Source organism: Nocardia sp. AB354 (assembly GCF_049538315.1).
GTDB lineage: Bacteria > Actinomycetota > Actinomycetes > Mycobacteriales > Mycobacteriaceae > Nocardia > Nocardia nova.
Map to the genome: position 1 here is coordinate 1 of NZ_JBMVFU010000010.1, position 113,499 is coordinate 113,499.

107 protein-coding genes and 3 pseudogenes (1 of these 110 only partly in view) are annotated in these 113,499 nt (G+C 67.0%); 62 read left to right on the forward strand and 48 right to left on the reverse strand.

Going from position 1 to position 113,499, the window contains the following annotated elements; translation table 11 throughout:
* Together ACPCUW_RS16130 and ACPCUW_RS16135 are read right to left on the reverse strand one after the other, a co-directional pair.
* Positions 1-153: pseudogene (locus ACPCUW_RS16130) on the reverse strand (aldehyde dehydrogenase); the annotation flags it as partial.
* 76 nt (positions 154-229) lie between these two features.
* The gene (locus tag ACPCUW_RS16135; protein ID WP_423425664.1) at positions 230-1,441 is read right to left on the reverse strand and encodes a transcriptional regulator; all 1,212 of its coding nucleotides are present in this window, start codon (positions 1,439-1,441) and stop codon (positions 230-232) included.
* 324 nt (positions 1,442-1,765) lie between these two features.
* Between ACPCUW_RS16135 and ACPCUW_RS16140 the strand changes: the two are divergent.
* A pseudogene (locus ACPCUW_RS16140) lies at positions 1,766-1,963 on the forward strand (IS3 family transposase); the annotation flags it as partial.
* 707 nt (positions 1,964-2,670) lie between these two features.
* Positions 2,671-3,162, forward strand: coding sequence for an SRPBCC family protein (locus ACPCUW_RS16145; RefSeq protein WP_423425666.1), 492 nt, complete (start codon positions 2,671-2,673; stop codon positions 3,160-3,162).
* Positions 3,163-3,243: 81 nt separating this feature from the next.
* On the opposite strand, the gene ACPCUW_RS16150 is transcribed toward ACPCUW_RS16145, so the two are convergent.
* Positions 3,244-4,508, reverse strand: a protein-coding gene (locus tag ACPCUW_RS16150; protein ID WP_423425667.1) for an IS3 family transposase whose coding sequence is annotated in 2 segments (ribosomal slippage) — positions 3,244-4,199 and positions 4,199-4,508 — 1,266 coding nt in all. Because the reading frame shifts where the segments join, the coding sequence is not laid out codon by codon here.
* A gap of 404 nt (positions 4,509-4,912) precedes the next feature.
* Here ACPCUW_RS16150 and ACPCUW_RS16155 point away from each other — a divergent pair.
* The 3 genes and pseudogenes from ACPCUW_RS16155 to ACPCUW_RS16165 form a co-directional block, all read left to right on the forward strand.
* Positions 4,913-5,467 (forward strand): hypothetical protein, encoded by a 555-nt coding sequence (locus ACPCUW_RS16155; protein ID WP_423425669.1) that lies wholly within the window; start codon positions 4,913-4,915, stop codon positions 5,465-5,467.
* A 622-nt stretch (positions 5,468-6,089) separates the two neighbouring features.
* Positions 6,090-6,536 (forward strand): SRPBCC family protein, encoded by a 447-nt coding sequence (locus ACPCUW_RS16160; protein WP_423425670.1) that lies wholly within the window; start codon positions 6,090-6,092, stop codon positions 6,534-6,536.
* 39 nt (positions 6,537-6,575) lie between these two features.
* A pseudogene (locus ACPCUW_RS16165) lies at positions 6,576-6,687 on the forward strand (transposase); the annotation flags it as partial.
* A 57-nt stretch (positions 6,688-6,744) separates the two neighbouring features.
* Here the strand turns inward: ACPCUW_RS16165 and ACPCUW_RS16170 are convergent.
* The 3 genes from ACPCUW_RS16170 to ACPCUW_RS16180 all read right to left on the reverse strand — a co-directional run bounded on the left by ACPCUW_RS16170 (position 6,745) and on the right by ACPCUW_RS16180 (position 11,442).
* Positions 6,745-7,518: a hypothetical protein gene (locus ACPCUW_RS16170; RefSeq protein ID WP_423425672.1), complete on the reverse strand. Its 774-nt coding sequence runs from the start codon at positions 7,516-7,518 to the stop codon at positions 6,745-6,747.
* A gap of 552 nt (positions 7,519-8,070) precedes the next feature.
* Positions 8,071-10,731 carry a bifunctional acetaldehyde-CoA/alcohol dehydrogenase gene (gene adhE / locus ACPCUW_RS16175; RefSeq protein WP_423425673.1) on the reverse strand — a complete coding sequence of 887 codons (2,661 nt, stop codon included), beginning with the start codon at positions 10,729-10,731 and terminating at the stop codon, positions 8,071-8,073.
* A 204-nt stretch (positions 10,732-10,935) separates the two neighbouring features.
* Positions 10,936-11,442 carry a hypothetical protein gene (locus tag ACPCUW_RS16180; protein WP_423425922.1) on the reverse strand — a complete coding sequence of 169 codons (507 nt, stop codon included), beginning with the start codon at positions 11,440-11,442 and terminating at the stop codon, positions 10,936-10,938.
* 12 nt (positions 11,443-11,454) lie between these two features.
* Between ACPCUW_RS16180 and ACPCUW_RS16185 the strand changes: the two genes are divergently transcribed.
* Positions 11,455-11,580, forward strand: a complete 126-nt coding sequence (locus ACPCUW_RS16185; RefSeq protein ID WP_423425675.1) for a hypothetical protein — start codon at positions 11,455-11,457, stop codon at positions 11,578-11,580.
* A gap of 128 nt (positions 11,581-11,708) precedes the next feature.
* Here the strand turns inward: ACPCUW_RS16185 and ACPCUW_RS16190 are convergent, their stop codons facing one another.
* Complete coding sequence (locus ACPCUW_RS16190; protein ID WP_423425677.1) at positions 11,709-12,635, reverse strand: esterase/lipase family protein; 927 nt, start codon at positions 12,633-12,635, stop codon at positions 11,709-11,711.
* Between the two features lie 129 nt (positions 12,636-12,764).
* Between ACPCUW_RS16190 and ACPCUW_RS16195 the strand changes: the two genes are divergently transcribed.
* From ACPCUW_RS16195 to ACPCUW_RS16205, 3 genes are all read left to right on the forward strand, one after another.
* Entirely contained in the window at positions 12,765-13,307 is a 543-nt protein-coding gene (locus ACPCUW_RS16195; RefSeq protein WP_030518910.1) for a TetR/AcrR family transcriptional regulator, read from the forward strand.
* Positions 13,308-14,262: 955 nt separating this feature from the next.
* Positions 14,263-15,105 (forward strand): helix-turn-helix domain-containing protein, encoded by an 843-nt coding sequence (locus ACPCUW_RS16200; protein ID WP_423425679.1) that lies wholly within the window; start codon positions 14,263-14,265, stop codon positions 15,103-15,105.
* A gap of 72 nt (positions 15,106-15,177) precedes the next feature.
* Positions 15,178-15,789 carry a dihydrofolate reductase family protein gene (locus ACPCUW_RS16205; RefSeq protein ID WP_423425681.1) on the forward strand — a complete coding sequence of 204 codons (612 nt, stop codon included), beginning with the start codon at positions 15,178-15,180 and terminating at the stop codon, positions 15,787-15,789.
* 351 nt (positions 15,790-16,140) lie between these two features.
* Here ACPCUW_RS16205 and ACPCUW_RS16210 read toward each other — a convergent pair whose 3' ends face one another.
* Positions 16,141-16,656 carry a winged helix-turn-helix transcriptional regulator gene (locus ACPCUW_RS16210; protein WP_305780322.1) on the reverse strand — a complete coding sequence of 172 codons (516 nt, stop codon included), beginning with the start codon at positions 16,654-16,656 and terminating at the stop codon, positions 16,141-16,143.
* A 45-nt stretch (positions 16,657-16,701) separates the two neighbouring features.
* Between ACPCUW_RS16210 and ACPCUW_RS16215 the strand changes: the two genes are divergently transcribed.
* A complete protein-coding gene (locus tag ACPCUW_RS16215) occupies positions 16,702-17,139 on the forward strand; it encodes a nuclear transport factor 2 family protein (protein ID WP_423425683.1) in 438 nt (145 codons plus the stop codon).
* 369 nt (positions 17,140-17,508) lie between these two features.
* Positions 17,509-18,189: a DUF4232 domain-containing protein gene (locus ACPCUW_RS16220; RefSeq protein WP_423425684.1), complete on the forward strand. Its 681-nt coding sequence runs from the start codon at positions 17,509-17,511 to the stop codon at positions 18,187-18,189.
* Positions 18,190-18,390: 201 nt separating this feature from the next.
* Here ACPCUW_RS16220 and ACPCUW_RS16225 read toward each other — a convergent pair whose 3' ends face one another.
* Both ACPCUW_RS16225 and ACPCUW_RS16230 read right to left on the reverse strand, forming a co-directional pair.
* The gene (locus ACPCUW_RS16225) at positions 18,391-19,347 is read right to left on the reverse strand and encodes a glycoside hydrolase (RefSeq protein WP_423425686.1); all 957 of its coding nucleotides are present in this window, start codon (positions 19,345-19,347) and stop codon (positions 18,391-18,393) included.
* Positions 19,348-19,697: 350 nt separating this feature from the next.
* Positions 19,698-19,976: a helix-turn-helix domain-containing protein gene (locus ACPCUW_RS16230; protein WP_423425687.1), complete on the reverse strand. Its 279-nt coding sequence runs from the start codon at positions 19,974-19,976 to the stop codon at positions 19,698-19,700.
* 46 nt (positions 19,977-20,022) lie between these two features.
* Here ACPCUW_RS16230 and ACPCUW_RS16235 point away from each other — a divergent pair, with 46 nt between their 5' ends.
* Both ACPCUW_RS16235 and ACPCUW_RS16240 read left to right on the forward strand, forming a co-directional pair.
* Entirely contained in the window at positions 20,023-20,328 is a 306-nt protein-coding gene (locus ACPCUW_RS16235; protein WP_423425688.1) for a hypothetical protein, read from the forward strand.
* Positions 20,329-20,361: 33 nt separating this feature from the next.
* Positions 20,362-20,931, forward strand: a complete 570-nt coding sequence (locus tag ACPCUW_RS16240; RefSeq protein ID WP_423425690.1) for an SDR family NAD(P)-dependent oxidoreductase — start codon at positions 20,362-20,364, stop codon at positions 20,929-20,931.
* A 101-nt stretch (positions 20,932-21,032) separates the two neighbouring features.
* On the opposite strand, the gene ACPCUW_RS16245 is transcribed toward ACPCUW_RS16240, so the two are convergent.
* Positions 21,033-21,401, reverse strand: a complete 369-nt coding sequence (locus ACPCUW_RS16245) for a VOC family protein (RefSeq protein WP_423425691.1) — start codon at positions 21,399-21,401, stop codon at positions 21,033-21,035.
* 435 nt (positions 21,402-21,836) lie between these two features.
* Between ACPCUW_RS16245 and ACPCUW_RS16250 the strand changes: the two genes are divergently transcribed.
* A complete protein-coding gene (locus tag ACPCUW_RS16250; RefSeq protein ID WP_423425693.1) occupies positions 21,837-22,820 on the forward strand; it encodes a serine/threonine-protein kinase in 984 nt (327 codons plus the stop codon).
* A 603-nt stretch (positions 22,821-23,423) separates the two neighbouring features.
* Positions 23,424-24,431, forward strand: a complete 1,008-nt coding sequence (locus ACPCUW_RS16255) for an RNA polymerase subunit sigma-70 (protein WP_063011785.1) — start codon at positions 23,424-23,426, stop codon at positions 24,429-24,431.
* 49 nt (positions 24,432-24,480) lie between these two features.
* On the opposite strand, the gene ACPCUW_RS16260 is transcribed toward ACPCUW_RS16255, so the two are convergent.
* Together ACPCUW_RS16260 and ACPCUW_RS16265 are read right to left on the reverse strand one after the other, a co-directional pair.
* Positions 24,481-25,044: a dihydrofolate reductase family protein gene (locus tag ACPCUW_RS16260; protein WP_064902201.1), complete on the reverse strand. Its 564-nt coding sequence runs from the start codon at positions 25,042-25,044 to the stop codon at positions 24,481-24,483.
* Between the two features lie 144 nt (positions 25,045-25,188).
* Positions 25,189-25,821: a hypothetical protein gene (locus ACPCUW_RS16265; protein ID WP_423425696.1), complete on the reverse strand. Its 633-nt coding sequence runs from the start codon at positions 25,819-25,821 to the stop codon at positions 25,189-25,191.
* Positions 25,822-26,321: 500 nt separating this feature from the next.
* On the opposite strand from ACPCUW_RS16265, the gene ACPCUW_RS16270 reads away from it, so the two are divergent.
* From ACPCUW_RS16270 to ACPCUW_RS16295, 6 genes are all read left to right on the forward strand, one after another.
* On the forward strand, positions 26,322-27,365 hold the full coding sequence (locus ACPCUW_RS16270; protein WP_063011646.1) for a YdcF family protein: 1,044 nt from the start codon (positions 26,322-26,324) through the stop codon (positions 27,363-27,365).
* 193 nt (positions 27,366-27,558) lie between these two features.
* Positions 27,559-28,056, forward strand: a complete 498-nt coding sequence (locus ACPCUW_RS16275; protein WP_423425697.1) for a hypothetical protein — start codon at positions 27,559-27,561, stop codon at positions 28,054-28,056.
* 359 nt (positions 28,057-28,415) lie between these two features.
* Positions 28,416-29,861, forward strand: a complete 1,446-nt coding sequence (locus ACPCUW_RS16280) for a lipase family protein (protein WP_423425699.1) — start codon at positions 28,416-28,418, stop codon at positions 29,859-29,861.
* A 371-nt stretch (positions 29,862-30,232) separates the two neighbouring features.
* The gene (locus ACPCUW_RS16285; protein ID WP_423425700.1) at positions 30,233-30,847 is read left to right on the forward strand and encodes a hypothetical protein; all 615 of its coding nucleotides are present in this window, start codon (positions 30,233-30,235) and stop codon (positions 30,845-30,847) included.
* Positions 30,848-31,106: 259 nt separating this feature from the next.
* A complete protein-coding gene (locus ACPCUW_RS16290) occupies positions 31,107-32,378 on the forward strand; it encodes a PucR family transcriptional regulator (protein WP_423425702.1) in 1,272 nt (423 codons plus the stop codon).
* A gap of 404 nt (positions 32,379-32,782) precedes the next feature.
* Complete coding sequence (locus ACPCUW_RS16295; RefSeq protein ID WP_423425703.1) at positions 32,783-33,259, forward strand: hypothetical protein; 477 nt, start codon at positions 32,783-32,785, stop codon at positions 33,257-33,259.
* Between the two features lie 49 nt (positions 33,260-33,308).
* Here ACPCUW_RS16295 and ACPCUW_RS16300 read toward each other — a convergent pair whose 3' ends face one another.
* Positions 33,309-33,668, reverse strand: coding sequence for a hypothetical protein (locus tag ACPCUW_RS16300; RefSeq protein ID WP_423425705.1), 360 nt, complete (start codon positions 33,666-33,668; stop codon positions 33,309-33,311).
* Between the two features lie 241 nt (positions 33,669-33,909).
* Between ACPCUW_RS16300 and ACPCUW_RS16305 the strand changes: the two genes are divergently transcribed.
* Positions 33,910-34,200 (forward strand): DUF427 domain-containing protein, encoded by a 291-nt coding sequence (locus ACPCUW_RS16305; protein ID WP_063011656.1) that lies wholly within the window; start codon positions 33,910-33,912, stop codon positions 34,198-34,200.
* 135 nt (positions 34,201-34,335) lie between these two features.
* Here the strand turns inward: ACPCUW_RS16305 and ACPCUW_RS16310 are convergent, their stop codons facing one another.
* The gene (locus ACPCUW_RS16310) at positions 34,336-35,127 is read right to left on the reverse strand and encodes an alpha/beta fold hydrolase (protein ID WP_423425706.1); all 792 of its coding nucleotides are present in this window, start codon (positions 35,125-35,127) and stop codon (positions 34,336-34,338) included.
* A 375-nt stretch (positions 35,128-35,502) separates the two neighbouring features.
* On the opposite strand from ACPCUW_RS16310, the gene ACPCUW_RS16315 reads away from it, so the two are divergent.
* The 6 genes from ACPCUW_RS16315 to xylB all read left to right on the forward strand — a co-directional run bounded on the left by ACPCUW_RS16315 (position 35,503) and on the right by xylB (position 42,761).
* The gene (locus ACPCUW_RS16315) at positions 35,503-36,351 is read left to right on the forward strand and encodes a family 43 glycosylhydrolase (RefSeq protein ID WP_423425708.1); all 849 of its coding nucleotides are present in this window, start codon (positions 35,503-35,505) and stop codon (positions 36,349-36,351) included.
* Between the two features lie 137 nt (positions 36,352-36,488).
* Positions 36,489-37,901 carry an L-fucose/L-arabinose isomerase family protein gene (locus ACPCUW_RS16320; protein WP_423425709.1) on the forward strand — a complete coding sequence of 471 codons (1,413 nt, stop codon included), beginning with the start codon at positions 36,489-36,491 and terminating at the stop codon, positions 37,899-37,901.
* Between the two features lie 2 nt (positions 37,902-37,903).
* Positions 37,904-39,385 (forward strand): FGGY-family carbohydrate kinase, encoded by a 1,482-nt coding sequence (locus tag ACPCUW_RS16325; RefSeq protein ID WP_423425923.1) that lies wholly within the window; start codon positions 37,904-37,906, stop codon positions 39,383-39,385.
* Complete coding sequence (locus tag ACPCUW_RS16330; RefSeq protein WP_423425711.1) at positions 39,375-40,385, forward strand: glycoside hydrolase family 172 protein; 1,011 nt, start codon at positions 39,375-39,377, stop codon at positions 40,383-40,385. Before ACPCUW_RS16325 ends, ACPCUW_RS16330 begins: the two co-directional genes overlap by 11 nt.
* Positions 40,386-41,366: a zinc-dependent alcohol dehydrogenase family protein gene (locus ACPCUW_RS16335; protein WP_423425712.1), complete on the forward strand. Its 981-nt coding sequence runs from the start codon at positions 40,386-40,388 to the stop codon at positions 41,364-41,366.
* The gene (gene xylB / locus ACPCUW_RS16340) at positions 41,367-42,761 is read left to right on the forward strand and encodes a xylulokinase (protein WP_423425713.1); all 1,395 of its coding nucleotides are present in this window, start codon (positions 41,367-41,369) and stop codon (positions 42,759-42,761) included.
* Between the two features lie 518 nt (positions 42,762-43,279).
* On the opposite strand, the gene ACPCUW_RS16345 is transcribed toward xylB, so the two are convergent.
* Positions 43,280-43,516: a hypothetical protein gene (locus ACPCUW_RS16345; RefSeq protein WP_423425714.1), complete on the reverse strand. Its 237-nt coding sequence runs from the start codon at positions 43,514-43,516 to the stop codon at positions 43,280-43,282.
* Between the two features lie 357 nt (positions 43,517-43,873).
* Here ACPCUW_RS16345 and ACPCUW_RS16350 point away from each other — a divergent pair, with 357 nt between their 5' ends.
* Together ACPCUW_RS16350 and ACPCUW_RS16355 are read left to right on the forward strand one after the other, a co-directional pair.
* A complete protein-coding gene (locus ACPCUW_RS16350; RefSeq protein ID WP_423425924.1) occupies positions 43,874-44,206 on the forward strand; it encodes a transposase in 333 nt (110 codons plus the stop codon).
* A gap of 12 nt (positions 44,207-44,218) precedes the next feature.
* Complete coding sequence (locus ACPCUW_RS16355) at positions 44,219-46,036, forward strand: ATP-binding cassette domain-containing protein (protein ID WP_423425716.1); 1,818 nt, start codon at positions 44,219-44,221, stop codon at positions 46,034-46,036.
* A gap of 231 nt (positions 46,037-46,267) precedes the next feature.
* On the opposite strand, the gene ACPCUW_RS16360 is transcribed toward ACPCUW_RS16355, so the two are convergent.
* The 4 genes from ACPCUW_RS16360 to ACPCUW_RS16375 form a co-directional block, all read right to left on the reverse strand.
* Positions 46,268-47,860 carry an HD domain-containing phosphohydrolase gene (locus tag ACPCUW_RS16360; RefSeq protein WP_423425718.1) on the reverse strand — a complete coding sequence of 531 codons (1,593 nt, stop codon included), beginning with the start codon at positions 47,858-47,860 and terminating at the stop codon, positions 46,268-46,270.
* A 58-nt stretch (positions 47,861-47,918) separates the two neighbouring features.
* Positions 47,919-48,491 (reverse strand): hypothetical protein, encoded by a 573-nt coding sequence (locus ACPCUW_RS16365; protein ID WP_423425720.1) that lies wholly within the window; start codon positions 48,489-48,491, stop codon positions 47,919-47,921.
* On the reverse strand, positions 48,488-49,471 hold the full coding sequence (locus ACPCUW_RS16370; protein ID WP_423425722.1) for a GNAT family N-acetyltransferase: 984 nt from the start codon (positions 49,469-49,471) through the stop codon (positions 48,488-48,490). Before ACPCUW_RS16370 ends, ACPCUW_RS16365 begins: the two co-directional genes overlap by 4 nt.
* Positions 49,472-49,721: 250 nt before the next feature.
* On the reverse strand, positions 49,722-51,239 hold the full coding sequence (locus tag ACPCUW_RS16375) for a DHA2 family efflux MFS transporter permease subunit (RefSeq protein WP_423425723.1): 1,518 nt from the start codon (positions 51,237-51,239) through the stop codon (positions 49,722-49,724).
* A gap of 389 nt (positions 51,240-51,628) precedes the next feature.
* Between ACPCUW_RS16375 and ACPCUW_RS16380 the strand changes: the two genes are divergently transcribed.
* Positions 51,629-52,276, forward strand: a complete 648-nt coding sequence (locus ACPCUW_RS16380) for a type IV toxin-antitoxin system AbiEi family antitoxin domain-containing protein (RefSeq protein ID WP_423425926.1) — start codon at positions 51,629-51,631, stop codon at positions 52,274-52,276.
* Complete coding sequence (locus ACPCUW_RS16385) at positions 52,266-52,706, forward strand: nucleotidyl transferase AbiEii/AbiGii toxin family protein (protein ID WP_423425725.1); 441 nt, start codon at positions 52,266-52,268, stop codon at positions 52,704-52,706. The genes ACPCUW_RS16380 and ACPCUW_RS16385 overlap by 11 nt, the downstream gene beginning before the upstream one ends.
* Before the next feature lie 113 nt (positions 52,707-52,819).
* Here the strand turns inward: ACPCUW_RS16385 and dhaL are convergent, their stop codons facing one another.
* The 5 genes from dhaL to ACPCUW_RS16410 all read right to left on the reverse strand — a co-directional run bounded on the left by dhaL (position 52,820) and on the right by ACPCUW_RS16410 (position 57,670).
* Positions 52,820-53,488 carry a dihydroxyacetone kinase subunit DhaL gene (gene dhaL, locus ACPCUW_RS16390; RefSeq protein WP_423425726.1) on the reverse strand — a complete coding sequence of 223 codons (669 nt, stop codon included), beginning with the start codon at positions 53,486-53,488 and terminating at the stop codon, positions 52,820-52,822.
* Positions 53,485-54,489: a dihydroxyacetone kinase subunit DhaK gene (locus ACPCUW_RS16395; protein ID WP_219823547.1), complete on the reverse strand. Its 1,005-nt coding sequence runs from the start codon at positions 54,487-54,489 to the stop codon at positions 53,485-53,487. Before ACPCUW_RS16395 ends, dhaL begins: the two co-directional genes overlap by 4 nt.
* A gap of 116 nt (positions 54,490-54,605) precedes the next feature.
* Positions 54,606-55,721: a CHAP domain-containing protein gene (locus ACPCUW_RS16400; protein WP_423425728.1), complete on the reverse strand. Its 1,116-nt coding sequence runs from the start codon at positions 55,719-55,721 to the stop codon at positions 54,606-54,608.
* A gap of 19 nt (positions 55,722-55,740) precedes the next feature.
* Positions 55,741-56,232 carry a hypothetical protein gene (locus ACPCUW_RS16405; protein ID WP_423425730.1) on the reverse strand — a complete coding sequence of 164 codons (492 nt, stop codon included), beginning with the start codon at positions 56,230-56,232 and terminating at the stop codon, positions 55,741-55,743.
* A gap of 25 nt (positions 56,233-56,257) precedes the next feature.
* Complete coding sequence (locus ACPCUW_RS16410; protein ID WP_423425732.1) at positions 56,258-57,670, reverse strand: amino acid permease; 1,413 nt, start codon at positions 57,668-57,670, stop codon at positions 56,258-56,260.
* Between the two features lie 184 nt (positions 57,671-57,854).
* On the opposite strand from ACPCUW_RS16410, the gene ACPCUW_RS16415 reads away from it, so the two are divergent.
* The 4 genes from ACPCUW_RS16415 (at position 57,855) to ACPCUW_RS16430 (ending at position 63,066) form a co-directional block, all read left to right on the forward strand.
* Complete coding sequence (locus ACPCUW_RS16415; protein ID WP_423425734.1) at positions 57,855-58,616, forward strand: enoyl-CoA hydratase/isomerase family protein; 762 nt, start codon at positions 57,855-57,857, stop codon at positions 58,614-58,616.
* A 9-nt stretch (positions 58,617-58,625) separates the two neighbouring features.
* Entirely contained in the window at positions 58,626-60,803 is a 2,178-nt protein-coding gene (locus ACPCUW_RS16420; protein ID WP_423425736.1) for an acetate--CoA ligase family protein, read from the forward strand.
* Positions 60,800-61,600, forward strand: coding sequence for a crotonase/enoyl-CoA hydratase family protein (locus ACPCUW_RS16425; protein WP_063011705.1), 801 nt, complete (start codon positions 60,800-60,802; stop codon positions 61,598-61,600). Before ACPCUW_RS16420 ends, ACPCUW_RS16425 begins: the two co-directional genes overlap by 4 nt.
* Before the next feature lie 95 nt (positions 61,601-61,695).
* Positions 61,696-63,066, forward strand: coding sequence for an FAD-binding oxidoreductase (locus tag ACPCUW_RS16430; protein WP_423425927.1), 1,371 nt, complete (start codon positions 61,696-61,698; stop codon positions 63,064-63,066).
* A 24-nt stretch (positions 63,067-63,090) separates the two neighbouring features.
* Here ACPCUW_RS16430 and ACPCUW_RS16435 read toward each other — a convergent pair whose 3' ends face one another.
* Both ACPCUW_RS16435 and ACPCUW_RS16440 read right to left on the reverse strand, forming a co-directional pair.
* Complete coding sequence (locus ACPCUW_RS16435) at positions 63,091-64,005, reverse strand: MurR/RpiR family transcriptional regulator (protein WP_063011799.1); 915 nt, start codon at positions 64,003-64,005, stop codon at positions 63,091-63,093.
* 165 nt (positions 64,006-64,170) lie between these two features.
* Positions 64,171-64,470, reverse strand: a complete 300-nt coding sequence (locus tag ACPCUW_RS16440) for a hypothetical protein (RefSeq protein WP_063011708.1) — start codon at positions 64,468-64,470, stop codon at positions 64,171-64,173.
* 306 nt (positions 64,471-64,776) lie between these two features.
* Between ACPCUW_RS16440 and ACPCUW_RS16445 the strand changes: the two genes are divergently transcribed.
* Complete coding sequence (locus ACPCUW_RS16445; protein ID WP_063011710.1) at positions 64,777-65,031, forward strand: nickel-binding protein; 255 nt, start codon at positions 64,777-64,779, stop codon at positions 65,029-65,031.
* Positions 65,032-65,146: 115 nt separating this feature from the next.
* Here ACPCUW_RS16445 and ACPCUW_RS16450 read toward each other — a convergent pair whose 3' ends face one another.
* Entirely contained in the window at positions 65,147-65,800 is a 654-nt protein-coding gene (locus tag ACPCUW_RS16450) for a hypothetical protein (protein ID WP_423425740.1), read from the reverse strand.
* A gap of 19 nt (positions 65,801-65,819) precedes the next feature.
* Between ACPCUW_RS16450 and ACPCUW_RS16455 the strand changes: the two genes are divergently transcribed.
* Positions 65,820-65,993 carry a hypothetical protein gene (locus ACPCUW_RS16455; protein ID WP_167356733.1) on the forward strand — a complete coding sequence of 58 codons (174 nt, stop codon included), beginning with the start codon at positions 65,820-65,822 and terminating at the stop codon, positions 65,991-65,993.
* Between the two features lie 97 nt (positions 65,994-66,090).
* Here ACPCUW_RS16455 and ACPCUW_RS16460 read toward each other — a convergent pair whose 3' ends face one another.
* The 4 genes from ACPCUW_RS16460 to ACPCUW_RS16475 form a co-directional block, all read right to left on the reverse strand.
* Positions 66,091-66,270 carry a hypothetical protein gene (locus ACPCUW_RS16460; RefSeq protein ID WP_030516303.1) on the reverse strand — a complete coding sequence of 60 codons (180 nt, stop codon included), beginning with the start codon at positions 66,268-66,270 and terminating at the stop codon, positions 66,091-66,093.
* A 67-nt stretch (positions 66,271-66,337) separates the two neighbouring features.
* Positions 66,338-67,189 (reverse strand): carbohydrate ABC transporter permease, encoded by an 852-nt coding sequence (locus ACPCUW_RS16465; RefSeq protein ID WP_245924899.1) that lies wholly within the window; start codon positions 67,187-67,189, stop codon positions 66,338-66,340.
* A complete protein-coding gene (locus ACPCUW_RS16470) occupies positions 67,190-68,044 on the reverse strand; it encodes a carbohydrate ABC transporter permease (protein WP_423425929.1) in 855 nt (284 codons plus the stop codon).
* A gap of 116 nt (positions 68,045-68,160) precedes the next feature.
* Complete coding sequence (locus ACPCUW_RS16475) at positions 68,161-69,516, reverse strand: ABC transporter substrate-binding protein (RefSeq protein ID WP_423425743.1); 1,356 nt, start codon at positions 69,514-69,516, stop codon at positions 68,161-68,163.
* A gap of 217 nt (positions 69,517-69,733) precedes the next feature.
* Here ACPCUW_RS16475 and ACPCUW_RS16480 point away from each other — a divergent pair, with 217 nt between their 5' ends.
* Positions 69,734-70,117 carry a hypothetical protein gene (locus tag ACPCUW_RS16480; RefSeq protein ID WP_423425745.1) on the forward strand — a complete coding sequence of 128 codons (384 nt, stop codon included), beginning with the start codon at positions 69,734-69,736 and terminating at the stop codon, positions 70,115-70,117.
* Positions 70,118-70,168: 51 nt separating this feature from the next.
* Here the strand turns inward: ACPCUW_RS16480 and ACPCUW_RS16485 are convergent, their stop codons facing one another.
* Positions 70,169-70,660 (reverse strand): SRPBCC family protein, encoded by a 492-nt coding sequence (locus ACPCUW_RS16485; protein ID WP_423425747.1) that lies wholly within the window; start codon positions 70,658-70,660, stop codon positions 70,169-70,171.
* A gap of 89 nt (positions 70,661-70,749) precedes the next feature.
* On the opposite strand from ACPCUW_RS16485, the gene ACPCUW_RS16490 reads away from it, so the two are divergent.
* The 3 genes from ACPCUW_RS16490 (at position 70,750) to ACPCUW_RS16500 (ending at position 72,350) form a co-directional block, all read left to right on the forward strand.
* Positions 70,750-71,091, forward strand: a complete 342-nt coding sequence (locus ACPCUW_RS16490; protein ID WP_030516309.1) for an ArsR/SmtB family transcription factor — start codon at positions 70,750-70,752, stop codon at positions 71,089-71,091.
* Positions 71,084-71,617, forward strand: coding sequence for an SRPBCC family protein (locus tag ACPCUW_RS16495; RefSeq protein ID WP_423425749.1), 534 nt, complete (start codon positions 71,084-71,086; stop codon positions 71,615-71,617). Before ACPCUW_RS16490 ends, ACPCUW_RS16495 begins: the two co-directional genes overlap by 8 nt.
* Positions 71,618-71,759: 142 nt before the next feature.
* The gene (locus tag ACPCUW_RS16500; protein ID WP_423425751.1) at positions 71,760-72,350 is read left to right on the forward strand and encodes a GNAT family N-acetyltransferase; all 591 of its coding nucleotides are present in this window, start codon (positions 71,760-71,762) and stop codon (positions 72,348-72,350) included.
* A 183-nt stretch (positions 72,351-72,533) separates the two neighbouring features.
* Here ACPCUW_RS16500 and ACPCUW_RS16505 read toward each other — a convergent pair whose 3' ends face one another.
* The gene (locus ACPCUW_RS16505) at positions 72,534-72,800 is read right to left on the reverse strand and encodes a hypothetical protein (protein WP_063011722.1); all 267 of its coding nucleotides are present in this window, start codon (positions 72,798-72,800) and stop codon (positions 72,534-72,536) included.
* A 63-nt stretch (positions 72,801-72,863) separates the two neighbouring features.
* On the opposite strand from ACPCUW_RS16505, the gene ACPCUW_RS16510 reads away from it, so the two are divergent.
* Positions 72,864-73,004, forward strand: a complete 141-nt coding sequence (locus ACPCUW_RS16510; protein ID WP_156511260.1) for an Rv1535 domain-containing protein — start codon at positions 72,864-72,866, stop codon at positions 73,002-73,004.
* A gap of 122 nt (positions 73,005-73,126) precedes the next feature.
* On the opposite strand, the gene ACPCUW_RS16515 is transcribed toward ACPCUW_RS16510, so the two are convergent.
* On the reverse strand, positions 73,127-73,558 hold the full coding sequence (locus ACPCUW_RS16515) for a hypothetical protein (protein WP_063011726.1): 432 nt from the start codon (positions 73,556-73,558) through the stop codon (positions 73,127-73,129).
* A gap of 166 nt (positions 73,559-73,724) precedes the next feature.
* Between ACPCUW_RS16515 and ACPCUW_RS16520 the strand changes: the two genes are divergently transcribed.
* The 3 genes from ACPCUW_RS16520 to ACPCUW_RS16530 are packed head-to-tail and all read left to right on the forward strand — an operon-like array spanning position 73,725 to position 76,864.
* On the forward strand, positions 73,725-74,753 hold the full coding sequence (locus ACPCUW_RS16520; RefSeq protein WP_423425754.1) for an AraC family transcriptional regulator: 1,029 nt from the start codon (positions 73,725-73,727) through the stop codon (positions 74,751-74,753).
* 57 nt (positions 74,754-74,810) lie between these two features.
* On the forward strand, positions 74,811-75,278 hold the full coding sequence (locus tag ACPCUW_RS16525; RefSeq protein WP_423425756.1) for a hypothetical protein: 468 nt from the start codon (positions 74,811-74,813) through the stop codon (positions 75,276-75,278).
* A complete protein-coding gene (locus tag ACPCUW_RS16530) occupies positions 75,278-76,864 on the forward strand; it encodes an FAD-dependent oxidoreductase (protein WP_423425758.1) in 1,587 nt (528 codons plus the stop codon). The genes ACPCUW_RS16525 and ACPCUW_RS16530 overlap by 1 nt, the downstream gene beginning before the upstream one ends.
* Positions 76,865-76,889: 25 nt before the next feature.
* Here ACPCUW_RS16530 and ACPCUW_RS16535 read toward each other — a convergent pair whose 3' ends face one another.
* The gene (locus ACPCUW_RS16535; protein ID WP_423425760.1) at positions 76,890-77,900 is read right to left on the reverse strand and encodes an AraC family transcriptional regulator; all 1,011 of its coding nucleotides are present in this window, start codon (positions 77,898-77,900) and stop codon (positions 76,890-76,892) included.
* 122 nt (positions 77,901-78,022) lie between these two features.
* Here ACPCUW_RS16535 and ACPCUW_RS16540 point away from each other — a divergent pair, with 122 nt between their 5' ends.
* Positions 78,023-78,868: an SDR family NAD(P)-dependent oxidoreductase gene (locus tag ACPCUW_RS16540; protein WP_423425931.1), complete on the forward strand. Its 846-nt coding sequence runs from the start codon at positions 78,023-78,025 to the stop codon at positions 78,866-78,868.
* Positions 78,869-78,919: 51 nt separating this feature from the next.
* A complete protein-coding gene (locus ACPCUW_RS16545; protein ID WP_423425762.1) occupies positions 78,920-80,563 on the forward strand; it encodes an acyl-CoA synthetase in 1,644 nt (547 codons plus the stop codon).
* 6 nt (positions 80,564-80,569) lie between these two features.
* Here the strand turns inward: ACPCUW_RS16545 and ACPCUW_RS16550 are convergent, their stop codons facing one another.
* Positions 80,570-81,730 carry an acyl-CoA dehydrogenase family protein gene (locus ACPCUW_RS16550; protein ID WP_305780361.1) on the reverse strand — a complete coding sequence of 387 codons (1,161 nt, stop codon included), beginning with the start codon at positions 81,728-81,730 and terminating at the stop codon, positions 80,570-80,572.
* 136 nt (positions 81,731-81,866) lie between these two features.
* Entirely contained in the window at positions 81,867-82,517 is a 651-nt protein-coding gene (locus tag ACPCUW_RS16555) for a TetR/AcrR family transcriptional regulator (RefSeq protein ID WP_030516325.1), read from the reverse strand.
* Between the two features lie 174 nt (positions 82,518-82,691).
* On the opposite strand from ACPCUW_RS16555, the gene ACPCUW_RS16560 reads away from it, so the two are divergent.
* Complete coding sequence (locus tag ACPCUW_RS16560; RefSeq protein ID WP_423425765.1) at positions 82,692-85,580, forward strand: type II toxin-antitoxin system Rv0910 family toxin; 2,889 nt, start codon at positions 82,692-82,694, stop codon at positions 85,578-85,580.
* Positions 85,581-85,664: 84 nt separating this feature from the next.
* On the opposite strand, the gene ACPCUW_RS16565 is transcribed toward ACPCUW_RS16560, so the two are convergent.
* From ACPCUW_RS16565 to ACPCUW_RS16580, 4 genes are all read right to left on the reverse strand, one after another.
* Entirely contained in the window at positions 85,665-87,104 is a 1,440-nt protein-coding gene (locus ACPCUW_RS16565) for an FAD-binding oxidoreductase (protein WP_423425767.1), read from the reverse strand.
* 62 nt (positions 87,105-87,166) lie between these two features.
* Positions 87,167-90,052: a BTAD domain-containing putative transcriptional regulator gene (locus ACPCUW_RS16570; RefSeq protein ID WP_423425769.1), complete on the reverse strand. Its 2,886-nt coding sequence runs from the start codon at positions 90,050-90,052 to the stop codon at positions 87,167-87,169.
* A gap of 476 nt (positions 90,053-90,528) precedes the next feature.
* Positions 90,529-91,287, reverse strand: a complete 759-nt coding sequence (locus ACPCUW_RS16575) for a Mut7-C RNAse domain-containing protein (protein WP_063011813.1) — start codon at positions 91,285-91,287, stop codon at positions 90,529-90,531.
* 79 nt (positions 91,288-91,366) lie between these two features.
* On the reverse strand, positions 91,367-94,639 hold the full coding sequence (locus tag ACPCUW_RS16580) for an arabinosyltransferase domain-containing protein (protein ID WP_423425771.1): 3,273 nt from the start codon (positions 94,637-94,639) through the stop codon (positions 91,367-91,369).
* Between the two features lie 399 nt (positions 94,640-95,038).
* On the opposite strand from ACPCUW_RS16580, the gene ACPCUW_RS16585 reads away from it, so the two are divergent.
* Both ACPCUW_RS16585 and ACPCUW_RS16590 read left to right on the forward strand, forming a co-directional pair.
* Positions 95,039-95,995, forward strand: coding sequence for a TIGR03564 family F420-dependent LLM class oxidoreductase (locus tag ACPCUW_RS16585; protein ID WP_063011815.1), 957 nt, complete (start codon positions 95,039-95,041; stop codon positions 95,993-95,995).
* The gene (locus tag ACPCUW_RS16590) at positions 95,992-97,113 is read left to right on the forward strand and encodes a CaiB/BaiF CoA transferase family protein (RefSeq protein WP_104405818.1); all 1,122 of its coding nucleotides are present in this window, start codon (positions 95,992-95,994) and stop codon (positions 97,111-97,113) included. Before ACPCUW_RS16585 ends, ACPCUW_RS16590 begins: the two co-directional genes overlap by 4 nt.
* A 108-nt stretch (positions 97,114-97,221) precedes the next feature.
* Here ACPCUW_RS16590 and ACPCUW_RS16595 read toward each other — a convergent pair whose 3' ends face one another.
* Complete coding sequence (locus ACPCUW_RS16595) at positions 97,222-98,268, reverse strand: 2Fe-2S iron-sulfur cluster-binding protein (RefSeq protein WP_423425774.1); 1,047 nt, start codon at positions 98,266-98,268, stop codon at positions 97,222-97,224.
* Between the two features lie 73 nt (positions 98,269-98,341).
* Between ACPCUW_RS16595 and ACPCUW_RS16600 the strand changes: the two genes are divergently transcribed.
* The 5 genes from ACPCUW_RS16600 to ACPCUW_RS16620 all read left to right on the forward strand — a co-directional run bounded on the left by ACPCUW_RS16600 (position 98,342) and on the right by ACPCUW_RS16620 (position 103,386).
* Entirely contained in the window at positions 98,342-99,745 is a 1,404-nt protein-coding gene (locus tag ACPCUW_RS16600) for a class I adenylate-forming enzyme family protein (RefSeq protein ID WP_423425776.1), read from the forward strand.
* Positions 99,723-100,628 carry an acyl-CoA dehydrogenase family protein gene (locus ACPCUW_RS16605; protein ID WP_423425778.1) on the forward strand — a complete coding sequence of 302 codons (906 nt, stop codon included), beginning with the start codon at positions 99,723-99,725 and terminating at the stop codon, positions 100,626-100,628. The genes ACPCUW_RS16600 and ACPCUW_RS16605 overlap by 23 nt, the downstream gene beginning before the upstream one ends.
* On the forward strand, positions 100,615-101,703 hold the full coding sequence (locus ACPCUW_RS16610) for an acyl-CoA dehydrogenase family protein (RefSeq protein ID WP_423425780.1): 1,089 nt from the start codon (positions 100,615-100,617) through the stop codon (positions 101,701-101,703). The genes ACPCUW_RS16605 and ACPCUW_RS16610 overlap by 14 nt, the downstream gene beginning before the upstream one ends.
* A gap of 1 nt (position 101,704) precedes the next feature.
* Positions 101,705-102,484, forward strand: a complete 780-nt coding sequence (locus tag ACPCUW_RS16615) for an enoyl-CoA hydratase/isomerase family protein (RefSeq protein WP_063011743.1) — start codon at positions 101,705-101,707, stop codon at positions 102,482-102,484.
* A gap of 89 nt (positions 102,485-102,573) precedes the next feature.
* Complete coding sequence (locus ACPCUW_RS16620; protein WP_423425933.1) at positions 102,574-103,386, forward strand: LLM class flavin-dependent oxidoreductase; 813 nt, start codon at positions 102,574-102,576, stop codon at positions 103,384-103,386.
* Positions 103,387-103,418: 32 nt separating this feature from the next.
* Here the strand turns inward: ACPCUW_RS16620 and ACPCUW_RS16625 are convergent, their stop codons facing one another.
* On the reverse strand, positions 103,419-104,168 hold the full coding sequence (locus ACPCUW_RS16625; protein ID WP_063011745.1) for an SDR family NAD(P)-dependent oxidoreductase: 750 nt from the start codon (positions 104,166-104,168) through the stop codon (positions 103,419-103,421).
* Positions 104,165-104,929, reverse strand: a complete 765-nt coding sequence (locus tag ACPCUW_RS16630) for an SDR family NAD(P)-dependent oxidoreductase (protein ID WP_063011747.1) — start codon at positions 104,927-104,929, stop codon at positions 104,165-104,167. The genes ACPCUW_RS16625 and ACPCUW_RS16630 overlap by 4 nt, the downstream gene beginning before the upstream one ends.
* Positions 104,930-104,982: 53 nt before the next feature.
* Here ACPCUW_RS16630 and ACPCUW_RS16635 point away from each other — a divergent pair, with 53 nt between their 5' ends.
* From ACPCUW_RS16635 to ACPCUW_RS16645, 3 genes are read left to right on the forward strand one after another with little or no spacing between them, the layout of a single operon-like run.
* On the forward strand, positions 104,983-106,419 hold the full coding sequence (locus tag ACPCUW_RS16635; protein ID WP_423425783.1) for a class I adenylate-forming enzyme family protein: 1,437 nt from the start codon (positions 104,983-104,985) through the stop codon (positions 106,417-106,419).
* Entirely contained in the window at positions 106,412-107,557 is a 1,146-nt protein-coding gene (locus ACPCUW_RS16640; protein WP_064910406.1) for a thiolase family protein, read from the forward strand. Before ACPCUW_RS16635 ends, ACPCUW_RS16640 begins: the two co-directional genes overlap by 8 nt.
* Complete coding sequence (locus tag ACPCUW_RS16645) at positions 107,554-108,465, forward strand: ArgK/MeaB family GTPase (RefSeq protein WP_423425786.1); 912 nt, start codon at positions 107,554-107,556, stop codon at positions 108,463-108,465. The genes ACPCUW_RS16640 and ACPCUW_RS16645 overlap by 4 nt, the downstream gene beginning before the upstream one ends.
* A 17-nt stretch (positions 108,466-108,482) precedes the next feature.
* Here the strand turns inward: ACPCUW_RS16645 and ACPCUW_RS16650 are convergent, their stop codons facing one another.
* From ACPCUW_RS16650 to ACPCUW_RS16660, 3 genes are all read right to left on the reverse strand, one after another.
* Positions 108,483-109,301: an SDR family NAD(P)-dependent oxidoreductase gene (locus tag ACPCUW_RS16650; RefSeq protein ID WP_423425788.1), complete on the reverse strand. Its 819-nt coding sequence runs from the start codon at positions 109,299-109,301 to the stop codon at positions 108,483-108,485.
* Positions 109,302-109,473: 172 nt separating this feature from the next.
* Positions 109,474-110,286 (reverse strand): acyl-CoA thioesterase, encoded by an 813-nt coding sequence (locus tag ACPCUW_RS16655; RefSeq protein ID WP_423425790.1) that lies wholly within the window; start codon positions 110,284-110,286, stop codon positions 109,474-109,476.
* A 44-nt stretch (positions 110,287-110,330) separates the two neighbouring features.
* On the reverse strand, positions 110,331-110,984 hold the full coding sequence (locus tag ACPCUW_RS16660) for a TetR/AcrR family transcriptional regulator (protein WP_063011759.1): 654 nt from the start codon (positions 110,982-110,984) through the stop codon (positions 110,331-110,333).
* Between the two features lie 178 nt (positions 110,985-111,162).
* Here ACPCUW_RS16660 and ACPCUW_RS16665 point away from each other — a divergent pair, with 178 nt between their 5' ends.
* The 3 genes in view from ACPCUW_RS16665 to ACPCUW_RS16675 are tightly spaced (at most 9 nt apart) and all read left to right on the forward strand, a layout consistent with a single transcriptional unit that may run on beyond the window.
* A complete protein-coding gene (locus tag ACPCUW_RS16665; RefSeq protein ID WP_423425792.1) occupies positions 111,163-112,161 on the forward strand; it encodes an acyl-CoA dehydrogenase family protein in 999 nt (332 codons plus the stop codon).
* A complete protein-coding gene (locus ACPCUW_RS16670) occupies positions 112,145-113,323 on the forward strand; it encodes an acyl-CoA dehydrogenase family protein (RefSeq protein WP_423425794.1) in 1,179 nt (392 codons plus the stop codon). Before ACPCUW_RS16665 ends, ACPCUW_RS16670 begins: the two co-directional genes overlap by 17 nt.
* A gap of 9 nt (positions 113,324-113,332) precedes the next feature.
* Positions 113,333-113,499 carry the 5' end (the start) of an enoyl-CoA hydratase gene (locus ACPCUW_RS16675; protein ID WP_063011763.1) on the forward strand. It continues 622 nt past the right edge of the window, so 167 of the gene's 789 nt are visible here — the first part of the coding sequence; it begins with the start codon at positions 113,333-113,335; its stop codon lies off the right edge, out of view.

Consider the following 113,499-nt stretch of genomic DNA (forward strand, 5'->3'; position numbering starts at 1 on the left):
CGCCACCTCACAGAACACCTCGCCGTCCACAGGGGAGGAATTGTCGAAATATCGGCCTTCTACCGGGGCGGTCCATTCGCCACCGATGAAGTTGTCGTAGCGGCCGGCGAAGTCGACAATACTGCCGCTCGTTCCGGGCTTCGCGTAGATCATGTTCGCTCCCTTACGGATTCGGTCGTGTCGACAGCCACTATGAATCGCGGGGGTTGGCGAAAGGTTTGACACGAACTCAGCTGCGCAACGCGGTGTGCAGGCGGGCGGTCGCGATCGCCCGGCGGGCGTCGTGCCGCGGCAGCGAACGCAAAGCGTGTTCATGGATTTCGATATCGTCGGCGGCACGCTCCCCGTAGCGCAGAGCGTGTTCGGGATCAGGGCTGGTCAGTACCGCGGTACGGATCCCGACCTCCAGGTACTCCCGCCACTGCACGATGCCGGGGGTCTCGGAACCGGGGAGCAACGGTCCCCGGTACAGCCGGACCGCGGCATCGGTGTCGCCCGTCTTCAGCGCGGTCAACAAGTCCACAGCGTCACACCCGAGCGGCGTCTGCAACCGATAGACGCGATTGGAGATCTCACCCCCGGTGGCCTTACGCAGATGCGATACGTCCGCTTTCAGGGTGCTGGTCACCACTGGTCGATCTCCGTAGACGGCGAAATGCAGCTGCTCGGGGGTCAAGCCGTCGGGCTCGAGCGCCAGCAGCGTCAGGATCTCCAGTTGCCGGGGACGCATCTTGACCTGCCGCCCGTCACGAACCAGGCGTGCGGTCCCCAGACAATGCATCTGTACCCCGGGGGCCGGGGTGGGGCTGCTGTGCAATCGTGCCTCGATGGTGCTCACGAGACTCTGCACGGTCGACATCGCCAAGGGATGGGATCGATCCCAAGTCGAAGACAGGTCGAGCACGCCCAACTGTCTGCCGTCGGCTCCGCGGATCGGGGCGCAGTAGCACACCCAGCCGTGCAGTGCGGCGACAAGATGTTCCGCCGAGAAGACGGTAGTCGCCTGTTGCGTGGTCAGGGCCAGCGACAATGCGTTGGTACCCATGTGCGCTTCGTCCCACCGGCCGCCGGGGGAGAAGTTCACCCGCTCGGCGCGGCGTTGCATAATCGGGCCACCGCAGGACCACAGGATTGTCCCGGTCTCGTCAGTTACGGCCGCGATGTAGCCCGCGTCCTGCGCGATACCGTGAAGTTGGTCGGCCAACTCGGTGACCGGACCACGCAGCGGCGACTCCGCCCAGCGCGCCTCCACATCACTCGTGGTCGGTGCGCTGTCGCGGGCCGGGTCAACTGTCCGCAACGACCGCTGCCATGATTGCGCTACTTCACCGCGAACCGAGGTACTCGATCGGGGCGCGTCGCTGCCGAACGACTGCGGGATCCAACGGGCCCACTCCCGTTCGAGAGCCGCTCTGCGCTGTGAAAGTGTTGCGTACGTCACTTCGCGGACTCCTTGTAACTATCATCACGCTTCCTCACCCATCATGGCACGGGAGCGAAAAGCCCTGATAGGGCCATGGGAGTCGGCGACTGCGCGAAATCTTCATGCCTGCAAACATCTGCACGCCCCACCCCGCTGAGGCGGTTACAGCTTTATCCAGGCGAACGGCCCCGGGGCCTGCACCTCACGAGCCCGCAGCGACCTGCTGCCACCGGAACAGGCCAGCGCGACATGGCGGGAGCGTGGGCCCAACGCGGAGATCGCCGCTGGTCATCGGACTGCTTGACCTGGTGAGAAAGGTGGCGATGCGCTGGGTGGCAGACGAGGCGTTTCGTCCACGCACTCAACCGTCATCGCATGGCCCGGTCCATGGGCTGAGTCGCCGCGGCCGGCGACAACGCCGCTATGGAGAGCTTCTTCAGCCTGCTACAACGCCATGTGTTGGACCGGCAACGGTGGGCCACCCGCGAACAACGACGGATCGCGATCGTCACCTGGATCGAATGTACCGACTACCGCCGCGATGCCGGGCTCGGCTCCTGGTCACGGGTTGGCGTCTGCTGTTTGTTCCGACGTCGTCCCCGCACGAAGTGTGGCCGGAACTTTCCCCGCTACCTCGACCAGTTCTTTCCCCGGTGACACCGACCCGCAACCTTCTGTGTCGCCGGCAGGCGGCATACCGTTGGACGGCTTCGGCAGAGGTAGTGGATCCGTCACGCGCGATCGAGACGCCGCGACGACGCTTACGTGGGCTCGCCAGCAGCCAGTTGAAGGGTTCCGAAAGGGACAATAATTCCGCGACGTCCTGTCGACGTTCTGTAGGTCCCCGGAGAATCGGTGATCGGCTCCTATAGGCAGCCTTATCCACCGGTTCATGCCGTGCCGAATTACTGCTGACCTGCGGTTCAATCCGTTTGCGGCGCCTGTCAACCAACCATCCCGACGACCAGCGAATCGCCTACCAACACATCGATCGCATAGGCCGATGCTACTGATGACCGGTTGGTTTTGTCCGGCGAAGCGGCGCGACCTGCGGGTTCGTGGTTGTTGATGGGTGTTTGCGGTTGCTGTTTGTTGCTGTTCGTGGACCTGTGACGTCCTGTGGACGTCCTGATACAGACGTCGTTTGCCCACGTGCAGTGCTCTTTTCGAGACGTTTCGCGCCGACAGCTGAACCGTCCGTCAGGGTCGATTCGCCGTTTTGACCGCTTTGGCTGGCGCACAATGTTGTGCTACGGATATATGCGCATCTAATCATTAGTTATCGACTGTGTTGCGCGCGTCGTCAACGTGAGGCCGCGCCGTGGGAGCTGATCCGCGATTGGGCCGGTATGTCTCGCTGGTGGCTACCCTCCGAACAAGGTGGACTCCAGGGACCTCAACTGATCAGTTGCGAGTTGGTCGGCGCACGGGAATCGGTACCCCGTACCCGGCGAATGGTGTTGAGCGACGGCGGAGTCGTCGAGGAAACGATCCTCTACCAGAACGACGAAACACGGCGAATGCACTACATCAAGGCCGACAACCAGCACGTCCTGGGATACGTCGCCACCACGTATGTCGACGACCTGGCCGACAGACGTTGCGTGGTACACCTCGCATCGACATTCGACGCGACACCATCAGATGCCAGTTCGGCTGCGGCAGCCTGGTTCGCGGACATCTATCGATCCATGTTCGCGGGATATAGCCGATACTTCACACGACAATCGGCACACTGACATTCCTCGCGAGTGAACTTGCTCGCATCGACAGCGAGCCGGGCGAGCCAGACAGTGAACCGCCCCGGTGAGTCCGGAGAACTACTGATATGACAGCCCGGCGGGTTGCTGGGCTGGTTGTCGAGAGTAGTAGGCGGCCTCCATTTCGGCTGGCGGGATGTCCCCGCAGTAGCGGTAGAGCCGCCGATGGTTGAACCAGTCGACCCATTCGGCGGTCGCGAACTCGACATGGTCGACGCTGCGCCACGGACCGCGTGGCCTGATCAATTCGGTCTTGTAGAGACCGTTGACGGTCTCGGCGAGGGCGCTGTCGTGGGAAGATCCCACCGCCCCGACCGAAGGCTGGATCCCGGCCTCGGCCAGCCGTTCGGAGAAGGCAATCGATGTATATTGCGATCCGCTATCTGTATGGTGCACAACATCTTTCACATCCCAACCCGCTCGTTCACGAGTCCAGATGGCATGCTCGATGGCATCGAGCACCAGCGAGGTCGTCATCGACGTGCCAGTGCGCCAGCCGATGATCCGACGTGCGTAGGCATCGATCACGAACGCCATATAAGCCCACCCAGACCACGTCGACACATACGTCATGTCCGCCACCCATAACCGATTCGGTGCAGGTGGCGCGAAGCGCCGCTGCACCAGATCCGCCGGCCGCGGCGCAGCTGGATCAGGAAAGGTGGTGCGCTTGACCCGGCCTCGCACAGCTCCGCGCAGCCCGAGCTCTCGCATCAGCCGCTCGACCGTGCACCGGGCAACAGCGCAGCCTTCTCGATTGAGTTGCAACCAGACCTTTCTCGCGCCGTAGACTCCGAAGTTCTCGCGGTGAACCCGGCCGATTTCCACCTTCAATTCCGCGTCACGAACATCCCGCTTCGCGGGTATGCGTGTGCGCTGCTCGTAATAGGTTGAGGGGGCCGCTTTTACGCCGAGCTCGCAGAGCGCCGCGCAGATCGACTCGAAACCCCAGGCAAGGCCGCCGCTGTCACGGCGACCTTGGTGTTCGGTGATGAACCGAACGATCAGCGCTGGGGCCGGTCCATCTCGGCGGCGAAGAAAGCCGACGCAGCCTTGAGAATCGCGTTGGCACGCTCAAGTTCTGCGTTCTCGCGCCGCAGCCGCTTCAGCTCCGCCATCTCATCCGAGCTCGTTCCTGCCCGCGTTCCGGTGTCGATCTGGCCCTGGCGCACCCACTTGCGGACTGTTTCGGGTGTCCCGACCCCGAGCAGATCGGCCACCGCTTTCATCGCCGCCCACTCCGACTCGTGCTCGCCCTTGATCTCGGCGAACATCCGCACGGCCCGCACACGCAGCTCCAACGGGTACTTCTTCGAACTCGACACGACTCCATCCTTCACAGAGATTGAAGTCTCCCGACACCCCGGGGCGGTTCACCTAGCATCGATAGCATCAGTTGGGTTGGGTTGGTGCAGGGACCAGGCGGTGGGGGTAAGCAGGCGCATCCGTCGAGACAGCGAGGTGGCGCGATGACGGAATTGGTGCGTTTCCGTTGGCCGATGGAGGCAGCGTGCTCGTCGAGGTGCCTGCGCAACATTGCCAGCGCCGGGAGGATGAGCCGATGACCAGCCGTCCGTCTTTTGCCGCGCGATGTCCATTTCCCGGTGCCGACCAGCATCGGAACCGGAGTCGAGGAGGCGATCACGCAGATCCTGACTCACCGAGAACAGTTCGACCACGCGCAACGCGGCGGCGCATTCTCACTGTCGTCGCGAGCGCCCTGGCGTTGGTGGGCCTTGCCGCTCCGGCCGCCGCGCACACTCCGGTCCTGCTCGGCTCGGACGACACCGTCGACGCCCTCGACACGAGTCCACTCGCCCCTATCGGAACCGTCTCGTTCGCCTTCTACGGCAGAACCAGCGCGGTCGGCGACACACGCGTGGTTCGCATCCAACTCTCCGGAGGCGAGCCCTTCCACGCCCAGCTCCTCATTCCCGATCTGGCCCCCGAGAACGAGCTACCCGTCCCGGAATTGCCCCGACTGTCGATCCTCGGCCCCGACCGAGCCGTGACCACTCTCGATAACACCGCACGCGCCCCCTTCTTCGAACCGTTCACCCAGACCTCGTACCTAACCCTCGCCGACACCGCCTCGGCCGCGCAGGCCGGCACCTATACCCTCGTTGTCACCGGCTCCGCGCCGGCCCGGTTCGTGATTGCCACCGGCGACACCGAACAATTCGGCGCACCACTGGTCAACGCGACCGCCGCCACCCTCGCCGACGTTCAAACCTGGTACCGCACACCTCCCACTCCGGCACCGGCTGATCTCCACCGTCCGTAACGCGTTCCCTGGGGTGCGACCGATCCGGTCAGCAGAATGCTGTGCCGAAAAACGAAGTGCCCTCCCCGGACTGCGCGCCTGGCTGATAGATCACCTCCGCGAGTAGACCCGTGTGTTCAACGGATGTGTCCCCCTCCGGACACCTTTTTATCGGGCATGTGTGCCCTCGATGCCGTGTCCAGGCACTGCCTGGACATGGCTTTTTCTACGGCCGGGCACTGACCGATGAGCTGCTCGCGGAACCGTTCACCGAACTCCGCGAGCCCGGTCTGGAATCGCACCTGGATCGAGACCGTCGAGCAACGGCATTCCGGCCCGTTTGCGGCGCGGGCGGTGTTGCAGGCCCGGACGGATGGCGCGGGCGATGAACCGCCGCATCACCGGAGATCGGAGCTGGGGCTCGGGCGAGCCCGTGCTCACGCCAGTTCGAACGCGCGATCGACCAGCGTCCGATCAGGGCCCGACAGCCGCCGGGACATGACCCCTGGCGGCGCCGCGACGTGAGAGTACTGTCACGAGCAGACATCCTCGGCCAGAGCAGCACCGACATCTCCACCGCGAGGAGAGACCGATCTCATGACCGACATCGATACCAGATCCGAAGCAGTGAACGACGCCGGAGATGGCCGCCGTGCCCACTGACAGCGCCACCGAAACCGTGCGCCTGCACGCACCGGTGGCGCGGGTGCTCGAGACCATCCGCGACCTGCAGAATCAGCCGGAGTGGATTCCAGAGATCCTCGAAGCCGACGTGCTCGAGGTGGACGAGCAGACCGGGCTGCCGGTGACCGCCCGGTTCAAGGCGTCGGCGACGGTCGGCACCGACACCTACACCTTGACCTACCGGCATCGTGACGACGGCATGAGCTGGTCGATGGTGGAAGGCCGATTGCAGACCGGTCAGGAAGGCCGGTACCAGCTCGAAGATGCCGGCCCGGACACCACATCGGTCACCTACCAGTTGACCATCCACCACAACTTGCCGCTACCCGGCTTCATCCGCAAGCGGGTGATCAAAGGGCTGGTGAACAGCACGCTCAACGGTTTACGGAAGCGAGTCGAAGCGTGAATCGGCGGACTGCCCGATAGCCGCCGAGTTGTCTGAAGTTGCTCCACCAACGCGATCGAGTCGTTGAACGCCCACTACCGCCGCCGTGCGCGCCCGTGGGCACTTCCCGACCGAGCAGGCCGCGTTGAAATGCCTGTATCTGGTGACTCGTGACCAACGACTCAGCTGTTTCGCGTACACGGCTCTGTCGGCTCGGTGCTGGCGGGCGTCAGCTACGCCACCAGGGTTCGCGGATATCGTCGCTCCCATCCGGAGTGCAGTTGACGCCGTTGACGACCTGTTCGGCGGTGATATCCCACGCTATGATCCCGTCGCCGGATCGGCCCAACTCGGCAACGCGGGCACGGTGGATACCCGCGCCGGCGTTGACATCGCAGGTCTGCACCGTGCTCCAAGCCCGTCCATCGAGAGCGGCCGCTATCCCGAGCACCGGCAGGATCAGCAAACTCAACAAGAGGGCGCCTGTCCGCGCGAGGTCGGCGGCGCGCTGCAGCGCGGTCTCCGGCCGGTTACCGCTGCGCTTGCCGGTGGTCGAGATACGTCGCCCGGTCCGATATTCGATGACGACTCCCAGTCGCAACGCGTAACCAGCCAGCCCCGCGATCACACCCCACGTGAGGCCGTTGAAGGCGCCGACGATGACACCCAGCCCGATCGGAACGATCGCCGCTTCGGCGGCCGTGACCATCAGCGGCGTCGTAGTGTGCCTGGCAGCTCCCCCACGTGCGGCCGAGTAGGCGTAGGTCACCCGGGACGCCACTATTGCCAGGACGGTCGCGAGCAGCGGCTCTGCCAGGAAAACGCCGATAACGATATCCAACCAGTTCGCCGGGCCCATCGCGCTCAAAGCGTCCCGAGCGGCGTGGCCACCATCGAGGGTCCAGCTCAACTTGAGCACCGGTACCGTCGCCAACACCACGACCACGACCACACGAGCGGACGAAACTCGAGCCCGCTCGCTGCGTTCTGTCGCTTCGGTCACCGATCGCACGATATCTGCCTGAGCCCGCTACTTGTCGTTACTGGATACGCGAGTCCGTGCCTCCGGCGTTCTCGATGCCATCGCAATCCGCCCGGCTTCGTCTTCAATACTCGGCCCGGTACTCCAACGCACCGGCGGTGGAGTACCGGGCCGACCGGACCACCCGCCACAACGAGTGCGTCTATGGACCGAGCTGTACGACTCGGGAAAACGTGCTTTCTAACCGCGCCGTCCTCCGTCATCGGTTGACGAACAGGTCGGCGGCTGGACCCGAGGTCATTGCCAGTGTCCGACAGGTCGTCAGCGACGGCTATCAGACTACGGGCAGTCGCTGTTCACGGTCTTGATCCAAACCTCCGCTGGCCGTGCGTCGATCGTGGGTGACTATGACGTGTTCCACCAGCGGTGCGACAGTGCGGTTGTCGGCGCTACCTCGGCATGCAGTAGCCAGTCCCAATCTGCCCCAACAGGTTCCCGCAAGGGTCCGCCGGCCAGTCGACCTCGTCTACGGTCCCGGAGTCGTTGGCCTCCGATGGCGAGATCGTCGGGCTGTCAGTGGGCATGGTCTCCGTCACCGTAGTAGCCGAGCTGGAGCAGGGTGGTGATCTCGCTGATCAGCGGCATCCGCGGATTGGTGCGGTTGCTCAGGTCCTGGAAGGCGGTCATCGCCAGTTCCGGGAGCGCCGCGAGGAATTCGTCCTCTGGGACGCCGATCTCGCGGAGTGTACGCGGCACTGCCAGCCGCTCGAGTAGGTCTCGCACACCCTGGAACAGTCGGCGGCGGCTCTCCTCGGGTTCATGTCCGCCGAAGACGACCCGGCCGAGCTGGGCGTACTTCTCGGGCGCGACGTAGGCCGAGTAGCCGGGGGCGGGCATGAACTTGGTCGGCAGGCCGGCGTTGTAGCGCAGCGTGTGCGGCAGGAAGACGCCGTTCACGCGGCCGTGGGCGATGCCGAACCGTGCGCCGACGGCGTGCGCCAGAGCGTGGTTGGTGCCGACGAAGGCGTTCGAGAAAGCGAGTCCGGCCAGGGTGGCGGCGTTGGACATATCGGTTCGTGCGGCCAGATCGTGCGGGTCGTCGTAGGCGCGGGGAAGCGCCTCGAAGATCAGCCGCGCGGCCTGCACACAAAAGGCATCGGTATAGGGCGAGGCGAAGATCGAGGCCAGCGCTTCGAGCGCGTGGGTGAGCGCGTCGACGCCGGTGTCGACGGTCAGGGTGCGCGGCATGGAGATGCAGAGCAGCGGGTCCACAATGGCCATGTCGGGCACCAGGGAGTAGTCGACCAGGGTCTCCTTGTGACCGCCCACGGTCAGTACCGCCGCGGGCGAGACTTCCGAACCGGTGCCCGCGGTGGTCGGCACCGCCACCAGCCGCACCATGTGCGGGCTCTGGGGATAGTCGGCCATGCGCTTGCGGGGATCGAGGAACGGCAGCGTGAGGTCCGCGAGATTCGTCTCGGGGTGCTCGTAGAACAGGCGGATCGCCTTCGCGGCGTCGATCACCGATCCACCGCCCGCGGCGATGAGCACATCGGGCCCGAACCCCTCGAGCATCGCGACGCCGCGGCGGATGGTGGCCTCGCCCGGCTCCGGCTCGACCTCGCTGAAAATCTTGACGTGCTGAGCGCGCAGCTTGCCCCGGAACTCCTCGACCACGCCGCGCTGTTCGCTCAGCGCGTCAGTGACGATCACGACGCTGTCGCACTCGACGTCGCGCAGGTTCTCCAGCGCGCCCGCGTTGAAGAACGTGTTGGACGGAACCCGGAACCACTGCGGTGGGCTGCGCCGGTAGGACACCGTCTTGATGTTCAACAGCTGTTCGTAGTTGACGTTCTCGGTGGTGCCCGAGCCGCCCCAGGTGCCACAGCCGAGGGAGAAGGTCGGGGTGAGGTTGTTGTAGATCCCGCCGAGCGCTCCCACCGCCGTAGGCGCGTTGACCAGGATGCGCCCGGTGCGCACGGCCATGCTGTAGGCGTCGACGACCGCCGGGTCGTGCGCATAGATGGCCGAGGTGTGTCCCAGGCCGCCGTGTTCGGTGACCAGGACGGCGGCGTCGATGCCGTGTCGGACGTCGCGGGCGCGCACCAGCCCGAGCACGGGCATCAGCTTCTCGCGCACCAGCGGATGCTCGGCGAGCCGGTCGAGATCCGCGGGCAGCGGAGCGAGCAGCACCTTGATCGACGGGTCCACAGTGAATCCCGCGCTGGCGGCCAGGTCGGGCGCCGGACGGCCGACGGCCTCGAGATTGGCCTTCTCGCCGCACCCGAAGGCGAAATCGGCGAGCGACTCGGCCTGCTCGGCGGTGATCAGTTGTGCGCCCATCCGTTCGAATTCGGCGACGGTCTCGTCGTAGATCGCGTCGTCGATGATGCAGGTCTGCTCGGCGGGGCAGATCACCGACGCGTCGAAGGTCTTGGAGATGAGGATGTCGACGACGGCGGCCTTGATGTCGGCCGTTCGATGCAGGTAGATGGGCGCGTTGCCGGGCCCGACGCTGAGCGTGGGCTTTCCGGCCGCGTTGGCCAGAGCGACGATCTTCTGGCCGCCGGTCACCCAGATGAAGTCGACCCCGGGGTGTTCGAACAGATAATGGGTCACCTCATGGGCGGCGTCGGGGACGACCTGCAACGCGCCCGCGGGCATGCCCGCCGCCTCGGCCGCAGCGCGCAGGATCTCGACGGTGCGCTCGCATGATCGGACGGCGAACGGCGAGGGCCGGAATAGGACCGCGTTGCGCGTCTTCGCCGCCACGATCGCCTTGTACAGCACGGTGGAGGTCGGATTGGTAACCGGGGTTATGGCCAGTACCACGCCGATCGGTTCTGCGACCCGCTTGATGCTGCGCTCGACATCCTCGCCGATGACTCCGACGGACTTCTTGTCACGCAGGTAGTCGTAGAGGAACTCGGTGGCGATGTAGTTCTTCACGACCTTGTCCTCGAAGACGCCGAAGCCGGTTTCCTCGATAGCGACCCGCGCCAGTTCGGCGGCCGACCGGATGCCGGCGCGCGCCATCGCCGCCACGATCGCGTCGACCTGCTGCTGGTCGAGTTCGCGGAATGCCTCCGCCGCGACGGACGCGGCGTCGACCATCGCGTCCACCTCGTGGTACCGGGAGATGCCGGTGTCGCCCGGTGCGATGGCGTCGGCGGTGGCAGTTTCACCGCTGCGATGGACGGCTTGGGAGGCTGGGCCGCTCCGGGTATCGGTCATGAGATCTCCTCGCGTGGAGATGCCGGAGTCCTCGGTATCAGAGGCGCGTGTTCGCGACAGTACTCCCGCTCGGCGGCGTTGACTGCGGTCTTTGTGCCCTGCTATCGGCAATGCCGCGCCGCGACGGCACCCACGTGAGCGGGTGGCCTCGTCGGCGGTAGCGGATCACCCCGCTGAATCGCGATCCGGCCGCCCGCCGAACATTCAACCTCGCGATCGCGGGAACCGGCTGCGGCTGGGCCGAGGCCGCACCACGATCGCTCGTCGCATCCCGACCGGTTGTTTGCTCGTCTTCGTGACCTTCTGCAACCGCCGCCCCTCCTCCCCACCGACGCCCCCCGCTCGGAGGTGACCGGGCAGCTCGGTGAGCAGTTCGGTGTTGATGCTGCCGAACAGCCGCTCCACCTTCCCACGGCCCTGGGGCCGGGCCACGGCCGAGTGCACGATCGCGAACTTCGAATCGGCCGCGACCTGGGCAAGGTGGTCGCTGATGAAGTCGCTGCCGTGGTCGACGTAGAGCATCTCGGGGATCCCGCACATCGGCCAGGCCGGATCGGATTTGGTCCAGATCGCCTGCCGCAAGGCGAGGGGCGTGTTCAACGCCGATGGCGCGCCTAGATTCACGGTGTAGCCGGGCACCGCGCGAGAGCAGTCGTCGAGCACCACGGTCAGCCACAGGCGCCGGTGCTTGCCGGCCTCGACGATGAGGATATCGAGCTAAGTGTGACCGGGATCAGCGACGAAGACGCACTCTCGCAAGACGGCACCGACGATCACATCCGCACGTCCTGGGAGGCGCAGATGTCCGAGGCATTCTGGTACCGCGAGTATCGACGCCCAGCTTCCTGATAAGCATCGTTGCGAGTTGTTTGGGCTCGCTGTCACCTCATCGTGCGGCAGCCCCCTTCGGTGCCGAAGGATACGGTCTCGGCGATCGCTGACAGGGTGTCGCGGATAGTTCGGGCGTTTGGGTTTTGCTATCGGGAAGGGGGCCCTAGGAGAGGGAGGACGATCGTGCATGTCGGTGGGGTGGCGTGGGCGGGGTCGAGTGCGTCGAGTACTTCGTGTATCGCCACTGGATCCGATGTCAGCTCGTTGTGTTCGGTGAAGTCGGTCGGGCAAAGATCTTGTAGTACAACGTTGTGCACGTTGGGGCCGTCGAGAAGGCCTGTGGTGTAGGGGGTGGCGATCTGGTCGTAGCGGGTGACGATCATGGTGCACGGGATCGCCGGTGTGGCACCGGGGTTCGGTTCGAGGTCTTGCAGGAACGGTGCCCCGGGTGACAGCTGACACGGTCCGCAGTGACGGGTGGCCGCCGCGCCGCTCCCGGTGGATTCCACCAGCGGCTGCACACCGGCGAGACCGCTGACCGTCGATCCGTGCAGGGGGGCGGCCAGTGCGACGTAACGGCCGATTTTCGATGCCCCGCCGAGTCGGCTCAGGTAGTAGTAGGCCACCGCCCCGCCTATCGAATGACTTACCAAGTCAACCTGTTTCGCCCCCGTGGCGGCCTCGACCCGATCTATGAAGTTGCCGATCTGTGTGGCGCTGTCCTGCACGGGAGCGGTGGCGCCGATCGGGCCCAGCCCCTCGGATCCGTAGGTGGTGGTGTACACGCAGTAGCCGGCGTCGGCCAACACTGGCGACAGTGTATTCCAGCTGATGGTGTCGTTCGACAATCCGTGGAGCAGCACAACGGGATTCGGATGTGCTGCGGTCGGCCGGCACGATCGATCGTTGGCCCCAGGAGGCGATTGCCCCGGTCCGGTCAACTCGGCCTGCACACCACCCAGATAGCTGTAGGAGGGGGCGGGATCGGGTACATGATCGTCGGCCACGGCTGGACCGGCTGTTGTCACGAGCACCGTAGCAGCCAGCGTGGCAACGGATATCACTCGTCGCATCGACGCACTCCTTCGTTTGTATAGCCGGTCAGCAGTCCTTCCGCCCCCGCCGCGGAAGGAATGACCGACCGGCCGGTCATAATGTAGCATCGGGATACGCTGGCGGCAGCCTGAGAGAGGAGAGCGGTCATGGCCCGACCCTCGGAGCCCGGTCGTAGGGCGCTGTTGGACGCCGGTTCTGTGGTGGCCGAGCGTGCGGGACTGCGGGGGCTATCGGTCAACGCTGTGGTTGCGGCGGCGGGAATGTCCAAAGGCAGCTTCTATCACCATTTTTCGGACCGACGTAGTTACATGATCGCCCTGCACCGCCGCTACCACGATGTTCTGGCCGAAGCGATCCTCGCCGAAATCGGCGATCTCGCCCCGGGTTTTTCCCGTCTTGCCGCTGGCGTCACTTCGTATCTGGATGCATGTTTGCGGACGCGCGGTACGAAAGCCTTTCTTGCTCAGTCGCGTACCGACACCGACTTGCTCGATGAGGTCCATGCGCGCAATCGAGCAGTGGCTGCAGTCATCGAGCCGGATCTACGGGCTATCGGGTGGGACGATCCTGCGGCCGTGGCGCACCTGGTCGTCGCGATGGTCGCCGAAATCGCTTTGGCCGAACTGTATGCCGATGAGCCGCAGCCGACTCTGCGTTCAGCGGTGATCGGCCTTATCAACAGGGAGTAGGCGCAGCTCGCGCAACACCGACCGGCAACACCGCCGACTTCGTGCTGTCCTCGGTCTCGAACGGTATGGCTCAGGGGGAGCCGTCGCCGCCCCTTCGGGCACGTCTGCACCGGCCAGTCTGTAACTGCGTCCGCTGCGGGTTTTCGCGTAGGCGACGAGTTTGGGTTCGGGGCTCCTCGGGTCGTGTGGTCATGCGGTGCGGGTCGAGCGCTACGCCGGCGAGTTCGAGATCGTGCGCAGGGCGAAGGAGTCGCACATCGCTTGACCGGCCTTTCGGAGGCTGCCTCATCCCCAGTGATTCCGCGACGTCCTGTCGACGTCCTGAGGTCCGAGTGAATCGGCGACCCGACTGAATCCGATTGTTCCGGCCGTATCGAGAATCCCGTTGAACTGCGGATTTGCGATTCGTCAGAACCGAGAAGAACGGGCCGAACGAGGAACTGCTCCAGCCTATTTGCGTATCGATCGCATGGAGTCGATGCTACTGATGACCGGTTGGTTTTGTCCGGCGAAGCGGCGCGACCTGCGGGTTCGTGGTTGTTGGTCCGAATCGAGGGGTAGGGGCCGTGACGTCCGGGGGCATTCATCGATCGGTTCCGCATCACTCGTCCGCCGGCTGTCTGTGAGCAACGCGTGCAGCCCATGCGGGGAGTCGCGCTCGATCAGCAAACTCGCCAGCTTCACGTCACGGTGCAGCACTCCGTGCGCGTGTGTGTAGTCCAGCGCTTCTGCGGCATCGGCGATCAGCTCGATGACGAGCCCAACCTCCAGGCCGCGCGGAGAAGCGACGAGTTCGGATGATCAAGGCGCGCCGCCGAATACACCTGTTACCGTGCAGAGGCGGTGGCCATGGGCAACTCCATGGTCGCGAGTCGCGGAGGGCTGTGAACACCATAGGGCTCCATCCGGCACAAGGTGGGTGGAACCGTGGGCGGACTTCGACAAGACTGGCCCTGTGCACTACGTCGGCCGAGTTCCTGCGCCGCCGTTGGATCAGTTCGTCGATGATATCTACTGTCTGACGGGGGTACCGCGGCACCGACGGATGAATGTGCCGTCGATGCCATCGGCGCATTTGTTTCTCAACCTGGCTGGACCGATTCGGCTGTGGGATCCGGATTCCTCGGCGGTGCCCGCCCTGTTCGTCAATGGATGGTTCATGGGCGTGTGGACCAGGCGGTTCGTGGTCGAGTATCCCGACCGGGTGCGGGTTGGGGGGGTGCATTTCAAGCCGTGGGGACTTTCGCCGTTCATCGGTATGCCCGCGACTGAGCTGCGGGACCGATGGGTGCCGGTCGACGCTGTCTGGCAACGGTCGGTGGAGCGAATCCGAAATCAGGTCGGTGACGGCGCATCTGTTGACGAGATGCTGGGGGTAGTGGAGCGGGAGTTGCGTTCGCGGTTGCCCGAGGACCGGCCCCGAGGCCTCGACCTGGTCCGGCACGCGGGCACGAGGTTGATGGCCTCGCGCGGCACCGTGTCGGTCGGTGCGTTGACCGACGCGATGGGTGTGAGCGGCAATCACCTTGCCGCACAGTTCAAGTCACATGTCGGGATCACCCCGAAGCCTATGGCGCGGATCTACCGATTCGCGCGGCTCATCGTGTCCGTCGACGCCGAGCACCCAGTCGACTGGGCGGAGGTGGCGCACTCGGCGGGCTACTTCGACCAGGCGCATTTCAGTCGTGAGTTCAAGGCCTTCACCGGCCGTACCCCGACCGAATACTTGGCCCTGCGTCGCCGGTTCCCTGTCGATCGGGGCTTTCCGCCCGATCTCGGACCGATGCCCGCCGATTGATTTTTTACAAGCCGCACCGCGCTGGGCTCGACAAGATCGGATAAGACAACGTACGAGCCTCGAGGAGCATCAGTGGGTACCGTAATCATGCACAACGTCGTCTCGGTTGACGGTTACATCGCCGACAAGAACGACGACGTCGGCCCGCTGCACGACTGGTACTTCAACGGTGACACGCCCATCACGGCCGGCGTGGACGAAGTATTCGACCATTCCGGAACCGGCAGCCGCTTCAAGGTCTCCGCCGCCTCAGCCGAATACGTTCGCGCCATGTGGGAATCGATCGGCGCCATCGTCATGGGCCGTACCCTCTTCGACCTGGTGAACGGCTGGGAGGGCCGTCCGCCCGCGGGCGAGCACGTGGTTGTCGTCTCACACCGCCCCAAACCCGACAACTGGCACCCCGAAGCCTCCTACCATTTCGTCGACGACGTGACCGCTGCGGTAGCCACGGCCCGCGAGCTGTCCGCCGACCGAAACGTCGCTGTGAATGCCGGCGAGGTAGGCGGCCAGATCCTTGCGGCCGGCTTGGTCGACGAAGTAGCGATGGACGTGGTGCCGGTCGTATTCGGTTCTGGCAAGCCCTATTTCGGTGGCATCGACGGTCGACACCGCCTGGAGGATCCGCATGTGATCATCCGCGGCGAGGGCGTACTTCACCTGAGGTTCCGAGTCCGCAACTAGCCGTGTGCACCGGGCAACTCACGCACGCGATGGGATCCGCCTCCTCGGTGCGGTGCGTGCCTGGTGTAATCAGCCGGTCGCCCGCCGCCGGCTGCAAGCGCAGACCGTCGCCATCGTGAAATTGGTTGTGGCTGTTGCTCTTCCCTTCCCGTGCTGGCGCTGTTGGGGGTAGGCCGCGGACTCTTTCGGTGCCGGTCAGCCGCTGACGTGGGCGGGGTTGTCGAGCCATTGCAGCCTCTGCCCGGGGCTGTGCAGGGCGTGGTCGAACTCAGGCCGCTGCGTGTTCGAAAGGTAGTCGATTGCAGACGAATTGACGTGTGTGGTGAAGTTCGGCTCTGGCGCCGATCTCGTTCACGGTGTTGTGTGGTCGCCCGCGGAATTCAGCACGGTCGCGATCAGCGCGGTACCTTCGCCGGTGCGGCCGCCCGGACCTGGCTGATAGACAACCGATTCCGGCGTCAGCTCGCCGCCGCAGCCATCGCATGTCACCTTCGCCTCGACTCGATGACCGCACGTGCGATGGTGCAGAACCAGCGGCGGCCCCTCGGCCCCGGATTCCCATTTATCACCCCACGCCATGAGGGCGAACAGCACCGGAATCAACTCCTGACCCTTGTCGGTCAGGTGGTATTCGTATCGGTCGGGCCGCTGCTCGTACCGGTGACGGCGCAGTACTCCCTGGTCCACCAGCCGCTGCAATCGCTGGCTCAGCACGTTGGTGGCGATACCGAGGTCGCGCTGCAACTCCTCGAAACGCCGCAGTCCCAGTGCCGCATCGCGAAGGATCAGCAGGGTCCACGAGTCTCCGACGATCGACGCCGAACGCGCGATCGAGCACGCGATCTCGTGGAAGTTCTTTCGCCCCATCTTCCGTCCCTTGCTTTAAGCAAGCTAGCTGCTTACAGTCGTTTTATGTATCACACCATCGTACGGTTCCTGGTCCGGAGAACGTGGCGCCGCACCGGCTCGGGCGATCACGAGGCCGCCGTGGCGATGGCGGCGCCGGACCTGCGATTCCGCTTTCTCGGCGATACCCCGCTCGGTGCCGACCTGCGCGGACCGGAGGCGTTCCGCGATTGGTTCGCTCGCTTCGATCAACTGCTGCCCGGACTGCGCCTGGAATTGGTGGATGTGGTCTCCAGCGGCCCGCCCTGGAGAACGAAGGTCGCGGTCCAGCTGGAGGTGAGCGGAACCCTGGCCGACGGCAGCGGTTACCGCAACACCGCGATGCAGTGGCTGACCCTGCGCTGGGGCAAGCTGGTGGACGATCTGGTCCTGGAGGACACCCTGACCCTGCAACGCGCCCTCGGCCGGCAGCAGGTAGACGGGGCGATCGCCCGATCGCTGTGAGGCGGTCGGCAACACCCGATCGACGACCTCCACGTCGCCACCACGAAGCCGCTCAGCAGCCGCACCGGATCATCATCGTCGACGACGACATCGTCGGGAGTGCCTCGGGCCGGCGCGAACCCAGCACGAAGACCTGCAAATCCGGCCGGGGCCACCGATCGGCAGTCAGCCCAGGCTCGAAGGTCGTGCGGCCCATTCGAGAGAGCCTCGCAGGTACGCAGGAATTCGGCGTTTCCGTGACTGCCCGGGGCGAACTGTGTTGGACGGCAGCCGCTTACGCGAATTCTTGCTGACGCCGCGGCGTAACGGGGGGCTGGTACGGATCGATACCCGTGCGAACGTTTGCGGTATCGGACTCGAGGGGGACTCATGCGTACCAAGTCACTGATTGTTGCCGGCTTCGCGGCGAGCGTCGCCATCACCGTCAGCGGTTGCGACCCGGCCTCCACTCCCGGGTCGCTGTCCACAACTACTCCGGCGGCCCAAACTTCGCAGCCGCCAGCACGAACCGGGCAACCCGCCCAATCGGGACACGCGACCGAGCCCGGCGGCAGCGTCCCCGAGACGGCCGAGGCTACGGTCGTGCCGGCGCCCGGGGCCGCTGCCGCCGACCCGGCTACTCCCGCCGACACCGCATTCCCGAAGTGTGTGACCGCCCAACTTCGTCTGGATAAGGGTGTCGGCGGCCCGGTGGGAGGGGACTGGTTCCTACGGTTCATCAACTCCAGCTCGCGAACCTGTGTCCTGCAAGGTTTCCCGGGCGTCTCGCAAACCAACGGCCCCAGCGATGACCCGGTGGGCGAGCCCGCCGTGCGGGACGAGGGTCCGCAGGCGCCCAAGCCCGCTCCGGTCACGCTCACACCGGGCGGGGCAGCTCAATTCGAGTTCATCACCTATCCCAAGCAGATCAACGATTGCTCAGCCCTGCGCACCACGACCCTGCGCGTCTACCCGCCCGACAACACCGAATCGCTGTGGCTGCCCTGGGACAACCTGATCTGCCCGAGCCCGCAGCGCATGCTCGTCGTCCGCGCGATCAAGCCGCTGTAGGCGCTGCTGCTGATAGGTCCTTCCTCCCACGATGGGATCCGGCCCTCCCGCTGCCTGTGCGGGAAGGTCGCAGGCGGTGCCCACAACGATCGCCGGTGCGGCAACCGAGAGGTGATGTCGGGAGGGCAAGCCGTTGCACCCGTGCGCTTTTCGCGAGATCGGCCTGGTCTGGCCCGCGGGCAGGCCGCGGCCCGATCGTTCTCACCGCGTGACGGGCTTCGGGCCCGGTTGCGGGCCGGTGTTCAGCTGTTCGGGTAACACGGTGAAGTGGCGGACGAAACCGGACAGGACGGGCAGGTCCTTCGGTGTGCTCCACTCGCCGAGCAGGTCGCCGGTGACGGTGTCGCTGTAGAGATAGTGACCGTGCGTGGGTTCGTCGAGGTCGTAGGCATCCAGGTAGATCCGCCATCGGCCGTCGGGGAGCGGGATCACGCACTGTCCCTCGCGCGGTTGTCCCGGGCCCGGTCCGCCCCAGCGCGCCCAGTTCCCGGTTCGCGCGAACGTGTACGGGCCGACCAGGCGGTCGGCCACCGCGACCTCGACGTTCTTGGTCGATTCGTTCTTGACGAACGCGTAGTAGCGTCCCTGCGACAACTTGACCGTGGTGTCGATGTAGCCGAGGCCGCCCGGTGCGGGAATGACGCCTGCCAGCGGTATGGGCGTGGTCCAATGCAGCCGGCTCAGCGATGAGGTGGTCGCGGTCATGACGCAGGGCCGGAAAACCGTGCCGTCGTTGATGTTCACCAGGACGCTGACCGTGCCGTCACGGTCGACGAACCATTCCGGCGCCCAGGTATGGGTGACACCATCGAACGGAATTGTGTACTCGTACAGGAACTCCCAGTTGATCCGGTCGCGGCTGCGCGCGAACCCGATGGTGTTGCCGTCCCATGCGGTCGTGTACGTCACGTAGTACTCGCCGTCGATGTGACGAAAGACGCTGGGGTCGCGGCACAAGCCCTTCTTGGTGGTGGCCGCCGCTGCCGGGGTGTCGGCGGGGTCGGCGTCCGGCGGACGGTAGGCGTCGGCCTGGACGAGCCGGAAATTCGTTGCGTCGGTGGACTCGTAGACCCACATATCGGTCTGGCTGGCGTTGGTGAACGCCGTCATCGTGTATCGGATCGGCGGGGCGGCGGCCACTGCGCGTCGGGATGCCACAGCGCTCAACGGTACGCTCGCTGCCAGGGCGAGCATCGCTCTGCGGGACAGCCCGATCGACGTCATATACGGATTATTCAGCCCGTGAACGCTGAATGATTGCTGACACACCGCGCGTGGTGAGTAGGTCCATATGCTGCTGTTGTGGTGGCAGCACAGGCGCCGACGCCGGCCGTCCCGGGCGGCCGCCGGACTCTGCAGCGTTGGCCGTGGAGATGAGGCATGCGCGTCATCTGGTCTGCGAGCCGGGGCGATGCCGTCTAAGCATTTGAGTCCTCAATTCATCCGCCCGCTGGTGTGGGCAACTCTCGGCGAAAGAACGGCCGAGTGGGCCGTCTACCTCTGGTGCGTCAGGGCGAAAGGGTTGTGTTCGTTGGTGCCGTGGTGATGAAGCGGTGCTTGTAGTCGGTGGGGGTCAACCCGAGGTGGCGGGCGAAGGCGCGACGGAGGGTTTCGTCGGTGCCCAGCCCGCTGCGGTGCGCGGTGGCGGTGACGGTGTATCCCTGCAGCAGCAGTTGCTGGGCGTGCTCCACCCGCACGCGTTCGAGCCAGCGCGCGGGTGTGGAACCGATGTCGGCGTGGAAGAGTCGCGTGAGATGTCGCGGGCTCACGCCTGCGACCGCGGCCATGGTGGCGGTGGTGTGCGCACCGGCGGGGTCGGTGAGTACGGAGTCGATGGCCGCACGCAGGGGCTCGGTGCGCGCGGGCGGGGTGGACAGGGCGTGGGAGAACTGCGACTGGCCCCCGGGGCCGCTGCATGAACATGACCAATTCCTGTGCCACGGTCCGGGCCACGCCGGCTCCGTGGTCGTGCTCGAGCAGCGCGAGAGTCATGTCGATACCGGCACTGATACCCGCGGAGGTGAGATAGCGGCCATCGTGCACATGCAAAGCGTCGGTCTCGACCTGGATGCGCGGGAACCGGCGTGCGAGGGTGCCGGTGTGGCGCCAGTGGGTGGTGGCGCGGTGACCATCGAGTAGTCCCAGCACCGGCAAAATCGCCGAGGGTGCGTCTTGCGACGTGACCAACGAGGATTCCATCCACCACGTCGTTCGGACCGTACTCGACAGTCAGGGCGCCTGGACGTGCTTGTCACCAGCGCAGGTATCCAGGCGCGCGGCAGCCTCGACACGCTCGACGCCGGTACATTGCGCGACTGTCTCGACGTCAATGTCGTCGGCACATTTCTGGCCTGCCAGGCGGTCGTGCCGACGATGCGACAAGCTGGATACGGTCGCATCGTCACTCTCGCCAGCGCCCTGGGACTGGTCGGCGCCGCCGGCCGTGCGGGCTACGCGGCGAGTAAGGGTGCGGTGGTCCAGGTCACCCGTAGCCTCGCCGCTGAACTGGCGGGTACCGGAATCTGTGTCAATGCACTGGCACCCGGCCCCTTCCGCACGGCCTTGAACGACAACATCGACGGCGATCCCCACGTCCAGGAATTTCTCGACCACCAAGTCCCGATGCGCAGGTGGGCTGACTCGGAGGAACTCGTCGGTGCGGCAGTCTTGCTCGCAAGTCCTGCGGCCTCCTACCTCACCGGCGCTGTACTACCGGTCGACGGTGGATGGACCGCGCACTGAGCTCGCCATCCACTGATGAAGCCGCACAACGCACTTCACAACCGCTCCGCACAGGCCGCCGCACCTGACACAGGACCGCGCCCAAACTGCGCGGCCGTGGACTACCCCCAGTTGGCAGCCAGGGTGAGGCAGAACGGGTGGCCGCTCGGATCGAGCAATACCCGCCAGCTCTCACCGGGCTGAAACTCCGGCACCGTGGCGCCCAGTTCGACCAGTTGCTTACTGGCGATCTTGAGGTCTTCGACCGCCAAATCCAGATGGAACTGCTTGGTGCCGTTCTCGTTCGGCCAGGTCGGCGCCTGATAGTCGGGGATCGTGCCGAATCCGAGCGCGTGATCGGGGCCTGTGAGCATGGCGTACTCGTCCTGCGCGTGCGCGATCTTCCAACCGAGCGCCGCGGCCCAGAACTCGGCGTCTCGCCGTGCGTCGGCACTGTCCAGGGTGAGCATTTTCAACGTGGCAACGGCCATGGGGTTTCCTCTCCGCAACAAAATTACTGTCAGTCAGACTGCAATACCGGCGCCGAAGGCGATTGCAAAAACGCGACACTGGCCGCGCGCGGGATCGGCGGCGGCCGCAAGCGGTCCGCCGACGCCCGTGTACTGACCGCGTATGCCGGATCCTTCGCGACATCCGCCAGCGAAGAAACGGTTTACCCCGTAGCCGCTTTTCGTGACAGCGACAAGCGCGGTTGTGTCTTCATGTCGCTGTCGGCATGCCGGTTCTGCGGCCGGTTACAGCGACCCGCGAATCTCACCGCGCGGGAATGCAATTGACCCCGCTCGAGGCCCGTGCCGTGGCCGTTTCGGCTCTCGGAGCCTTTCACCATGTAGCGTCCCGTATCACGACGCCGGCTCCGCATCGGTGAGAACAACGCCCCAAGGGAGAGCGCTTATCGTGGGACGATGCCGCTCGCGCCAGGTGACCAGTTCGCGGGATTCGTTGTGAAAGCCCGGCTCGGGCACGGCGGCAGCAGCGCGGTGTATCTGGCCGAGGATCCGGAAGCATCGCGGCCTGTGTCACTGAAGATTCTGGGACCGGACGACAGCCGGTCGCCCGAGGCACGGGCACGATTCGTGCACGAGTTCGAAATTCTGTCCGCGCTGCGGCACCCGAACATCGTGCGGATGTATCGACACGGTGAAACCGACGGCAAGCTCTGGTCCGCCCGCGAGTACGTTCGCGGCGCGACCGTGGCGAAGCTGGTTCGGATGCCGCACCAACGCCCGGATCTGCGGCGGGTGCTGCACGTGCTGGCAAACGTGGCCGCTGGATTGGATTATGCGCACGCCGAGGGGGTGGTCCATCTCGACGTGAAACCGGCGAACGTGCTGTTCGGCGCATCTACAGTGAAAATCTCCGACTTCGATCAGGGCCGGTGGCTGCACCGGCCCGAACCGCCCCTGGCCACCAATGGTTTCGTCGTCGTGTCGGTACCGTATGCCGCACCCGAACTGCTGCGGGCGGACGCGATATCCCCAGCGACCGACCAGTACGCCCTGATCTGCTCGGCCATCGAGTTGCTCACCGGCCGTCCGCCGTTCCCTCGCGAGAACCTCAAAGCCACCGCCCAGGCGCAACTGCGCGAACCACCGCCGGAGATTTCCGAACGTCAACCCTGGATCCCGCCCGAAGTCGACCCGATCCTGCACCGGTCACTCGACAAGGATCCCGGCGCCCGTTACGACTCGTGCAGCGAACCCATACACCTGCTTACCGAAGTACTCCAGCACATCGATCCCAGTCCCCTCGCTCCCGTCCTGAACCGTCTGAAAGCCGCACTCACCCGACCGCACCTGCTGAACTCCACACTCGGACGGACAAAGGAAAGGCGACCGGGCGCCAAGCCGGTTCCGGGGCTGCATAGCGGTAGGTCGGGGTACCGCTGATCCCGCCGCGCGCGGGCGATTCGACGACTCCCTCACGCATACCAGCGGCGGTCCGATCGGCATCGCCGTGCTCATCGACATCTGGATGACGGGCAGCTATATCGGCTTTTGCATTCTGCTCACAGAGCCCCGGGCGCCACTGGAAAGTGAGCCAGCGCTTGCTCCGGCGACGTGGTTTTGTCCGGCGAAGCAGCGTGACCTGCGGATCCGTGATTTCGCGGTCCGGCAGGCGCCCGATCGGTGAAACCAGACGGCGGTGTGCCGCATCGCCACCAGCCTCGCCGCCGTCGCAGTCGCATTGCACGAGGTGTTCGACGCCTCCGCACGCTCCCGACAGGTTCGAATTGTGGGGCCGCCATCACCGAAGAAGCTCTTCGGCAATTCGGCACGAAAACCTCACTGCCGCTGTGGCTTCCAGTATCCACCGTGTCCACCACTCCTTCGCCGACACCACTGCCGGCCGGGTAGCGGACCTGCCGACATGGCGGCTCCGCCGCACCGCACGCACGCCCGACACACGCAAACACCACGTCACCGATCAGAAATCCTCCGCTACGTCGTCAGCTCTGATAGCCCCTCGCAACAGTGGAAGGATTGATGACCATGACCGACGCCGGAGCGCTGGGCGCCGATGAGGCCACGTTCATCGAGGCAGCCCGCTCGGGCGACACGGCGCGGTTCGCGGACATCACCGAGCGCCACCGGCGTGAGCTGCAGGTGCACTGCTACCGGATGCTCGCGAACTACGAGGACGCCCGGGACTTGACGCAGGAGACGTTTCTGCGAGCGTGGAACAAGCGGGAGTCGTTCCAAGGCCACGCCACGCTGCGGACCTGGTTGTACCGGATCGCGACCAACGCCTGCCTCGACTTCCTGGAGAAGCGCAACGACCGGACACCCGTACCGTACGGGCTGTCGGACCCCGGCTCCGAGGTGCTGTACCTGCAGCCGTACCCCGACCGGATGCTTCCCGACGACCCGCAGGATTCGGTCGTGGCGCGGGAGACGATCGAGCTGGCGTTCATCGTCGCCGTGCAGCACCTGCCGCCGCGGCAGCGGGCGGTGTTCATCCTGCGCGACGTCCTCGGCTTGCCGGCGCCGAAGGCCGCCGAAGCCCTCGAGCTGACCGTCGCATCGGTGACCAGCGCACTACAGCGGGCGCGTGTGACGATGCGCGAGCAACTGCCCGGCCGCCGCCTCGACTGGCGGAGCCCTGCCACTCACGAGCTGTCGGATGACGAGCGCGGCGTGGTGAAGTCCTACATCGACGCCCATGAGCGCAACGACCTCGACGGATTGATGTCCCTGCTGCGCGACGACCTGCGCTTCGCGATGCTGCCCGATCCGGGCACCGTGATCATCGGGGCTCAGGACGCGGTGGACGGCTGGGTCTCCGGTGGGCTTTTCCAGCGCGGCTACGACGACTGGCGCTGTATCGCCACGACAGTCAATCGAATGCCTGCCGCCGTGCTTTACCTCCGCACCCCCGACGACCCGGAGTACCGGCTGTTGAACATCGCGGTCCTGCACATCGCCGACGGGAAGATCGCTGCGCTCACCGGATTCGACGCCACCGACAAACCATGGCTGGGCCTGCCCCCGACACTGTGATCCCGAGGTATCTCCAGCGAGTCGGTCAATACCTCACTCTGGTCCGTACTCATCGCCTCGTCTCGTATCGGGTCAGCACCACGCCGCCGGGAAACGTCCGCGTTTCCACCAGATTCAGGTTCACCCAGCTGTCCAGCGCCGGGAAGAACGATGTGCCGCCGCCCACCAGGACCGGATGGGTGACGATCGCGTACTCGTCGATCAGCCCGGCACGCATGGCCGCCTCGGCGAGCGTCGCGCCGCCGATGCCCATCGTGCCGCCGCCCTCGGCCTTGAGCCGGGTGATTTCGGCGACCGCGTCGCCGGTGACCAGGCGGGTGTTCCAGTCGACTTTGTCGATCGTCGAGGAGAACACCACCTTCGGCGTGTCCCGCCAGTTCCGCGCGAACTCGATCTGCGCCGGGGTGGCGTCGGGCTGCTGGTCACCGGTCGGCCAGTAGGAGCTCATGGTCTCCCACAGCTTGCGCCCGTACAGCGACACCTCGTGCGCTCGCTCCTGGCCGAGCCACCACTGGAACCGTTCGTCGCTCGGCTCGCTCCAGCCGATGTCGTCGCCAGGCGCGGCGATGTAGCCGTCCAGTGTCACGTTCATGCCGAAGACTATTTTCCGCATTGTTGCCAGCCTCTCGTGAGTCGATCTCACACGTACAGACTGCCGCGCCGCGAAAACCTAATCTACGCACGATCTGCGACCGCATGTGGTCCTCGCACAACCGACTCAGCCGACGCACTCCGTTGAGCTCGAGCACCACGCCGGTTACAGCACGCTCATATAGTTTCCGTAACAACCGTTCAGGGCGTCCGTTGCGGCTTCGGCGATGATCTCGCGGCTGTCTTGCGAACATCGGGTCAGAAACATCCGCACACGAGGCCCGGACCAACCGGCTGCCGCGACCGCCGGCCAGTACGCCAGGAACTTGTGGTTGAGATCGTGGAAATTGGCCTCGGCGTAGTCGGGGACGGCGTCGACCGCGTAGTCGGGGAATTTCAGTCGGAGCATCGCGACCGCCCGCAGCGCGCCGTCGGCGAGAAGCTCGACATCTTGTTGCAGGCACCACAGGGCGGGAGCAGGGTCGTTGTCGGCGTCGCGGCCCAGGCGGACGACGGCGTCGCCGAGTGCAGCGTTGACCGTGGTTGCCGATCGTGGTTGCAGCGCCAGTTTTTTCAATAGCTCGACATCCGCGCCGCTGCCGGTCGTACCCAGTGCCATGATCAATTGGTACTGCGTTTCCCAGGTGCGTTTGTCCAGCACTTCGTGTTCGAGCGCGGTGCGGACTCGAGCCGCTGTTGTCGGGTCTGCGAGCGCGCGCAGCCGTTTTGCGCCGCGTCGTCGTCGCGTCGAGAGCGAGTCTGTGAGTAGCGCCAATGCGTCATTGCGTGTCAGCGTCATCGAGTTCGGCCTATCCGTGTTTCATAGCTTGTCGATCCATCGCGGATAGTTCCATGCCGCACTGACAAAGACAGACTCCTCTTCCTCGGCGAACATCCACCCGCGCCGCCTATTTCGCGATTCCGCCTATTTTGCTTTGTGTCGATTCGTGTACACAGCCGGTCCAACGCGTGGGCTGTCGCGTAGCGGTTCTGGTTTCCGCGCGAGGCAGCCATCTGGGCGGCGTCGCCGCTTCGCGGGCCAGATCGGCCAGCGCGATTCGAAAGTGTGGGGCACGTGTCGTGTACACGCGGAAACCCATGGTCCACAAGCCAACTCGCCCGTATCTCGATGTCGGCGGAGTGGCGGGGAAGGGGCCGCGCCACTGGTCTGTTTCCGGCGCTCTGGAATGGGAAATCGTGGGTACGTCGACCGGTCGCCGCGGATTTCTCGTCGCGCCGACGACTTCGTAGTGTCTTCGGCGCGGCGGCCCGGCAGGGGCCGGAAGGAGTCTCGGGCGGATGCAGACGGCGACGTACCTGTCGATCGGCGGGCTTCTGGTGGCGAGTGGGGCGGTCCTGGCATTCATCGCGGCGATCCGCGTGGCCTTGGAGCCCCGCCGGCTCTCGACAGGATTCGTCCTGCTGGCGGCGGTCACGCTGCTGGGCGTCGGCGGCGCGACCGCGGTCGTCGGACTCGGCCCCGACGCGCCTTCGTCGTTCGGGGTGGTCGTAGTACTCACGGCTCCGTTCGCCGTGGCCGGTATCGCGTTGCTGGTCAACGGAATCGAGCTGATGTCACGGGAGGGGATCGCCGCGACCACCGCGTTGCCGGTCGTGCTCGGGGCCGGCTTGATCGGCGCGGTGGCCGCGGTCGTCACGGTCGCGTCCGGTCCGGCGATGCCGGGCTGGGCCATTCAGTCCATCGTTCTGGTCGCCGCGGTCGCGGTCTATTTCGTGGCGCATCTGATCGCGTTCGGCGGCTACGCACTGATCTACGGCAGTCTGGCGGCTCGTCCCGAAGCCGATGCGGTCGTGATTCTCGGTTGCGGCCTGAATCGCAGATCGGTCACGCCGCTGCTGGCCGCGCGACTGGACCGCGGTATCGACGCCTACCGCACAGCGCTGCGGTCCGGACGCCAGCCGGTCCTGGTCACCTGCGGTGGACAGGGGCCCGACGAGGCGACGACCGAAGCCGACGCGATGGCGCGCTACCTCACCGCCCGCGGCGTCAGCGGACACGCCATCGTCCGAGAACGGCACTCGCGCAATACCGCCGAGAATCTGCGTAATTGCCTGCGCGAACTGAACCGGCGCGGTATCGATCCGGAGCAGCTCCGAATCACGGTGGTAACCAGTAACTTTCACGTTCTCCGGACGGCCGGGCTGACCCGCCGCCTCGGCATCGATGCCCAGGTCCTGGGGTCTCGGACCGCCGCCTATTTTCTGCCCGCCGCCTTCTTGCGCGAATTCGTCGCGGTATTGGCGACCCATTACCGACGCAGCCACATCACGGTCGCGGTCTCGCTTCTGGTCGTCCTGCTGGCCGTGATGGTCCTGCCCTGAACATCGGGCCGTGCTTCACGCCGGACGGGTGAGATGACTGGCCAGTTCTGCCCGGTGAACCGGTGTGACCTGTGCGTTTGCTGTTGTTCGTGAGTGGTGCGGCCCACGAGTTTGCTTGACTGCAGTGGAATCGGGCACCAGGCTTGAACGCAGAGTATATAATCCAGCGCTCACTCGAGGAGACGATGGAGCTATGTCCAGCGAACATCTGTCCGAAGAGCCTCAATCGCAGCGGGGAGCCAAAGGCTCGCGAGACACCGGGTCGGATGCGCCGGGCGGCGGCCCGACCGATCGCCCGGCCGGCGCGTTCGACCAAGAAGAAGTCACGTCAGCCCGTGATCAGAACCAGTCCGAAGACGACGTCGCCACGACCGGGACGCGTCCACCTGGCGACGCTGAATCGGCCGTGCCGCCCTATGAGGGCCGCCGGACGAGCGCGGAAGAGGTAACCGGCACCGGCGGAGCGGGGAGCGGCGCCAGGACAGCCGGCGCGACACGTCCGGTGGCCGACCCGAATTTCAAATCCCCTGCGCCTGACCAGACTTCCGGCGGGGCCACCGCCTCCCCGGCCGAGGAGCAACCGGCATCGCAGGCACCCGAAGTCGAGGGCGCCGACGAAGGGGCCGAGGGAGGACATCACGGCGGCGTGCGCAGAGCCGAGGACCAGCCTCGGGAATCACGGCCGCAATAATCGCTACGGCGAGTCGGTTCACCTCGCGGGTTGTCGGCGAGGAGCCCTCTGCCGCGTTGGTCGGCATCGTTGGCGACGGTCCGGACGCGATGACGGAATCGTTATGTTTTTCGACGCATATCGAACTACTCGACCGCCAGAAATGCACGATTCGCCTCGATTCGTGAACGCAATCCTCGACGACATCGAGATTTTTCACAACCGTCGGCGCCGCCACTCATCAGCCGCCGTCGAGTAGTTCCGTCGCACTTCAGCCACGGTTTCGCGCACAAAGCACCGATATTTGCGCGACCACGAATTATGTGTCGATTTCGCAACCCGCTTTCGTGGTCAGGATCGCGGACGCTTGCTAAAGTCGCTTGGCGCAACCCCCCCGGCAGGGGAGACTCCCGGCAGTTTCGTCCGAACAAAGGATGTCGCTTGTGAGAGGGTTTCTGGCAGCTGTGGTCACTGTTCTCGTCGCCAGTGCGTGTTTGGGCGAACAGTCTGCTCGGGCGGACGAAGGCCCGCCCATTGGGCCGATCACGCAGTCATCGCCCGGAAATCCCCCGCCCTCCCCAATGCAGAACTGGATCGACCAGAACATAAAACCGCCGCAGTTGACCGCCGGCCCCGAGCAGTCCGCCGCTGATCAGCAGGCGGCGTTGTGGCGGGCGATTTTGTCGTCGCCGACCGGGGATCAGACCTTCGATGCCTGGCCTGCGAATCTGGCCGCGCTGGAGCCGGGGCAGATCTTCGAGTCGCGTGACGTGACGGCGACGACAGCGCAGCATATGGCGGCGCCGATCGAGCGGGCGGTGCTATTGAAGTTTCGCTCGACCTCGGCGACGGGCACGCCCTCCTTCGGCACCGCTACATTGATCGTCCCGGCGGCGTCGTGGAACGGTCCGGGGCCCCGTCCGGTGGAGGTGGACGCGATGCCGATCAACGCACTCGGGTTGCACTGCACGCCGGGCTATCAGTTGTCGCACGGCATACTCGATCGAACCAACACCGATCTCGTCTGGTTTCTGCCGGCTATCTGGTCGGCCCTGAACAAAGGGCATGCGGTTCTCCTGCCCGACCATGAGGGCCCGCTGATGGCGTACGGCGAGACGAATGTGGCCGGGCACATGATGCTCGATTCGATTCGCGCCGTGCGTAATGCCCTGCCGGAGTTCGGTAACAGTCGTTATGTGGTCGAGGGCTACTCGGGCGGAGCGATCGCCGCGTATGCCACCGCGATGTTGCAGAGTGAGTACGCGCCGGATCTGTCGGACGTTCTGGTGGGCGTGGCCTCGGGGGGACTGGCGGCCGACTACCGGGATATCGCCCACCGTTTCAACGGCGGGATCGCCTCCGGCATTCTGTTGTCGGTGTCGACGGCGATAGCGCGTGAGCATCCGGAGGTGCTCCAGTACATGAATCATCTCGCGCAGTGGGTGACGACATCCCCGACGCGGGATCTGTGTGGTGACGCCGATGGACCGCTCGGCGTCGTCGGTATTCCGATGGATGTGGCGACGAATATCAGCAACCCACTCGACAGTCCGATGGCCGACAATCTGTTTCGCCAACTGGATCTGTCCGACCGGACGTCGGGTGTGCCGCTGTATATCTATCACGGTGCGTGGGATCCCTGGATTCCCCTGGAGGACGCTCAGCGTATGTACGGTGAACAATGCAGCCGCGGCGTTCCGGCCGTTTTCCGCACAGTGCCCGGCGAACACCTGAGCAGTTACGTCACCAGCTATCCGGGCCTCAGCGAATGGATAGACGGTCGGCTGCGCGGCGAACCGGCACCGAGTGAATGCCCCGGGAGGTAGCTCGTAATGCATTTCTATGTCGAGCACAACCGCGGCCACCACGTCCGCGTGGCCACACCCGAAGATCCGGCAAGTACCTGGTTCGGCGAGTCAATCTGAAGATTCCTGCCTCGCAGCGCTCTGGGCGGCTTCCGCTCGGCACTCACCGTGGAACGAGAACGCTTGCCCCGCCGTGAAAAACGGTGGTTCAGCCGGGACAACCACCTGCCGCAGGCGTGGTGCATGAGTGTCGTGCTGTTCGGCACTTTGATCCTCGTCTACGGGCTCACGAAATTCGCTGTGGCCGAGTATCTTTGCGGGTGCCCTCGGGGCGACGTCGTAGATCGGATCCGGGTGCGGGAACGATCGGACAAGCGTGGGAGATGTTTGGCATGTTCGACGACGATCTCGTGCGAGATTCGGTGGAGCGGGCCGATGCGTTCCAGCGCGCGCTGGTCGCTACCCTGTGCCTGAATCGGGCGGCCGTTCTCGCCGCCACCGATCGGGCCGACCGCGAGGTCGCCGGACTCTGCCGGCTCATCGACGACTCGCTCGAATACTGTCGCGCTCGGGCGGTCGGTGCCCCACCGCGGATCTGCCCGGAGCTCCTCGCCACGCGATTCCGCGACATTCTCGGCGCTGACGATCTGCCTTTCGAGGAGCCCGACGGTGTCGGGGCCTGGTACATCGATGTGGTCTCGATAGCGGATTACGTCGTGAGGACGTGGAACGAGCCGGATGCCGGCGATTCGCGATGCTTCGACGTCCTGGTCGCCTGCTACTCCCTGGCAGGAATGCTGCAAGACGATCCCCGGCCCCCCAGCTCCTGGGAGCTCGCCGAGCTCGAGACTGCGAGACAGATCAGCGACCTGCGAGCGGTGGACGGCCTTACCGAGCCGATCGCTCCCGACCGCCTCGGCGCCCTGCTGGCGGAGTCGCAGCCGCTTCGCGAAGCGTATGCGAGGCGATTCCAGGATGTCCTGTCCGACCATGAATTCGGGCTGTGACGCCTCTGCTGTGGGAGTTGCGCGGAGATCCGGTCGGATTTCGAGAGTTGCGGCCCAGTTTTCCGGGACGATCGAATCGCCGGGCATGGCGTTCGGCGGCAAGGTCGCAGTCCAGCCGACCTGATTGTGGTTTACCACTATCGCCTGCCGGCTGACGATCCCAAACATCACGTGACGTCGAGTAATCCTTCCTCCCGAATCTTGTGCTGGCTACGCTGGCGCAATAGCACAAGTTGACGGGGAGGGAAGGAGTTCGACCATGTCTGCCACCTCTCCATACCAGCAAGGCCTCACCATATCCGGGCGCCCCATGTCGTTGCCGTTGAAAGACGTGCGGGCCCTGTCACGGCAGATGGTCAGGCATTTCGTCGAAACCGTCGCCCCCTGCGGCACCTTGCCGGGTGATGCGATCCACGGCGACATCACCACCATCACCCGCGTGTGCTTGGAGCTGGCAGTCAGCATGCTGGACGGCAGCAACATCCCGGAGAAGACCGGCCGGCTCGAGGACGCCGCGTGTCAATGGGCTCGCGAGGGCGTGCCCATTGGGACGATTCACCACGCCATCCACGAAGGCTTCAAGATCGGCTTCGACCTGGTGGTGTCCACCGCCTTGGCCAAACAGCGTGCCTCCGGCACGGCCGACATCGATCCGATGCGCGCTCTCAGCACTGCCGACTACGAGAGCATTCTCGATGCCGCCAAACTCGTCGTCGAGATGCTCGACACCATGACCACGGCGGTCTCGGTGGCCTATGTACGCGAACTGCGCGCGGTCGTGTCGGAGCACCACACCGCGGTGCACACGCTCACCTCGGCACTGCTCGGCGGACACCCCACATCCACGATGGCCCGTGAGTGTGGCATCGACATCGCCGACCGCTATCGCGTATTGGCACTCGCTATTCCTTCCCACCCGGACGAATCCAACCCGATGCTGGACGCGAAGGTCGTCGCCCGGCGCAAGCTCCGGCGCCTGCAGGCAGAGCTGGCCCTCCGCTGCGACGACACCGTGCTGTCATTGCTGTCGATCGACGGCGGCACCCTGCTCATCCCCGCCGATCACATCACCGAGAGCGCCCTCGAAGATCTCATCGGACATCTGTCGCGGGCGGCGCGCGTGCCCATCACCGCCACTATGGTCACCGCCTCTACCGACACCCTGCCCACTGCCGCGGATCAAGCCCACGAACTGCTCGACGTCGTCTCCCGGCTGGGATCGATGCCGGGCCTGTATCACTTCGAGGACCTGGCTCTGGAATATCAGCTCACCCGCCCCGGCCCCGGCCGCGAACATCTCGGGTCGCTACTCGATCCACTGGACGAGCATCCCGAACTGCTGGAGACATTGCAGGTCCACATCACGCACAACATGAACCGCCAACGCACCGCGCGGCTACTGAACGTACACATCAACACCGTGGACTACCGGCTCAAGCGGATCGGGCAGCTCACGGGGTTCGATACCACCCAGGCGAGCGGGCTGTGGCACCTGCGTTCGGCATTGGTTGCCCACACTTATCGCACCTGAGCACCGTGGGAACAACAATGGATGACACCCGAAGAACCGAAGCCGACGGATTGCGGGCGACATGGTCGCTGTTCCAGAGCCACCTGATCTCGATCGTGGCCGTGCACGAGGCGTCCGGCGCCACGCCGATCGTCTCTTTCGGCCCCGAGGAATTTCCGGATCTCGCGCAAGCGCGGGAACTATTTCCGGAAATGAACACGCTATGGGACGCGGTTCGCCACGATTTCTGGACCAAACTCATTCCGCCACACCCACGGTGCCGACAACGGCGATGGACGTGATCCTGAGAGCCCGCGCCCCCTCGAATGCCCGTTTCAGGTGTGGTCGATACTCCGCCGTCGGAGGGCCGAAAACTGGATGCATCGATTGTGCATCGAAATAATGTGCGTGGGTACAGCCACTGCATGACCAACGACACCGACATAAAAGAGGTCGCGGACAGCGGCCTGGACACCGAGGAGCAGCCCGCGGCCCGGCATCGTCGTCCCGGTGATGCCGGCGACGACGCGGTCCGGGCGGCCGGGACCTTGTCCGAAGCGCTGGAGACGATCGAACAGGCGCGTGGGAATTTGTACGCGTTTCACCGCCTGACCGGTCGTGCCGATCTGCTGTTGGACAGCGCTGTCGATCAGCTCGTCGCCGCGGGCCGCCCGGACTTGGCGGAGCGGGTGCGAAGCGAGTTGATCGGTCGCAACGTGCTGTCGGGGCGATGGACATTTCAGATCGTGGAGGAATACGACGACGGGTATTACGCGGCATTCGCCGACATGGAACGCACGGTGCGCGATCAGCTAGTCGAAGGCCGGCGCCACGTCTTCGAAGCGGAGATGAAGGAACAGCGTCGCACCCGCGGGCGACCGGACCACACCGCACGGCCGTGACCGGCACGGTTCCGCCGGCCCGCACGGGCAGCTACTCGACCGCGTCGAATCACGATCGCGACATGAGGCGCAACAGGCCGAGCTGCGGTTCCAGTGCGCCGTCCTGGCCGAGGGCACGGAAATCGGCCTCCACAGCGTCGACATCGAGGCGGCCCGCGCGCACCGCGCGGTAGCGCAGGAACGACCAGACGAACATGTCGAGGAACGGTGGCATGACCCCCGAGCGCACCCGGGCATCCAGCGCGGCGAGCGCGGCCCCGTCCGTCGGGGCCAGGCGCGCGAGAAACGATGTGACCGAACGGGTTCGATCCGGCACCACGACGGGTTCGGCGTCGGGGAACCAGCGGCCCAGATCGGCATCGAGGCCACCGTCGACATAGCCGATCAGATCGGCGGGGGAAAGCGTCACCGGCCGATCGTAGAGTGCGCCAACAGAATTGGCCTCGCCGCGTGGTGGACGGTCCCGCGCCGCCCCTGTACCGCCGGTCGTCCTTCGCCGACAGCGTGGTCGTTCCGTCGGCATCGGTCTCCGCGAACACCGAGTTCGTATTGTCGACGCCGCCGGGGCCCGGCTCGCCGGGTCTACCACGATCTCCTCCCGCAGCTGGTCGCCGCTGGGACCCGCTCGCCGATCGAGGCAGAATAGACGCATGGCAAAGGCAACGGTCAACGGTGTCACCATCGCGGAGTCCGACCACTACGAAACAGTGGAGGGCAATATCTACTTCCCGCCGGAAGCGATCAAGAAGGAGTACTTCACGCCCACCGAGACGCACACGATCTGCCCGTGGAAGGGTCGTGCGAGCTATTACACCGTGGATGTCGGTGACGGAAATCCCCTCGTCGACGCCGCGTGGTACTACCCCGAGGCGAAACGGGCGGCGGCCAACATAGAAGGTCACGTCGCCTTCTACAAGAACAAGGTCTCCATCCACGAGTGAGCCACCTCGTCCGCCGGCACTGATGTTGCGGGGACGCGCAGAGAGTCGCTTCCGGGGCCGGTAAGCGAGACAGGTCCATGATCGGCAACGCAACCGGTCGCGCCGGCTGCTGCGCGGGTCAACGGAGGCTCGGGATCACCCGGGTAGCGACTTCGACAGGAATTCCAGCAGGTGCGGTTCCACGGCGTCCGCATCGGTGAGCGAGAGGAAGTGCGCGCCGCCGTCGACGATCACCGGCGGTCCGGCGTCGGGCAATGCCGCGGCCAACTCGACGGCCCGATCGACCGGATAGGCGGCGTCCGCCGACCCGTGCAGGACCAAGGCGGGGCAGTCGATCTCGGAAGCTCGGTCGAGGATGCTGTCCCGCTCGACCAGTGGGGTCAGGACGCGGTCGATGTGATCTCCGGAAAGCTTGCGCCACTTGGCCTGCCACTCGGTTGCGTCGTGCCGGCCCAGGCAGATGGCGGCGTTCATGTCGAGCAGGTCCTGCGTCGGACCGAGTTCCCGCCATGCCGCAGTGGCCTGCCGGTAGGCGTCGGCGACCTGCGGGTCCTCGGCGGCGCCCGACGTTCCGAGCAACACGAGCGCGGCCACCCGGTCCGGTGCCAGGAGGGCCATCCGCAAACCGATGAATCCGCCCTGACTCGTACCCAGCACCGCGCACCGGGCGATTCCGAGGTGGTCGAGCAATCCGAGTGCGTCGCGGGCCACGTCCCAATAGGTGAAGGGGCCGTCGGCGGGCGTTTCGCCGTGGCCGCGCTCATCCATGGCGATCAACCGGTAGGACTGGCCGAGCGAACGTATCTGCGGGGCGAACATGTCCGCGTCCATCAGGTAGCTGTGCAACAGCAGTACGGCGGGGCCGGAACCGCCGTGGTCGACATAACTGACGACTTGGCCGCTGTCGAGCGTCATCGCTGTCCGCATGCGGCGCAGTCTATTCGGAAGCGGCGATACCGAGATTGTCCCCACCGATGGGGATGGTGCCGCCGATTCCGCTACACGCAGGGATTCGTGGTCGACGCCGGGTGATCGGGGTGAGGCCGGCTGCGAGTGGGTGGTGAATCTTGCCGGCGCAGTGCAGCGCGATGTGGCCGCTCTACATCGCGGTGTCATCTACCGTGTCATGGGATGCCGAGACGGTCGTTCACCGGCCTGCGAGCCGATCCGCAGTAGGCGTCCCCGGCAGCGTCACACCCGGTACGGCGAACGCGACGGAGGAGAGCGGTGACAGATGACCGAGATCGAATGTCGAGTAGGACCGCCACCGAGCCTGCTCGTCCGGGGCGATCGGCACGCCGGATGGTGAGCGTTCGAGCCGGGCGTTTCCACGCGATCTACGACCCGAGCGCCGGCGAGTCGCAGCGGTGGTACATCAACGACCACACCATCATTCGCGACGAATCGGGCCGCTGGCACCTGTTCGGCATCACCCATCCCGAACCGGCGGATCCGTTCGACGAGATCGAATTCGCCCACGCCAGTGCCGACGATCTGCAGGGCCCGTGGACCAAACACCCGTCGGCTCTGGTGGTGGACCGCGACTACGGCGAGACGCACCTGTGGGCGCCGTACGTGATCCGCGCCGACGGCCGCTACCACATGTTCTACGCGGGCGGTGGTGACGACCGCACCGCGGCGGCGATCTGTGTGGCCACCTCCGACGACCTGTTCGAGTGGACCCGCGAACCGACCGGGCCGGTGTTTAGCGACGGGTACGACGCCCGCGATCCCATGGTCGGGTGGATCGACGGCCGCTGGGTGATGTACTACGCCGCGACGAGTTCGCCGACGGGCGGCAACTACGTGGTCGCATACCGCACGAGTACAGACCTGCGCACCTGGAGCGAGCGGCACATCGCGTTCACCGACCCCACGTCGGGCACCGAGGCCGGCAATACCGAATCACCGTTCGTGTTGTCCCACAACGGATCCTGGTATCTGTTCATCGGCCCGCGACCCGATTACGTCGGCACCGACGTGTTCCGCGGCGACAGTCCCTACCACTTCCGGATCGACGACCGTGTCGGCCACATCGCCGCGCATGCCGCCGAGGTGATCGACGACGGCGATCTGTGGATCACCAGTTGCGGCTGGGGTCAGGGCGGAGTGTCGCTGGCTTCCCTCGAGATCGGCAGAACCGCACCGTAGACCGTGCCCGAGTGATATCTCTAGTGGTGCGAGCGCGGCCCGGAGGCGGCAGCCTGCGTTACCACCGAGGACCGTGCGGACCACCATCGGGCACAGCAGCGAGTAGTCCGACCGTTCGTCTCTGGAAGGGATCCGGCGTGGCACGTATCGGTGTGATCAGCATTTCCGACGGACGCGACTATGTGCACGACGGCATAGCCGAGTTCATCCGTACCAACGAGGACCGGCTCGTCGCCGAACTGACCTCCGCCGGACACGAGGTGGTGCGCGGCTCCGCGCCGGTCAGTACCAACACTCTCGCCGTCTCGGTGGCTCGCGAAGTCGCCTCGGCCGGAGTGGATCTGACCGTTCTGCACTACGCGGTGTGGGCGTTCCCGCACTTCACGATGCTCGTGCAGGGAGCCACGCCGGGAGCGTTGCTGCTGCTGTCCAATATCGACCCGGTCCAGCCCGGAATGGTCGGGATGCTGGCGGCCGGGGGAGCGCTGGATCAGATCGGCCGCACGCACACCCGGCTGTGGGGCGACCCGGCCGACTCGGACCTGATCGAGAAGATCGGTGTGCAGGCGGTGGCGGCGTCGGCGGTGTCGAGCTTGCGCGGCTCGACGTTCGGACGGTTCGGCGGCCGGCCGATGGGGATGAACACCGCTGTCGCGAATACCGATCAGTGGCAACGCATCTTCGGTGTCGACGTCGAGGAGATCGACCAGTGGGAGATCGTGCGCCGCGCCGAGCTGGCTGATGCCGCGGAGGTCTCCAAGGCTCGGACCTGGCTGGAGGAGACCACCGCGGGCGTGCACTACGACGGTGACAAACTCACGCCGGAGTTGCTGGAGCGCCAGATCCGGTCCTACCTCGCGGTGCGTGAGCTGATCGACGAATGGAATATCGACTTCTCCGGCATCAAGGGGCAGCCCGAGCTCACCCAGTACTTCGCCACGATGGACGTCACGGAGGCGTTCCTCAACGACCCGTACGACTGGAACGGTCCGAAACCGACGCACGTGTGCGCGACCGAAGCCGACATGGACGGCGCGCTGACCATGCAACTGCTCAAACAGATCTCGGGGACGCCGGTGTTGTTCGCCGACGTCCGCCACTACCACGCGGACCGCGACATCTGGGATCTGTGCAACTCCGGCCAGCACGCCACCTGGTTCGCGGCGCGCAGCGACGATCCGGCGGAGAACCTGTCCCGCGTGCATCTGTTCCCCGAGGTGTTCTTCTTCCCCGCCGGCGGGGCGTCCGTCCATCATCTCGCGGCCCCGGGGCAGATGACGCTGGCCCGGCTCACGCGCAACGACAGCAACTATCGAATGCAGTTGATGCTCGGCGACTTCGAGATCTACGACGAGGCCACCAACGACGAATTGATGCGCCAGTCGACGCGCGAATGGCCGCATGCGTTCGCGCGGCTGGACGCTCGTGCCGAGGATTTTCTGTCCCGGTTCGGCGCCAACCACATCCACGCCGTGCCCGGTGACCATCGCGGGACCGTGCGTGCCACGTGTGATCTGCTCGGTGTCACCGTGGACGAATTCACTCGGTGACCATGTTCCTCGGAATCGACATCGGCACATCGGGTTCCAAGGGCGTGCTGACCGACGCCGCCGGCAAGGTCCTCGCCCGTGCCGAGCGTCCGCACGAGGTGTCGATGCCGCGACCGGGCTGGGTCGAGCACGACGCGGAGTCCGTGTGGTGGGCGGATTTCGTCGCCATCGCCCGCGAATTGGTCGATGCCGCCGCCGGTGCTCGGCTGGAGGGGCTCGGGATCAGCGGTATCGGCCCGTGTCTGCTGCCGGCCGATGCGCAGGGCAATCCGCTGCGGCCGGCCATTCTGTACGGCGTCGACACCCGGGCAGGAGTCGAAATCGCCGAGCTGGCAAAGGAATTGGGCGCTGCGGCCGTGCTCGAACGGGCGGGGTCGCCGCTGACCAGTCAGGCTGTCGGACCGAAGCTGCGGTGGCTGGCGCGGCACGAGCCGCGCGTGTACGAGCGCACGCGCATGCTGCTCATGGCGAGTTCCTTTCTCGTGCATCGGTTGACGGGGCGATACGTGCTCGACCATCAGTCGGCGAGCCAGTGCGTGCCCATGTACGACCTGCGCAAACGAGAATGGGCGAGCGATTGGGCCGAGCACTGTGCTCCCGGTCTGCCGTTGCCCGAACTCGTCTGGCCCACAGAGATAGTCGGCCGGGTGACTGCGGAAGGTGCTGCCGCGACCGGTCTTCCGGAGGGGTTGGCGGTCACCGCCGGCACCGTCGACGCGTGGGCCGAAGCCGCCAGCGTCGGCGTGCGCGCTCCCGGCGATGCGATGGTCATGTACGGCACCACGATGTTCCTGGTCCAGATCCTCACCGAGCCGCGTCCGCATCCAGGCCTGTGGGGAACCTGCGGTGCATGGCCCGAAACCTATTCGCTCGCAGCGGGAATGGCGACCTCGGGCGCGGTCACCGATTGGCTGCGCCGTCTGGTCGGCGGAGATTTCGGCGACCTGGTCACGGAGGCGGGCAAGGTTCCGGCGGGCAGCCGGGGACTGCTGATGCTGCCGTACTTCGCCGGCGAACGAACGCCCCTGTTCGATCCCGACGCTCGTGGCATGGTCGCCGGTCTCACCACGAGCCACGGCCGCGGCGAGCTGTACCGCGCCGCGCTGGAAGGAACCGCATACGGGGTGCGACACAACCTGGAAGCCATGGCCGACGCCGGTGGCCGCGCTCGACGTCTGGTCGCGGTCGGGGGTGGAACGAAGGGCGGTCTGTGGACCCGGATCGTGTCCGACGTGACCGGTCTGCCGCAGGAATTGCCGGCGGAGACCGTCGGTGCCTGTCTCGGCGACGCCATGCTCGCCGCGGAGGCTTCCGGTGTCGACACCTCCGGCTGGAATCCGGTGACGTCGATCGTCGAGCCGGACGCCGAACGGCAGGCGGTCTACGACCAGTACTACCGGCGCTACCGCGAACTCTACGAATCGACCGCGGATATCGCGCATTTCCTTGCTACCGAACAACATCGGGCGGCGAATGATGGCTGAGCTCTGGCGACTCGATCGCGCGCGGACACGCTCGATCAGCCCCGAGAACCCGACCGGCGCGCCGGGCGCGGGCGCACGGGCGGAGACCGGCACCGGCGCGGGCGCGGCACGCGATCTCGGTGTGGGGTGGAAGGTGTCCCCGTCGATCGACCTCGCGGCCGGATCCACCGCGACGCTGGCCGACGTATCCGGACCGGGCGTCATCCGGCACTTCTGGCTGACCACCGACCGCACACTGCTGCGCCGGCTGAGGCTGACCTTCACCTGGGACGACGAACAAATTCCGGCTATCGACGTGCCGCTGGGCGACTTCTTCTGCAACGGCTGGGACGAATTGGCATTGGTGAGTTCGGAAATGGTCGTGGTCGCACCCGCCGGTGGCCTGAACAGCTACTGGCCCATGCCTTTTCGCGAGCGTGTCCGTGTCACCCTGCACAATCCGACCGAACGTCCGGTGCCGGTCTACTATCAGCTCACCTACGACGAGACCGAGGTAGGCGAGGACGCAGGCTACCTGCATTGCCAACGGCGACACAGTAATCCGCTGGGCACTCCGGCGGTACACACCATCGTCGACGGCATTCGGGGCCGCGGACGCTATGTCGGCACCTTTCTGGCGATCGCCCCCAACGCCCCGGGCTGGTGGGGCGAGGGCGAGATCAAATTCCATCTCGACGGAGACGACGAGTTCCCGACGATCTGCGGCACCGGCACCGAGGATTATTTCGGCGGCGCCTGGAACTTCGACCTCGACGGCGCCTACCGCGACTACTCCAGCCCGTATCTCGGCCTGCACCAGGTACTTCCGCACGACGAGATCTACACGCCGCAACAACGATTCGGCATGTACCGCTGGCATGTGCGCGACCCGATCCGCTTCCACGAGGAACTGCGTGTCACGCTGCAAGCACTGGGATGGCAGGACGGCGGGCGGTATCTGCCGTTGGCCGACGCCGATATCGCCACCACCGCATGGTGGTACCAGGAAAGGGGACGGTGAATGCGTGCGTTGGTGATCGAAAAGCCCGGTGAGTACTCGGTCCAGACAATTCCCGACCCGACCCCCGGCCCCGGCCAGGTGGTCGTCGAGGTGGCCGCGGTAGGAATCTGCGGCACCGACATCCACATCGTCGAAGGCGAGTTCCCACCCACGCCCTATCCGATCGTGCCCGGCCACGAGTTCTGCGGTGAGATCGTCGACGGTCCGAGGTCCGGCCAGAAGGTGGCCGTGGACCCGTCGCTGTTCTGCGGCGCCTGCCACTACTGCCGCATCGGCCGCGGCAACCTCTGCGAACGCTGGGGCGCGATCGGCGACACGGTGAACGGCGCGATGGCCGAATACGTCGCGGTACCGGAGGCCAACTGCTATCCACTGCCGGCCGATCTGCCCGCCGCACACGGCGCGCTGGTGGAACCGCTGTCGTGCGCGGTGCACGGATTCGACGGATTACCACGCACATTGGGTGCGCATTACCTGATCTACGGCGCGGGCACCATGGGCCTGATGATGCTGCAACTCGCCGTGACCGCGGGCGCGACCTCGGTTTCGGTGGTGGACCTCAACACCGACCGCCTGCAGGTAGCCCGCACACTCGGCGCCGACGCGGTCGCCACGAACGCCGACGAGTTCGACCGCCCGCACGGCTGGGAAGTCGTCATCGATTGCACCGGCGCGATCCCGGCGATCGAAGACGGCCTCACCCGGGTCCGCCGCGGCGGCACCTACCAGCAGTTCGGCGTCGCCCCCGGCGACGCGACTGCCTCCTTCTCACCCTTCCGCATCTACAACGACGAAATCACCGTCGTCGGTTCGATGGCCGTGGTCCACAGCTTCGGGCGCGCCGTCGACCTCATGTGCAAGGGCGCCATCGACGCCGACACCATGATCACCCACACCTTCGGACTCGACGAGTTCTCGGAAGCGCTGCAAGCCTTCCGCGACGGCATCGGCCGCAAGGTCCAGATCGCTCCGCGCGGATAAATGGCCACCGTCGCCGGAGTGGACAGCTCCACCCAATCCTGCAAGATCGTGGTGTGCGACGCGGACACCGGTGAGGTGTTGGCACGGGGATCCGCGCCGCACCCCGACGGAACCGAGGTTCCGCCTGATGCATGGTGGACCGCGCTGCAACAGGCGGGGGAGGGGCTGCTCGACAACGTCGACGCGGTGTCGATCGCCGGCCAGCAGCACGGCTTGGTGGCACTCGACGACTCGCACCGGCCAGTGCGAGATGCCCTGCTGTGGAACGACGTTCGCTCGGCCGAGGCAGCCGACGACCTCGTCGCGGAGCTGGGCGGACCGCAGGCGTGGCTGGACGCAGTCGGCAGCGTCCCGGTCGCCGCCTTCACCGCCGCGAAACTGCGCTGGATGGCCGATCACGAGCCCGAACTCGCGGACCGGGTCGCCCGGGTGATGCTGCCGCACGACTACCTCACCTGGCGATTGCTTGGTGGTGGTGATGCCGCACCCACCACCGATCGCAGCGACGCCTCGGGCACCGGATACTGGTCCGCGGTGGAGGGCCGGTATCGAGAAGACCTGCTGGCCTTGGCCTTCCGTGACCGGAACCCGGAACTTCCGAGGGTGCTGGAACCGTCCGACAGCGCCGGACGCACCGCATCGGGCGCGCTCGTCGCCGCGGGCGCGGGGGACAACGCGGCTGCGGCACTCGGGCTCGGGATCGGAGACGGCGACGTAGTGATCTCGCTGGGCACCAGCGGCACCGCGTTCGCGCGCACCTCGCAGCTGCACACCGATCCGTTCGTCAACGGATTCGCCGACGCGACAGGACAATTCCTGCCGTTGGTGTGCACACTCAACGCCGCCCGAGTGCTCGAGGCGATGGCCACGGCTTTGGGAATCGGCATCGGCGAACTCGATGCACTGGCCCGCCAGGCCCCGCCGGGCGCCGACGGCCTCGTCCTGCTGCCGTACCTGTCCGGCGAACGCACCCCAAACCTGCCGCACGCGACGGGCAGCCTGCACGGATTGCGTTCGGAGACAATGCGACCCACACACCTGGCCCGAGCCGCAGTCGAAGGCATGCTCTGCAACATGGCCGATGCGCTCGATCGGCTACGTGCGGCCGGCACGGCACCTCGACGAGTGCTGCTGATCGGCGGCGGTTCTCGTTCGGCATTCGTCGCGGAGACTGCCGCGCAGATCTTCGGTGCGGCGGTGACCGTGCCGGAGCCGGAGGAATACGTTGCGCTCGGTGCGGCGCGGCAGGCGGCGTGGGCATTGCGCGGTGGCGCCGAACCGCCGCGGTGGGCTGCGGCCGTGACGGTCGAGATTCCGGCGCCCGAGGACGGTTCCGTCGGGTCGATGATCTGCGGCGCCTATGTGCGGGTGCGAGAATCGTTGTACGGCAACTGAGCCCGTATCGGCGACTACCCAGCCCGAACATGGCGACGTATACGGCTTTCTCAGCTCGGCCACCGCACCGGCGCTCGTCAGTAGCTCGGTCTGGTTGTACACCCTGAGCGGCTTTTTCCGCACACGGTCCAATCGGTTCGTCTCGACCGGGTCCAACGCGGCCTGACCAAGGCGGCGCGCCTCATCGGGCTCTACGATCACGTCCTGGTATGGCGGTCAACCGAATTGGTGGTAGCCGAATGTGCTCATACGCGGCACGGGAATGATCCGGGTAAACAACGCGTGCCGAATTCTCTTTTCCATATGAGACGTGGGTCACGCTGCATTTGTGGGAACCGCGAGGAGTGAATTACAGCCTTCGGAGTCGGTGTGATTTCAAGGTCATGACCGATACTGGTCCGACGCCCTCGAATGTTGTGACGGCGATCGATTTCAACGCTTGATTGCTGGGCGGGTAAGAAATTGGAGGCTCTGCTCGTATTTTCGTTCGAGCAGAGCCTCTACCTATACCGGCAAGGTCAGGGCCAAGTGACTTTGATGGCCCGGAGATCATGTGAATCCTGTTGAGCTTCTGCGTATTCCACCTCGACTGAGTCGTCGATGGCAACGTCCCCGAAATTCTTGTGCTCACCCAGCGAGTCCAGGCCGAACCAGACATGCGAACCGTCTTCGGTCTCGATCATTCCGGTGGCGCGCTTCTCGTTCCAACGCCAGACTTTTCCCTTGGCGCGCTGTACCTCTCGCTCATTCTCCACGTCCTCGACTATATCCACGACGGTGTCGGCAGCGGGGTAATGCAGAGGAAGGCGTTCGTTCGGCAATCGAGAAGCTCTACCGGCGTCCCACCGCACAACGGTTCCACCCGCGTCGGCGGTGAGAGGCGGGAACGAGTGCGAGGAAAGAGAACGGGAGGGACGGGAACGCGGGCGGTGATAAAGGATCGCCGCGGTAGCCCGGCACCTTCCGCCACCTGAAAGGATGACGTGTTTTCACCGCAGCGCCCGGATCGGCGGTCGTATCGGAAGGACCAGGCGCAGGTCACGGACTGGCTGGAGAGCCGGTACCCGGCGATCGTGGCCCGCGCCCGGACCGAGGACACGGTGATCGCGTGGGTGGACCAGTGCGGGCTGCGGTCGGATACCCGCCGCCGGGCCGTAGCTGGGCGCCGGTCGTGCAGACCCCGATCGTGCGGGTCAATGGGAAACGGTTGCGGGAACATCATGTTCGCCATCGCTTTTCGCGGCGGGTTGTGGTTCACGGTGTTCACCGGCCGGTTCACCGCGGCAGCGTTCATCGACTTCCTCGACCGCCTCGCCCGCCAGGCCGACCGGAAGGTGCACCTGATCGCCGACCGGCATCCGGTACACCGCAGTGGGGTGCGCCGAAGTAGCCGCGGACGATGGGGCTGGTCAGACGATCCTTGCTTCCTGGGGGGTGCGATTTGAGGCAAACGCCTCATGCGACCACGGAGGCGGCGGACCGATGATCGGGGCATGACACAGCGAGTTCAGGAATCACGAAGATCATCGGTCATGACCGATTCGACATTCGAACCACCGACCGTCGAGCGGTTCGGTACGCGAACTTCAGATCATCCACACGAAGTGCCGGGCGGCGGGCGGGTCGATGCAGTCAACGTGGGCCGGCACGTCGGGGCGCGGCAGATTCTCCAGGAGTTGTCGCTGTCGGTCGAACCAGGCGAGTTGGTCGCCGTCGCCGGCGGCAGTGGAGCAGGAAAGAGCACATTGCTGGAGATCCTCGCGGGACTGCGACCACCGTCTATCGGGGAGGTTCGGCATGACGGCGTCGTTCGCGGGGCCCGAGTCAGCGCCGATTCCCGTATCGGCTACGTGCCCCAGAATGACATCATCCACCTCGAGATGCCTCTGCGCCGCACGCTGCGCTACGCGGCGCGGCTACGGCTGCCCGCAGGCACATCGGCGGCCGAGGCGGACCGGGTAGTCGAGGAGACCATGCATGACCTCGACCTGGCTGATCGGGCCGAAGTGCCGGTCCGTGCGCTGTCCGGCGGCCAGCGCAAGCGGGCCAGTATCGCCGTGGAACTACTGACCCGGCCACACCTTTTCTTCCTCGACGAACCCACCTCTGGGCTCGATCCGTCGACCGCAGCCGACGTGATGCGCCTGCTGCGCCGACTCAGCCAGCGCGGGGTCACAGTCGTTCTCACGACACATGAGCCGGCCGGCATCGACCAGTGTGACCGGGTGGTATTCCTGGCGCGCGACGGCCACCTGGCCTTCACCGGCAGCCCGACCGAGGCTCGACGCTACTTCGGCGTGGAGGATATCGCCGAGGTGTACGACCGACTGGCTCGTGAGCACACCCCTCAGATCTGGGCGGAGCGATTCGCGGACAGCGGTGGGAAGTCGAAAGCCCGGCCTGGCTCGGCTCTACTGCCCCCCGTCCCAGCCACCCGTTCAGACGTCGAGCGCACGGGCATGGTCCGGCAATGGTGGCTACTTACACGACGCAATGTTGATGTTCTCCTTCGCAACCGGCTGACCCTCGCGGTCCTGCTCGGCTCACCGGTACTGGTCACTGCGATGATGGCGACGTTGTTCAAGCGCGGCGCGTTCGATCCACGTAGCGCAGCCGACCTCGGCCCGGCCCAGATCGTGTTCTGGATCGCGTTCGCAGGCTTCTTCTTCGGCCTTACCTATGGCCTGCTCCAGATCGTCGGAGAGATGGCCGTCTTCCGGCGGGAGCGCCTGGCCGGGCTCAGCGTGGGCGCCTACGTGGCATCAAAGATGACAGCGCTGCTTCCGGTGCTGGCTGGAGTGAGCGCGGTGCTCCTCGGTGTGCTACGGGTGCTAGGTCGGCTCCCCGCCGTTGGATGGGACGCGTTCGCCTCCCTCTTTGTGACGATTGTGATCGAGGCGACCTCGGCACTGGCCCTCGGATTGCTCGCCTCGGCCGTGGTCTCCAACGCCGCGCAGGCCGCCCTCGCCCTGCCGATGCTCTGCTTCCCTCAGGTTCTGTTCGGTGGCGCCATAGTCCCCGTTGACAAGATGGCCCTCCCGGGGCGCCTGATGAGCCTCGGCCTATCCAACCGTCACGCATTCGAAGCACTGGGTCGCGACCTGGATCTCGACCGGTACTCCGCCACGCTGCCGGCCATGTCCGCCTACCGCGACACCTTCCACGGAGGCACCGGCGCCAGTCTCATCGCGCTCGCCTCGTTTGCCGTTGGCCTCATGCTGGCCACGGTGTGGGTCTTGGACCGGCGGTCCCGGCCCGGCGCATCCCGGCGATGACAACCCCGCACAGTCGGTCCGCCAGATGTCTGAACAGATATCGGCGGTCCGGCGTGCGGCACCAACGATGTTCGGCCTTCCGAGCGCACAGCCTGACGTTCAGACCGACCCGCCGCCCGGCCCGTCCACCCGGACACGCGTCGACCACCCACTGAGCCATGCGACGTCAATCTCGCACCGGGCAGCATCATTCGTGGTTGCCGAGCTGAAGTACCTGGCGCAGCAGATGCTTCAATTTCCCCCGGCCGCAGTGACCGGGAAGCTCACCAGACCCCGATCGATCGCGGCGAGACTGGCCTGCGTGCGATTGTTGACGCCGAGCTTGGCGTAGATACGTTCGACATGGTTGCGGGCCGTTTTCTCGGCGATGAACAGTTCGGCGGCGATTTCTCGGTTCGACCGGCCCTGCGCGACGAGTCGCAGGATCTCGACCTCGCGGTCGGTCAGCCCGGCCGGCCAGGGCGTCCGCCGCGATACACGCTGCCCGGCCGCTGCAAGCACGGCCGCCGCCGACTTGGCGTCGAGGCGGCCGGCGCGCGCCTCCTCTCGCAACTGATCGGCAGCGCCGCGAGGATCGAGCGCCGGCCGGTGTGCACGTGGCTCGAGCAGTCGCTGATAAGCCTCCGCCGTGGCAAGCAATCGGTCCTGCGTGGTCAGCTCCGCGCCGGCAATACCTCGGGGAAAACCGGACCCGTCGATCCGTTCCCGGTGCTTCATCGCGACGGACACCACCGACTCCAAGCCGTTGACTCGGCTCAGTATCCGGCCGGTCAGATCCGGATACATCCGTACCCGTTCCCATTCAGCCGTAGTGAGCGGCCCCTTCTTCTCCCAGATCTGGTTGGACACTCCCATTTTGCCGAGGCCGTGCACGAGGCCGGCACGGTAGAGATGCTTGATGTCCGACGGCGACATGCCCAGGCATCGGGCTGCCCCGGCCACCAGATTCGCGACGCCACGCGAATGCCCCAGGGTGAACGGAGATTTGAGATCGACGAAATCAGCCATGGCCTCGAGTAACTCGTCGCTCTCCTCGTCCGTCAGGGTTCGGTCACGATCCGGTGCTTGGGCCAACGCCACTGCCCAGACGTCCATTTCGAGCAACCCGTCCACAATCGACGCCGCGTCACGATCGAACACCGCCGCCACGGCCGGGCTGAACTGACTGCCGCACCGAGAACGGAGAACATTTTTCGCGTACTCGAGCCCACCCGTCCGCAAGTGCACCTCGATGACGTCTGCCACGTGAGCGATGTGGATCTCGACCGGGATATCCTCTCCACGAGTACCGTTGGGCAACCCCCGGCCGTCCCAGCGCTCGAAGACGTAGGCCAGCGCCTTTCCGACCTGCCTGTCCAAGCCCATCCGATCGGAGAGAACCCCGGCGGAACTGCAATGCGATTGGATCAGTGTGGCGACCTGGCTGCGAGCCGTGACCAGAAAGGCGGTGGCACGCATGCCGCGCTCCCAGCCGGGCAATCCGCGTCGAACATGACTCATAATCAGCCGCAGAAACGGCAGGCCGGTCATATCCACCGCGTAGGTGTCGGCCCGGAAGGCGATGTCGTCGCCGAAGAGCGCCGAGAGTTCGTGGGAGTCGGCGTGACAACCGATCCACCCGACCAGATTGGCGTAGTACACCGTCGCTCGCTGTTGCAGGTCGAGGCCCATCCGCTCGGCGATCCGTGTCGCGATCAAGGAGGACCGAAGCATGTGTTCCATCGGCTGACCCAGACCGAGGTCGATCGCCAGCGATATCGCGGCCAGCAGTTCGGCTCTGCTCAGACCCTTTGCGGAGCCCGGCAGCGTCCCGTGCGGGTGCATTTTCCCATTGTTCACCTCGAACAAGGGCCATGTCGACGCGAAGACGAGACCACCGGCCTCATGAACCGCATGAGCACCAGCGCACACATCTCGGGGAAACTGCACCCTGGAGATCGGCTTCCTTCGACGAGAGCGATGGCGGACCAGTGGCGAGTCGACCGGTGGCGGGATCCAGGCCGGCGAGCAGCCGGTCCGGCAGAAATAGCCGCTGGTAGTCCGACCAGGCCGGCGGCGCCGCATCGACCCGCGGCCTGGGCGAGACCAGCCGATCGAGATCCAGGCCCATGGCCCGGGTGGTCTCGCTGACGATGTAGCCGCGGCGCTCCAGATCCTCACGCATCCAGGTGTCGTCCTCGCACACCCAGGCAGCGAAGCGATCCACCCCGGCCCGGTGGTAGTGCGACTCCATGGCCTCGATCGCCTCGGCGCGACCCGCCTTCGAAAGACCTTGGCCCAGAACAGCGTTGTTGTAGACGTCACGTTCCGGACCGGACGGGAACACCGCGGCGACAACCCCGTCGAGATGGTGAACCGCGGCATCGGCCGCGCCGAGCGCGTTCGCCTCCCCGGAGGCGACCAGGGTCCGCATGCCGCGGCGGAACAACTCCGCATCACTGGTCGTGGTGGTCATGATCGCTCTCGGTCGTCGTCGGAGAGGTCGAGGGTGAACCAGAGTTGGTCCCGCAGTGGGATGCCGTCGATCCGAATCGGCTCGTGGTACCCGGTCGCCGGAACGAACGCGTCCCGCACCACACGGCTCATCCGGAAACCGCAACGCTGGTAGAAACGGAGGTTCCCGATATCGGCGGCGGCTGTGGCCAGTTCCACGCGGGATGCCCCCGCACCGCGTGCCTGTGCGATGGCGTGTTCCAGGAGGCGGCGGCCGACCCCTCGCCCGCGCCAGGCCGGGACCACGGCGGTGTTGACGACCTCGCAGACCTGCCCACCATCCCGGACGACGCTGTGCAGGTGTCCGACGGTGGCGCCGTCGACATCTCGTGCGACCCATACTGTTCCGAGGTCGATATATCCGTCCAGGACGGTCGGGGAGTCCTCGGCGAGGCGGAACAGATCGATCAAATCCCGATGCGGCCCTTCGTATTCGACGATTTCGACGTCGGCGGCGTCCCGCGCCGGATTCGGGGGTCCGACCCGCACCTCCGTTGCCGGTCCGAGACTCGGCCGGTCCTGCTCGTCCCCTGGGGGCACGAAGAGGACCGGCCAGCCGTCGGGATCGAGCACACCGAACGCACCTCGCCGGGTCCAGTAGGGGTTCTCGGGTACGAAGGGGTGCAGGGCGGAGGAACACAGACGGCTGCGGATCGTCTCCGCCGCGGATGGCTCGGCGAGGAAGACGACCATGGCATGCTCCCGGTCGGGTTGCTCCGACGATGCGGCGGGGCGCGGCGGTGTCACGAGTTCCCATTGCGTGGAGCTGTCCGGCAGGGCGAAGACCACGCCGTCGTAGCCGTCGTGATCATGGAACTCGGCAAGCACCGGCAGGCCGACAATCTCCCGGTAGAACCTGCTCGACTCCGACAGCAGCCAGGTGCCCCGGGCGAACCGGATGGCGCGTGCGGGGAGGTCGGAAGGCCATCGAGACGGGTCCATGGCGGAACCTCTTCCTGTCGTCCCAGCCGTCGTGCCGACCGTGGTTCTGTGACCACGGTCCGGGATCGGAACCCAGGCGTCAAATGGTTTCCGCGACGCGCTCGGGCCCCTCGAGCTGCGGAGCAGTTGCTCGTCGCCGCGCATCGTCGGCTGAGCCGGCCCGAGCACCGTACCCACGAACGCGACGCACTGGCCGATCTGCACGCGGCCGGAAAGCTTGTGGTGGTGCAAGTTTCGCGATCGGAATCGGTCAGATACCGGCCGCTACCGGTGTCTCGTCGCGATCACGTGCGGCGTGGCGGGGTAGGAACATGGCTGGGACGATGATCACCGCGGTGAGTCCGAACGCCACCCAGAACGCGAAGCCGAAGGAGTCGGCGAGCAATGGTCCGACTACCGGCATCAGTTGGGGCGGGATGGAGCTGATCTGCCCGGAACCACCACTGCCGGAAGGCAATCCGTGCTCGGTCAATTGCGCGGAGAGGTGTTGCGTCAGTGCGGTCACCAGCAGGGCGCTGCCGAGCGACGCGCCGACCTGCTGAATGGCCGAGAGTGTGGGTGCCGCGCGTGTCAGGGCGTCCTTGCCCAGTTCCGTGTAAGCAGCCGCGATAGTCGGCATCATCACCGAACCGAGGCCCATGCCGCGGACGAACAGGGCCACACAGAGCCAGACGTACGAGGTGTCGGTGCCGACGTGCGTGAACGGGAGGGTGCCGACCAGGGCGAGGACGACGCCGACGGGGACCACATAGCCGGCGCCGATGCGGTCGGTGAGCCGGCCGCCGATCACCATCGCCACGACCGCGCCCAATCCCTGGGGTGCGAGGAGCAGGCCGGCGTCGAGCGGGCCCTGTCCGCGCACGGTCTGGTAGTACAGCGGAAGTAGCAGCATGCCGCCGAACAATCCGATGGCGACGAGAAAGACCGCGATGGTTCCGCCGGCGAAGAGCCGGTTGGTGAGCAGGCGGACGTCGACGATCGAGTCGGCTCCCTTGTGCAGGCTGTGCCAGGTGTAGAGGGCCAGGCCCGCGACGCCGCCGATGAGCCAGCCGAGCACGCCCCACTCGGTGAATCCGCCGTGTGAGCTGGCCTCGGAAAGTCCGTAGAGCAGGCAGACGAGGCTGCCGGAGAGCAGGATCAGCCCTCGCAGGTCGAGACGTCCGTGCTCGGGCAGGGTGTCGCCGTGCGGAAGCTTCCAGACCGCGAGCGTGAGGGCGAGGGCGCCGACGGGGACGTTGACGAGGAAGATCCAGTGCCAGCTCGTGTACTGCACCAGCAGGCCGCCGATCACCGGGCCGAATACCGGTCCCAGCAGCATGGGGACGCCGAGGATGGCCATGGCCCTGCCGAGGCGTTGCGCGCCCGCGGCTCGGGTGATGATCGCCTGCCCGGCGGGCAGCAGCATGCCGCCGCCGAGTCCCTGCAGGATGCGAAAGCCGATCAGGCTTTCGATGGACCAGGCGGCCGCGCACAGAGCCGAGCCCGCGACGAACAGACTTACCGCGGTGAGCCAGACCGGTCTGGAACCGAACCGATCCATCGCCCACCCGGTGACCGGGATGGCCAGCGCCACCGCCAGCAGGTAACCGGTCACCACCCACTGCGTCGTGGACAGGGTCGCGCCGAGTTCGGTGCTCAACGACTTCAGGGCGACGTTCACGATGGTGGTGTCGAGAACCACCATGATCATGCCGGACACGATGACGAGTCCTGTGACGATAACGCTGCGGTCGAGCTTGCCCGACTGCTGCGCGGTGGTGGTTTCCATATCAGCTCCCTCATCGAAGGTGCCAGGACTCGACCGGGCGACAACACCCTGCGACTACCCGTCGTATGGTCGATTATTGCGGCGCTGTCGTTCCGCAGGTCGTCACAGATCTCATCGCCGAGGGGGAGATCGGACGAGCCGGGGTGGGTGATACCTCCGCCGACCCACGACACATGGACACGGTCTTTCGGCGGCATGAGAATGCCGGAGGTCGACGGATGGAGATGTCCCGAACGAGTCGGCCGGTTCCGGTGGCTCAGGATCGGGGAGCCGAGGTCGTTATCCCACCGCTGTGCCCCCGACCTCGATTTCCTGTCGACGTATGCGGTGTTACTATGCAATTAGTTGGGTTATAGCCAACTATATGCATAATCACTGAGGTGGTGCTGATGACTGGGTCCCGCAGCCCTGTGCTGCCGAGTGAACTCTGGCGCGCCCCGCTGCGAACACTCCGGCCGCAGGACTTGACCGGTATCTACGCTCAGCCGCGTCCTGAGATCGCGCGGCTCGTGGATCGAGGCGTGCTGCACCGCGTCGCGCACGGCTACTACATCATCGTCCCGCCGGAGTACGTCGGTAGAGCCTGGCTGCCCGGCCTCGAGGCGGCCGCCGCAGGTATCGCGTCATCGATTTACGGCGCAGATCGGGCCATTGTCATGGGTGTCAGCGCGGCTCGCATGCTGGGTGCCGTGCCGCGTGCGCTGGCGACTGCGGTTGTCGCGGTTCCAAGCCAGCATCGGCCTATCCCGTTGACCGACCGTTCGGCTCACGTCCGGTTCGTCCGCCGTGACACCGACGTACTCGACGCCGAGCGCATCGACACGCCGCTGGGTCCGGCGCTGGTTACTACACCGGAACAAACTGTGCTCGACCTCGCCCGCCGGCCGCGGCTGGGTAATGCCGAGGGGGAGGTTCGCTCGGCGATCGAGACGCTCTACCCCCGTAGTAATTCGGCGATACTTACACAGCTGGCTGCGGACCAGCGTCTTGGTGCTGCGCTTCGACGTGTGGAGGGTTGGGTGGGGAATGGTAAATGACGAACATGAAAGTGTCGCAGTTCAATTCGGCGTCTCCCCGGAGCAGGTCGAGCGCGACCACCCGATCTCTCATCTGCTGGCGGCGATCAGCCGAGGATTCGGTGATCGGCTGCATTTCATCGGCGGTACCGCTCTGGCTCGTACCCATCTGGTGAACGGCAGACTCAGCGAAGACATAGATCTGGTTGCGTTGGACAACCGAACCGCACTGGCGGCGGAACTCGACGCCGCTTTGCCGCGATCAGTGGCGCGGACCTATGGACGGCTCGAATGGGTGCCGCCGCTGAGCAGGGGCAGACTCGGTTGGCGATCAGCGCTGAGACGGCACTGCATACGGTGCGAGATGCCTGGGCTCGTATTGCGAAGTGACTCAGAAGCATCGGTTCTCCGAGCCGTCTCGCCCGTCGTCAGACCGCGGATGCAGTGGTAGCCGCCCGGCCGGAGTCCGACTTGCTGGACACCCTGCATACATCGTTCGGCTGCTCGCGTCAGGGCTTTCCGTTGCCGCCCGAATAGGCTCGGGAATTCGAAAATGCCTGTGCTTCAATGATTGCCTGGTGCCGGCAGGGATACCGCATCGAGCAGACGCTCGCGCTCCCCGTCCGATATCTCTGTTCCGGAAACCGGCTCCGCGAGCACACACAGCAGCAGCGCCACGCCTACCGCGCCCGGGTCGGGGTGGCCGACGGCGCGTTCGCCGAGGTAACTCGCGCGACCGCGACGTGCCCGCAGGGTCGCCGTGGACAGGGCTCCGTCCACTGCGGCGCTCACCATCGCGGCGATATCGGCATCGCCACTCAGCGCATCGGCGGCGGGAGCGAGCGCGTCGACCATGGTGCGATCGCCGACTTCCGCCTCGCCGACGCGCTGGATGGCGGCGAGACCGTCCTTGATACCGGTACTGAGGGCGTCGATATAGGAATCCGAGCGTGTCGCCCGGGCGCCGAGTGATTGGAACAGGAGTCCGAACAGCGGGCCGCTCGTGCCTCCGACCTCGTCGAGGAAGACCGCTCGCAGCGTATTCCACGGTGCGGGGGAGTCCGGTGCGGCGAGGCGGTCGGCGACCTCGGCGAAGCCCTCGCGCAGATTGACGCCGAAATCTCCGTCGCCGGTGATCTCGTCCAGCGTGGTCAGAGCGGGCTCGGCGGCGATGAACACCTCGCGCAGTCGGACGACGGTGCTGTCGAGCGTCGTCAGTGCCTCGCTGGTCATCGTGCGGTGTCCTTCCAGGCGGGTGCGCCGGTCGGGGCGTGCCAGAGATCGAGCCAGCCGTCGGCGAGTTGGGTGAGGGTGATCGAGAAGCCGCTCATGTCCAGTGCTGCGACGAATGTGCCGACCTGGACCGCCGAGATTTCGCGACCTCGGGCAGTGAGGGTGCGCGCCGCGAGCTCGAGAACTGTGCAGAGTTCGAGTTCCGTCGTCGCACCGAGCCCATTGATCAACAGTAACAACGGCTTTCGAGGATCGCCGGGCAGTGAGGCGAGGATATCGGTGAGCATCCGGTCGACAAGTTCCGCGAGTGGTGGCCTGGTAATCGAGGTCGAGGCGCGTTCGCCGTGAATTCCGACCCCGTATTCGAGCTGATCCGGTTCGAGTTCGAAGGCGCGCGCCCCGGTATTCGGTGACGTGAGCGCCTCGGTGGCCACCGCGATACTGCGGCTGTGCTCGGCCACCTCGCGGCCGAGCGAGGTGAGCGAGGTGAGCGTGTCACCGCGGTCCGCGGCGGCGCCGAGGATCTTTTCGACAACGATGGTCGCGGCGGTCCCGCGTCGTCCCGTCGCCGTCTCATTCGATTCGGTGGCGACGTCGTCGTCGACGAGGACCCGGCCGACCTCGATACCGTCGGCGGCGAGCCGTTCGGCGGCGATGCCGAAATTGATCTTGTCTCCGGTGTAGTTCTTGACGATGTGCAGCACCCCACCGGCACGAGCGACGGCCTTGCTCGCCTCGTAGACCTGGCGGTTGTGCGGCGAGGCGAAGATCTTTCCCGGTACGGCCGCGTCGAGCATCCCCATTCCCACGAATCCGACGTGCATCGGCTCGTGGCCGGAACCGCCGCCGGAGACGAGGGCGACCCGCCGTGTCGGCGCACCGCGATCGTGGTGCACGAACAGTGGGTCGGTGGTTATCCGGACCCACGGGTTTCGGCGCACGAAACCTTGCAGCGAAACCTCGGGGCCCTGGCCTGGTTCGTGTAGGAACAGTGCGGGCACAGACATCCTCCTCGTCGATCGACGGCGCGATGTCCAGTATCACGGGGCCGGATGAAGTCGTGTTTCCAGGTGTTCGCTCGGACCGACCGCAGGCGCGCAATCGAGCGGCCTTGGGACTACGCCTCGACACCATTGTTCTGCGCCGGTGGATGAATGACCCCGTTCACGTAGCTGCTGCCGGCCGAGTACGTGTGCTCACGCACCGCGTCACCCGAATTGCCCTCGATCGTGTGAATCGTGCCGTTGGCATCGACCTTCTCGACCAGGCCGATGTGGCCGACTCCGTTCAGGACGATGAGGTCGCCCACCTGGGCGCGGGAGGCTTTGTCGGCGAGCCCGTGGCGTTGTGCGTCTGCCCAGATCGTGGGCACGCTGACGGCCAGCCCGTGACTGTCGGTGGCGGTCCAATTCAACGGGATGTGCGCCTGCTTCCAGGCCCAGGTGGCGAAAGCCGCGCACCACGGCCCGTCGATGTTGTAGGGCTTGCCCGGCAGGTGGTTGACGCCTGTTTCGTGGACGTTGAGCTGGCTCATGGCGGCCTGGATGGCGCCAGGGGCACCGGGCGCCAACGGAAGCGGGACAATGCTTTCCGGCCCTGCCGGCGTGCCGAGCGTCGACCACGGCGTCCCACCGGCGCTTGGCGTGCCGCCGGACGGATATGTCGCGGTGGGGCGGTAGGTGGGGACCGAATTCTCGATGGTTCGCTTCTGGTGCTGGATCTGCCTCGCGGCAGACCCGACCTTGCCGTGCACATAGCTGACGGTGTCGAGGGCGGCGGTGATCAGGCGCAGTTCGTCACCCGGCGCCAACGGTTGATGGCTCTCGTTCATCTTCGACGCGTATTCGAGTGTGCCCTGGAGGCGGTGCACCTTGGCCATGCAGTCGGTGAAGGTCCCGTTCGAGGTGTCGAAGGTGGAGTAGTAGGCCTTACGGACGTCGTCGTTGTGGCCGCTGATCGCCACCTTGGCGGCGCGTATCTTCGCCAGCGTCGCGGCGTGGCTGTCGACCAGGGCGGCGTAGTCGTGTTTGTCGTCGAGTCCGTCGTGGAGCAGTCCTTGCTTGCCCAATTGGTACAGCAGGTCGGGCTGTTCGGACGGCTTTCCCGAGGCCAGCAAACCGATCGATCGGCGCAGCGCCGTCTGCACCGCGTCGAGAACGGCAATGAGGCCCTTGTGTGCTCCGGCCGGCGGAGTCAGGGTGATGTCGCTGAGTCGAAATGTGCTCGGGCTCATCGTGTTACCTGCGGGAGAGTCACGATCGGGGTCGGCGGTCGGGGTCGGGGTGAGCGGCGCGCCACCTGAGCAACCCGGCGATCAGCGCGTCGACTTGGCTGCCCGACAGGATAACTGTGCCGCATCGCGCGGGTTCGGTGATCGAGAATCTGAGCTCGTCCTCCGATATCGCCGGTTTCTCGCAGCCGAGCAGCGGTGCTTCGGCCGCGATATACCCGTCGAGCATCGTCCCGATGTAGTAGGCGGGGTTGTCGTCGGGGCCGAAGGTGAGCCGAGTGCCCAGCATGCGATCGACGATCGCGTGGATCTCGGGGATGACCTGTTCCGGCGGCCGGCCCGTATCGCGTGCGTGTTCCTCGATCATCGCAGCGAGCGGGCCGGTGGGATCACTACTGGCGGAGACGATTTCATCGATATTGTGGCAGTTCCAGTCGATGTCGCCGTGCTCCATCCGGTCGGTGATTACCGACATCAGGCGGACGGCCAGGTCCTTGTCGGTGTGTCGGGGCATGCGGTCGGCCTTTCGGATACGGGTCTCACCCGCCGACGATGTGGCTGGGCGTAGCGGAAGGGACAGATGTGGTTCGGCGATGTCGTTGATGGACCAACCCCGCGCATATCGCCGCTGCGGTCACGACTGTGGTCAGTGCCAGGGAGTTTCGCGTCGCGGAGGTGAAGGCCATGGCCGCCACGATGGTGACCAGCGCCGCGGCCACCAGATACGACAGGTAAGGGTGCCCCCACATTCGAACTCCGCGTTCGAAATCGACGTCGGCTCGCGCGTTGCGACGAGAGACGATTTGCGTGGCGCAAATGCAGAGATAGACCACGACGGCCACCGAGCCCGACGAGTTCAACAAGAAGGTGAACACCGCGCCCGTCGGCAGGAAGTAGTTGGCGCCGACCGCGACGAATCCCGCACTGGCGGCGGCGAGCACCGCCGCGACGGGCACGGCGGATGCTCCTGGGCGGCCGAGGAGCGCCGGCGCCTCCCCGCGCTGGGCCAGCGAGAACAACATCCGCGAGGACGAGTAGATGCCTGAATTGAGGCACGACAGTACGGAAGTGAGCACGATGAGATTCATCACCGTCCGCGCTCCGGGGAGCCCCAGTGTGGAAAGAACTGCGGTATAGGGACTCTCGGTGACCACGGCGGCATTCCAAGGCAGCAACGTGACCACGACGAGCACGGAACCCACGTAGAAAATCACGATACGCCAAGCGACACTGCGCATGCTGCGCCTGACCGCGCGGCCGGGATCGGCGGCCTCACCGGCGGCGATGGTGACCAGTTCGGTGCCGAAATAGGAGAAGAACACCGTCAGCACGGCCACCAGTACGGGGCCCCCGCCGCGAGGGAACAATCCGCCGTGTCCGAGCAGGTTCGTGGTGCCCGGTGAGCTGTGATGGGGCAGCAGCCCGAGAATCGCGGCACCGCCGATACCGATGAACAAGACGATCGCGGTGACCTTGATCAGCGCGAACCAGAACTCGAACCGCGCGAACGAGGTGACCGCGGTCAAGTTCACCGCGGTGAGGGCGGTCATGAAGCCCAGAGCGGCGAGCCAGGTGGGCACCGCGGGCGCGAGCTGGTGCGCGATCGCGGCGCCGGCGATCGCCTCGAAAGCCACTGTGACACACCAGTGGTAGGCGTAGAGCCATCCGACGGCGAGGCCCGCCCACGAACCCAGCTCCCGTGAGGCGTAGGCGGAGAACGAACCCGTGGCCGGGTGGGCGGTGGCGAGTTCGGCGAGCATCCGCATGACGAGCACCACCAGCAGTCCGGTGCACAGATATACGAGCACGATCCCCGGCCCGACGGCCGAAATCGTTGCACCACTGCCGACGAACAGTCCGGCGCCGATGACGCCGCCGATACCGATCATCGTCATCTGGCGGGTGCTGATGGCGCGTTGCAGGTTTTCCGACGTGGACAGCGAGGTGGGCACGGTGGCGCCTTCTTCCTGAACCTCTGGGCGGTGACCCAGGTAATCGCTTGCCCCCCTTATGAAACACGCCATTCCCACGGGATGCAAGCGAAGTTGCATAGAAACTGTTTTGTGCAACTATTGCTTGCAGCCGGCGTAGCCGTGCTCGAGCCGACGAAGGGACATACCGACCGTGACGACAGTGGTGACGACTCGATCCGACGATCTGATGACGCTGACCTTGAACCGCCCGGATCGACTCAACGCGGTCAGCGAGACGATGTACGAAACACTGATCGAGCAACTGACTCTTGCCGATTCCGCACCAGAGGTCCGCGCCGTCGTCATCACCGGCGCGGGACGCGCCTTCTGTGTCGGCGCCGACATGAAAGCCCACAGCTCCGGCACCCGCGACCGCTCCGACCGCGAGCGCTACCTGCTGCTGGCGCAGACAGTGTGTGAGCGGATACAGACGATGAACACCCCGGTAGTCGCCGCCGTCAACGGCTACGCGCTCGGAGCCGGCGCTGAAATCGCCGTCAGCGCAGACTTTCTCGTCGTCGCGTCGGATGCTCGGATCGGCTTCCCGGAGGTCGGCCTCGGCACCTTCGTGGGCGGCGGAGTCACCCACCGCCTACCGCGGCTCGTGGGCCTGCGCCGCGCCACCGAACTGCTCTTGCTCGGTGAACGATTCAGCGGAGCGGACGCGCACGCGTGGGGTCTGGCGTATCTGGCGGTGGACAGTGGCAGCGTCGTCGCAGCGGCTCAGGCGCTGGCCGCCACGTTGGCCACGAAAGCCCCGCTGTCTGTCGGCCGAATGAAACAGGCGCTGCGCCACAACGACTCTCTCGACGCGGCGCTCGAATCCGAACCACACCAGATTCTCGCGTTGATGCAGACGCGGGACTGGGCCGAGGGTGTCGCGGCTTTCACCGAGCGGCGCGCCCCCCGCTTCGAAGGAAAGTAGGAAAGCGCTGTGGTTCAAGCACATTCCGCATCGTCCGCTGTACAGACCGCTCCCGCGCGATCGGCCCTCGCCCGCTTGTTCGATCCGCGGTCGGTCGCGGTCATCGGCGCCTCCGCCGATCCTGGCAAACGCGGCTACCAGGCCGTTCGTGGACTTCAGGAGGCCGGTTACGCCTATCCGGTGTATCCGGTGAATCCCCGCGGCGGCCGCATCCTGGGTCTCGAGGTCGCGTCATCGATCGCCCAGCTTCCCTATGGCGTCGACGTCGCCCTCATCGCCCTGCCCGCCGCTGCCGTTCCCGACGCTCTGCGCCGTTGCGCGGCGGTGGGGATTCCCGCGGCGGTGGTGTTGGCCAATGGATTCGAGGAGACCGGTGCGGCGGGCGCGCAGGCGCAGACCGCATTGGCTCGAGCGATCGCCGAGACCGGCATCCGCGTCGTCGGACCCAACACGTCGGGCCTTCTCAACCTCGCCACGGGCGCGAATCTCGTTGGTGTACAGAACGTTCCGCCTGGTGCCATCAGCGTGATCACGCAGAGCGGGAATATGCTGCTGTCGCTGGTCAACGACCTTCGGACACTGCGGGGCACCGGAATCCACGCCTATGTCGGACTCGGCAACCAGGTCGATGTGAGCTACGACGAATGCCTCGCCGAACTCGCGCGTCATCCCGAAACCGGGGTGATCGCCATTCATATCGAAGGATTCACCGACGGGCGTGCGTTCCTCCGGTCCGCGGCGCAGGCGATCCGGGACACTCCCGTGGTGGTCCTTCGCGGTGGACGGTCGCAGGCCGGTCGGGCCACCGCGCGTTCACACACCGCATCCGTGGCCGGATCCGACGCTGTCGCCGCCGCCGTGCTGCGCCAAGCGGGCGTGGAATCGGCCGAACGATCCGACGAACTCGCTGTGCTCGCCAATGCCCTGGCCTCCACCCACCCGATGGCTCTCGGACGCGGCGTGGTCGTGCTGTCGGACGGCGGTGGACACGCCGCGCTGGCCGCCGACGCGCTGGCCGCCGCAGGTGTCGAACTCGCCGCCCTCGCCGACGACACCCGCGACGCACTGCGGCAACTCCTCGGCCCCGCGGCGGCGGTGTTCAATCCCGTCGATGTCGCGGGCGCCACGGACACCGATCCCGCTCTCTTCGCCGACGCGGTCGAGATCCTGACCCGTGATCCAGCGGTGGGGCTGGTGCTGATCGTCGGTATGTACGGGGGCTACCACCTGCGCTTCGATGCCGCACTGGCCGAGCAGGAGGCCGCCGCCACGGCGCGACTGCTGGAATGTACTGCCGCGCAGAAGGTTCCGCTGGTCGTGCACAGCTGCTACGCCGGTGAGCGGAATGTTCACCACGACCTGATGCGCGCCCGAGGGGTATCGGTGACCAGTTCCCTCGATCACGCGGCCCGTATCGTCGCGGCCCTGCGACGACGCGGCAGAATCCTGGCCCCCGCAGCCCAGCGGTCGTCGTTCGCCCTGCCTCGTCCTGCACCGCGGCTGGTCTCGGATCGGCCGGTGCTCGACGAACCCTCCGCCAGAACCTTTCTCAGCCGGCAAGGCATCGATGTCGGCGAATGGACGGTGGCACCGACGATCGCCGACGTCGTCGTCGCCGTCCGGGAATACCGCCGGCCGTGCGCGTTGCGGATCGTATCGCCGGATGTGGTGCACAAATCCGACGTGGGTGGTGTGCGGTTGCATGTGGCGGCCGCGGACGCCGAGGCGACCGCCACGGCCATGATCGGGTCGGTGACCTCCGGCGTGCCCGGTGCGCGGATCGACGGGATCATCGTCACTCCGATGGCCGAGCCGGGCGTCGAGTTGCTCGTCGGCGCGATGCGTGATCCGGTCTTCGGACCTGTCGTCGCCTTCGGCAGCGGCGGGGTACTGGTCGAAGCACGGGACGACGTCACCTTCCGCGCCGCGCCGCTCACCGACGTCGAAGCCCTCGAGATGATCGAGGAAACCAGGGCGTCACGTCTACTCGATGGCCACCGCCACCTGGAAGCGATCGATCGGAAACAGCTGGCGCGCCTGCTGGTTCGCGTCGGCGCGATCGTCGCGGCGCACCCGGAGATCGCCGAACTCGATCTCAACCCCGTGATCGCTTCCGGCACTGCGATCCTTCCGGTCGACGTTCGCATCATTTTGTCCGACAACGACACCGAGGAGGCCGGACGGTGAGTGGACCGGTGCGGATCGACCGCCGCGGTGACGTGGTGGTGTGGACTCTCGACAACCCGGCCACACGCAACGCGATCTCCGACCCCGAAACCATCGCGGCATTGGAGGACGCCATCGCCGAGGCCGACCATGACCTCGGCGTGCGCGTCGCCATTCTCACCGCGGCCGGCCCAGCGTTCTCTTCGGGAGGCAACATCAAGGACATGCGCGACCGGACGGGAATGTTCGGCGGCAGTCCGGCGGAGCTGTATCGCAATTACCGGCACGGCATTCAGCGCATTCCGAAAGCACTGTATTACTGCGAAGTTCCGACGATCGCGGCGGTGAACGGGCCTGCCGTGGGCGCCGGCTGCGACGTGGCGATGATGTGCGACATTCGGATCGCATCCACCGCCGCGACCTTCGCGGAAAGCTTCGTGCGAGTCGGCATCGTTCCCGGTGACGGCGGGGCATGGCTGCTTTCCCGCGCGATCGGCCCGGCCCGCGCTGCGGAAATGGCTTACACCGGCGAGCCGGTCGACGCGGCGACCGCGCTCGAGTGGGGCCTGATCTCCGCGGTTGTCGAGCCGGCGCTGCTTCTCGAATCGGCACACACCCTCGCGACGCGGATCGCGCGGCAACCGCCGCATGCGCTGCGGATGACCAAACGCCTGTTGCGTTCGGCCGAAAACCACAGTCTGGAAGGTATTTTGGATCTCTCCGCAGCGATGCAGGCCGCGGTCCACCACACCGCCGACCACGCCGAGGCAGTCGCGGCGATGCTGTCCCGCCGAGAACCGCGGTTCACCGGGACGTAGTCGATGATCCGTGGAATGTGTTGTTGCCGTTGCCTTCGGTGAACGCCTCAGCAGAGGTAAATGGCTCAGCGGACGCGAGTAGGAGAATCGGCGGGGTGCGAACCCTGGAACTGGTGGACGAGTTGGCGGCGATCGTCGGTCGAGCCCATGTGCTCACCGATCCGGACGTCGTCGCCGGACACGTAGTCGACTGGACCGGCCATTGGGTAGGGAGCACCTGCGCCGTGGTCCGCCCCGCCGACACCGCGGAGACCTCCGCGGTCCTGGCGGCCTGCCACCGAGCCGGGGTCGGCGTCGTTCCGCAGGGCGGAAATACCGGCTTGGTCGGCGGGTCCGTTCCGATGCGGGGCGAGTTGGTGCTCAGTACCGCTCGTCTCGACGAGATCGAGCGCGTGGACCCGATGGGCCGCACCATCGCCGCAGGTGCCGGCGTGACCGTCGCCCGAGCCCAGCAGGCCGCGCGCGCCCACGATCTCGACCTGGGAGTCGATCTGGCCTCGCGGGATTCGGCGACGCTCGGCGGGATCGTCGCTACGAATGCCGGCGGCATCCGCATGATCAAGAACGGCAACACCCGTCATCAGGTGCTCGGACTCGAAGCGGTGCTGGCCGACGGCCGAACAGTCAGTCGCTGGAAGGAATTGACCAAGGACAACGTCGGATACGACCTGCCCGGGCTGCTCGCCGGCTCGGAGGGCACGCTGGCGGTGATCACCCGCGTACTCATGCGGCTGGTGGTTCCGCCGCGGGAAACGCACGTTGCGCTCATCGGCGTCGGCACCGTCGGCGTCGCATTGCGCCTGATAGCCGAAATACAGCGCGCCGGAATCACAGTGGAGGCCGCGGAACTGATGACCCGGGCCGGTATCCATTTGGTCCGCACGCACTGCGCGCTTCGACCACCGCTCGCTGCCGACCCCGCGTACTACCTGCTTGTCGAGGTGTCGGGCCGGCCGGAAACCCAGGCAGCGCTGTTCGACGTGCTGGAAGACGCCGGACCGAATGTGCTCGACGCGGCCGTGGAGCAGGGACCCGCGCATCGGCTCTGGCGGTACCGGGAAGGACACACCGAAGCGGTGAGCGCCGAATCATCCACTCCGCCGGTGAAACTCGATCTGTCCACCCCGGTGCGGGAAATCGAGCCGTTCCTCTCAGCGCTCGGCGAGGATCTCGCCGAATCGGCTCCCGCTGTGCGCGCGATCTGTTTCGGCCACCTGGGCGACGGCAACATCCACGTGAATCTTCTCGATGTCGCCGCCGACGACCGCGATGCGGTGACCGATACGGTGCTGCGGCGGGTGGCCCTCCACGACGGCAGCATCAGTGCCGAGCACGGAATCGGGCGGGCGAAGGCTCGATGGATCGGGCTCGGTCGCAGCGACGTCGATCTCGACATCATGCGGTCGATCCGAGCTGCCCTGGATCCGGCACGACTGCTCAACCCGCACATTCTTCCCGCGAAATGATCTTCATTCCTGCCGAGAAGTTGCTCAGCCGCGAGCAGACGTGGTCCCACTGCGGTAGATACCGAAACTGCTCAGCAGGTTCTCTTCCTCCAGCAGAGTCGATCGAACGCTGTGACCGAGGGTTTGGGCGACACCAGCGGCCAACGCCTGTGCCAAGGCGGTGAACGCGGTCATCGACCGGAGGACCGAGGCACTGGACGCATCGACGAGAAAACAATCGTGGGCGGTCGTCGCCAGCGGAGACCCGGCGTTATCGGTCAGCGCCACCACGTGCGCACCGCGGTCGCGTGCCCACTGCGCGGCGCGCACGGTATCGGTGCTGTAGCGATGAATGGAGATCGCGACGAAACAGTCGCCCGCACGCACGCGGCGCAGTTCGTCGGTGAGCGAGCCGGCCGCACCGTTGATGGTGTGCACATCCTCGCGCAGCATGCCGAGCAGATATCCGAGCAAGTAGGCCGGGGCATGAGATTTACGCAGACCCAGCACGTGGACGTGGGCATCGCGTGCCAGGTGTTCGACCACGCGGTGCCAGGTCGGCTCCTCGATACGGGCGAAGGTGCGGGCGATGTTCGCCTGATCCAGCGCTGCGGCCTGTTCGAGTACTCCGCTGCCGACGTTTCCGAGCTGCTCCATGCTGTCGAAGCGGCGCAGCAGTTGCGCCTGCTCCTGCAGATGTTCACGGCACAGACGGATCAGCCCCGGGTAGCCCTGCAAGCCCAGGCCATTGGCGAACCGAACGACGGTCGCCTGGTTCACCCCGACCGCGGAGGCGAGCTCCGAGACGGTCATGAACGCGACGGTCTCGGGATCCGACATGACGCGCTCGGCGAGCTTGCGATGCGAGGGCGACATCGAATCCAGACGCCGGCGCAGTTCGGCCAGAAGTTCGTCGAAGCTCGCAGGGCCCGACGTCGACTGCTCACTTGTGGCGGCCATGGTCGCTCCATTCTTCGAACTGTCCGGAGGGTCGGCGGATCCGGACACCTGAACTCTAATGGGCCGCGGTGCAGCTATCGATCGCCGTTCGAGGCCGACTGCGGTCGCACCACCAAGGTGGGGCTCGCCGGCGGGCTGGAGCGAAAGAGGTTCTGCCGCCAGGGATCAGGAGGCCGGCTTGGGCTGGGAAAGGTCCTTGATACCGGTGATCGCCGTGATGATGTTGTCGATGGTGGAGGTGCCGCCCTCGAGGGCCGAGCTGCCGGAGTCGAGCATGGCTGAGCCCGACGACAATCCGGCGGAACCGGAGGACGAACCGCTGTCCGCCGAGCCCGTGCTCAGCTGCGCGGGGGCGGTAGTGCCCGAGTCGGCCGAGGGTGCGGCCGCGGAGGCGATGGCGACCGGGCCGAAGAACAGCGCGGCGGCGGAGAGGGTGGCGGCAGCAAAGATCTTGCGAGAGACCATGTACGGGAGTTCCTTCCACAGATGAATAACGATGCCATCACGGCGCGTAACCCAAATATATGAAGGTGAAATGTGTAAATCCACTTTCGTTACTGTGTGAATGGTCACGGTTAACAGCTGGCGAACTGCGCATCTCGTGCAGATCTCAGAATTGATCTTGCATTCTTTCCGTTAATTGCATGATCAATTCTCCGGGCTTCCGGCCGATGCCTCGAATCGCGGTCCGCGGGCTGTCGGAGGGATCACGTGCGGCGTAATCTACGTCACATCGCCACTCGGCGTCGCCCACTCGACCAAGGAGTCCTGATGGTCCTCTTCATCGACGTGCACGAACATCTGCCCGAAGGCACGACGGTGCGGGACGTGGCCGCCGCTCATGCCGCCGACGTGGCGATCCAGGGAGATTACGGCGTGACGTACCAGCGCTACTGGGTCGACGAAGCGAGCCACACGGCGTTCTGCCTGGTCGATGCCCCGGACGCGGATACCGCGATCACCGTCCATCGCGAGGCGCACGGGCTCGTTCCCGACCGGATCTACCCGGTGGTCGAGGGCGACTGATCGTCTCCGCCGGAACGTCCACGCCCCGGCTCGATCGGCCCGCGGCGTCCGAACGAATGCGGCTGGGATCGCCCGCGTCCTTGTGCCGACGCCCGGTACTTCGGATATCGGTGCGTCAGCGCCCGAAAACGTTCACTTCGATCTCACCGCCGAGGCGATAGCCCTCGGACAGATGCAGATTGTCGCCGCTCCAAAATCTGCCCGGGTCGTACCAATTCGGGCGCTTCTCCGGCAGCAATCCCATCGCTTGGTAGGTCAGGGCGACGATTTCCGCGCAGTAGGCGTTCTCCAGGCCGGCTTCGGTTTCGCGGTGCTTCGAACGCTTCGGTCGCGGTATCCGGCCCCGGAACCACCGGCCGGCCAGCGCGCTTGTCGAGGGAAAGGGCATGCCGTCCAGCCGTGCGACCGTCCGGAGGGCCGCATCCTCCATCTCGGGTGTCACAGGGCGCTCCAGCTGGCGCAGCCAGGCTTGCTGCCCGTAATCATTGGTCCAGCGCAGGACCGCGGCCTGCAGGTCGTGCAGCTGGGCACCGCGATGGTGGTTGCCGGACCAGACATCCGGCAGCGCCCGGCCGAGTTCGGCATGCCAGATGAGGGCCGGCAGGTCGTCGACGACCACCGCCATGCCGACGTGGTTGACCGGGCTGTTGGTCAGGCCCCGGATCGTGCGATCGGCGCCGGAATGTCCACGGAACAACCACAAGTCGCCCGTCCGCGTGAGTTCGACCGCTTCATCCAAACCGATACTCGAGGGCGCTTCGCGTGGCACAGCGACTAGCCTAAGCCGTATGCGGTGGTGGAAAGTACTCGGCTTGGCAGGAGCCGCGGGTGTCGCGGCGACCGGAGTGGTCATCGTGCGCTCCGAGCGCAAGCGCCGGGCCTACACCCCGGACCAGGTCCGGGAGCGCCTGCACGCCCGCCTCGGCGACCAAGCCGAGCCGATCGGCGACGGCGAAGACTGATCCGGGACGGGAAGCGTTCGCCCGCAACAGTTTCCATTCCGTGGGCGCGCAGTGGTGAGCGAACTGTTCTTGTCGGAAGAAAGCCCCAGTTCGTAGGTCAGTAGTTTCCGCCGGGCGGGTATTCGGAGAAGAACTGCTGCAGGAACGGGGTGGCGGCGTCGAGGCCCCACCGGACAGCGCCGAGTATGGCATTGCCCGTATTGATGACCACGAATCCGATGACATCGCGATTTTGTTCCGCGAGTTGCTGGAGTGGCTCGATGATATTCGTGAACATGATGTGCCTTCGCATCCGGGCGGATGGGTACGTTCCAGGCTGCCACAGTGGGCAATGGGTGACCAGGTCACCGCCCACCCAATCCCGACATCGCAATCCCTCGCACGAACGACTTCTGCGCGAACGCGTAGATCACCAGCATCGGCGCCACCATCAGGATGGAGGTCGCCATGAGGATCGGCCAGTTGGTTTCGTACTGGCCCTGCAGGCGCACCAATCCCAGTGTGAGCGTGGAGATCTCGTCGCGCTGGATCATCACCAGCGGCCACAGGAAGTCGTTCCACACCGTCACCCAGGTGAGGACCGCGAGCACCATCACCGCCGGGCGGGCGTGGGGGAGCAGAACGCGCCAGTAGGTCTGCCAGACCGAGCAGCCGTCGAGAATGGCGGCTTCCTCCAGTTCGACCGGCAGGGTGATGAAGAACTGGCGCATGAGGTAGGTGCCGAAGGCGCTGCCGAACAGGCCCGGCACGATCATGGCCAGGGGGCTGTCCACCCAGCCGAAGGTGCGCATGAGGATGAACTGGGGGATGACGGTGACGGTCGCCGGGACCATCAGGGTGGCGAGGTAGGCGACGAACAAGACGTCGCGACCCTTGAACGGCAAGCGGGCGAAGGCATATCCGGCCAGCGAGCAGAAGAATACCTGACCCGCGGTGACACAGCCGGCGTAGAGCACGGTGTTGAAGAAGATCCGCCCGAACGGCATCAGGTCGAAGATGTCGCGGTAGTTCGACCATGCCGGGTGGGCCGGGAGGATGCTGGTGTCGGAGATGTTGCCCTGCTTTTTCAGCGAACTCGACAAGGCCCACAGCAGCGGAAACAGCGCGCACCATGCCATCGCGACGAGCACCAGGTACAGCACTATCCCGCGCCCGGTACGGCGGAGAACGGCACGATTCGCGGTCGCGGTCGCCACCTAGGCCCCGCTTTCGTAGGCATCGCCGCGGGTGAATCGCAATTGGAGCAGTGTCGATGCCAGCAGGATCGCGAAGATCACCCAGGCGAGTGCACAGGCGTAGCCGATGTCGTCGAAGGAGAAAGCGTTCTGGTAGAGCATGATTCCGAGCACGTACGTGCCGGTTTCGGGACCGCCCTTGCCGCCGGTGAGGACGTAGGCCTGATCGAACACCTGGAACGAGTTGATGACCGTGATGACGAACGCGAACGCCAGCGCGGGCCGGATCAGCGGCACGGTGATCGAGCCGAACCGGCGCACCGCTCCGGCGCCGTCGATACGGGCGGCCTCGTAGATGTCGGCCGGTATGCCCTGCATGGCGGCGAGCAGGACGACGGTGACGAAGGGGACGCTCTTCCACACACTGACCAGGCACAGCGAGACCATCGACCACCCGGGGTCGGTGAGCCACGGGACCGGACCGATGCCGATCCAGCCGAGGGCGGTGTTGAGCACGCCGTAGTCGGTGCTGAAGGTGAGCCGCCACACCACGGCCATCGCCACGGTCGAGGCGACCAGCGGCATGAACATGATGCTGCGAAAGATGCCGATACCCTTCAGTTGTCGATTCAGGGCCGCCGCGACGGCGATACCGATGGCGATGGTCGGGATCAGCGTGCCGACGGTGAAGATCACCGTGTTGCGCAAGGCCACCCAGAACAGCGGGTCGTGTGCGAAGAGCCGGCGGAAGTTGCCGATACCGATGAACTTCGGCGGACTGAACAGATCCCAGCTGTGCAGGCTCAGATACAGCGTGAACACCAAGGGGAAGGCCATGAACACCGCGACCGCGATCAGGTTGGGGGCGATGAACATTCGGCCCGCGGCGGCCTTGCGCCGGCTCAGCGGTGAGCGATGGTTGCTCACCGTGCCCGGTGAGGTGCGGGACACCTGCACCCCGTCGGCACAGCGAACCGCTGTGCGATTGTCGCTCACTGCGCCTCCAGGAGGTCGTTGATCTGCCGGGCGAGGCCGTGCTTGAACCACTCCGCGGAGGCGGCGCCGCGGAACACGTGGTCGTATCCCTGCTGGATCACCGCGTCGACACGTGGCCATGCGGGTGTGACCGGCAGGTTGTTGGCGTGGTCGCCGCCGTGGAACACCTCGAGGTTGTGCACTTTCGCATGTGCCTGCGCGAACCCGTCGGAGCCGAGCGCCGATTTCAACGCGGGAACGAACAGTCCCGATTTCGCGATGACCGCCTGACCGACCGGCCCGGTGGCGAATTTGACGAATTCCCAGGCCTGCTCCTTGCGCGGGCTGTCTGCGGCGATGGACAGGCCGGTGGTGCCGATATCCGACCGCGCGGCGGTACCGCGCGGGCCGACCGGTAGCACCGTGACGTCGAAATCGAGGTCTTCCTGGCCGGCGTAGGTGCTGTACATCCAGTGCCCGGACAACGCCATCGCGGCTTTGCCCTGGGCGAACATGTCCGACGAGGAAAGCGATTGCTGGAATTCGATTGTCGGCATCACCCGGTGCTTGGTGGACAGGTCGGTGTAGAACTGGACGCCCTCGATGAAGGCGTCGTTGTCGATGTTGGTGCGGGTCGGGTCGACGGACGGGGTGAACCATTCGATGCCGTTGTTCATCCCGAAGCAACTGGCGGAGTAGTAGACGGTCCAGGGATCCACGAACCCCCATTGGATGACGTCGCCGGAGCTGTCACGTTTGGTCAGCGCCTGTGCGGCGCCGAGGAATTCGTCGAAGCTCCAGGCATCCTCCCAGCGTGTGGGCGGAGGTGCGAGTTCGGCGTCGGCGAAGAGTTTGCGGTTGTAGTAGAGGAAGATTCCGGCCCACTGCTCGGGCAGCGCGTGCTGCGCGTTCTTGTAGCGGAACGTGTTGTACAAGGGCATCGAACTGTCCTTCTTCAGCTCGGCCGCGTACACCGGGTCCTTGTCCAGGATCGTGTCGAGATTTTCGAAGATGCCGCGTTCGGCGAGGAAGGAATAGGACAGATCCCACGACATCAGCACGTCCGGGCATTTACCGCCCGCACAGTAGGTCAGGATCTGAGTCTGTGGATCAGGGCCGGACATCTGAGTCCGGATCTTGATGTCCGGGTGCAGCTTGCGAAACTCGTCGATGATCTCGAGCCGGACCTTCGCCTCGTCGGGTTTGGCCTGGAAGAAGAAGGTGAGCGCGTCGTCGTTGTCACCGCAACCGGCTATCGAGGACGCGGCCGCCGCCGCCCCGGCCGCCGCCGCACCCCGCAGGAGCGTGCGCCGGTCGAACCTTCGAGTCGATGCCACCCGCGCCCCCGTTCGGCTGCAACAAGCGAACTTCATTGCAGAAGAACGTAATACCGCGGGGGCTGATTCGTCTGGAAAATACGCACGAGACCGGCCGCACGTGTCCTCCCGCTCGTGACCGGGCCGGGGCAGCCCGTGGACATGCGGGCAGATTCTCGGCAATCCCAGGTGGGCAAACTCTGGTCAACCCCCTCGATACCCACGCGCGGCATACTGGAGTCATAGCGCCGACGTCGTCCTCGGGAGGATCGAGATGGCAAACAACGGGCCTTTCGGGATCGATCCGGAAGAATTCGAGCGCGCTCTGCGCGAGGCGGAAGTCGAGTTTCGCGACCTGCTCGGTAAGGCCGCCGAATACCTCGACCGCAGCACCGTCAATTCGCTGACGTCGCTGTTCGGCCAGTTCGTTCAGCCGGATCGCGCGCGGACGCCGGAACCGGACGACGCGACGACCGGGGAGACCGGCAGCGGGGTGTGGGCCGTCTACAGCGTCGACGACGCCGGTGAGGCCCGGGTCGAGCAGGTCTTCCCGACCGAACTCGAGGCCTTACGCGCACATCGCGACAACACCGACGAACGCCGCAAGGTGCGATTCCTGCCCTACGGCGTCCCTGCCAGCGTGCTCGACCAGACCTGAGGGCGCAACGGCCGGCCGCGACCTTCCCGGGTGGCCGTCCCAGCGGTCTCCTCAGTGCGGCGTCGCCGTCGCATTCTCGACGGCTAGGGCGAGAGCCTGCGGGTCCTCGTCGGGTTGACCGGTGCCGGTGGTGATCAGGTCGTGCAGGCTCCGGTCGATGTAGAACGACCAGCCCTTGCGGCAGGCGTCGAAGCATTCGAACGCCGGGGTGAGGCCGACGTGGGTGAAGCGGAGTTCGGTGGTGTCGGCGCGGCGGGTGATCTCGAAACGGATTTCGGTGTCGTTCCATTCGGTCTGGTCGTCGACCAGGGTGAGCCGGGCGTCCAAAACGCGCCAGACGACGCGGTCGTGCGGGACGACCTCGGTGACCTCGATGGTGGCGCGATGCACGCTCGGAACCTCGTACGTGAAGACGTCTCCGGGCTTTTCGCTGCGTCCGGTGAGAGCCTTCGACCACCAGCCGCGCACGTCGAGCACGGCGCCGAAGGCGGTTTCGGGGGTCCGGTCGACGGCGAAGGTCGTCGTGAAGTTCTGCTCGGTCATGGGGTGCTCCCTGAAGGGGTGGGTGAATCGGCCGCGATATTCAACCGATGGGTTGACAGTAGGTGCGGGAAGACGGAATAGTCAACCATGTGGTTGAGAATTCTTCGGAGCGGCTCGACGTGGTGTTCCACGCGCTGTCGGACTCCACGCGCCGCTCGATGCTGCGCACACTGGCGCGGCGCCAGTGCAGCGTGGGGGAGCTGGCTGCCCCGTTCGACATCTCGCTCGCGGCCGCGTCCAAGCACATCAAGGTGCTCGAGCGCGCGGGGCTGGTACGACGCAGCGTGCACGGGCGCACACATCTGTGCCGGCTCGATCCGCGCCCGTTGCGAGAGTGCGCCGAATGGGTGAACTTCTACGAGCGTTTCTGGAACCAGAGCCTCGACGCTTTGGAAGCCGCACTGCTACAGGAGGATTCGCGAGATGAGTGACTACGGGGAGGTCGTCGAACCGGGCACGGTCCGCATCGAACGGCTACTGCCCGGGCCCATCGAACGGGTCTGGGCGTATCTGACCGAAATCGACAAGCGCGCGACCTGGCTGGCGGGCGGGCTGCTCGAACAGGTCATCGGCGGCCGGGTCGAACACATCTTCCGGATTCACGAGCTCACCGGCGAAGGCGATCCCGCCGCGGTGGCCGACCGCAGGCACGGCGAGGTGCTCGAATGGGATCCTCCGCATCTGCTGCGCCACACCTGGAGCAGTGGCGGCGGCCTCGCCGACTCGGAGGTGACCTTCGCGCTCGAGCAGGTCGCCGACAAGGTCCGTCTGACGGTCACCCACCGCCGGCTCCCGACCCGCGGCGAGATCCTCGATATCGCCGCCGGCTGGCACACCCACCTGGACATCCTGCACGCCAGGCTCGCGGCATCCGCACCGGATCCGTTCTGGCCGAAGTTCGATTCCCTTCGCGCGGAATACGAATCGCTGCTTCCGGATTCGTCGAATGACCGCTGATCTAGGCAACCGCAGGTGCCACGAGGCCGTAACCACCTTTGTCGCAACGCATCTGGCGCGCGCGAACCGGTCGAGCGATGGCACGCCGTCGAGCTGGTTCCACACCGGTGCGCCCAGCGAGGAACTGAACGGAGTCCTCAGAGTGGGCGCTGCGATCCCGCATGAGATCGAGCAGTTGCGCACACTGTTCGACGGCGTACCGGCATCGTGGTATTTCTGGCCGGACGTCGATTCGCCGGAGATTCCGGAGCTCCTGCGGCGGCGCGGACTGGAGTTGTTCGAAACCGAGCCGCTGATGATGCTCGCCGATCCCGACCGAGCCGCCTACCGGGAACGCGGACGACCGGAGCCGATCGAGGACGTGGCCGGCGATGCCGGCCTCGCCGAGTGGGCGCGACTCTGGTCGGGTGCGACCGAGGTCGACGATCTCGTGACCGGCCTGCGTGAGGGGATGGATCGGAGGTCCACCCGCTACCTGCTCTGGCGTGACGGCGGGGAGGTGCTCGGCTGTGCCGCCGTCGTCACCTGCGCCGCGGGCGCATCGCTCGAGCACATCGTGACCCGAGCCGATCATCGCGGAGAAGGCATCGGGACCGCGCTCACGCGGTATGCGCTGGCACTGGCCCTGGAAGCGGGTGCTCGCTCGGTCGTACTCACCGCATCACCGGACGGCGAAGGAATCTATCGACGCCTGGGCTTCGGCACCGTCGGGCACGTCGAGCGCTATGCGTGATCGGCTGCCGCCGTGAGGCGGCTATCGCTGTCCGCAGTCCTGGCCGAGGCGATCTCCGGCCGGAACTGACCGGTATCGGGCTGTTGCGCGATGTACGGCTCGCGGCGCAGTGGAACATCAGTACGGCCGCGCCCGTGCTCGTCGGCGGAATCTACGGCGGGTAGGCGCGTCCGAGGTGGGGAATCAGGCGTCTTCGAGGGCCTCGCCGATTTCGTGGGCCACGCGGTTGTGCTGGTTTTCCGCGAGCCAGTGCCCGCCGGCCAGTACCAGGGCGACGGGCCATTCGATGATTTCCGCGGCGGCCAGGGCGCCCAGTGCGCCGTAGTAGGCCAGTTGTTCGGGGCGGGGGATCGGTACACGGCCGAGCAGGGGGAGTTCCACCGCGAAACTGTGCGCGGCGATGACCTTGTCGACCGCGTTCCGGTGGCTGGTGTGCGTTTTGTCGGCCATATGTTGCCTTCCGGTCATGCGATATTCGGGGTCCCGACGCTTGGGTTCGCCACAGTGGCCGTCGTGAGGACAGCTGATGTAGGTGGCGGCCAGGATCCGTTGACGGGCGCGCTGACGCAGGTGCTGACCGTTCCCCTGCGTGAGTTGTACGCGGCGTTGTGGCGCCTGGGAGTCATCGACGTCGTCGGCGAATCATCGCGCTGACCGTTTCCACGCTACGCCGCGAGTCGAGGCCGACGACGGCACGTACGACGGCCGTCGACGCGCAACGAGAAGCGTGCGCCCACGGTCACGCGGAAGGCTGCCTCGAGGTCCGCCGACGCCGGTTACGCCTTGCTGGGTGCGCGCCGTGAGCGGGCCGCGGTCTTGCGGGCGGTCGTCTTTTTGCCACCGTCGCTGCGGCGGGCCGGTCGGTCACTGCGGGCCGGCTGCTTGCGCTGCGCGGCGGGAGCCCTGGTGGCCGACGACGGTTGCTGGTCCGGGTGCGAGGTGAGCCTCCGGAGTACGAGTGCGGTGCCGCCGACGCCCAGGAGCACGGGCCAGTCCACGACTCCCGTGGCTCCGATCGCCGCCAACGTGAGCGCGGCGGCCGGTGTCGAATGACTCCCGCTGCTCAGTCCGCTCCGCACCCCGGACACGACACCCTGCATCCCGCCGAGAACTCCGTTCACCGCGGCGCCGCCCACCGCCCCGGCCGCGGATGTGGTCGCATCGGCCGTCCACGAAATCGCTTTTACCCCACCCTCGAGAAGGTCCATCGTCACTCCCTTTGAGTTCACCTTTTGGACATCTGCGAGCAAGCTGCAGTCTACTCGCGGCGCGCGGTCGCTCCGGGCGTAGCGACCGAGATGAAACATGCGCCCGGCACTCCTCGTGACGAGGGCGGTCGGTCATCACTCGGATCGTGATTTATCCTGGCACGACATGAGCGATGTGATCCGAGCTGCCGCCCTGCGGGGTTTCGGTAGTGTGATCGAAGAGTGCGGAGGTGACTCTGCCGCGCTGCTCGCACATGTCGGAATCGAACCCGCGCTGCTGGACTCCGAGGACGCGCTCATCTCGCATCGCAGTCTGGCGCGGCTGCTGGAACACGCATCCGCCGAATTGGATGTCCCCGACCTGGGACTGAGAGTGGCCGAACGCCAAGACATTTCGATCCTCGGCCCGCTCGCGGTGGTCATGCTCCACTCGGCGACCGTGCGCGAAGCGGTCGAGAGTGCATCCCGGTTCATGTTCGTGCACAGCCCGGCGGTGTCGTTCACCCTGACCGATGATCCGGACGGGAATGCGGACGTGGCCGGTGTGCGGTACTCGCTGAGTGCGCCCCCGCCCACGCGTCAGGTCGTCGAAATGGCGCTGCTGGTGGCATATCGGGTGGGTCGACTCGAACTCGGCGCGGCGACGCCGCCGATCGGCGTGGACTTCCCGCATTCCCGGATCGCCCCGCCCGAGCGGTACGTGGAGTGTTTCGGGGCGCCGGCCCGATTCGGCCGTCGCACGGCCACCCTGAGATTGCCGGCCGAGGGGCTGGACTCCTCGCTGGCGGCGGCGAATCCGCTGCTGAGAAAGCTCGCCCTGGACTACCTCACTTCGCGCTACCCCGACCCGCAGCAGGTGTACGTCCCGCGGGTTCGTGGCTATCTCGACCAGGCTCTGGGCAGTGGGGCGATCGAGTTGTCAGCTGTCGCAGCCACTTTCGGTATTCACGCGCGAACCCTGCAGCGCAGGCTGGTGGCGGAGGGCACGTCCTACGCCGAGATTCTCGACGCGGTCCGCCGCGATGCCGCGCTACGCCACTTGATCGAATCCGACCTCGCCCTGTCCCGCGTGACCGCTGCGGTCGGACTGGCGGAGCAGTCGGCATTGACGCGCTGCTGCCTGCGCTGGTTCGGCGCCACCCCGAGCGCCGTCCGCCGCGCGGGCGGCGTCGCCGAACCTGTCGTCCAGAGGTAAATCTCTGTCGTCGGTGGGCAATACCCCGCAGGTCGGCGAAACGCACACTTCCCTGTCATGGACAACACCCTCGCCCGGCGCGGCAGCGAAGAGTTACGCGCACTGTTTCGGACTGCGGCGTGCCCGGACCTCGCGGAGGTGACGGGACGTCTCGAGGCCGAGCTCGCCGGGCCGGCGCTCGTGCGTGCGCTGGCCCCGATAGCGTTCCGGCTCACCGGCCTGGCGGACTGGTGGGGTAAGGATCTGCGACCAGCTCCCGCGGGGGACGGGCTGACGGGATACAACCTCGCCGGCCCGCGCGGAGAATCGGCCACCCTGCCGCTGCGCGCGACCATCGGTCCCTCCCGGCTCGACGGCGCGCCGGCCGTGGTGGTCAGCTATGCATCCGATGCCCCCTTCCCCTGGCGGCGGGTCGTCGACGATCTGCGCATCCTTTCGGACGGGACCGTGCTGGGCCTTACGTTCGGCCTGCCCTTCACATCCCGCGGCGGCTCGCCTTTCCTGCTGCGCCGGGAGGTCCGGTGATGCGCGATTGGATCGTGATCGGATCCGGTTTCGGCGGCAGCGTCGCCGCGTTGCGACTGGCCGAGAAGGGATACTCCGTCACCGTGGTGGAGAAAGGCCGCCGCTACCGGGACGAGGACTTCGCCACGAGCGCATGGCAGGCCCCGCGCATGCTGTGGGCTCCGCGCGTCGGCCTCAGAGGGATCCTCCAACTGCGGCCGATGAAGCACGTATCGGTGATCTGCGGGGTGGGCGTCGGCGGCGGGTCCCTGGTGTACGCGAGCACGCTGTACGTTCCGCACTCCGACGACTTCTACCGGCACGAGCAGTGGGCCGAGCTCGCGGATTGGCGAGCGGTGCTCGCTCCGCACTACGCCACCGCCGAACGCATGCTGGGGGTGGTGGACTGTCACAGCGACGGTCGAAGTGAGCAGATGATGCGCGCCGTCGCGGCCGACCTCGGTGTGCCCGACGCCGTGCACCAGACCAGAGTGGGGGTGTATCTCGGCACTCCGGGCGAGACGGTGCCGGATCCCTTCTTCGGCGGTGCCGGACCTGAACGCACCGGGTGCCTACGCTGCGGCGAATGTCTGCTCGGTTGCCGCCACGGCGCCAAGAACAGCCTGGTCAAGAATTATCTCCACCTGGCCGAAGGGCTCGGGGTCGAGATCCGGCCCGAACGTACGGTCGTCGGTATTCGTCCGCTCGGCGCCACCGACGGCAGCGACGGTTACGCCGTCACCACCGAACGCTCCGGCGCGTGGATACGGCGTGACCGCCAGGTCGCGCACGCACGCGGAGTCGTGCTCGCGGGCGGAGCGATGGGAACGAGCGAACTGCTCACCAGAGCCCGCGCCACCGGTTCGCTACCGAGACTGTCGGACCGTGTGGGGCACCTCGTACGCACCAACAGCGAAGCCATCACCGCGGTCACCGCGCACGACCGCTCGGCCGATCTCGCCACCGACCTGACCATCACCATGAGTGTGCACCCCGACGAGCACACCCATGTCACCAACAACACCTACGCGGCGGCCGGTGACGCGCTGGCCTTGACCTTCGGCCCGTTCACCGGCGGCCGGCGGCGAACCCTGCAATTCGCGCGAGAGATCGCCCGGCATCCGTTCCGCTGGCTGAATCCCACACGCATCCGTGGCTGGTCCCGCCGCACCGTCGTCTTCACCGTCATGCAAAGCCTCGACAGCTCACTCCGGTTGCGTCCCAAGAGATTCGGTTCGGGGATGGCCACCGTCGTCGACGATGCCGGCACAGCCCCGGCGAGCTATCTGCCGATCGCGAACCGGTTCACCGAACTGGCGGCGCGACACATCGGCGGCTACCCCGAAAGCTCCGTCGCCGAATCGCTGATCAGCTCGCCCACCACGGCTCATATCCTCGGCGGCGCCGTGATCGGGCCCGACGCGAGCCGAGGAGTGGTCGACCGATACCACCGGGTCTTCGGCTACCGCAATCTACTGGTGACCGACGGGTCCGCGGTACCGGCGAATGTGGGCGTCAACCCGAGCCTCACCATCACCGCCATGGCCGAGGAGGCACTGAGCCACATTCCGGCCAAATCCACCCCGCGAGAAGCGGATTCGCACTAGCGGGCCGACGCTCATTCCCCAAGGGTTACCGCGCGGAGCGGGCGAAGCGGCCCGGAGTCGTGCCGGTCCAGCGGGTGAAGGCGTGAGTGAAGGCGGAAGCGTCGGCGTAGCCGAGTCGGCGGGCGACCTCGTCGACGGTGGTGCCGAGGGTGAGGAGTTCTTCGGCGAGAAGATGGCGGGTCTCGGCGACCAGGCCACGGTAGGAGGTGCCTTCTGCGTCGAGGCGCCGGCGTAGGGTGCGCACACTCATGCGGAGATCGGCGGCGATATCTTCCTGGGCGGCGGTGACGCCGCGGGTCAGGAGGCCGGCGCGGACGCGGGCCGCGGTGCCGTCGCGCCGGCGCCGGCGTTGCATGATCTCGGCCGCTTGCTGGTGGGCGAGCGCGGCGACATGTGGATTCGCCTGGGGCATGGGAAGTTCCAAGATTTCCCGCGTGAGGATGAGCCGGGTGACCGGTGCGTCGAAGGTAGGGCAGACCCCGAGCAGTTCGGTGAACCGCTCGGCGTAGACAGGTGCGGGACAGGCGAGTTCGACGGTCGTGGGCGGTACCGCCGCGCCGAGCAGTTCGCGATCCAGCGTGATGAGTTCGGCCAGGTCGCGTTCGAGCAGGAACTGCCGCAGTGCGGATGGCGCCGCCGAGTAGTCCAACGTCACCGTGGCGCCCGTGGGGGTTTCCTGAATGCGCCAGCGGGCGAAGGAATAGGCGATGTCCATATGCTCGATCCCGATGCGCAGTGCTTCGCGTACGGTTCGGCTCGTCATCACCGCGAAAGCCCAGATGCCGTGTGCTGCAAGGTGATAGCGCTGTCCTGCGGCCAGGCCGAGGCCGGGAATATGCCCCAGCCGCGTGACCAGGTTCTGGACCACCCGCAATTCCTGTGCGGCGCGGACCTCGCCGTTCGCATCGTTCAGAATCGACAGGGTGATATCCGAGCCGTCGAGGCATTGCGCGAGGGTCAGGCCGTGGGTGAGGCCGAGCTGAACCAGGATCGCGGCACTGGTGCTCGACCGCGGCATATTCAGGTGGACAGCCATGGGCACATCCTCGGTCAGAATGGCCGAAAAGCACAAGTCTTGGCCGGTTAGATCATGGATCGGCAGGGCGTCTGCTTCCTAACCTCGTGATACGCGAAACAAGCGAGGAGTGGAGAGTGGGTATGGGGCTGGCAGGCATGCGGGTGGCGGTCACCGGCGGTGCGAGAGGTATCGGGCGAGCCACCGCGGCGGCCTTGGCCGCGTCGGGAGCGCGGGTGGTGATCGGCGACATCGATGCCGACACGCTGGCGGCGACGGCCGCGGAACTGACCGCCGCGACGGGTGCCGACGTGATCGGCGTCCCGCTGGACGTGCGTGATCGCGAGTCGTTCGAGAGCTTCCTGGATCGGGCCGAAGCGGAGCTCGGCGGGCTGGACGGCCTGGTCAACAACGCGGGGATCATGCCGACCGGCTCGTTCCTCGAGGAGCCGATGGATCTGGCCGACCGGCAACTGGACATCAACCTGCGCGGGGTGATCATCGGATCGAAGCTCGCCGGTCGGCGGTTCGCTGATCGCCGCCGCGGCCATATCGTGAACGTGGCCTCCGTTCTCGGGCTGGTCGGAACGCCGGATGTCGCAACGTATTCGGCGACCAAATTCGGTGTCGTCGGCCTCGGTTCGGCGTTGCATCAGGAGTTGGCGGCATTCGATGTGCACGTGAGCACCCTGTGCCCGGCCTTCGTCAACACCGAGCTGATCGCCGGGCTGTCTCCGAACCGGATCACCCGGGTGATCGGCTTCGTCGAACCCGAGGATGTCGCACGCGCGGTGGTCGACGCATTGGCTCGCCGGCGCGGCGGGTTGCGCGTGGTCCCGCGCATCGGCGGGATCGCCATCGCGCTGCTCACCGCGATGCCGGAAGGGCTGCGCAATCGGTTCGGCCGCCTACTGGGCAGCCACGACACCGTGTCCGGCGCCGATATGTCGCAGCGAGCGCGCTATCTCGAACGTGCGGGCCGGAGCTGAGAACACGCGGCCTTTCTGCGAAACATCTTGTCCCGAGGAGGAATTCACTTCATGGCACGGAATCTCGAGAGCCTGGTGACCGGGCTCGGTGACGCGGCCGAGACGCTGCGCGCCGTTGTCCGCCTGCATCAGCGCGGCGTGATCGACCTGACACGCCCGGATCGGGTCGCGCGCATGGCCCGGGAGAACCGGATCTACGGTCCGCCGGCGGCGTTGATCATGGCGGGGGCCCGTCATCACCCGCACCGGCCCGCGATCGCCGACGAGCGCGGCGTGCTGACCTACGGTGAACTCGACGCGCAGTCCAACGCACTGGCCAATGCGCTACTGGCGCAGGGGCTTACGGCCGGTTCGGTGGTCGGGGTCCTGGCGCGCGACCATCGCGGGCTGGTGCTGGCGATCAGCGCGGCCGGTCGCGCCGGACTGCGGCTGGCCATGATGAACACCGGATTCGCCAAGCCGCAGTTCGCCGAGGTCGCCGCGCGGGAGAACGTGCGAGCCATGTTGCACGACAGCGAGTTCGGCGACCTGCTCGATGCGCTACCGTCGACGCTGCCGCGCATCCTCACCTGGGTGGACGAGGGGCACGCGGTACCGGCGGGCGCGCGCACCGTGGATGAGCTGATCGACGCGGGCGACCACCGGATGCCACCGGCGCCGGCACAGCCGGGTGGCTTCATCATCCTCACCAGCGGTACCACGGGCTTGCCCAAGGGGGCGCCGCGCACCAAGGTGACACCGCTGGCGAGTGCGATGATCGCGGACCGTATTCCGTTCCCGCGCAGGGGCTGCGTGGTCATCGTGTCGCCGATCTTCCATTCGACCGGGTTCGGGACGTGGACCGTGGCCACCGCCCTGGGCAACAAGACCGTGCTCTTGCGCCGGTTCGACGCCGAGGCCACGTTGCGCGCGGTGAGCGAGCACCGTGCCGAGATGCTGGTCGCGGTGCCGACCATGCTGCATCGCCTGGTGGCGTTGGGCCCGGATGTCATCGGCCGTTACGACCTGTCGGCGCTGACAACCATTGCCGTGGCGGGCTCGGCGTTGTCCCCGGAGCTGGCGACCCGGGTGCAGGACACCTTCGGCGACGTGCTCTACAACCTCTACGGTTCGACCGAGGTCGCGGTGGCGACCGTGGCGCAGCCGCACGAATTGCGCCGTGCCCCGGGCACCGTCGGTCGCCCGCCGGTGACGAGCAGAATCGCGTTGTTCGACGCCGAAGGGGACCGGGTGAGTGCCCGCAACGTCTCCGGTCGGGTGTTCGTGCGCAGTGGTGCGCCGTTCGAGGGGTATACCGACGGCCGTCACAAGCAGTTCATCGACGGGTACATGTCCACCGGCGATATGGGCCGGATCGACGAGCACGGGCTGCTGCACATCGACGGCCGCGACGACGACATGATCGTCTCCGGCGGTGAGAACGTCTACCCGCTGGAGATCGAGAACCTGCTCGCGGCACGGCCCGATATCGACGAGGTGTCGGTCGTCGGCGTGGCCGACGAGGAGTTCGGAAAACGCTTGCGCGCCTACATCGTTCCAGCGCCCGGCGCCACCGTGAACGCCCCGGACATCAAGGCGTACGTGAAGGCGAACCTGGCCCGCTACAAGGTTCCCCGCGATGTGGTCGTCCTGGACGAACTGCCGCGCAATGCCACCGGCAAGGTCCTGCGCCGGGTGCTGGAGGAGATGGACTGACGTTTCTCAGCTGTCGTAGCCGAAGAGCTTCGCCGCCAGATCCGTCATCACTTCGCTGGCGCCGCCGCCGATGCCGAGGATGCGCGCGTCACGGTAATGGCGCTCCACCTCCGATTCCCGCATGTACCCCATGCCGCCGTGCAACTGGACGGCCTCGTCGACGACGTGTTTGACGGCCGCGACGGCGGAATTCTTCGCCAGGCAGGCTTCGCCGACGACGAATTCGCCGGCCGTGGCGCGCACGGCGACCTGGCGGGTGAAGGTGCGGGCCAGCTCGATCCGGCGGCGCATCTCGACCAGCTTGTGCCGCACCACCTGCCGGGCGATCAGCGGCTTGCCGAAGCTCTCCCGACGCCGGACGTGGTCGAGGGTCAGATCGAGGCAGCGCTGCGCGATCGCGTACGCGTGCACCGCGATATTGACCCGCTCGGTGACGAAAGCCGCACCGAGCAGCGCGAATCCACCGTTCTCGGCGCCGACCAGATTGGCGGCGGGTACCCGGCAATCGGTGAAGGTCAGCTCGGCGGTGTCCGAGCACAACCAGCCCATCTTCTCCAGCTTCCGCGACACGCTGAAACCCGGAGTGCCGGTATCGATCACGAGCAAGCTGATGCCGCTCGCGCCCGGTCCGCCGGTGCGCACCGCGGTGGTGACGAAGTCCGCGCGTGTGCCGGAGGTGATGAACAGCTTCGCGCCGTTGACGACGTAGTGGTCGCCGTCGCGGACCGCGGTGGTGCGCACGGATCCGACGTCGGAGCCCGCCTCCGGCTCGGTCACCCCGAGCGAACCGATCAGGTCCCCGGAGAGGGTCGGGCGCACGTACCGGTCGATCAGGGTGGCGTCGCCGGCGGCGACGATGTGCGGCAGCGCGATCCCGTGGGTGAACAGGGCGGAGTGGCAGCCCGACGAGCCGCCGGCCTCGATGAACGCCTCGGTGGCGACGGTCATGTCGACGAGATCCCCGCCGTCACCGCCGTACGCCTCGGGCGTGCCGATGCCGTACAGTCCGGATTTCGCCGCGGCCCGGTGCAATTCGCGGGGTAGAGCCCCCTCGCGTTCCCACCGGTCGAGATGCGGCGCGACCTCGCGGCGAACGAAATCGCCCACCGCCTCGCGTAGCGCGAGACGTTCCGGCGTGCGGTAGGGGTCGGTGTAGGCGACAGTCATGATCACTCCTGAGATGTGCGGGATCGGATGCGCGCGTGAGGCTTTCGGGCGCCGGGCAGCGACCGGCGCCACCGCGGACAGGCGGTGGGACGGTGTATTCGGATGTCGTCGCGGGACGTCCCCGGACGGGTGTGGATCAGTCGATGGTTCCGGTGAGGATCGGCGCGACGGCGGCGCGGGCGACGCGTTCGGCCGCCGCGGGATCGGTCAGATCGATGGCATGGCTCGGTGTGGCCAGGTAGCCGATGATCAGGTGCACCAGGGCGTCGGCCTGGGCGTCGGGGTCACGGACCGGGATCTTGCCGTCCGCTTGGGCTTTGCCGATATTCGCGCGAATGGCGTTGAAGGCCAAGGTGATCGGTGAAGGATCGCCCTGGCCGAGAGCCTGGATGAGTTCGGCTCGGCGCAGTGGGTCGGCATCGCGGAACAGGATGTGGTCGCCCAGTCCGAGCCCGGTGAGGAAGCCGAGCACCACCTGTTCGGTGGGATCGGTGACTTCGGTGAAGCGGTCGGCGAGGTCGGCGAGGATGCGGCCGATATCGCGAGCCAGCGCCCGTTCGAACAGCTGGTCCTTGCCGGTGTAGCGGCGGAACAGCGTCGTGCGGCCGACCCCGGCCTCGGCCGCGATGTCGTCCATGGTCGCCTCGCGGGTGCCGCGGCGCGCCAGGACTCGCAACGCGGCGTCGAGGACCCGCGCGTCCGTCGCGTCGTCGCTGGGCGCCGACTGCGGAAGCAGGGTCATCGCGCGGCTGAGCAGGCTGGACAGCGGCGCACCGGGTCTGGTCACGAGGTCATCTTGACACGTGGAACCACTATCCGTCTAATAGTTCCACGGAACTATTTCGCAAATAATAGTTCCGCCGATGGAAAGGGCTAGGTAGTGGCTGACGTGGGTCGACTTCTCCAGGTGATGCGCCAGGCGCGCGCTCGAGTACGTGCGGTACGCGCACTAGCCGACGCTGTGACGAGCGATCCGGCGATTCTGCGCGACATCGTCGGGGGAGTGCTGGGCAGGCCCGCCACGCCTCCCGCCGGCCCGGCCGTCTCCGAGGCGTACACCCCGCCGGACGGGCTCGCGGACTTCGACAAACGAGCCCACGCGAGCAAGCATCTCGAGCGTCCGGTGGCCGAGGTCGCGGCCTATCTGACCGATCCGGGCCGCTTCGCCGAATGGCTGACCATGCACGCGGCCTTCCGCGGCGAGGCACCCAGCGGTGTGTACCCCGGATCGGAGTTCGCTCAGCAGGTGAAGTTCATGGGCATCCCGGCCGAAGTCGCGTGGACCGTGCTCGCGGTGGACGAGACCGCGCTGGTGCTGCGCGGCGCCGGGCCGATGGGGTTGACCCTCGGCTTCTGGCTGACCGTGCGTGCCGAGGGGAACGGGGCGACCGCCTACTTCGACGCCGGGCTGTCGGGACAACCCGTCGACGGCCCGCTGGGTGCCTCGCTGGTGCGAAGCCTGTCGGAGGCCCTGCGGGAATCACTGGACCGTGTGCCGGACCGTATCGCCGCGGCGGGGCCCTTCACCGGCGCGAAATCGGTGCGCAAACCCGTGCTGCACAAGGCGTCCGGTCGCACGATCGCACCGAATACGCCGGTTCTGGTCGGTGCCGGACAGCTGGTGCAGCATCAGCCGAACACCGCCGAGGACCCGGCGGCGCTGGCGGTGCGAGCACTGCGGCTGGCCGCGCGGGATGCCGGGGTGGGGCAGTCGCTGCTCTCGGCCGCCGACGCGGTGTTCGCGGTCGCCAGCGCCTCCTGGAAGTATCGAGATCTCGGCGCCCTGGTGGTGCGTTCGGTCGGCGCTGACGGAGCCGATACCGTGCAGTCCTCGACCTACGGTGGCGACGGTGGCCAGCTGCTGGTCAATGAAGCGGCACAGGCGATCGCCGACGGCACCTACGAGATCGTGCTGGTGACCGGCGCGGAAGCGGGCGCCACCATGGCCGCCGCGCAGCGCGCGGGCACCGAGGTGACGTGGCCGGAACAGGGCCCCGAGGTGGAGCCGACCCGTATCGCCGGGATCGACAAGGAGGCCAACAACGCCGCCGAAATCGCCGTCGGGCTGGGTGCGCCCATCTACATGTACGCGCTCATGGAGTCGGCCAACCGGCATCGGCTCGGCCGCGATCCGAAGCAGCATCTCGAGGCGATCGGCGAGCTGTGGTCGCGGTTGTCGGCGGTGGGCGCGGACAATCCGAATGCCTGGCTGCCGCAACGGTTCAGCGCGCCGGAATTGACCACACCGACCGCAGACAACCGGACGGTATCGGCCCCGTACACCAAACTGCTGTGCGCCAATTTGCAGGTGGATATGGCCGCCGGACTGGTGCTGTGCAGCGCCGCCGCTGCCGAGGCGGCCGGAATCCCGCAGGACAAATGGGTGTTCGTCCACGCCGGCGCCAGCGCGCACGACGAATGGTTCGTCTCCGAACGCGCGGAACTGGCTGCCTCCCCGGCGATCCGGGCCGTCGGCGCGGCTGCGCTCGAGCATGCCGGCCTGACCATCGACCGGATCGGTCCCGTGGACCTGTACTCCTGCTTCCCGGTCGCGGTGCAGATCGCGGCGCGTGAACTCGGGCTCGCCACAGACGATCCCGAACGCTCGCTCTCGGTGACCGGCGGACTGACCTTCGGCGGCGGGCCGGGCAACAATTACGGCACCCACGCGATCGCCACCATGGTCGCGCAGTTGCGCGCCGACCCTGATACCTTCGGGTTGAGCACCTCACTCGGCTGGTACGTCACCAAGCACGCGCTGGGCATCTATTCCGCCACACCACCGCAGCGGTCCTACGCCCATCTGCGGCCGGTCGTCGACAATCCGCCCGCCCGTCCGGTCCGGACCGAGTACGAGGGACCGGCGGTGGTCGAGGCCTACACGCTGCCCTACGGACGTGACGGCGAGCCGGAGGCGGCGATCATCAGCCTGATCGCCCCCGACGGCGCACGAGTGCTGGTGCGCAGCAACAGATCCGATCTCGTCGCCGAACTGCGCGACGGTGATGTGCTGGGCCGGTCGGTCACGGTCGGTGACGGCGATCTCACCTTCGAGGGCACGCAACGCCACGAGTTGCCCGCGCCCCCACCGCCGCCCGTGCTGGTGGAGCGCCGCGGCCCCGTCATGATCATCACGATGAACCGCCCCGAGGTCCGCAACGCGGTCGATCACGCCATGGCCCTCGGGCTCGAAAAGGCCTGTGACGCGTTCGAAGCCGATCCGAACGTCCGCGTCGCCGTCCTCACCGGCGCGGGCGGCTATTTCAGCTCCGGTATGGATCTGAAAGCGATGGCCCGGGGAGAAGCCCCGCTGACCGAAAATCGCGGTGCTCTGGGTCTGGCCGGTAAGCCGCCGCGCAAACCGTTGATCGCCGCCGTCGAAGGCCCGGCCCTCGCGGGCGGCTGTGAACTGGCTTTGGCCGCGGATCTGATTGTCGCCGCGAGCGATTCGCAATTCGGCATACCGGAGCCCAAACGCGGCCTGATCGCCGCCGCCGGCGGCGTCATGCGTCTGCGGGAGCGCCTGCCGCGCAATATCGCGATGCAGCTGGCGCTCACCGGCGACCCCATGCAGGCGACCCGGCTGGCCGAACTCGGCCTGATCAATATCCTCGCCGAACCGGGCCGAGCACTCACAGCGGCTCTGGAACTGGCCGAGCGCATCGCCGCCAACGCACCGCTCAGCCTGGAGGGCAGCAAACGCATCGTCGACGAGACATCCGACTGGACCACGGCCGACGCCTTCGACAAGCAATACGACATCGCGTCCACCGCATTGTTTTCCGAAGACGCCGCCGAAGGTGTGCGCGCCTTCACCGAGAAGCGCGCCCCGGTCTGGAACGGCCGCTGATAGGAAACCCGGATCGACCTGCCGCACCCCTCGGGTCTCTCGACCGGTGGCAGGTCTTTCCGGATGCCGCGTCCCCGCCGGCGGTCAGTGGCCGGCGGGCATGGTCCAGCGGGCGGCCGGGCCGAACATGCAGGCCGGGTCGTAGCGGCGGCGCGCCTCGACCAGGCGCTCGCGCTGACCGGCGGTCCAGGCCGCCATGGTTTCGGCGGCGCTGCGGCCGTGCGGATCACGGGTGAAGTTCGGTGTGGCCGCGCCGAGACTCCACGCGGAGAGGGCATCGATCACGGTGTCCAGTGCCCCGGGGACCGCCGCCGCGATCGGCGGTGCCAGCACGCCGACCGCGAGGACATTGAAAGCGGCCTGCCTGCCCGCAACCATGGTGGGCGACAGCGACTCTCGCGCGAGCGCGCCACCGAGAGCCCGGATCTCGGTCATGGTGATCGGCAGTCCGCGTGCGGGACCGGCGGCCTCCAGCAGCGCGTCGATGGCCGCGTCGGGCAGTTCGCGCAGCAGGGTGGACCGATCGGCAGCGGGCATGGGGTCGACCGGGTCGTTGTGGATGGACGCGAGTGCCGCATACGGCATCTCGGCGATCGTGTCCAGCATCGGTGATGCCACCGACCGCAGCGGCTGCAGCAGCGCGGCACCCTCGGCAGCGTCGCCGACATGGGCGTAGCGCAGGTGCAGCACCGTCGCACCGCGCAGCGGCTCCGGAATCTCCGGCAGCGGAGGAAGATTCAGGACAGCCACCGAACTGGTCACGGCCTCCGGCACGGTCGCCACCCAATTCCGCCAGGCTCGCAGCACCGTCGCCGCATCGTCCATCCGATAGGTGAGACCGCCGGCGTACAGGCTGCGAATCGGGAACAGCCGGAAGGTCATCTGCGTGACGATTCCGAAGGCCGCGCCGCCACCGAGCAGCGCCCGGAACAGATCGGGCTCGGCCTCGGGCGTGACCCGGCGCAGCGTCGCATCGGCGGTCACCACCTCCATGGCGGTCACATGATCGGCGGCGAACCCGTAGGTGCGCGCGATCGGGCCCAGACCGCCGCCGAGGGTATAGCCGACCACACCCACACTGGTCGATGACCCCGCCAGCGCGGCCAGTCCGAACGGGGCGGCCGCATCCAATACCTCCTGCCAGCGCACGCCCGCGCCGACCGTCGCGGTGCGCCCGTCCGGATCGATCGCTATCGCGTCCAGGAGCGCGGTGTCGATCAGGATGCTGTGCGGCGGCGTGGGGCTCGCCCCGTGCCCGGTGGCCTGCACCGCGACCGTGTAGCCGGCAGCGTTCGCGACGCTCACGGCGGCCGCGACATCGGCGGCGCCGGCGGCCACGACGACGGCCGCCGCCCGGTGCTCGGTCGCGACGTTGAACCCGGTTGCCGACAGGCGATATCCGTCCTCGCCGGGGGTGTGGACCCGACCGGCGACCGCCGCGCGCAGGCGCTCGGCGAGGGCGACACCGGTCAGTGGTTGCCGCCCGGTTCCGGTCGGCGCGGGCGGATCGAAGACGCTGGACATGTGACTCCTGAAGTCGCTGATGGTGAACGTCTTCAGCACACCGCGCACCGCTTAGCGCGAACTTAGCTCCCGCTCAGCGTCCTCGTCGGCTCGGCGCCCACCGCGCTCACCAGCGCGTTCACCTCGGTCCGTGTCATGGCCGCGCCGGCCGCCAGACCCGCGTCGAAATCCCGCTCGGACAGCGACGCCCGCACCGCGGCGGCCTCGCGCGGCGCATCCATCGGATCCATCGCCTCCGGAAGGAATCCGATCCGACCGCCGAGTGCGCGCACGGCGCCCAGCAGGCGGGCACCGTCGTCGGCACGGCCGCTGCGCGCGGCGATCGCGGCGGCCAGATGCACCATCACCAGCCACGAGGTGACGTCGCCGTCCGATTCCAGCGCCGTCTGCATGGTGCGCAACGCCGTGCGAGCATCGGTCGGATCGCCGGTGTCCATCGCGCATCGAGCCAGCGTCCACGACGCGGAAGCGACCGGCCAGCGGTGGCCGCATCGCTCCGCGACCGATACCGCCTCCCGCAGCGCGTCCCGTGCCGCGTCGAGGCGGTTCACGAATCGCAGGATCATGCCCTCGATCATGAGCGCCTCGGCCAGCTGCCACGGGTGGCCGGCCGCACTCACCTCGGCGACGGCGGCACGGGCGGCGGCCGCCGTCGCGGGCGTCGCCGTGACCACGGCGTGCATGTATGTGGTCCACGTCCGCATCCACGCGGCGGTGGCCTGGTCGCCCGCATCCGTCGCCACCCGGGCGGCTCGCTCGGTCGATTCCGCGCCCCGGACCGGATCGCCCGACAGGTAGTACAGTCCGCCGAGACCTGCCAGAGCGGCCGCCAGTGTCGCCCCGTCGGCCTCGTGCCCGCAACGCTCACACGCGGAGAGCGCGCCCGTGATCGCCTCGATGCCCTCCTCGATGAAGCCGCGCCGGTACCAGAACCAGTAGAGCGCTGCCGCCAGCCGCAAGACGTAGCCCGGGTCGCCGTCCGCGAATGCCGAGGCGATCGCGCTGCGGTGCTCGGCGACATCGGCGGCGAGCGCATCGAGCATCTGTGCCGACCGCGCGTCGCGTAGGTGGGTGGCCGCCAGCTGCGATCGCTCCAGGACGCAGCGTCGATGCGCCGCCCGCACCCGAACCAGCTCGTCGGCTTCGCAACGGGCGAGGGCGAATTCGCGGATGGACTGCAACATTCGGTACCGGCGCGGCGAGGATGCCGGCTGCACTCGCAGCAGCGATCGACGGACCAGACCCGTCAGCGTTTCGAGAACCGCCAGCGGCGAGGGCGCGCCGTGCACGGCGGCTGCGGCGTCGATGTCGAAACTGCCGGCGAAGACGGCGATCTCACGCAGCAGCCGGGCTTCTGCCGGGCCGAGCATGCGATAGCTCCAGTCGATGGTGTCGGCCAGCCGGCGCTGGCGGGCCGGCGCGGTGCGCGCGCCGCCCGCCAGCAGGGTGAACCGGTCGGCCAGTCCGTCGGCGATCTGTTGTTCGGACAAGACCCGCAGTTGCGCGGCGGCCAGTTCCACCGCGAGCGGAATGCCGTCGAGATCGGCGCAGATCTGCCGCACCGGTTCGCGCACCCGCTCGTCGAGCGTCCAGCCGTCGACCACACCCGCCGCCCGCGTGGCGAACAGTTCGACGGCGTCGGCCTCGTCCAGCGGCAGGACCTCGACGACGCGTTCGCCGTCGACGGCCAGCGCCTCCCGGCTGGTGGCCAGGATTCGGATGCGCGGGCATCGGCTCAACAGGACGCTCACGACGGCGGCGACCCCGTCGAGCAGATGTTCGCAATTGTCCAGCAACAGTGTGCATTCCCGGTCGGCGAGGACGTTCGCGAGCCGATCCGGCGTTGCCGCACCGCGAACCTGGACAGCCGCGGCCACGGTGGCGGCGACCAGTTCGTCGGATTCGACCGGTGCCAGATCGACCCACCACGGCCCGTCGCCCGCGGGCAGTCGCCGGCAGGTTTCGAGGGCCAGCCGGGTCTTGCCGACGCCGCCGGTGCCGACGAGCGTCACCAGCCGGTGGGTGCGCACGGCTCCTCCGATGTCGTCGAGTTCGCCGCTGCGGCCGATCAATTGGGTGCGCGGAACCGGCATCTGCGGAGCCGACGCGACCGAGCCTTGGGCGGCCGTCGTGCGCCTCGCGGAGCCGGAGAGTAGATCCTCGTTTTGCCGCAGGATCGCAGTCTCCAGTTCCCGCAGCCGCACACCGGGCTCGATGCCGAGCTCGCTGTCGAGCAGGCGGCGGATATCCCGCAGGGCGGCAAGGGCCTCGGACTGCCGCCCGGCCCGGTAACGGGCCAGCGCCAGCAGCTCCCATACCCGCTCGTCGAGGGGGTGCGCCGACACCAGGTCCTCGGCTTCGGCCAGCGCGGCATCGGCGCGACCGGTGTCGAGTCGCAACTGCACGAGTGCCTTGCGGGCGCGCAGTTCCAGCGTGGTCAGTCTGACGATCTCGGGGCGCACGAATTCCACATCGGCCACGTCCGCGTAGGGCGCACCCCGCCAATCCGCCAGCGCCGCCTCGTACGACCTGAGACCGGCATCGAGATCACCTGTGGCACAAGCAGATTCGGCGTCGGTGACGTGCTGTGCGAATCGATGCGCGTCGATCCGGTCCGCGGGCAGATCCAGCAGGTAGCGGGTGCCGCAGCGGGCGATCACGCTCCCGCCGCCGCGGCGGCGGTCGGGCTCGAGCCGGTTACGCAGCGTCGAGATGCCGAAATGCAGCGAGTTCACCGAGGGGTCCCTGGCGTCGTGCCACACCTGCTCGAGCAGTCGGTCGGCGGACACCTCGTGCGGGAACGCGGCGATCAACGCCGCCAGCAGTGTCCGCTGCCGCAAGCCCCCGAGATCGACCGGCCGGCCGCCGACGGTGGCCGCCAACCCGCCCAGTACCCGCAGCCGCAACCGCGCACCGCTCGAATCATCCGTATCCGGGGGATCACCCACGAGTCACCTCACTACAGCTCTCGCCCGGCAATCTAACCCGGCCCCGCCCGATGACGGCCCGGCAGGGAGCATTCCTCGGCATGTCGAGTACCGACGGTCACTTGTGATCGATGCGGCGCCGGGCGGAGAATAGGCGGGTGATAGTCCCGACTCCTGCGAAAGAACTGTGATGTCTCGAAGGATTGGTCTTGCCGTCGCGACGGCTGTCACTACGTTGACCCTGGGGGTCGCCGCCCCCGCGATCGCTTCGGCCGCCGCCCCGGCGGCCGGTACGCCGGGGACCAGCGACACAGCCCAGGCGACGCAGATTCAGTGGCTCTCCGTTTGCCTCAACCTTCCGGTCGGATCGGCGAGCGTCAGCTTCTGCATCTAGCGTGAGAGTGTGCCCGGCACCGGCGGGACCGGTGCTGTAGAAGCCTGCTTCCGTCCCGGTGGAGGAATTGCGTCGTGTCTACGCCGGGGCGGTGTGGTTGCCCCTATCGATCCGGTCCGACCGCGGCTCGAATTCTGGTGACGAGGTCGTCGAGCCGCCGCTGGTGCGAACCCTCCCAATAGATCCGGCGGCATTCCCGGCATTGTCTGAAGGTGTCGTAGTACTTGCGGGTGAGTGGCTCGAGCCGGTCGGCGACATCCTGTTCGGCCACGTCGGTCAGCAGGCCCCCGCAGGGCAGGCAGCGGCTGAACGGCCTCAGCCGATCGGTCAGATCGAGCCGGCGGATCACCTCGACGAGCTGATCGACGGGCCGATTCGAACGCACGAATACTCCGTGGGTCACGTTGCGTCGCTTCAGGAGTCCGCGGTCGCGGGTGAGGATGATCCGGTGTTGTTCCGCGGCGGCCGTTGCCAGGGCGGCATCGTCGGTGTCCGACGGGCTCCGGGCGTCGAGGCCCATCAACCGCATGAGCCGGGCGAGCCCACCGAGATTGACGTCCACGATGAAGCGCGGATCGCGCAGCGGGCGGGGTCGGACCCGTGTCGCCGGCCCGATGTCGAGGGTCTCGAAGACCGGGTAGGCGGCGAGCCGATCGCCCGGCCGCGGATGATGACCGAAGTCGACGGATTCGCCGTTCACCAGCATGAGGTCGACCTCGGTATGCGGGATGCCCGCGGCCTCGACGATATCTTTCACGGTCTGATGCGGACGGATCGGCCGCGGCTGCGCCGCGTACCGTGCGGCCGGGGGCACGAAGTCGTTCAGCTCGGCGTACACCCGCAGTTCGACACTCGCGGTCATGGAGACCATTGTCGTCCGGCTGCGGGCGCGCTGTGCGATACGCGCGAAGTCCGATCGCGGGAGGGCTCCGCGGAAGCGGTCACCAGGTGTAGATATGCCCGGGTGACCACATACCGCCGTGGGTCTCCTGGGTGACCGCCGGGGTTGCCGGGACGGCCGAGGGGTCGATCTTGCTGAGGCGTTGCAGTTCGCCCCAATCCTGGTCCCAGTCGTAGGCGAGGTAGGTGGCCAGGGTTTGCGAGCGCAGCAATTGCTGACTCCAGCCCAGCGGTCCGCCGCCGGCGTGGCTTTCCCACATCGTGGTGTCGGCGGCGCCCAGGCGGTTGGGCAGGATCCGCCAGTCCGGTACCTGGGCGATGCCGTCCTTGTGGTCGAAGGGGCGCTGGCAGGGGAACTGCAGGCCCACGGCCCAGTCCAGCAGAACCGGCTGCTTCGAGCCGACCAGATCGTTCAGGGTGTGCGTCTTCGGGATGCGCGGGGGAGTCAGCGCCACCCAGCGCTGCGGATCGAGGTTGTGATCCTTGGCCACGATGCGGATCACGTTGGCCGCGGCGGGAATTCGATCCAGGGGAACCCGCAGGTTCCGCCACGACGGCGCCGGGCCGATGTCGATCGGGGTCACCCGTCCGAGTGCGTGTGCGCTCGTCGCGGAGTCGGTGCTGCCGTATTCGATCTCCACCGGTTCACCGCCGACGTATCCGTTGTTCGGACCCACCGCCTGGATGCGCCCCGCCGCCGCGATCGAGACGATATCGCTGCGATCGTGCTGCGCGGGCAGGCGGTACCAGCCGGTGACGAGATCGGCGGGCTCCTCCTCGCCGTAGGTGCCTAGTTCGGGGGTGGTCGCCGCGTCGAGACCGTAAGGCAGTGGAGCACCGCCGGTCTGGGTGGCCGACTCGCCGGTGCCGGGTTTGTCGCCGAACGATTTGGCGATACTGCTGGTCTCCTCCTTCTCGTCGGGTGACATCACGTCACCGACGCCGTTCGGCACGAATCCGCGAGCGCCGTTGGAGAAGGTGGAGAACTGGTCGCCGACGAGCGGCTGCATCAGCGAGGCGTTGGGGTCGGTTTCGACCAGGACCTTGTTCGCCAGCCCGCACGGATTGCCCACTACCGCATGAATATTCGAGGAAGCCAGCGAGAATCCCGGGTATTGCGTCACCGCGCCCGCGGTGAACGAGAACACCTCGAACACCACCAGGATCGCCGCGGCCGCCATCAACGGCGGGAACTTCGCCAGGCGCCAGGCGCGCGGGGAAACCCGATGCGGCGTACCGGGTTTCGGCGCCCGCACATGCCACCAGATCGCCAGCAGCAGGCACAGCGCGGCGATGATCAGGAATATCCGGCTGAACCCGACGCCGAGCACCGCAGGTGGCTCGTTCCACCACGGGACACCGAAACTCGAGACCCACCACCACTGGTTGACACTGGTGAAGATCTGCGCCATCGCCAGCGCCACCACCGCCGCGAACAGGGCGCGATTGCGCGGCGAGCGCATCACGCGGGGCCCCACCGCGACCGCGGTCAGTACCGCGACCGCTCCGGCCAGGCCGGCGTAGACACCGTTGTGGTGGGTGAATTTCGTCGGGCAGGTCGCCATCAGCACCATGGCCCCGAATGTCACGCCGAGCAGCCGCCGCGCCGGCCCCGGGGCGGTGAACGGAATGCGCCCGCCCTTGCGCAGCAGGACGAAGACGCAGACCAGCAGGCTCAGCCACATCGCGACCATGCCGAAGCGACGGGCGATGGAGCCGTCGGCCGACGGCATGAACAGCCACTGATAGTTCAGGTAGTCGTTGTACCAGGGGTCCGAGGGGCCGACGATGTTGTGCACGCGCTGCATCTCGAACATCGCCGAGAGCGGTTCGACGGCGAAGGCGAAGGCCAGCACCAGCATTCCGGCCGCGGCCAGCGGTGCCAGCAGCGCCCCGTACGCCCGGATCCACGCGCCGGTCGGCACCGGGTTTCCGTCCTGCGCACCGGCGAGTTCGCGTGCTCTCGGGACACCGAATCCCACGGCCGAACGCAGGCCCGCGAGCAGCGGCGCCAGGCAGATGATGCCCGAGGGCGCGGCGGTGAAACTGAACGCGGCGACCAGGATCGCGAGGGCATACGGCAGCAGCCGGTGCGTCGCGATGGCGCGCTCCACGAAGCACCAGGTGAGCAGCACGCAGACGGCGACCACCGGCTCGGGCCGCAGCCCGTTGTTGTAGGGCAGCCACACGGCCAGGAAGGCCAGCGCGCCCGTCCACACCGCCACCTTGTCGTGGCGCACCGCCACACCGAGCCGCGGGATCACCTCACGGCTCAGCGCCAGCCAGGTGACCACGGCGGCCAGCAGCGTCGGCAGTCGCATCCACGGGCTCGCGACGCTGATCTCCGACATGTGCGCGATGATGTCGTACGGCGGCGTGCCGACCGGATTCTCCGGGACGCCGAAGAACCGGAAGTAGTTGGCCATGTAACCGGACGCCAGCGAGGTGCGTGCCATCCCGAACTGGTAGCCGTCGTCGGAGGTGGTGGCCCCGATGAAATGCCACAGCAGCAGCGTGGCGAAGACGACGACGTCCACGCCGGTGAACCTCCACCACCGCTGTGGTAACAGCCGCCGCACACGCCGGCCGTCGGTGCGGTCCAGCCGGTACAGCGCGAGCAGCGCTACCAGTGTGAAGACGACGGCCAGTACTTCGGCCGCGCGCTTGAGGAAGGTCGGCGTCACCGAGAACCGGCTGTCGACCTGCGCGACGACCTTGGCGCCGTCCGCCGTGGGGAGATCGCTGAAGATGCCGACCACCTGTGGCCGCCAGTCACCCGGCGGCAAGGTGGCGCCTTCGATATCGGTTCCGGTGACACCGACCTTGGTCGACGACATATCGGCGTGCACGGTCAAGGTGCCGTCGGCGACCGCATCGATCGGCACGTTCAGCAGCGATTGATTGCGCAACACGACCTCGAGTTGCGCGGGCTTTCCGTCCTGCACCGGTCGCACACGTGCGACGAACCCGTATTTCTCCAGTTGCGGCGCACCGGCGGGCAGCGTCGATGCCAGCACGCCGCCGTGTGCGCTCAGTTGCGCCATCGACCGGCCGGGGATCGTGGCATCGAAGGTCAGCGGTGCGTAGGTGACCAGTGGGGCGTCGACACTGCGGGCCGAATCGGCCTGCGGCCACGACAGGGTGGTGTGGTCCACCTTCACCGGCAGCAACGGCACCGCGAGGGCGCACAACGCGCCCAGCAGCCCGGCGAGGAAGGCGATCGGTCCGGCCCAGTCGCCGCGCTGTCTACCCGAGGTCCTGGGTGTCGCGCCTGCAGTAGGCGCACCGTCCGCCCTCACCATCGTGTCGACCACGGTCGCCGATGCTAGCGTGACGCTTCTGTTATCCGCGATTTCGTCTCTTGTTCTCAGTCTGCACTCAGGAATCGGCGGGCGAGGCGAGGTCGCGTACCGAGGTCGCCGACGACACCGGCCGGTGAGTTGCCGGTGGGTAGGTCACCGTTCGCGAATCGGACATTCGATCCCCGTTCGTGGCAACGGCTTTCAGCGCGTCCCGAGTCGGATGGCCGCCCGGTCGGGCGTGCGGAGGCGGGAGGGTTTGCGCAGCGGTTGCGAAGGCGCCGCTCGACGGTGCACCACCGGTTCGATAACGTATGACAGCGCTAGCGGTATTGGCATTCTCTTTTTTCGCAAGTACCGTATTCATCAGTGGGTGACGCGGTCGCCCGGCGTAGCGGCGGGTTGGAGGTCTTCGTGCGTGTCGGAGTGATGATCGGACCGGAGAAGGGGGATTCCGCGCGCAAGCTGAGCCGGATGCTCGACGACATCGCCTGGGCCGAGGAGGCCGGGCTCGACACCGCGTGGATTCCGCAGATTCCCAGCGATTTCGACGCGCTGATCACGGTCGCGGCGATGGGATTGCGGACTCGCCGCATCGAATTGGGGACCGCCGTGGTGCCGTTGCAGGCGCAGCATCCGATCGCCCTGGCACGCCAGGCGCTCTCGGCGCAGGCCGCCGCGAGTGGGCGATTGGCGCTGGGGGTGGGCCCCTCGCATCACTGGATCGTGCGCGACATGCTCGGCTTGCCGTACGAGCGCCCGGCGGCCTACACCCGTGACTACCTGGATGTGCTGGCGGCGGGACTGACCGGCCCGGGGACCGTCGACGTCGAGAACGACACGTTCTCGGTGCACAATCCGCTCGATCTGGGTCCGGTCGCCCCGGTGCCGGTGCTGGTGGCCGCGCTCGGGCCGGTGATGTTGCGCATCGCGGGGGAGCGGGCCGACGGGACCATTCTGTGGATGGCCGACGAGCGCGCGATCGCCGATCATGTGACGCCCAAGATCACCAAGGCCGCCGCCGACGCGGGCCGGACACCGCCGCGCATCGTGGCGGGACTTCCGGTCTGCCTGTGCCGGGATTCGGAGGTGGAGGAGGCGAAGGCGCGAGCCAATCGCATTCTCGGCGAGGCGGAAATCTCGCCCAATTATCAGCGCCTGCTCGAACAGGGGGATGCTCGCGACGTCGGCGACATCTGCGTGGCCGGTGACGAGGCCGCCATCGCGGCCGGGTTGCGCCGTTTCGCCGAGGCGGGTGCGACCGATGTCTCGATCCGGCTGCTGCCGATCGGTGACACTCGCGACGAACTGATCGCCTCCAAGCGCCGCACCCGCGAGATGATCGCCGGTATCGCGCGGGAATTACGATGAGCACCGACGCCTCTGCGGCGTCCGGTACGGGTCCGGACCGGCGAACCGGAGCGTTGGCGGAGCGCACCAGTGCCGGTCCGCTGGCGGGGATTCGCATTCTCGAGGTCGGCACCATGCTCGCCGGTCCGTACGCGACGATGATGCTGGCGGATCTGGGGGCCGAGGTCACCAAGCTGGAACCGGCCGGCGGCGACATCTCCCGGCAGGTCGGCGACAGCTATTTCGCGAGCCTGAACCGCGGCAAGCGCAGCATTCGTCTCGACCCAGGCAGTGCGGCCGGCCGGGCACGCCTGGGTGAGCTCGTCGCGCATTCGCATGCGCTGCTGGTGAATTTGAAACCCTCGGCGATTCACCGGCTCGGCCTGACGTACGCCTCGCTGCGGGAATTCAACCCGGCGATCGTCTGCGTCGCGATCACCGGATTCGGTCTCTACGGCGGCGACGATCCGGCCTTCGACTACATCGTGCAGGCCGCCACGGGGGTTGCCGCCCTCACCGGCGATCCGGCCGGACCGCCGACCCTGCCGGGCTATTCCTCCGCCGACAACTCCACCGGCCTGACCGCGGCGCTGGGTCTGCTCGCGCAGATCGTGTCCGGCCGCGGTGGTCAGGTGGACGTCTCGCTGCGTGATGTGATGTTGTCGCAATTGAACTATCACGCGGCGGCGTATCTCAACGAGGGCAAACATCCGCAGCGGCGCCCGTTCGGCGCGCATTCGTATTACGTTCCGGCGCAGCTGTTTCCGACCGCGAACGGTTACCTGGCGTTGTTCGTCACGCACGACCGCTTCTGGAAGGCCTTCGCCGCCGAGGCCGGGGTGACGGGCTTCGACACCATGGCCGAACGCGTGGGCCGGCGAGCCGAGGTGCTCGCCGCGGTGACCGCCGCACTGGCCCGCGACGACGCCCGAGGCTGGGAGGCGCGCCTGCGCCCCCTGGGCATTCCCGCCGCCGCGGTCCGCACATTGCCCGAAGCGCTCGACGCCACGCCCGACGCCGTGGCCGACGCGGGGACGTACCGTTTGGTGGCATCGCCCATCCGAATCGACGGCTACACACCGGAATACGGCCCGCCGCCCCGGCTGGGTGAACACGACAACCAGGAGCCGGTGCGTTGAGTCGATAGGCGCCGACCAGCGTCGGCCTCGGCGCTGCTCACACCGATACGGCCACATCCCTGCGGGAACCGAGGCGGCCGACCGGGGACGACCGCCCGCGGACTCCGCTCATTCGTAATGCACCGTCACCGACTCGGTGTCCGGCACCGCTTGGCAGGTGAGGACGTAGCCGTCCTCGACCTCGTCGTCGGCGAGGGCGTCGTTCACCCGCATCGTGGCGCTGCCCTCGCTGAGCCGGGCCATACAGGTGGCGCAGTTGCCGGATTCGCAGGAGAACGGCGGGGTCAGGCCCGCGCGGCGGGCGCTTTCCAGCAGGGTCTCGCCGGCGTGGCGCGGCACCGTGGCCTTCTTGCGATTGAGGAAGATCGTGATCGTGCCACCGCCAGCGCCGGATTCGGTTGCGGGCGTGGCGGTATCGGAGGTGGTTGCGGGTGCCGGCTCGGTCGCCGAATCGGCGAGTTCGGGGACCGGTGCGCCGAACCGTTCGCTGAAGATCACCCCCGGGCCGGGCAGGGCCGCCTCCACCATCTCCATGAATTTCTCCGGTCCGCACACATAACTGTCGCCGTGACCGTCCGCGCCGACGAAGTCGCGCACCGCCCTCGGGTCGAGCAGCCCGGCGGCACTGTCCAGATGCCGGATCACGTGGAGCCGGCCCGGATAGCGCTCCGCCAACTCGGGCAGTGCCGCGCCGAAGATCACCGATTCCGCGTCGCGGTCCGCGCACAACAGCCGCACGCGGCGCTCGGTGGTCGCCAGGGCGCTCTTTGCCAGCGAGAGCACCGGCGTGATCCCGCTGCCGCCGCTGAAGCCCAGGAGCGGAACCTCGGTGTCGCGCAGGCAGAATCGGCCGGCGGGCCGGCCCATATCGATCACGTCACCCTCGGACACGTTGTCCAGCAACCAGTTCGAGACCTTGCCTCCCGGCACCCGCTTGACCGTGGTCATCAGTTCGGAGTCGGTTTCCGGTGCGCTGGACATCGAATAGGACCGATACAGATCGGTGCCGTCGACCCGGACCCGGAAGGTGCAGAACTGTCCGGCGCGATAGGTGAGCGGGCCGTCGTGCGGGGCCAGCACGAAAGTCCGCGCATCGGCGCACTCCTTCACGATCCGGGTCACGGTCGCGGGCCGGAACATCGGGGGACTCGCCATGGAACGCCTCTCCTGGTATTAAGATTCTTATACAAAGAGAATAGCGTTCTCCCGAACGAGATGGGATTTTCTCATGACCGAGCCGACGGCGATCGTGTTCGACGATCGGCACTACAGCCTGTCGCAGCTCGACGAGCTGGCCGGCGGACTGGCCGAGACCCTGCACGCGCGCGGCGTTCGCGCGCGCAGCCGGATCGCCGTGATGTCGTCGAATCGCCCGGAATTCGTGCTCGCGGTGCTGGCGGCGTGGAAGCTCGGCGCGGCGGTGGTCCTGCTGAGCCCGGCGTGGCGGCGAGCCGAGGTCGAGCACGCGCTCGCGATCACCACACCCGGATTCGCGGCCGGCGACCATCCGGTGCTGGCGGAACTGATGCCCATGCTCGATCTCGACGACCCGATCACGCCCAGCCGCGCGGAATTCGACCCGCCGGATCCGGAATCGGATGCGGTGCTGGTGTTCAGCTCCGGCACCACCGGCCTGCCCAAGGCGGTGCGCCACAGGCACGCCTCGTTCGCGGCCGCGGTGCGGGACTGGCAGCAGGTGCTGGAGCTGGGCAGCGACGACCGGATCCAGATCCTGACCCCGCCGTCCCATATCCTCGGCCTGCTCAACATCGTCACCGCGCTGCGGGTGGGCGCCTGGATGCGGCTACATCGCCGCTTCGACCTGGAGTCGATGCTGCGCAGCATCGAACGCGACCGCATCACCGTGGAGATGGCGGTGGCGCCGATCGCGCTGGCCATCGCCTCGCATCCGGAACTGGAATCGTTCGACCTGTCCTCGCTGCGCTACATCATGTGGGGCGCGACGCCGGTGACGGTGAGCGTGGCCGAAACCGTGACCCGCCGTACGGGCGTGCGGTGGCTGCCCGCCTACGGCGCCACCGAACTGCCGGTGCTGGCCTGTAATCCGATCGAAGGCGCCCGGCTGGACACGGTGGGACGTGCCGCGCCCGGGGTATGCCTGCGAACGGCGTCGCTCGAGGACGGAAAACCGTTGCCGCCCGGGGAGATCGGGGAGATCCAGGCGCGGTCGCCGTCGCTGATGGCGGGTTATCTGCCCGATGGTGCGGACGCGGGGGCCGTCGTGGACGGCTGGTACCGCACCGGCGATGTCGGCTGGATCGACGCCGACGGCTGGGTCCGCATCACCGATCGGGTGAAGGAGATGATCAAGGTCCGCGGCTTCCAGGTCGCGCCCGCCGAGATCGAGTCCGTCCTGCACGGGCATCCCGCCGTCGCCGATTGCGCGGTCTTCGGTGTGGCCGACGGCGCCGACGGCGAGGCGATCGTCGCCGCGGTGTCGGCCGCCGCGCCGGTGACCGCGGAGGAGTTGTCCGCTCTGGTCGCCGATCGCCTGGCCGGATACAAGCGGCTGCGCCGGGTGGTGTTCGTCCCCGACATTCCGCGCCTGCCGTCCGGCAAGGTGCTGCGCCGAGTCCTCGAGGAGCGCTATGGACGTCCGTCTGACCAGTGAACAGCGCCAATTGCGTGATGCCGCAGCCAAGTTGGCCGACGATCTGGGGCCCGGCTCGGTAGCGGAACTGGCCGACCGGGAGCGGATCACGTGGCTGGACAAGACCGTCGAGCTGACCGGATGGCGAGCCCTGCGCTCCGACGGCGCGTCGGGCGTGGAAGTGGCGCTGGTGGCCGAGGAATTCGCGCGCGGACTGGTCGACGTGGCGTTTCTGGGTCCGGTGCTGGCCGACGATCTGCGCGGCCATCCCGCCGGGGACGAGGGTCGCTGGACACTGGGGGTGCGTGGACGGGCCGTCGACGCGGCCGGATGTGATCGGGCGGTGGTGCTCGCCGACGGTCAGGTGCTGGCCGGCCGGCTGGGTCCCGCCGCGCCGTCGGCGGATCCGACCAGGGCGGCGGCCGAGCTCGACGGGCGGCTCGAGCACATCGGGGAACTGTCGCCGGATCAGGCGTCGCAATGGCTCGCCCTCGCCCTGGTCGGCACCACCGCGGACCTCCTGGGCGCCGCCCGGGGCGCGCAGCGGCTGGCCGTCGACTACGCGAAAGTCCGTGCCCAGTACGGCAAGCCGATCGGCTCCTACCAAGCCGTGGCGCATCTGCTCGCCGAATCGCAGGCCTTGATCGAGGGATCGGTCAGCGTGCTGCGCTACGCCGCCTGGGGAGTGGACGAACTGTCGCCCGACGAGGCGGTGCGCGCCGCCCGCATCGCCAAGATCTACGGTGCCCGCGCCGCGCGCACCGTCTGCGAAACCGCCATCCAGGTGCACGGCGGCATCGGCAACACCTGGGAATGCCTGGCGCACATCTACCTTCGCCGCGCCCTGGTCTCGACCGAACTGTTTCCCGTCCGACTGGAGGAGATCGCCCGTGGACTTTCGTGACTCACCGGCCGAGGCCGAATTCCGGGATCGGTTGCGGCGCTGGCTGTCCGAGGTCGCCGGCGACTTCCCGACCTCGGGTGACGAGTACTGGGCCCGTCAGGGCGAGTGGCATCGCGCCCTGTACCGGGCCGGTTTCTTCGGATCGTCGTGGCCGAAGGAGTTCGGCGGACACGATCTGGCGCCGGTCTACGACGTGATCGTCGACGAGGAACTGGCCCGCGCGGGCGCCCCGCCGCGGCCGAGTCTGGGCTATCTGATCCAGGGCCTGGGCGGCCACGGCAGCAGGGAACTGCAACAGCGATTCCTGCCCGGCATGATCGATGGCACCGAACGCTGGTGCCAGGGCTTCAGCGAACCGGGAGCCGGTTCGGATCTCGCCGCCCTGACCACCACCGCCACCCTCGAAGGCGACCACTATGTGATCCACGGCCACAAGATCTGGACCAGCTACTCCGATGTCGCGGACTGGTGCCTGCTGCTGGCCCGCACCGATCCGCAAGCGCCTCGGCACAAGGGGATTTCGGCGTTCATCGTGTCGATGAAGCAGCCGGGTGTGCAGCAGCGGCCGCTGCGCATGATCAGCGGTATCACCACCGAATTCGGGCAGGTGAGTTTCGACGGCGCCACCGTGCAGGCCGATCGAATGGTGGGCGCGCCCGGTGAGGGCTGGAAGCTGGCGATGACCGTCGTCGGTCACGAGCGGGAGCCGTCGACTCTCGGCTATTCGGCCCGCTACGCCAAGACGGTGCGCGCGCTGGCCGACCGCGTCGAAGGGCCGCTGCCCGACGAATTGACCTGGGCGGCGGTGCAATCGGAGATGTTGCGGCTGCACGTGCGGCGACGGCTGTCCGAACAACTGGACGGCGTCTCACACGGCCCCGACGGCTCACTCGACAAACTGCTCATGACGTGGGTGGACCAGGCCGTCGGCCATGCCGCGCTGACCGTCGCCGGCACCGACGACGCCGATATGTTCGGCACCTACCTCTACAGCCGCGCGCAGAGCGTCATGGGCGGCACCTCGCAGATTCAGAAGAACATCATCGCCGCCCGCATACTCGGATTGGGAGCCTGACATGTACGACCTGCCCGCCGAAGTCGACGTCCGGGCCGAGGGCCCGATACGTATCATCACCTTGAACCGCCCCGACGCGCTCAACGCCGTCGACGACGCACTGCACACCGGGCTGGCCCGGTTGTGGCCGCGTCTCGGCGAGGATCGGGAGGCCCGCGTCGCGGTACTCACCGGCGCCGGGCGCGCCTTCTCCGCCGGCGGCGACTTCGCCTACCTCGGCGAATTGAGCCGCGATGCCGAGTTGCGCGCGAAAACCATTGCGCACGGCCGCGATATCGTGCTCGGGATGGCTCGGTGCCGGGTGCCGATCGTGGCCGCCGTGAACGGGCCCGCGGTCGGCTTGGGCTGCAGCCTGGTCGCCCTCAGCGATATCGTCTACATCGCCGAACAGGCCTATCTCGCCGATCCGCACGTGCAGGTGGGACTGGTGGCCGCCGACGGCGGCCCGCTGACCTGGCCGCTGCACACCAGCCTGCTGCTGGCCAAGGAGTACGCGCTGACCGGTGACCGGATCCCGGCCGAGCGGGCGCGGGAGATGGGTTTGGTCAATCACGTGGTCGCCGATCCGGTCGCCGAGGCACGCGCCTGCGCCGAACGGATCATCCGGTTGCCCAGGCAGGCAGTCGAATCCACCAAGCGTATCCTGAACCTGCAGCTCGAGCGCGCGGTGCTGGCCACTCTCGACTTCGCGCTCACCGCCGAGGACCTGACCTTCCAATCGGAGGATCTGCGCGCCAATCTGGCCCGGTTGTCGGCGCCGAAGAACGGCGCGAAGAAGTAGCCGTGGCAGCGGTAGGTGGGGTGGAGGCAGGCCGGGCAGTGGCAGGCGGGGCGCAGTGGTATCTGTTCCTGCCGCAGATCCGGTTCGATATGGCCGAGATCGTGGCGCGGGCCCGGGCGGCGGAAGCCGGCGGATTCGACGGGATCGCCTTCATCGATCATCTGCGGGCGCCCGGCGCCGAACAGCAGCCGCTGTGGGAGGCGATGACGGTTGCCGCCTGGGTGGCCGCGCGCACCGAACGGTTGCGCATCGGCCACCTGGTGCTCTGCGACGCGCTGCGCCATCCCGCGATGCTGGCGAAACAAGCGGTGGCGTTGCAGGAGGCCAGCGGTGGCCGGTTCGAGCTGGGGCTCGGGTCGGGGTCGGTGCCGAAGGAACTGGCCGACTTCGACATCGGCCACGAGAACGGCCCGGCCCGCCGGGCCCGGTTGGAACGCACGCTGGCACTGCTGCCGCGGTATTGGTCGGGTGAGGGGGACCTCGGCCTGGCACCCGCACCGACGTCGCGGATTCCGATCGTGATCGGCGGGTCCGGTCCCGCGACGATGGCGCTGGTGCGTCGTTACGCGGACTGGTGGAACCTGCCGGCCAACCAGCTCGACCGGCTGCCACGGTTGCGGTCGAGCGCCGGGCGGGCGCGCGTATCGACCCAGCAGCTGGTGGGTTTCGTGGGACGCCGCGCCGATCCCGACCGGGTGCGCGAGATGAGCCGGCGCCGATTCGGTTATCTGGCAGGCGGTTTGGTGTGTGGAAATGCCGAGGAGCTGATCGCGCACTTCGCCGCTGCCGCGCAGCAGGGTGTCGAACGGTTCTACATCTGGTTCACCGATTTCGCGCACCCGGAGACTCTCGCCGAATTCGGTGACGCGGTCATCGGTGGCATGCGCCGCGCCCGGTCGTAACGACCGCCGGAGCCGCGCTGTGTCGACGACGGCTATCGTTGCGCCAGCAGCACTTCCGACTGTTGGACCGATCCCGTGATGCCGGTCGCGTCCTGCCGCGCGAGCAGTACCGCGGCCTCCGCCATGGTTTCCGGCGGTTCGACCATCTCCGCCGGAATCCGCTGTCCGCCGCCACCGGCCCGCCAGCCCTCGGTGAGAACCACCCGCGACGGGCACAGACAGTTGACGGCGATATTGTCCGCGCGCAGATCGGCCGCCAGTCCCAGATACATGCGCTCCACGGCGGCCTTGGTGATCCAATAGGCGTTGGCGCCGCGGTCGAGCATGCCGACGCCGGTGGTCGTGATGGCGATCATCGAACCGCCGCCGCGAGCACGCAGCAGCGGAATCGCCGCCCGGGTGACGTGGAAGACGCCGGTGAGGTTGACGTCCAGACAGCGCTGCCAGCGGGCGTCCGGGGTCGATTCGATCGGGCTCAATGCCAGTACCCCGGCATTCGCCACCACGATGTCGACCCCGCCGAATTCGGAAACCGTTGCCACCAAGGCTGTCTCGACGGATTCCGCGCTGGTGACATCGCAGGCCACCGGCAGGGCCCGGCCGCCGGATTCGGTGATCCGCTGTGCCACCGAGTGGATGGTTCCGGGCAACCGCCCCGGTTCCCGCGAGCGGGCGGCGACGGCCACCTCGGCCCCCGCCGCCGCCAGGCCGTGCGCGATCGCGGCGCCGATACCGCGGCTGGCACCCGCTACGAACGCGACTTTGCCTGTCAGAGAGGTCATTTGGGCGGGAAGCGCAGGGCGCCGTCGAGGCGGATCACCTCACCGTTGAGGTAGTCGTTCTCCACGATGGACTGCACCAGTTGCGCGTATTCCGTGGAGCGGCCCATCCGCTTGGGATGCGGAACCTGTTTGCCCCAATAGGCTTCCAGCTGATCGGCGGCCTTACCGTAGGCGGGGGTGTTGAACGTGCCGGGTGCGATGGTGACCACGCGGATGCCCAGCGGTGAAAGGTCACGTGCGGCGACCAGCGTCATGCCGACCACTCCGCCCTTGGCCGCCGAGTACGGCAACTGCCCGATCTGGCCCTCGTAGGCGGCGATCGACGCCGTGTTCACGATGACACCGCGCCGGCCCTCCTCGCCCGGCTCGGACTGGGCGATCGCCGCGGCCGAGAGTCGCAGCACATTGAATACGGCGGTGAGATAGAACTCGATCGTGGTGCGGAACCCGTCGAGCGCGAGCGGGCTGCCGTCCTTGCCGACCAAGCGGCCACCGCTGGCCGGCCCGCCGTGCGCGTCCACCGAGATGCGCAGCGGGCCCAGCGATTGCGCCTCGGCGATCGCCGCCTGCACCGACTCCTCGCTGGTGGCGTCGGTGTGCACATAGCGGATGCCGAGCTCGGCGGCCAGCTCCTTGCCCTTGTCGTCGGCGACATCGGCCACTACCACCTTGGCTCCCGCGGCGTGCAGCCGCCGCACCGTCGCTTCGCCCAGCCCCCCGGTGCCGCCCACCACGATCGCGGCGCTACCGCTGATCTCCATGACGCTGCCCTCTCTTGAAATCAACACTCTCTTACTGAGAGAATAATGTTCTCATGAATATTAGCATGATCCTCGAGATGGCGGCCTCGGCCGGAAACCGGCCGGTGATCACCGTCGACGGCCGTTCGCTCACGGCGTCGCAATTGCTGCGACTGGCGCGCCGCGCGGCCGCGGAGTTCGCCGACAGTTCGGCCGTGCTGTATCTGGGCACGAACCACCTGGCCTATCCGGTGGCGCTGTTCGGCGCCGTGCTGGCCGCGGTGCCGTTCGTGCCGCTGAACTATCGGCTCGGCGAACAGCAGCTCTCGGCACTGCTGGCGCGGCATCCGGGTGCGCGGGTGCTGCGCCCCGGGGATCTCGACGCCCTGGTGGAAACCGATGCGGCACACCCCGATCCGGAACCGCAGCCGGCCCCGTGGGACGGCGAGGCGGTGGCCGCGATCATCTATACCAGCGGCACCACCTCCGAACCCAAGGCGGCGCTGCTGCGACACCGGCATCTGATGGCCTACCTGCTGAACACGATGGAGTTCGGCACGGCCGCGGAATCCGACGCATCGCTGGTATCGGTCCCGCCGTACCACATCGCGGGACTCACCAATCTGCTCTCCAATCTCTACACCGGCCGCCGTGTGGTGTACCTGCCGGCGTTCGAACCGCAGCGATGGCTGGAAACCGTTCGGGCCGAGCGGATCACGCACGCCATGCTGGTGCCGACCATGCTGGCCCGCATCGTCACCGCGGTCGACGGCGCCGACGCGGCCACGCCGACGCTCGCGAGCCTGGCCTACGGCGGTTCACGGATGCCGCGGCCGGTGCTGGAACGGGCCCTGGCGATGTTCCCCGAGACCGGTTTCGTCAATGCCTACGGCCTCACCGAAACCGCCTCCTCGGTGGCGGTGCTCGGACCGGAGGATCATCGCGCCGCACAGGCCGCGACCGATCCCGCGATCCGCGAGCGGCTGAGCTCCGTCGGCCGGGCGCTGCCGGGCGTCGAATTCGACATTCGCAGTGCCGCGGGGGAATCGCTGCCGATCGGGCAGACCGGACTCGTGTACGTGCGGGGCGAGCAGATCTCGGGAGAGTACGGTGCGCGCACCGCGCTGGATGCCGACGGCTGGTTCGGCACCCGTGACCTGGGCAGGCTGGACGAGGACGGCTATCTGTTCATCGAGGGCCGCGCCGACGACACCATCATCCGCGGCGGGGAGAACATCGCACCGGCCGAAATCGAGGATGTGCTGCTCACCCATCCCGGGATCAGCGAGGCCGCGGTGATCGGGGTGCCCGATCCGGAATGGGGGCAGCGCCTGGTCGCGGTCGTGGTGGGCGCCGGTGATCCCGAAGAGATCAAGCGGTGGGTGCGGGAGCGGATGCGGTCCTCGAAAACCCCCGACGCGATCGTGTTCCGCGCCGAACTGCCCAAGACCGAAACCGGAAAACTGTTGCGCCGCAACCTCGTCGCCGAATTGGAGAGCTCCCATGCCTGAAGCCGTCATCGTCTCCGCCGTGCGGACCCCCATCGGAACCGCGCGCAAGGGCACGCTGCGCGACACCAACGCCTTCGACCTCGCCCACCATGTGGTCGCGGCGGTCGCCCGCGATATCGACCCGAGCCGGGTGGACGACGTCATCCTCGGCGAGGGCCGCTACGGCGGCGGGGTGCTGGCCCGCCACGCGGCGGTGACGGCCGGGCTCACCACAGTACCGGGACTGGCCGCCAACCGGCACTGCGCGGCGGGAATGGCCGCGGTGCAGAGCGCGGCGGCCGGAATCCGTTCGGGGATGGACGAACTCGTCCTCGCCGGTGGTGTGAATTCCGATTCCACCGGGCCCCGGGTGCGGTTCCGGGTCGGTGCGGACGAATGGATCGACCCGTGGGTCTCGCCGTCGCATCCGGACCGCCCGGACGCGCCCAATCTGGATATGTCGATCACCGTCGGCTGGAATACCGCGGTCAAGGCGGGAATCTCGCGCGAGGAGATGGACGCCTGGGCCCTGCGTTCGCATCGCAACGCGATCGCCGCCATCGACGAGGGCCGGTTCAAGGAGGAGATCGTCGCGATCGAGACGCCGCACGGCGAATTCTCCGTCGACGAACATCCGCGCCGCGACACCAGCCTGGAGCGGCTCGCCGGATTGAAGGTGCTGCATCCGGAGATCGAGGGGTTCTCGATCACCGCGGGTAACGCCTCGGGATCCAACGACGGCGCCGCCGCGCTGGCCATCGCCTCGGATCGGCTGGGCCTGCCCGCGCTGGGTGTCATCCGTTCGTGGGCCTCGGTGGGCGTGGACCCCGCCGACACCGGCTTGGCGCCGATCGAGGCGATCACCAAATCGGTTGCGCGGGCGGGTATCTCACTGTCCGAGGTGAAGCTGATCGAGATCAACGAGGCCTTCGCCTCGGTCCCGCTGGCCGCGGTCAAGGCGCTGGATCTGGATCCCGAGCGGGTGAACTACAGCGGCAGCGGCTGCTCGCTGGGGCATCCCGTGGCAGCCACCGGCGCCCGCATGATCGTCACCCTGGTCCACGAATTGCGCCGTCGCGGCGGCGGATTCGGTATCGCGGCGCTGTGCGCCGGGGGTGGTATGGGATCGGCGACCGTGATCGAGGTGCCCGCTCCGTGACCACCGCCGGGCGTGAGGCCAAACGGCTGCTCGCCGCCGCCCGGGAGGGTTCCCTGCGAGCCACCGGGCGGTTGCTGAGCATGGTCGAAAACGGCAGCCGCGACGAGGTTCTCGCGCTGCTCGGCTCGGTCGCCACGCCTCGGGTGCTGGGCGTCACCGGCCCGCCGGGCGCCGGAAAATCGACCACGGTCGCGGCGCTGGTCGGCACGTATCGGGCGCAGGGTGCGAGGGTCGCGGTCCTCGCGGTCGATCCGTCCTCGCCCTACAGCGGCGGCGCTCTGCTCGGAGACCGCATCCGCATGTCGGCCCATGTCGGCGACCCCGGTGTGCTGATCCGCTCGGTGGCCACCCGCGGGCATATCGGCGGTCTGGCCGCGGTGGTGCCGGCCGCGATCCGGCTGCTCGCCGATCTCGGCTACGACCGGATCGTGGTCGAGACGGTAGGGGTCGGGCAATCGGAGATCGAGGTCGCGGCGGTCGCCGATCCGACCGTGGTCATCCTGAATCCCGGTGCGGGAGACGCGATTCAAGCCGCCAAGGCCGGGCTGCTGGAGGTCGCCGACATCCTTGTGGTGAACAAGGCCGACCGGCTCGGCGCCGACCGGACGGTGCGGGAACTGCGCGGCGAATCCTCGGCCCCCATCCTGACCCTCGTCGCGGAGAACGGCACCGGTGTGGCCGAACTGGCCGAGGCCATCGACGCGCACCAGCGCAGCGACAACCCCGAACGCCGCGCCGCCCGCGCCCGGGCGCAGATCCTGTCGCTGGTGCACACCCGCGTGCGAGCCCATCCCGACCTGGCACGGCTGGCAGAGGAAGTCGCCCGCGGGAGCCTGGATGCCTACACCGCCGCAGAGCGGCTGGTGCCGCGTTCGCCCGCGGTCCCGGCACCGGCCATCCGGTGGTGAGGTAGTTCCCGGCCGGCTCAGTGTCCGCCGCGGCGAGCGTAGAAGATCTTGCCGACCTGCAGATACGCGAGCCGGTCCGCCAGCCGAGAACTGAGCCGGCGGGTGAGGTTGTAGACGTGGGCGTCCTTACCGATGACCACCCGGCCTCGCCCGCGCATCGTCGCGTCGATCATTCGTTTCGCGACCCGTTCCGGACGTGCCGCGAATGCTCTGGCCACGGGTTCGGGTGCTCCCAGTTGCGCCGCGCTCGCGCGCACGAGATCGGTCCACACCGTCCCCGGGAGAGCCGTGGTCACCGTGACAGCGGAGCGCCGCCCGCGCAGATCCTGGGACAATCCGTATCCGAACATCGCGAGCGCGGCTTTGGAGGCCCCGTAGAACGTCGAACCCGGCACGGGCACGATCGCCGAGAGGCTCGAGGTGTTCATGATCGTGGCTTCCGGGCGCTGCGACAGGTGCGGGAGGAATGCCCGGCACATCCATACGGAGCCGAAGAAGTTCACCCGCATCAAGGTGTCGATGCGGTCGTCGTCGACCTCGGCGACGGTCTGCATCTGCTGGGCGATTCCGGCGATGTTGAACAGGCCGTCGACATGGCCGTGCGCGGCGATCACCGCATCGGGGAAGGCCCGCACCGCGTCGCGATCTCCGATGTCGAGGCGGTGGGCCGAGAACCGGGATCGGTCGGTGACCAGGTCCGCGGTCGCGGCCAGTGCCTGCTCGTCGAGGTCGGCGCCGGCGACGATCGCTCCTCGTCGCACCAATTCGAGGGCGACGCAGCGCCCGATGCCGTTACCCGCGCCGGTGACGACGAATACCTTGCCAGCGACCTGCACCGGACGAACCCCTTCCGCCCCTCCGCGCACCGCGCTCGAAACCCATCGAGCGGAAAGAGGGTTCTAGAACAGGTTCTATCACTTCGCGGCGGCCGGGAAACAGCCGGCCATCGGCTTACGCGACGCGGAGAACCGGCCCGACGCCGGATGGGCCGACCGGGAAAGGGCTCGGCTAGGGGAACCGCACCATGGCTTCCTGGGCGAAAGACGCGACCAGCGAACCATTCTCGGTGAAGACGTCCCCGCGGCCGAAGCAGCGGCCCTGTGCCATCACCGGGCTGTCCTGGCGCAGCAACAGCCAGTCGTCGGTGCGGAACGGCCGGTGGAACCAGAGGGTGTGGCTGGTGACCGCGGAGCGGAACGCGGTGCCGTTGCCGCGCTGGCACACCCCCTCGATCGGGCGCAGTGCCGTGCCGATCAGGGTGAGGTCGGTGGCGTAGCCGGTCAAGGCCGGTGCGAGCGCGGCGTCCGCGGCAGGTGTGCGCATCCAGAACTCGAATTCCGGTGCGGCCGAACCGGTGTCGTCGAGGTCGACGTTCGTGCGGGTCTCCCACGGGATGATGTCGAATCCGGCCTTGTGCTCGGCCGACAGCAGCGGGCCGATCGGTGCGGTCGCCTGTTGCTCGGGCCCGTCGTCGGCGGCGTGCAGGGAAATGGCCGCGGTGGCAACGATTCCCGATGCCTGCTCGGCCAGTATCGTCGCCGACGCGAAGGTCCGTCCCTGATGCTGGACCCGCACCCGGTACCGCAGTACCTCGTCCGGTTTGCCCTCGCGGGGAAACAGCGCATGCAGCGATCTGACGGACTTGTCCGGACAGGCCAGCTGGGCGGCGCGCACGAATTGCGCCAGCAGCTGGCCGCCGAAGATCCGGTAGTACCCCAGGCTCTGGTTGGGGCCGGAGAACACCGCGGTATCGCGGTCGTCCTCGGCCGGAACCGAACGCAGGTCGAGACAAGCGAGAAGGTCGCTCCACAGATCGGGCATGAATCCGAGTGTAAGCGACCTTCTCGATTGCGAGAATGAAATTCTCAGTCTTGCGCAAAGCCGTGGGCGCAGAAGTTCCACACCTCTTCGGCGGTGATGGGGTGGGTGGTCTCCTCGTCGGTGCCGCCGGTGGACTGCGCGGTGAACATCACCGTCTGCATGACCATCGCCGCGGTCCGGCGCGCGTTGAGATCCTTGCGCAACCGGCCCTGTGCCTGGGCCTTCTCCATCAGCTCCGTGATCAGGCTCAGCAGCGGCGCGTGCGCCACCTTCACCTGCGCGGGATGCGAAACCAGTAGCTGCGGCGCGAAATCGGTGAACAGCGGCCGCTGCGCGGTCGGATCCGGGCGGCTCAGTTCGAACAGCAGCTCGATGGTCACCCGGAGCTGGTCGATCGGATCGTCCTGCCCGTCGGCGGCCGCGCGCAGCTGGTCCGCGGTGCGGCTGAGCGCATCCTCGAACAGGGCCAGCAGCAGTTCGTGTTTACCGTCGAACTGCAGGTAGAAGCTGCGCAGCGATTGTTTGGAGCGGTCCACCACTTCCTGCACGGTGAAGTCGGTGGTGCCCTTCTCGGTGATGATGGCCTGCGCCGCGTCGAGGAAGCGCTGTACTCGCTGTTCGGCACGCAATTTCGCGGTCCGGATCGAGCGCTCGACGGCGCGTTGCTTCCAGGCGGGCTCTTCGCTGGGGCTGCTCACGGTCGGCTCGGTCCTTGGTTATGTGTGCAGAACATGAATGCACTGTACCGGAGAATGTCATGTTCCCGGGCACCGAGGGCGCGTGTTCGGGAACAGCACGAGAGACTGTTACTTTCTGTTGTGGAGAATGATATTCTCGCGTCGGTAGGCAGTCTAGTGGCCAGAGAGGCGGTCCGGGATGCTTTTGGAGTTCGACTCCGAACAAAGACTCTGGCGCGACACCGTGCGCGAGGCGGTCGGCAGACAATGCCCGGCGACGCTGATCCGGGAGATCGCCGACAAGGACGGCGACCCGATGCCCTTGTGGCGCAGCTACATCGGGCTGGGCTGGACCGAATTGACCGGGGACGCGGCCGCTGTCGAGCTGGCGATCGTCCTCGAGGAACTGGGCCGGGCCACCGATCCGACGCCGTATCTGGCCACGATGACCCAATTCGCGCCGCTGGCACCGGAATTCGCGGATGCCGCACGGTCCGGCACGGCCGTGTACGACGGTGTGAACGCGGTCCTCGACGCCGACGGCTGGGTGCTCGGCGGCACCGCGCACCACGTCCTGGACGGTGACCGCGCCGAACAGTTCGCGGTGGTGACGAGGGCTGGTGTATTTGTGGTGCCGGCCGCCGAGGTGCAGGTGCGCCGCAGTGCGGTCTTCGATCCCGTGCTGCATATCGCCGAGGTGCGCTTCGACGGCGTGCGCGCCGGACACGATCGGCGCAGCACCGTGGATGTGGCGCGGGCGCGTCAGTTCGCCGCCACCGGAATGGCTCTGACCGTCGTCGGCGCCTGCCGGCGGATTCTGGATCTGGTGCTCGACCATGTGCGCACCCGCCACCAGTTCGGCGTGCCGATCGGCTCGCTGCAGGCGGTCAAACACAAGGCCGCCGATATGCACGTGGCGATCGAGCGGGCCCGGGCGCTGGCCTATTTCGCCGCGCTGACCATCGCCGAGGACGATCCGCGCCGGGCGCTGGCGGCCTCGATGGCGAAGGCCGCCGCGGGAGAGTGCCAGAACGTGGTGTTCCGCAACGGATTACAGCTGTTCGGAGCCATGGGATTCACCTGGGAGAACGACCTGCAGTTCGCGCTCAAACGAGCCCAGGCCGGCGAGCTGATGCTCGGCGGTGCGGCCGAACACCGGGCGCTGATCGCCGAGGAGTGCCGTGCAACTGAGATTTGACGACGACGTCGAGGAGTTCCGGGCCGAATTCGCAGCCTTCCTCGACGCCTATCTGCCCGATGCGGCCACCGCGAGCCGGCGGCGGTCGCATTCCAGTGCCGACGTGCCCGAATGGGCGCGGGACTGGCAGCGGCTGCAGTTCGATCACGGCTGGCTGCTGCCCGGTAATCCGCCCGAATTCGGCGGGCGCAATGCCACCATCCTGCAGCAGTACGTGCATCTGCAGGAGCTGTCGGATCGGCGCATCTATCACAGCTTCAATCCGCAGGGCGTCGGAATCGTCGCGGCCTCGCTGCTGTCGTTCGGCACCGAGGAGCAGAAAACCCGGTGGGCGAGAAGGATTTTGCGCGCGGAGATCACCGCCGCACTCGGCATGAGCGAACCCGGCGCGGGATCGGATCTGGCCGGTCTGCGTACCCGGGCGGTGCGCGACGGTGACGAATTCGTCGTCGACGGGCAGAAGGTGTGGACCTCCGGCGCCCACGACGCCGACGTGCTGCTGACCTTCGTGCGCACCGATCCGGACGCGCCGAAACACAAGGGCATCAGCGTGCTGCTGATCCCCACCGATACCCCCGGCGTGACGCGCCGGCCGTTCGCCTCGGTGTGCGGTCCGCACGATCTGGATTTCAACGAGGTGTTCTTCGAAGGCGTGCGGGTGCCGGCGGAGAATCTGGTCGGCCCGCTGCACGGCGGATGGGGTGTCGCCAACGGTTCACTCGGACACGAACGCACACTGCTGTGGTTGTCCTACGCGGACCGGCTCGAGGAACTCGCCGCCGATTTCGCTCCGCAGACGGTGCTCGATCGCGATCACTACGCCACCCTGATCATGGACAGCTACGCCCTGCGGTTACTGGGTTCGGCGGCGCTGGCCCGGGCCGCGCGCGGCGAACAGGATGTGGCGGCGCTGTCGGTGCTGAAGGTCTTCGGTTCCGAGGCGGTGCAGACCGCCTCCGGACACGCGCTGCGCGCGCAGGGAGCCGATGGCCTGATCCACCCGGCGCGGACCTCGGCGTTCAACCCGTTGAATCTGGATGCCTTCGGCGCCAGCTGGTTCGAACGCTATACCCGCAGTTTCGCCGGGACGATCGCCGGCGGCACATCCGAAATCCAGCGCAACATCATCGCCGAGCGCGTGCTCGGTCTGCCCCGAGGCTGAGGAGTCGCCATGTCGTACATCGAATACGAGGTCGCCGACAAGATCGCGACCATCTCACTCAACCGCCCGGAGGCAGCCAACGCCCAGAACGGCGAACTACTGGAAGAACTGGATGCCGCCTGGCAGAAGGCCGGTGCCGACGACGATGTCGCGGTGATCGTGTTGCGCGCCAACGG

What these genes read in the sequence shown, in the direction of transcription:
- ACPCUW_RS16160 (WP_423425670.1), top strand. Translation starts at nt 6,090, where the DNA reads ATGGCCGCCGTGCCCACTGACAGCGCCACCGAAACCGTGCGCCTGCAC.
- adhE (WP_423425673.1), bottom strand. Translation starts at nt 10,731, where the DNA reads ATGACCGATACCCGGAGCGGCCCAGCCTCCCAAGCCGTCCATCGCAGC.
- ACPCUW_RS16190 (WP_423425677.1), bottom strand. Translation starts at nt 12,635, where the DNA reads ATGCGACGAGTGATATCCGTTGCCACGCTGGCTGCTACGGTGCTCGTG.
- ACPCUW_RS16195 (WP_030518910.1), top strand. Translation starts at nt 12,765, where the DNA reads ATGGCCCGACCCTCGGAGCCCGGTCGTAGGGCGCTGTTGGACGCCGGT.
- ACPCUW_RS16210 (WP_305780322.1), bottom strand. Translation starts at nt 16,656, where the DNA reads ATGGGGCGAAAGAACTTCCACGAGATCGCGTGCTCGATCGCGCGTTCG.
- ACPCUW_RS16215 (WP_423425683.1), top strand. Translation starts at nt 16,702, where the DNA reads ATGTATCACACCATCGTACGGTTCCTGGTCCGGAGAACGTGGCGCCGC.
- ACPCUW_RS16220 (WP_423425684.1), top strand. Translation starts at nt 17,509, where the DNA reads ATGCGTACCAAGTCACTGATTGTTGCCGGCTTCGCGGCGAGCGTCGCC.
- ACPCUW_RS16230 (WP_423425687.1), bottom strand. Translation starts at nt 19,976, where the DNA reads ATGGCCGCGGTCGCAGGCGTGAGCCCGCGACATCTCACGCGACTCTTC.
- ACPCUW_RS16235 (WP_423425688.1), top strand. Translation starts at nt 20,023, where the DNA reads ATGGCCGCACGCAGGGGCTCGGTGCGCGCGGGCGGGGTGGACAGGGCG.
- ACPCUW_RS16245 (WP_423425691.1), bottom strand. Translation starts at nt 21,401, where the DNA reads ATGGCCGTTGCCACGTTGAAAATGCTCACCCTGGACAGTGCCGACGCA.
- ACPCUW_RS16250 (WP_423425693.1), top strand. Translation starts at nt 21,837, where the DNA reads ATGCCGCTCGCGCCAGGTGACCAGTTCGCGGGATTCGTTGTGAAAGCC.
- ACPCUW_RS16255 (WP_063011785.1), top strand. Translation starts at nt 23,424, where the DNA reads ATGACCGACGCCGGAGCGCTGGGCGCCGATGAGGCCACGTTCATCGAG.
- ACPCUW_RS16260 (WP_064902201.1), bottom strand. Translation starts at nt 25,044, where the DNA reads ATGCGGAAAATAGTCTTCGGCATGAACGTGACACTGGACGGCTACATC.
- ACPCUW_RS16265 (WP_423425696.1), bottom strand. Translation starts at nt 25,821, where the DNA reads ATGACGCTGACACGCAATGACGCATTGGCGCTACTCACAGACTCGCTC.
- ACPCUW_RS16270 (WP_063011646.1), top strand. Translation starts at nt 26,322, where the DNA reads ATGCAGACGGCGACGTACCTGTCGATCGGCGGGCTTCTGGTGGCGAGT.
- ACPCUW_RS16275 (WP_423425697.1), top strand. Translation starts at nt 27,559, where the DNA reads ATGTCCAGCGAACATCTGTCCGAAGAGCCTCAATCGCAGCGGGGAGCC.
- ACPCUW_RS16285 (WP_423425700.1), top strand. Translation starts at nt 30,233, where the DNA reads ATGTTCGACGACGATCTCGTGCGAGATTCGGTGGAGCGGGCCGATGCG.
- ACPCUW_RS16290 (WP_423425702.1), top strand. Translation starts at nt 31,107, where the DNA reads ATGTCTGCCACCTCTCCATACCAGCAAGGCCTCACCATATCCGGGCGC.
- ACPCUW_RS16295 (WP_423425703.1), top strand. Translation starts at nt 32,783, where the DNA reads ATGACCAACGACACCGACATAAAAGAGGTCGCGGACAGCGGCCTGGAC.
- ACPCUW_RS16305 (WP_063011656.1), top strand. Translation starts at nt 33,910, where the DNA reads ATGGCAAAGGCAACGGTCAACGGTGTCACCATCGCGGAGTCCGACCAC.
- ACPCUW_RS16310 (WP_423425706.1), bottom strand. Translation starts at nt 35,127, where the DNA reads ATGCGGACAGCGATGACGCTCGACAGCGGCCAAGTCGTCAGTTATGTC.
- ACPCUW_RS16315 (WP_423425708.1), top strand. Translation starts at nt 35,503, where the DNA reads ATGGTGAGCGTTCGAGCCGGGCGTTTCCACGCGATCTACGACCCGAGC.
- ACPCUW_RS16325 (WP_423425923.1), top strand. Translation starts at nt 37,904, where the DNA reads ATGTTCCTCGGAATCGACATCGGCACATCGGGTTCCAAGGGCGTGCTG.
- ACPCUW_RS16330 (WP_423425711.1), top strand. Translation starts at nt 39,375, where the DNA reads ATGATGGCTGAGCTCTGGCGACTCGATCGCGCGCGGACACGCTCGATC.
- ACPCUW_RS16335 (WP_423425712.1), top strand. Translation starts at nt 40,386, where the DNA reads ATGCGTGCGTTGGTGATCGAAAAGCCCGGTGAGTACTCGGTCCAGACA.
- xylB (WP_423425713.1), top strand. Translation starts at nt 41,367, where the DNA reads ATGGCCACCGTCGCCGGAGTGGACAGCTCCACCCAATCCTGCAAGATC.
- ACPCUW_RS16355 (WP_423425716.1), top strand. Translation starts at nt 44,219, where the DNA reads ATGCGACCACGGAGGCGGCGGACCGATGATCGGGGCATGACACAGCGA.
- ACPCUW_RS16360 (WP_423425718.1), bottom strand. Translation starts at nt 47,860, where the DNA reads ATGCACCCGCACGGGACGCTGCCGGGCTCCGCAAAGGGTCTGAGCAGA.
- ACPCUW_RS16365 (WP_423425720.1), bottom strand. Translation starts at nt 48,491, where the DNA reads ATGACCACCACGACCAGTGATGCGGAGTTGTTCCGCCGCGGCATGCGG.
- ACPCUW_RS16370 (WP_423425722.1), bottom strand. Translation starts at nt 49,471, where the DNA reads ATGGACCCGTCTCGATGGCCTTCCGACCTCCCCGCACGCGCCATCCGG.
- ACPCUW_RS16375 (WP_423425723.1), bottom strand. Translation starts at nt 51,239, where the DNA reads ATGGAAACCACCACCGCGCAGCAGTCGGGCAAGCTCGACCGCAGCGTT.
- ACPCUW_RS16380 (WP_423425926.1), top strand. Translation starts at nt 51,629, where the DNA reads ATGACTGGGTCCCGCAGCCCTGTGCTGCCGAGTGAACTCTGGCGCGCC.
- ACPCUW_RS16385 (WP_423425725.1), top strand. Translation starts at nt 52,266, where the DNA reads ATGGTAAATGACGAACATGAAAGTGTCGCAGTTCAATTCGGCGTCTCC.
- dhaL (WP_423425726.1), bottom strand. Translation starts at nt 53,488, where the DNA reads ATGACCAGCGAGGCACTGACGACGCTCGACAGCACCGTCGTCCGACTG.
- ACPCUW_RS16400 (WP_423425728.1), bottom strand. Translation starts at nt 55,721, where the DNA reads ATGAGCCCGAGCACATTTCGACTCAGCGACATCACCCTGACTCCGCCG.
- ACPCUW_RS16405 (WP_423425730.1), bottom strand. Translation starts at nt 56,232, where the DNA reads ATGCCCCGACACACCGACAAGGACCTGGCCGTCCGCCTGATGTCGGTA.
- ACPCUW_RS16435 (WP_063011799.1), bottom strand. Translation starts at nt 64,005, where the DNA reads ATGGCCGCCACAAGTGAGCAGTCGACGTCGGGCCCTGCGAGCTTCGAC.
- ACPCUW_RS16440 (WP_063011708.1), bottom strand. Translation starts at nt 64,470, where the DNA reads ATGGTCTCTCGCAAGATCTTTGCTGCCGCCACCCTCTCCGCCGCCGCG.
- ACPCUW_RS16445 (WP_063011710.1), top strand. Translation starts at nt 64,777, where the DNA reads ATGGTCCTCTTCATCGACGTGCACGAACATCTGCCCGAAGGCACGACG.
- ACPCUW_RS16455 (WP_167356733.1), top strand. Translation starts at nt 65,820, where the DNA reads ATGCGGTGGTGGAAAGTACTCGGCTTGGCAGGAGCCGCGGGTGTCGCG.
- ACPCUW_RS16460 (WP_030516303.1), bottom strand. Translation starts at nt 66,270, where the DNA reads ATGTTCACGAATATCATCGAGCCACTCCAGCAACTCGCGGAACAAAAT.
- ACPCUW_RS16470 (WP_423425929.1), bottom strand. Translation starts at nt 68,044, where the DNA reads ATGTTCATCGCCCCCAACCTGATCGCGGTCGCGGTGTTCATGGCCTTC.
- ACPCUW_RS16475 (WP_423425743.1), bottom strand. Translation starts at nt 69,516, where the DNA reads ATGAAGTTCGCTTGTTGCAGCCGAACGGGGGCGCGGGTGGCATCGACT.
- ACPCUW_RS16480 (WP_423425745.1), top strand. Translation starts at nt 69,734, where the DNA reads ATGGCAAACAACGGGCCTTTCGGGATCGATCCGGAAGAATTCGAGCGC.
- ACPCUW_RS16485 (WP_423425747.1), bottom strand. Translation starts at nt 70,660, where the DNA reads ATGACCGAGCAGAACTTCACGACGACCTTCGCCGTCGACCGGACCCCC.
- ACPCUW_RS16495 (WP_423425749.1), top strand. Translation starts at nt 71,084, where the DNA reads ATGAGTGACTACGGGGAGGTCGTCGAACCGGGCACGGTCCGCATCGAA.
- ACPCUW_RS16505 (WP_063011722.1), bottom strand. Translation starts at nt 72,800, where the DNA reads ATGGCCGACAAAACGCACACCAGCCACCGGAACGCGGTCGACAAGGTC.
- ACPCUW_RS16515 (WP_063011726.1), bottom strand. Translation starts at nt 73,558, where the DNA reads ATGGACCTTCTCGAGGGTGGGGTAAAAGCGATTTCGTGGACGGCCGAT.
- ACPCUW_RS16520 (WP_423425754.1), top strand. Translation starts at nt 73,725, where the DNA reads ATGAGCGATGTGATCCGAGCTGCCGCCCTGCGGGGTTTCGGTAGTGTG.
- ACPCUW_RS16525 (WP_423425756.1), top strand. Translation starts at nt 74,811, where the DNA reads ATGGACAACACCCTCGCCCGGCGCGGCAGCGAAGAGTTACGCGCACTG.
- ACPCUW_RS16530 (WP_423425758.1), top strand. Translation starts at nt 75,278, where the DNA reads ATGCGCGATTGGATCGTGATCGGATCCGGTTTCGGCGGCAGCGTCGCC.
- ACPCUW_RS16535 (WP_423425760.1), bottom strand. Translation starts at nt 77,900, where the DNA reads ATGGCTGTCCACCTGAATATGCCGCGGTCGAGCACCAGTGCCGCGATC.
- ACPCUW_RS16540 (WP_423425931.1), top strand. Translation starts at nt 78,023, where the DNA reads ATGGGGCTGGCAGGCATGCGGGTGGCGGTCACCGGCGGTGCGAGAGGT.
- ACPCUW_RS16545 (WP_423425762.1), top strand. Translation starts at nt 78,920, where the DNA reads ATGGCACGGAATCTCGAGAGCCTGGTGACCGGGCTCGGTGACGCGGCC.
- ACPCUW_RS16550 (WP_305780361.1), bottom strand. Translation starts at nt 81,730, where the DNA reads ATGACTGTCGCCTACACCGACCCCTACCGCACGCCGGAACGTCTCGCG.
- ACPCUW_RS16565 (WP_423425767.1), bottom strand. Translation starts at nt 87,104, where the DNA reads ATGTCCAGCGTCTTCGATCCGCCCGCGCCGACCGGAACCGGGCGGCAA.
- ACPCUW_RS16575 (WP_063011813.1), bottom strand. Translation starts at nt 91,287, where the DNA reads ATGACCGCGAGTGTCGAACTGCGGGTGTACGCCGAGCTGAACGACTTC.
- ACPCUW_RS16590 (WP_104405818.1), top strand. Translation starts at nt 95,992, where the DNA reads ATGAGCACCGACGCCTCTGCGGCGTCCGGTACGGGTCCGGACCGGCGA.
- ACPCUW_RS16595 (WP_423425774.1), bottom strand. Translation starts at nt 98,268, where the DNA reads ATGGCGAGTCCCCCGATGTTCCGGCCCGCGACCGTGACCCGGATCGTG.
- ACPCUW_RS16600 (WP_423425776.1), top strand. Translation starts at nt 98,342, where the DNA reads ATGACCGAGCCGACGGCGATCGTGTTCGACGATCGGCACTACAGCCTG.
- ACPCUW_RS16605 (WP_423425778.1), top strand. Translation starts at nt 99,723, where the DNA reads ATGGACGTCCGTCTGACCAGTGAACAGCGCCAATTGCGTGATGCCGCA.
- ACPCUW_RS16615 (WP_063011743.1), top strand. Translation starts at nt 101,705, where the DNA reads ATGTACGACCTGCCCGCCGAAGTCGACGTCCGGGCCGAGGGCCCGATA.
- ACPCUW_RS16620 (WP_423425933.1), top strand. Translation starts at nt 102,574, where the DNA reads ATGGCCGAGATCGTGGCGCGGGCCCGGGCGGCGGAAGCCGGCGGATTC.
- ACPCUW_RS16625 (WP_063011745.1), bottom strand. Translation starts at nt 104,168, where the DNA reads ATGACCTCTCTGACAGGCAAAGTCGCGTTCGTAGCGGGTGCCAGCCGC.
- ACPCUW_RS16630 (WP_063011747.1), bottom strand. Translation starts at nt 104,929, where the DNA reads ATGGAGATCAGCGGTAGCGCCGCGATCGTGGTGGGCGGCACCGGGGGG.
- ACPCUW_RS16635 (WP_423425783.1), top strand. Translation starts at nt 104,983, where the DNA reads ATGAATATTAGCATGATCCTCGAGATGGCGGCCTCGGCCGGAAACCGG.
- ACPCUW_RS16640 (WP_064910406.1), top strand. Translation starts at nt 106,412, where the DNA reads ATGCCTGAAGCCGTCATCGTCTCCGCCGTGCGGACCCCCATCGGAACC.
- ACPCUW_RS16655 (WP_423425790.1), bottom strand. Translation starts at nt 110,286, where the DNA reads ATGCCCGATCTGTGGAGCGACCTTCTCGCTTGTCTCGACCTGCGTTCG.
- ACPCUW_RS16665 (WP_423425792.1), top strand. Translation starts at nt 111,163, where the DNA reads ATGCTTTTGGAGTTCGACTCCGAACAAAGACTCTGGCGCGACACCGTG.